Below are 115343 nucleotides of genomic sequence, written 5' to 3' on the forward strand. Positions count from 1 at the left end.
CATAGCTTTTTACATCCTCCACTCTTGCGTACCTGACATTTACTTAGGCAAACTGGAATTCACCTTGGCAATTGACCAAATTGTCTCGTTTTGACCTATTGCCATTTATGTATAGCATATATTTGAAAATATTGTATTGCAAAAAAATAATCACAAGGATATAATGAAATAGGAGTTAGCTTTGCGAAAAGGAAATCCAAAGTCTCTCCAGATTATAATTAAAAACAAAATATAAAGAAACCATTTTGTGTTCTTCCTTGTGCGTACCACAGGGGAGCTAAGAGGGAAGCAAGTGAGAGCCTTGCGCGGACCCGCCACTGTAATTGGATTGTTTTTACCACTGGTGAAGAGCCACCCACTGGGGAGACCTGGGAAGGGAAAGAAAAACGATAATCCATGAGCCAGGAGACCTGCATGAGATGAGGATCCCGCGGCGAGGTAACCGTAAGAATCCAGAGTTTAGATACAGTAAATGCGGACTGTAGGCAAAGAGCCTGCAGTTTTTTTGTGGGCAGAAATGTAGAAAGGAAGAACACATGAAGAAAAACGAAACAGTAAAGAAATTTTCTGCCATTCTTCTAAGTATCGTCATGGTACTTTGCATGATGCCGTCTATGGCATTTGCTGCGGAAGCAGATGTGCAGACAGGAAATGTACAGATTACTGTGCCGGCGGATGCAAAAGTATTTGTCGGCACGAAGGAAAAACACTTCAAGCCGTTTATAGAGCAGGAGACTATTGGTGAAGTGCCGGCTGCGGAAGGGCTGAAGACGGTATCCTATAATCTGCCGGCAAACAAGGATTACAATTTCAGAATCAGTGGGAAAGGCTATGTGACTTATACCGGAAAATTCAAGTCACCGGCAGCGTCCAAAGATCCGTATATCTTAAATGTTTCTGAAAGCGATTTGAAGCCGGAAGGAAAAAACGCTAAAACCGTCGATAAAGCTTCAACTTCAAATAAGAATTACAACATGGCAGACATTTATCTGAACATCAATCCCGCAGGCTATCTGAAGTTGAAGAAAAACGATGAATACCAGATCGTATCTCTGAGAAACTGGGAGGCAGTAGACACCCTTACAAATAATTACTTTATTGAGCCGGACTATCACTATGAGGCTGTCAACTTTGACGGAACACCAAGTGATGTGGTATCCGTATCAGAAAGTGGAAAAGTGACTGCGCAGAAGGAAGGTACTGCAGTGGTACTTGTAACCTATGACGCTTTTAATAATATTTCTGCGGTTGGCGGTCCGTTCTTTGGTGCAATCTGGCCGGAAAATACAGGTGTGTTTGTAGTATCTGTAGGATCATCTGATAGTACGGTCAGTGTCAACGCTAAGGTAAATACCGAGACGAACGCAACCGTCAGCAATGGAAAACTCGCAGGGGATGACTTGGATGCGGAGCTGGATATCATTTACTATCTGACAGAGATGACTGATGCTGCCGGGGAAAAAACAGTTTATGATGATGCCCATGGAAGCTATACATTTACACCGACAGGTGAAGTTGCTTCTGTAGAGGTGGCAAATCCTAATTATGCTGGCGGAAAGCTGAACTATGGTGGGTTTGTGCCAGCTGAAAGAAATGCAGACGGCAGTTATACTGTAAAGTTGGTCGAAGGCAGAAATATTGTGAAGGTCAGCGACGGAACTGCCTGTGATTATCAGGTGGTTTCTGCGAAAGGTGTCAAAGCAGCGGTTACCAACAAGACTACGCCGGGCAAGGCGTTAGTGGCAGGCGACCAGTTTGCAATCAGTTTCGATACATTGTATCATCCTGTCAATAAGCTAGCGGGAATTTATAATATGTCAGCAGCGGTAATCTATCAGACGGTAGAAGGAATGGAAGGTAAAACCGTTGGAGGAACCGCAGCACAGTACAATTTTGCAGCTAATGCCAAAGCGCAGACTATGGAAAATCAGGTTAGCATTACAAAGACTATGTTCTTTGGCAGCACTAACTATAGCCTGAAAAAGGGTGATGCAGCAGCTATTCCGGCGGATTATACAAAAGACACACTGACTGTATCCCAAGGGGGTCTTTTCACTTTTGGATTTGGAAGCAGTTACGGCGCACACAGAGAAATTACCTATGAAGTAGGCGCTTCTCCAAACTTTACCGCAGTCAGTCAGACAGCATATTTTGGAATTTTGCCGGATATTACCTTGCAGGTCGAAAAAGCTGACGCTGCCGGCGACATCGAAATCGTTGAAGTGGTTACGCAGCCGAAAAAAACAGCATACTTTGAGGGCGAGTCCTTTGATGGGGAAGGTATGAGTCTGAAAGTCACTTATGCAGACGGCACAGAGAGAACTGTAACAGGCGGTTACAGCGTGACGCCTTCTGTTATGGAGAAGGATACACAGAAAGTAATGGTCAGCCTGGGAGGAAAAATCGCAGAAGTACCGGTAACTGTAACACCTTTGGAAGTGACAAAGATTGAAATTACAAAAGCGCCTTCAAAGACGGCGTATATCGCAGGAGAATATTTTAACCCGTCTGGTATGGTTGTAAGTGCAGTATATAACAGTGGAAAGAAAGAAGAAATTACAGACTATACTTATGAAGCTGCACCTCTTACAAAAGATGTAACCGGTGTGACAATTTCTTATCAGGAAAAGACTGTGGAACAGCAGATTACTGTAGCTGAACAGCAAATTTCTGCGCCTGAGGATAACAAGATAAAAGTCACCTTTACTCTGCTCGGTGATGAGAAGCACGGCGAGGACGGCGTTTCACATACTTATAAAAAGGGTACAATCGACCGGGAATGGATTTCTGCTCTGGAAGTGACTGTGGATAAGGACGCAACGGTTCTGGATGTGATTGAAAAAGCCTTGAGTATCAAGGGAATGGGATTTTCCAACAGCACAGGCAACTACATCAGTGCCATCAACGGTCTTGCCGAGTTTGACAACGGACCGAACTCTGGCTGGATGTATACGGTTAATGGTGTATATGTAAAAAACGGTGTTGCAGAGCAGGTCATCAAAGACGGCGATGTAATCCTATTCCATTATACAGATGACTATACAAAGGAAAGGGCTTCCGCAGGATGGATTGAGCCGCCTGCAGATGATGAGCCGGGAACGGATATTGACGATCCGAACACGCCGCTTTCTCCAGGCCCTGAAGCAGTAAAGGGAAAGGTTGGTGCGATGAAACTAACCGCTCGCTCAGAAAGAACCAGCAAGAAGAATGTGAAAGTCACTGTAAAAGCAGATAAGGCTACGGAGACAGCTGTTAAAGAACTGGAAGAGATGGGCTATACTGTAAAATACAGATATTACCGTTCTACAAAGAAAGCGTCCGGCTATAAGGCAGCGTTAACAAAGAAAGCAAAAACTTATACCAATACTACCGGAAAGAAAGGGCAGATGTACTACTACAAAGTCCAGCTCAGAGTCTATGATAAAGATGGGAAGCTGGTTGCAAAGACAGCGCTGAAACAGTGCAGATACGCAAACAGACTTTGGACAAAGAAATAGCTGAGATGAAGAGGATGTCTCAAATAAAATGAGACATCCTCTTTGCGTATGCACCATTTAAGGCAAAGTTGATTTTGAGACAGACCTGGCTCTTTTCTAATACCATCTTACCATAGGCAGATCGTTGTTTACGCCTTTAGACATAAGAATCTGGTGAAGATCAGTGATTCCGTTGTGAAATGTGGCTGCACAGGAGGACAGATACATCTCCCACATGCGGACGAACCGTTCTCCGAACATCTTCTGAACTTCTTCTATATGGTCGCGAAAATTCTTTTCCCAGCATAACAGAGTGCGGTTGTAGTGATTGCGCAGATTTTCTATATCCAGCGTATGAAAATCATCTTCCGCCATACAGGTCAGCATTTCTCGGAGACTTGGCACGACACCGCCGGGAAAGATGTATTTTTTTATCCACGGATCGCCAGGAAATTCTTTCAGCGCACTGATAAAGTGAAGCAGAAATAATCCGCCTGGTTTCAGCACATGTGCGGCACAATCGATAAACTGTTGATAATTACCGCGCCCCACGTGTTCTACCATACCGACGCTGACAATGCGGTCAAACTGCAGATTGGACTTCTCAAGATCCCGATAGTCCATCAGTCTGACATCCAGCAGGTCCGAAAGTCCTTCTGCCTCAATTCGCCGCTTAAATTCGTCATACTGTTCCTGACTGAGTGTAATCCCCATGCCGCGTACACCGTATTTCTTTGCCGCCCTGATCAAAAGAAATCCCCAGCCGCAGCCGATATCCAGAAGTCGCATGCCTTCCTTCAGGCATAGTTTTTCCAGAATGTAATCGACTTTGTTGACCTGTGCCTGATAGAGACTGTCGTTAGCGCATCGAAAATAGCCGCAGGAATAACTCATCGTTTCGTCAAGCCATAATTTATAAAAATCATTGCCGATATCGTAATGACTTTTGACCTCTTTTTCCTGATTCTTTTTTGATCTGGATGGGAAGATTAGCTTTTTCAGTGCGTTGTGATCGGTGGAAAACTTTCCGATTTGTCCAAGGAAAAGATCAAGCGCTTCATAAAGACTGCCCTCAACTTCCAGATTGCCGTCCATGTATGCTTCACCTAGTGCCAAAGAAGTACTGGTGGACAGATCGCCTAATGGAATCATTTTATGGAATTTAACAGCAAAGGCAGGAATCCCATCTCCAATCTGATACTCTTTTTTTCCCATTTTTATGGTGAAAGGACAAGCATCAAACTTCTTTAAAAACTGTATCATAACATTTTCTTTCAGCATTTTATACCTCCTGATGTGTTTCGCTTATAACAGTATTCCACCTGGTTTTAGGGATTATAACATATTTTAGAAAATAGCAGGTGGTTTGCAGGGGGCACGGCAAGGCGCTATCGCCGCAATGATTTAACCTAAAACAGGTGTTTTTAGAAAAAAGTGTATAAGAAGGAGGTGGGATTCTTAACCGAAAATCAAAAAATGCTAAAAAAATGTATAAACATATTTGAGACGATTTAATTAGCAGTTGTTCTTGCGAGGATTTATTCTTGCTATATTACTGAAATCTTGCGTTTTTTGTAAGAATTTTATAAAACTATTCCACATCTTGCATAAATTGCAAGGCATATAAAATGGCAAGGCGAATCTTTTATACACTTTTTTAAAAAAATGGCAATTTAGGTTAAATCGCTCTTTTGCTGCGTCTGTAGGTAAGATAAAATTGAATGTTGCGTCGAAAAATGGTAAACTATGAATAAATAGTAAGATACCGAAATGAAGCACATTGGATTGGAGGAACTAAGATGGAAGTATTAGGGCTGATTGTGGATTATGTGGGTATCGTGCTGGGAATTATATGAGGAGAGAAAATATCAATTCCTCTTATAGGCGTTAGTAAAGATTTACCCAGCAGTATTACAGGAATTAACAAACATAGGCGCAATGACTAATTCTCCTAAAATGCAATAAAAAGAGCGAGTCGTCTGGTAACTAGAGGGACTCGCTCTTTTAATGTAATTACACAACCATCTGCACAAAATTGATGAATAGTTTTGCACCGTAGAATACGATGATTGCGCCGCAGATGATATTGATAATGCGAAGCACTTTGTCGTTGAATTTGGCGCTGAACAGAGCTAAGATTGTAGAGATGCCGAAAAACCACACAAAGGATGATAAATTGACACCCAGAATAAACTCCGCTACATGCTCTTTCGGCAGGGTAGTTCGAAATGCGCCGAGTAGCATGGTGCCGTCGATGATTGCCTGGGGATTGAACCAGGTAACAACGCATGCGCTGGAAATCACCTTCAAAATCGGAATATCGACTTTGGTGGAGGTATCCATACTGTCCTTTGCTCGTAGAAGACCGATTCCAATCCACATGACAATTAGACTGCCTGCGCCGAGGACAATCATCTGCAACCACTCAAAAGCTGACATAATGGCGCCGATGCCGAAAAAGCAGGCTAATGCCAGCGTAACATCAAAAAACGTGACAATCAGAGCAGTCAGATAGACACGGCTCTTTTTTTGTGTCAGTGCAGTGTTGATAACAAAGAGATTCTGTAGACCAATGGGTGCTACATAGGCAAGTCCGATGGTAAATCCTTGTAAAAAAAGTGGCATAAAAAAACTCCTTCTAAGTTAATATCAATAAAATCATACCACAGAAAACTGCCTTTGTAACCCACCAAGACGGGAAAAAAGAGACCAACCAAGTTTCTGTTTGGTTGGTCTTATTTTTCTAACATGGTTGTTTCAGAAAAAACAGGCGGTGTTATAATGATTAAAAACAGGAAAGGATGAGGACATGAAAAATAGCTTTAAAAGCAATTTAGTACTGCTTATGACAGCAGTCATTTGGGGCGGCGGACTTGTAGCACAGAAAGCGGGAGCAGTATTACAACCGTTTACATATAATGGAATTCGCATGTTTATTGGAGGTCTGGCGCTAATACCGGTAATTTATTTACTTAAGGTAGCAGGAAAAGACAAGAGTGCAGGAAGCTCCAGGGAAGTGAAGCGAGATGAGAAAGAAGACAAGAAAAACCTGCTGATTGGAGGCATATGCTGCGGATGTTTTTTATGCTTGGCAACATCACTGCAGCAGTTTGGGTTCTATTTTGAAACAAGTGCTGGGAAGACTGGTTTTATCACCTCTCTGTACATAGTAATCGTTCCGCTGCTTGGGCTTTTTCTTGGCAAGCATGTAAGAACGCTGATATGGGTCAGTATATTGTTAGGGGCATTTGGCTTTTACCTGCTTACTATGGCAGGAAAGAGAGAGGGATTTCGACTCAGTACAGGAGAACTGTATATCCTGCTATGTGTAGTTGCGTTTTCTGTTCACATTTTGGCAGTAGATTGTTTTTCGCCGAAGTGCGATGGAATCAGACTTTCATGTGTGCAGTTTCTTACAAGCGGTGTCATAGGAATCGCCTGTATGCTGATTTTTGAAACGCCGGTGCTTTCAGACATTTTGAATTGCTGGCTTCCGATCCTGTACTGCGGTGTGATTTCTACTGGTGTCGGATATACCGGACAGGTTCTGGGTCAAAAAGATACGGAGCCGGCGGTTGCATCACTGATTTTGAGTTTGGAGGCAGTATTTTCTGTAATATTTGGAGTGCTGATACTGAAAGAGCACCTTACTATCATAGAGGGGATAGGATGTGCTGTTATCTTTGCGGCAGTGGTGATTGCGCAGATTCCGTCCCAAAATAAAAGTATATAGAAAAATGTGCATAGAAGCAGTCTGAAACACAAAATCATTTCATTGATTCGGTAGATAGGTCAAGATATAATTTTTATATCTACGGGTAGTGGGAATACTATAGGAGAAATGATATGCTGGGAGGTGAAAATATTGATGGATTATTATGAACCGCCGTTCACGATGACAGAAGAAATTACCAATTTAGTGATTCAGATTGGCGACTTAGCGGGACAAATTTCCACTGCGAATGGATTATCGAGAAATCCAAAGCTTCGCAGAGAAAACCGAATTCTTTCAATCTATTCATCGCTGGCAATAGAACAGAATACACTGACGATTGAGCAAGTAAGCGATATCATTGCAGGCAAACGAGTACTGGGACCTCCGAAGGACATTCGCGAAGTAAAGAATGCATATGAGGCATACGATTTGCTGACGGAATTGAATCCGTATTCCATAGAAGATTTGCTCAAAGCGCATAAAATTATGATGGCTGATTTAGTGGGGGAAGCGGGGCGCTTTCGAAGCAAAGGAGTTGGTGTGTACGCAGGCACTGCACTAATTCATGCAGGTAGACCACCTCAATACGTGCCTGAATTAATTGACGAGCTATTCAGCTGGCTAAGAAATTCAGCGCTGCATCCTTTAATAAAATCGTGCATCTTCCATTATGAGTTTGAATTTATTCATCCCTTTGCTGATGGGAATGGGAGAACTGGACGCCTGTGGCATACTTTGATATTAGCAAAGTGGAAAGACTTCTTTTTATGGTTGCCCATCGAAATGATGATACATGAAAAGCAGGAAGCTTATTATAAAGCGTTAAATGATGCAAATGTCAGCGGAGAATCTACAATCTTTGTTTGCTATATCTTAGAAGTCATTCGTGATTTGTTACTGGATTTAGCAGAAGGGAAAAGATTGGTAGATGACAGAGCTACAATAGAAAGACAGATGCTTAAGCTTCTGCAACAGAGGGGAAAATATTCAGCAAAAGGATTGGCTGAGCAGCTTAACATTTCTGAACGGCAAGCGCAGCGCATTTTGAAGAAGCTAAAGGATGAAGGTAGTATTACACGTAGTGGTTCCAACAAAAATGGTAGCTGGATTGTGCGCTGATGTCGTAATAAATGTCGTAATAAATATGCGGATTTTCTGCAGAAAGCCTATAAGATAGTGCATGAAATATACTAAAAAAGAGCGGGTCTTCCGATAGCCAGCGGGACTCGCTCTTCTTTTATGCAATTACACAATCATCTGCTGTTGAATCCTCGTAAGAAAAGTGGCATAGTAATCCTCCAATATTATTTTATTTTTTGATCAGGTATGGTAAAATAATAGCATAGAGTATCATCTTTGTTGTCGACCAAAGAAAAGGAAAGAAACCAACCAAATGATTACACTGGACTGGAAACCTGACAAACAGAATAAAACGCCGATTTACAGACAAATTGTGAAATATATCAGTGATAAAATAGCTGCGGGGGACTGGGTAATCGGCAGTCGTTTGCCCAGCCAAAGAGCTATGGCAAAGGCCTTTGAAGTCAACAGAAGCACTATTGTCAGTGCTATGGAAGAACTGATTTCTTATGGCATTTTAGAAAGTGATTTCGGAGGTGGCACGAGAGTTGCCAGCAACACTTGGTCTCTACGTATGAGCCAGCCCCCGGACTGGAACAAATACATTGCAAGCGGACCTTTTGGCGCCAATCTATCTACCATTCAGACCATCAACAAGATGGAATTTGAACCAGGATATATTCGTATCGGCACAGGCGAATTATCGCCAGAGCTGTATCCGGGCAAGCTGATTAGCAAGATTTTTCGCAGAATGCCGGAGCGGATTCCTAATCTGGGCTATTTAGGTACTTTAGGTCTTCCAGAGCTGGGACAGGCGCTTTCTGCATGGCTAAAAGAAAGTCAGGGAATCGATGCTAAAGCATCTAATATTATGATTGCAAGCGGCTCCCTGCAGGCTCTGCAGCTGGTTTCTGTGTGTATGCTGAAGCGGGGAAGCGACGTTTATACAGAAGCGCCGTCTTATTTGAAGTCTCTGCAGATTTTTCAGTCGGCAGGGATGAACCTTCATGGTGTACCGCTGGATGAGGAAGGACTGCAGTACTGGAATATCAAGGATGCTTCTAATGAGTCGCTCCTTTATACGATTCCTACATTCCACAATCCGACAGGCACGGTCATGAGCGAAAAGCGTCGAAAAGAGGTTATGGCATTTTGCCAGAAACAGCCTATGCCGATTTTGGAGGATGACGCATACGGTCAGCTGTGGTTGGACGAAAAGCCGCCAGCTTCTCTCAAATCCAGAGATAAAACTGGCTCTGTCATTTACATGGGAACGATTTCAAAGACCATGGCGCCAGGACTTAGAATCGGATGGGTTGTCGGACCCGAGGCGGTGGTTTATAGACTGGGCGATGTAAAAATGCAGACCGATTACGGCGCTAGTTCTGTTTCACAGTGGATGATGACGGAATTAATCACAAGCGGCGATTACGATATCTATCTGGAACAACTTCGCAGGGAACTTCGGGCGCGCAGAGATAATGCGCTGGCAACGCTGGATAAATATTTTAAAGACTTAGCTACATGGAACAAACCAAAAGGCGGATTTTATATTTGGCTTCGTTTCGATAAGCGGCTGCCAATGGACAAAATTTTTACAGAGGCTTTGAAGGCTGGTATTTTGCTGAATCCCGGCAATGTGTACGACTACGCAGAAAATCACGCCATCAGGCTTTCCTATGCTTATGCAGATCCGGATGACTTGGCACGAGCGTTGACAGTTCTGGCAGAAATCATAGAGAAACATCAGAAGAAGTAGATGCAGAAATTTTAGCGGATAAAGGAAAAGTAACTGCATAGAACATACGAAAGCGATTTTGACAGACTCCTAAAAGAAAGTGAGTCAGCATATATAGTGGAGAGGTAACACACATGGCATTTACACATTTACATGTTCATACAGAATACAGCCTGCTGGACGGTGCGGCGAGAATTACCGACGTAGTAGCCCGTGCTAAAGAACTGGGCATGGATTCCCTTGCTATCACCGACCATGGCGTCATGTTCGGCGTCATCGATTTTTACAAAGAGTGCAAAAAACAGGGCATTAAACCGGTGATCGGCTGTGAGGTCTATACGGCGGCAAGGACCATGTATGACAAAGATGCTGATAAGGACAAGTATCAGGGACATCTGGTTCTTTTGGCAAAGACCAACGATGGCTACAAGAACCTGATTAAAATCGTATCTAAAGGCTTTACCGAAGGATACTACTATAAACCGAGAATCGATAAGGATGTACTGCGCGCTCACAGCGAAGGTATTATCGCATTGTCTGCCTGCCTTGCAGGGAAGGTGCAGAGCTGTCTTTTAAACAGGGACTACGAGGGAGCAAAGGCAGAAGCGCAGGCGCTGGATGAGATTTTTGGTCACGGAAACTTCTATTTGGAATTGCAGGATCAGGGACTTGATGAAGAGGCTATGATTAACCCGCAGCTTGTTAAGCTGTCCAAAGAGTTGGACATTCCACTGGTTGCAACCAACGATGTACATTACGTAAAGCAGGAAGATGCGGAGGCTCATGATGTGCTGCTGGCCATTCAGACAGCAACTACCATTGACGATGAAAAGCGCATGCGCTTTCCTAACGATCAGTTCTACTTAAAGAGTGAAGATGAGATGAGGAAAATCTTCGCTTATGCTCCGGAGGCCATTGAAAATACACATAAAATCGCCATGGAATGCAACGTAGAATTTGTTTTTGGAGATTATCATCTGCCGGAATTTATTCCGCCCGCAGGCAAGACCAATCAGCAGTATTTGCGGGAACTTTGCCAGAAGGGACTGGAAGAGCGCTATGATGAAATTACGCCAAAGCTTCAGGAGAGACTCGATTATGAACTTGGCGTCATCGAGGACATGGGCTATGTGGAATACTTTTTGATCGTATGGGACTTCATCGATTTTGCCAAGAGAAACGGCATTATGGTAGGACCGGGAAGAGGCTCCGCTGCAGGAAGTCTGGTTGCGTATACTCTTAGAATTACCGACCTTGATCCCATTAGGTACAGCTTGATTTTCGAGCGTTTTCTGAACCCAGAGCGTGTCAGTATGCCCGATATCGATATCGACTTCTGCATCGAACGCCGCGGAGAAGTTATTGATTATGTAATCAAGAAATATGGAAAAGAAAACGTTTCGCAGATTATCACCTTTGGAACCATGAAAGCAAAAGCTGCGGTCAGGGATGTGGGAAGAGCGTTGAATCTCAGTTATGCGGAAGCAGATAGAGTCGCTAAGGCGATTCCTTTTGATTTGAAAATGACTATCGATAAGGCGCTTTCCATGAATCCGGAGCTGAAAGCCATGTATGAAAGCGACGCCCGGATTGCAAAGGTGATTGACATGTCTCGCGCTATTGAGGGCATGCCGCGCCATGCGTCAACCCATGCGGCAGGCGTTGTAATTTCAAAGCTGCCTTTGGACGAATACGTGCCGCTTTATATGTCCGATAAAGGTGTTGCTACCCAGTTCAATATGACAACCATCGAGGAACTGGGACTTTTGAAAATGGACTTTCTGGGTCTTCGGAACCTGACCGTCATTCGGGACGCATTAGAACTTATTGAGAAAAATTATGGCGTGACCATCGACTTTGCCAAAATGGGCTACGATGACAAAGCCGTCTACGATATGATCGCCAGCGGCAATACTTTAGGCGTATTTCAGCTGGAAAGTGGCGGCATGACGCAGTTTATGAAAAACCTGAGACCTTCTTGTTTTGAAGATGTAGTAGCGGGTATTTCTCTATACCGTCCGGGACCAATGGATTCTATTCCAAAGTACATTGAAAATAAGAAGAATCCGGATCATATCAAATATGTGACGCCGCAGCTTGCTCCGATTCTGGATGTAACTTATGGCTGCCTTGTTTATCAGGAGCAGGTTATGCAGATTGTGCGGGAGCTTGCAGGCTATAGCTTTGGTCGCTCTGACATCGTGCGCCGTGCCATGAGTAAAAAGAAGAAAGATGTGATGCTGCAGGAAAAAGAGTACTTCATTCATGGGAAGACGGATGAAAACGGCAATATTGAGATTGAAGGTTGTGTGCGTCACGGTATCAGTGAAGCAGCAGCGGAGTCTATCTTTTCGGACATGGAAACTTTTGCCCAGTATGCGTTCAACAAATCTCACGCAGCGGTATATGCGGTAGTAGCTTACGAGACGGGATATTTAAAGAAATACTATCCGGTGGAATTTATGGCAGCGCTGATGACCAGTGTCATGGGAGATGCCAAGTCCATTGCCAAATATATTAGAAACTGTAAGGAAATGGGTATCGAGGTACTGCCGCCTTGCATCAATGAAAGTCAGAAAAAGTTTTCCGTGGTAGATGGAAAGATTCGCTTTGGGCTTTTGGGTGTCAAGAACGTTGGTGAAGGTGCCATCGACGCTATCATCAAGGCGAGAGAAGAAAAAGGACGACCGCAGGATATTTTCCAGTTTATCAATAACGTGGAAATCAGCGAAGTCAACAAGAAAGCGGTAGAGAGTCTGATTAAGGCGGGCGCCCTTGACTGCCTGAACCAAAACCGGGCGGCGCACCTAGCAGTCTACGAGGGACTAGTCGAATCAGCGCAGAACAGTGCTAAGAAGAATATCGCCGGTCAGCTTTCTCTCTTTGCCATCAGCAGTGAAGAGATGAACAGCGGCGATACGTCGGGGACGCTGCCTGATGTGAATAATTTCAGCAAGGATATTCTCCTTGCCATGGAAAAAGAAATGCTGGGCGTATATATTACCGACCATCCACTGAACGAATACGCGGATAAAATACAGAAGTATGCAAGCGTGACCAGTGAGGAACTGGCAGCGGCTTCTGAAGAGGGGCATCACGATAGCCGCATTCAGGACGGCATGACCGTAACGCTAGCTGGTATGATTGCCGGCAAGAAAAATCAAATTACAAAGAACAACAAGATGATGGCATTTGTCAATCTGGAGGATCTTTTCGGCGAAGTAGAGGTCGTAGTATTTCCGAATGTATACGAACGGTGCAGCGCAGCGATTCTGGAGGATAACGTCGTAGTCGTGAAAGGTAAACTGAATTTTAAGGAAGATGAGATGCCGAAGCTACTTGCTGATTCTGTCGTAGGCATTCATGATGTGGAGCAGCATCTGCAACACGAACAGGCGGCGCCGGAAAGAGGCAGAAACGCGCAAGGTGGCAGAACCCAGGGTGCCGGGACAGGCGCGGAAACTGTCAAGGTACGGATTCCGCAGGAGGCAGATGAGCAGGAAATCCTTGGGAGACTGCAGGAGATTTTTAAGGAATATCCTGGAAACACGCCGGTGCTGATTTATCTGCAAAATGGAAAAATCGTGAGAACCGGCGCTGGCGGCGGTGTTTATCCGTCTATTGCGCTGTTTGATACGGTGGCAGAAATGGTCGGAAGACCGAACATTAAAGGGAGAGTGAGAACATGAAACGAATCGGTGTGTTAACCAGTGGCGGAGATTCTCCGGGCATGAACGCGGCCATTCGCGCGGTGGTGCGCTGCGGCATCGAAGCAGGTATGGAAGTATATGGAATTAAACGCGGCTATGAAGGACTGTTAGATGGCGAAATTTGTCAACTTGATAGGAATTCTGTAGGTGACATTCTTCACCGCGGCGGTACAATTTTGAAGACTGCCAGGAGTAAACGATTTCGTACTGAGGAGGGGCAGGCTCATGCGGTGAACGTACTGGAAACTTTTGGTATTGAAGGTCTGGTTGTCATCGGCGGCGATGGATCGCTGCGCGGTGGATGTGACCTCGACAGGCGTGGAATTAAGGTCATGGGACTGCCGGGCACCATCGATAACGATTTAGGCTATACGGATTTTACTATTGGTTTTGATACGGCGGTAAGCACCGTGCTGGATGCGATTTCTAAAGTGCGAGATACTTCATCGTCCCATGAGCGGACCACGGTCATCGAAGTGATGGGAAGACACTGCGGAGATATCGCCCTTTATGCAGGACTTGCCGGCGGCGCGGAGGCGGTTTTAATTCCTGAGATTGAAACCGATGTAAACGAGCTGTGCCGGAAAATTCTCATCGGGGCAAACCGCGGAAAGCAGCACAGCATCATTATTAAGGCCGAGGGCGTAGAAATTTCTACTGCGGCGCTGACAAAGACCATCGAGGAGAGAACCGGCAGAGAGACAAGGCCTGTAGTCCTTTCTTACCTGCAGCGGGGCGGCACGCCTACTTTGCGCGACCGGATGCTGGCGACTCTGACCGGCGCGAAGGCGGTGGAACTTCTGCAGGAGGATTCTGACAGCAAGGCAATCGGTACGGTAAACGGCGAAATCGTTGCTTACGATTTGCAGCAGGCGCTGGCACAGAAGCGGGAAATCGACAGAGAAATGTACGACCTGATCGGGATATTGAGCAAATAAGAGTGAAGCTAAGAACGCAAACAGAAACGCAAACAGAAACGGAGTTTTAACATGGGAAAAGTCGCAGTCGTTTATGCAGGAAAATACGGAACAACGAAGCAGTACGGGCAGTGGATCTGCGAGGAGACCGGCGGCGCGTTATTTGCCGCGGATCAATGCAGTGAGAAGCTGCTTGAAGATTATGATGTGATTGTCTTCGGCGGAGCGGTACACGCAGGACGGATTCTGGGAATGGACCGTCTGCGGAAATGGTATCCGAAACTCTGCCAAAAGAAGATTGCCGTATATGCTGTCGGGCTCAATGTAGAGGACGAAAATGCCAGAGCGGAACTGCGGGAACTGAATTTCTTCAAGCAGGAATCCTCTTTTAAAATGATTTTGCGGCAGGCAGGCGCAAAGCGAAAACTATCCGATGAAGAGGAGAGCTTCAGCCAGCTGCCGTGCTTTTTCCTTAGCGGCGCTTACGACCCTGCGAAAGTCAGCGGCGGCGATAAGATGATGATGGGCATGGTGAAGAAGATGATTGGAGGAAAACCGGCTTCTCAGATTACAGAATCCGAAAGGAATCTTCTGACCGCCATGGAAGAAGGAGCGGACTATACCGACCGGGCGGCTGCAGCGCCTCTGATTCAGTGGGTGCTGGAGGCCGGAAAGTAAAACAGCGCAGTATATAACGCACTATATAACATACGATACAGAAGATTGTAAAACGAGCTGTCTCAGCCATGAGGGGCTCGTTTTACTATGTAGGAAATATCGATTTTTGATATTTCCGGAATATCAGGAAAGTCTGCATCTGAATAGAATTGGCGCAGCCGACTTTTTCCTTTGCATTTTTTACGTAGTTTCCACGTTATGATATCTCCAGATGGCCAGTGCGGTATAGAAGTCATAGGCTGCAGGCATCAGGTTAAAACTGGTGTTGGTAAGCTGCCGTGCTTTATTCAGACGGTAGGTTACAGCGTTTCTGTGAAGGTACAGCATCTGCGCAGCGGCATTCAGTTTTGAATCGCAGTCGATCATATAGATGGCCAGAGTTTTCAGAAGGTCGTCGCGATCATGACTCAGGGAATCTATGATACTGAAAAGATATTCTGTCCGTTTGTTGCTGGTTTCAGAGAGGGACATAACCTCCTGAGAAAGCATGATGTCGTGATTATCCCAGTTTCTCCGGTTCAGGAAGATTTTCTGCAGAGCCGGCTCGGTTTTCAGATAATCCCGGTAGGTTTGCTTCAGTGAAGCCATATCCTTGTTTCCCCTGTCCATAAAAAAGGTGGCTTTCTCATCATATTTTTCTACAAAACAGTGAAGGTCGTCGTATAGAGCGTAGTCCAGGCTATCGGAGAGCATGAAAGAGGACAGAATCACCAGATGATTGTCAATCTGATCTGCAAGATAGAATTTGTGATATTCTTTAAAAAGACGACAGATCTCGCCCTGCAGCGGTTCCATGGATCCATTTCCCGAGGAAATGATAATCAGATTGGAAATGCGCTCGAAGCTGATATTGGAATTCCGAAGGTATTTTTTTGCCGCAGCTTCCTCGGTTTTAAAGATTAAAGACAGCAGAGCGTGCGGCGACTGAAGGTCTATAGAATATCCCCAGACAGAGGAGAAAAAACCGGTGCAGGCGCACATATCGCTGATGATTTTTTCGTTCAGTACGGTGTTGTGGCAGGAGGCATACAGAGTCATTCTGGTATCTTTGCCATTTGAAAAGTCCATTTTGTAAATATGAAATTCTGCGCCATCCTGTTCCACATCTTTTGAAGCATATCCTGAGGATGAGTCGCGAAAGAGATTACAGAAATAATCGGGGTCGTTCAGGGGATAGGATGGACGGTAGGATGCCTGGAAGTAGACCTGAGAGCTGCTGCTGAGAAGCAGATTGCATTTATAGTGATTGGACATGATACGCAGCAGGTTTTCCATGGTTCTCAGTTCTGTAGGCATCTGGGCAAGTCTTTTTTCCGTTGAACTGATAAAATCTTTTGAGAGGACCTGATCGCGAACGATTACTCCCATAACATCGGTTATAATATCGCTGTATTTAATCCGGTAACTGTCGTTTTTCAGTACGATCAGGGGAAAGCCCTGCTTATCCGCTGTCTGGATCAGCTTTTTGTCTACATAGGGTAAGATTTTTCCGATATAGAACAGGACCAGAGCAATTGAACCGGTATTGGACAGATCCTTGATAGCTTCACACTGCATTTTGACGTCGTTTTTGAAATTATAAAATGCTGACAGGACCAGTTCATTGGGAGTGAACACATCCAGATCATAACTTTCGTGTTCAAAAAATTCCAGTACAGAAACAGATGATACGATCCTGTCTAAGCCGGATGCACCGGCAATCACGGTGCCGAAACTCATGGACGGCAGAGCCAGACAGTCCTTCAGGGTAATGCTCATAACGATTCCTCCTCAATTGGCTAACATGATGATTTTTATTATAACAGAATTTTCATGGCATCACAATAAAAATGTGCAGATGCACAAATGAAATGAGAGGTGTTTCATCAACTGCCTAAAGAAAAGGGCAGAATTTTGTGATATGATGTTTAAAAATTCAGAAAGGAAGTGTAAAAGCACGAAGAATGATGAAAAAAGAACAGAAACAAGTAGAAGCCATGGCATTAAAGCCTATTGGCGAAGATGAACGAAAGGACTGGGTTTCCCTGGCGTTCGTACAGGCAGGTATCTGTGTCTGCGTACCGGCTTTCCTGCTTGGCGCTTTGCTTGCGGAAGCAATGCCTATATGGCCTGCGATTATTTCAGGATCTCTCGGGTATCTGGTCGTTGTTATCGGAATGGTAATCACCGGTATGATGGGCTGCGATTTGGGCGCGGCATCCTGCACGGCCTGCGAAGCCGGCTTCGGAAGATCCGGAGCCAGATTTATCGTCAGCACTATTTTCGCGGTGAACATGATAGGATGGTTCGGCATACAGAACGGTGTCTGCGGAGAGGCGTTCAGCAATGCCATGTATGCCATGACGGGAATCGAAATTCCTGTGATCGTATCTAATACGGTCTGGGGCATCATCATGCTGCTGACCGCTGTATTCGGTGTCAGCGCTTTGGAAAAGCTGGACAAGATATCCATTCCTCTCCTGATGATCATTATGCTCTACGGAACTTTCCTGGCTTTCAGGACCTACGGCACCGGCGGACTGCATACAGCGACTGCCCAGACCATGAGCTTCATGGGAGGCGTGGCACTGTCCTTCAACTTTACAGCAGTAGGCACAATCACTGCTGCTGATTACACCAGATTTCAGAAGAGCAGGAAGGATACTGTAAAATCTGTATTCTACGGCGTATTTCCAATGGGTGTTGTAACGCTGGTCATGGGGATTCTGCTGACCAAAATGTCCGGGGAATACGATGTCAGCATGGTGCTGATCGATGTAGGGCTTCCTCTTCTCGGCATTACGGCGCTGGTTATCTCGACGTGGACCACTAATTCCACCAATGCCTACAGCGCAGGGCTCAATATCGTTATGGCTCTGAAGCTCAATGACAACAGGAGAAGAGAGGCAACGCTGATTTCCGGTATTATCGGCATTATTCTGTGCGATCTTGGCATTCTGGGACATATCGAGGGCGTACTGAGTCTGCTGTCTTATGTAGTGTGTCCGGTCGGCGGCGTCATTATTGCCGACTACTGGATTGTAGGAAGAGGAAAGAAGGAAAACTTCCGGCCGAAAGACGGCGTTAATCTGGCAGGTGTCATCGCATGGGCGCTCAGCGCAGTTATCGCATACTTTATCGGTATTGAGTTTACCGGCATTCTGGTTGGCGCGGCTGCCTATCTGGTCTTAGAAAGACTGATCCCGTCTACTTCAAGAGATGGATCTGATCATACAGCAGTATAAAATTATAACGGAGGAAAATAAAATGAGAGAGTTAAACAAACAGGACATGATCGATGTACTATACGGGTGTGCGGTACTGGGTACCGGCGGCGGAGGACCGCTGGAAGAGGGGCTGTCCCTGATGAAAAAACACTTTGATAAAGGCGAAACTTTGAAACTGATCAAACTGGACGAACTGCCTGACGATGAATATGTTGTTACGCCGTATGGCTGCGGCGCGCCGTCTGCCGGCGGAAAAAATCCGAAATTTGCAGATCTGAGTCTTGCGGAGGAAGCGTCTTCTGTGCTGGCAGTGCAGGCTCTGGAAGGTTTTCTGGGCAAGAAAATTTATGCAGTAGGATCAACAGAATTAGGGGGCAGCAATACAGCGGAAGCTCTTCATGCAGCTCTGGAAATGGGCGTACCTCTTCTGGATGCGGACCCGGCAGGAAGATCCGTACCTGAATTGCAGCATTCTACCTATTACGTAAAAGATGTGCCAATTTATCCTATGGGTGTTGCCACCAAGTTCGGCGAGAAAATCGTGCTTCAGAATGTACAGGGTGACCTGAGAGCAGAGGATATCGTAAGAGCCATTGCTGTAGCCAGCGACAATATGGTCGGCGTTGCAGACCATGCCAATGTAGGCAGAGTCATCAAAGAAGCACTGATTCCGGATATGATTACATACGCTCAGGAAATAGGCGTTACTTTGCGGGAAGCAAAAGAAAAGGGTCTGGATGTGGCAAAAGCTATTGCCGACGCAAAAGAAGGAAAACTGCTCTTCAAAGGCGTTGTAACGGAATTCCCTTGGGAGACCAGAGATGGTTTCAACTTTGGAGAAATTCATCTGAAGGGCGAAGCGGAATTTACTGGTGAGACCTATAAGATCTGGCTGAAAAACGAGAATATTATGGCATACAGAAACGGAGAAATCGATGTAATGGCTCCGGATCTGATCTGCATGATTGGAGAAAATGGCGATCCGCTGACTACGCCGAACTTTGATCTGGGTCAGAGAATGACTGTCATTGCGCTGCCGTCACCGGAAATCTGGACGACACCGGAAGGACTTGCCTGCTTTGGACCTAAGCACTTTGGCTTTGATGTAGAGTATAAGCCGTTTGAAAGATAAAGGAACATGGAATGGACAGAATAATAGCTGATTTGCGAAAACTGGTAGAGATAAACAGTGTTTCAGCAAGGACAGAGCAAAAAGAGTGCCCTTTCGGCGAAGGGGTACGGAAAGTTCTGGATACCGCTCTGGACATCTGCGGTTCTTATGGATTCAGGACAAAAAACTGTGACAATATGATAGGATATGCTGAGACCGGTCAGGGCGAGGAACTGATGGGAATCCTGGTTCATCTGGACGTGGTTCCCGCAGGCGACGGCTGGAACTATGAACCCTTTGCGCTGACTGTTGAAGACGGAAAACTCATAGGCCGCGGCGTTACGGATGACAAAGGACCGGCTGCAGCGGTGATTCATGCGATCAGGGAACTGCTTGAAGAAGGATGCGTGTTTAATAAGCGGATTCGTATTATATTCGGTATGACTGAGGAAGCAGGCGACTGGATCGATATGGAATACTATAAACAGACAGAGGAAAAGATTGATTTCGGCTTTACGCCTGATGCGGATTTTCCGGCGATTTATGCTGAGATGGGTATTGCGAATGTTCGATTCACCTTTGATCGTACACGAACCTGCTTTGAGGATATCGAAGGAGGTAACGCGGTAAACATGGTCCCGGATATCTGCAGAGCCAGATTCCGCAGCGAGAGCGGGGAAATTCTTTCCATGACGGAGACAGGAAAGTCAGCTCACGGCAGTACGCCGCAGGACGGGGAAAATGCTATTTCCAAGCTGATGACCTGTTTTCAGACACGGGAGGACTGTCAGCTGAGCAGCTTTTTCCGGGACTGCATCAAAATGGAATACCATGGAGAAAGCTTGAACGGTTATGCCGCAGACAAAGAAAGCGGCGAGATTACATATAACTTCGGCATGATCCGTACAGACGGAGACACTATCAGCCTTACGGCGGATATCAGGTATCCGGTGACCTTCCGCATCGAGGATATTCTGGAACAGATCAGGAAGCATATGACAAGCAGCGGCTATGGGGACGTAAAGATGGAACTCCTCTATAATGAGCCATATGTTTTTCTCGAAGAAGACGGACCGGTGATAACCAAACTGCTGGAAGCCTATCGAGAGCATACCGGAGATATGGGACGCGCCACAGTAATCGGCGGCGGCACTTATGCCCGTGCTATGGAAAATATCGTTGCCTTTGGACCTATGCTTCCCGGCAGGGAGCTGACGGAACATCAGGCCAACGAGTATATGTTCATCGAGGATCTGAGACTGGCCAAAGACATCTACAAAAGCGCCATCAGAAAACTGGCAGCAGAATAAATAACAGTAATAAAAAGAGGCCCAATATAAAATGTTGGGTTGAAGTAAATAACTGGGTAAAAACATTGAGCTTCGGCTCAATGTTTTACTTTGCACGGATTTTGCGATAGGCGTGGCGCAGTGCGTGTGTGTGATTGCACGCTGGCAGCAGGAAATGTTTTCAGAAATTTGTAAATAGGGTGATTTTCTTGTTGCATTTTTTGTCGACCTGTGCTTTAATATATGCAAGAGGTCTTACCACATAAACTGAAGTATCAGGAGGTAGCATAGCAATATGAAGCACAGATTTGTTGCAAAAAGATACTGGAAGGATCAGAGCACGGCCATGGGAAAATCCGATGAAATGGCTAAATCTTTCGATGACTGTATTAACCTCAGTCTGGGAGATCCGGATCTGATTACGGACAGATTGATTATTGACAAATCCTATGAAGATGCCAGGATTGGTCATACCAAATATACGGATTTCAGAGGTGACCCGGAGCTTCGGGAGGAAATCTGCAAATACTATAAAGAAGAGTACGATATGAATGTTGCAGATGAAGAAGTCTTTGTAACAGCCTCCGCATGCCTGGGCATGTATCTGGCACTGGAAGCTATCGTAGACGATGGCGATGAAGTAATCCTGCAGGCCCCATTCTTTACGCCGTATCCGCAGCAGGTGGAACTGGCAAGAGGCATTCCTGTGGAACTTCCCACCTACGAAGAAGAGGATTTTCAGATTAACATAGAGCGTCTGGAATCCCTGATTACAGAGCGGACGAAAGCGCTGGTCATCAACTCGCCGAGCAACCCGACGGGAAACTGCCTGACTGTGGAAACCATGGAGAAGATCGCTGAAATTGCCGTAAAATACGATTTAGTCGTTATCTCAGACGACATCTATACCGCCTTCAGCTATCAGAATCCGTTTGTGCCATTTGCGACAATGCCGGGCATGAGAGAAAGAACCATCATTCTCAATTCTTTCTCCAAGAATTTCACCATGACCGGCTGGAGAGTGGGCAACATCATCGCGCCGGATTACATCATCAAAGTGATTCAGCAGATTAACGAAAACGTGGTATTTACAGCGCCGTCAGTATCACAGAGGGCTGCGCTCCACGCCCTGCGTCACGGAGCAGAAATCCAGCCGCCGATGATAGAGGAATACAGAAAGAGAATGTTTTATGCGGCGGAGAGAATCAACCAGATTCCAAAGCTTTCTGTGATTTACCCACCAAAGGGCAGCTTCTACTTGTTTATGAATATCAAGGAAACAGGATTAAACAGCGATCAGGCGGCGGAACTGATTTTGAGGGAGGCCCACGTGCTGATGCTGCCGGGAAACGCCTTTGGAGCCTGCGGAGAAGGCTACGTGCGTATCGCCTGCACCGTAAACGTGGATACCCTGAAAGAAGCCTTTGACCGTATTGAAAAGATTGCGTTGTTCCAGTAGGCGGGAAAAGCACCGTGAACACATGGATGGAACAACAGGGAGGAAAGAAACATGAATAATATGGATTTAACCGTTGATAAAAAAAGCTATCAAAAATTTGTTATATTTTCATTATTGGGCGTTTTACTATTTTTAACGCCAATTCCAAACAATGGATCCTTTACCGTATTGACAGCGATGCTTTCTGATTTTATCATAGCATCAACGGGAAATTTAATTGTATGGTTTACCATGGCGTTACTGGTCGTATGTGCGATTTTACAGCCTGTTGCAAGTATCGCAAAACCTAAATGTATCGTAGAAAACAGGGTACTGAGCAGTCTGTTTGTGACTACGCCGCTGTACTATATCAGCAGCATTGTGGCTGCAGTGTTTATCGTGATGTGCTATTTTCATGTAGGACCGGAAGCCGTTATTTCCGATGCCACCGGTCAGACGATTCTGGGAATCGCAAATCCACTGGTAGGCATTATTCTCGCCATCACGTATTTTATGCCGTTTCTGACGGAGTTCGGACTCATGGAATATGTAGGCGTATTTCTGCGGAAAGTAACGAGGCCGCTGTTTAAACTGCCGGGAAAATCTGCCATCAATATCGTGACTTCCTGGCTTGGCGCGGCTAACATGGCAGTGGTTCTGACCAGAAGCCTTTACAATAAGGGACAGTACACGAAGAGAGAATCGGCAGTCATCATTACGGCTTTTTCCGCAGTAAATGTGCCGTTTTGTCTGGTTGTCGCGGAAACCTTAGATATTACACAGTACTTCCTGCAGTGCTATTTAGTGGTTTGCTTAGTAGGTGTTGTGCTGGCGATTATTACGCCGAGAATTCCGCCCCTTACCAGAATTCCTAATGAATACGCGTCGGGCGTCACGCCGCAGTCCATGGAACTGGTACCGGAGGGTGTAAAGTCCCGCCTTTGGGCAAGAAAGATTGCTTCACAGCAAGCGGAGCGTTTTGAAATTCGCACGATTTTTAAATCCGGCACGGAAATGCTCTTTGGTGTTCTGATTGGTACTTTGCCTGTTATCTTTGCATGGGGTACGCTTACCTTGATTTTGGTAGAGTACACGCCGATTTTAGGCTGGATTTCTTATCCGTTTGGACTGTTATTTGACGTACTGGGTGTAGAAGAAGCCTTTGCGGCAGCGCCGGCAGCGCTGGCCGGTTTTGCGGATATGTTTATTCCGGCAGTTTTAGGCATCAACATTCAGTCGATTGCAACCAGATGGATTATCGGAACCCTTTCTCTGGTACAGATTATATTTATGACTGAAGTTGGAATTCTGGCAATTCAGTCCAAGGTTGGACTCAATGTCGGTAATCTGTTCATTATTTTCCTGGAGAGAACCGTTATCGCAATTCCGCTGATTGTACTGGCGGCAAATATTGTATTTTAGCAGCATGATAGAAGGAGACGGATATATGAAATTGATAGAACAGTCGACACTGACTTTTTCACCGGACCATAAACCGGCGGGCACATGTAAGCCGGGTGAAATCGTAGCATTTCACTCTATGGACGCTTTCAGCAATGTCCTTGTCAGCGAGAAGCAGATGGGTTCAGAAATTCCCCTGGAAGAGTCAAACCCTACGGCGGGACCGCTGTATGTAGAGGGCGCAATGCCGGGAGATGTTCTTGCCGTAAAAATTCTGGATATCGCCTTGGAGCCTCAGGGCGTCATCGTCACCTGTCCGGATTTTGGACCCCTTTGCGATGAGATAGAGGAACGGACAGCCTTCGTGAAGGCAGACCGCGGCAACGCCTATTTTAAAGGCGTGTCTTTTCCATTAAATCCTATGGTCGGCACCATCGGGACAACCCCTGCGGATGGAGAAATTCCATGCTTTTGTACGGGAAAACATGGCGGCAACATGGACTGCAAGCAGGTAAAACCGGGCAGTACCATCTATCTGCCGGTCTTTACGGAAGGCGCGCTTCTGCAGATTGGAGATCTTCACGCAGCCATGGGAGACGGAGAACTTTGCGGAGCAGCCGTTGAATCGGCAGGCACGACAACGGTAAAAGTAGATGTCATTAAAAATACCCACTTAGAGTGGCCGCTTCTTGAAACCGATGAAAAATGGTATGTCAATGCCTGCGGCAATAACTATTATGAGGCTCTGACAGAGGCATGCAGGGAAATGCGCAGACATCTGCAGAGAGTGACAGACTGGGATCAAACGGACATTTTTATGTATCTTTCCATGCAGGGAGATGCCGAAGTCAATGCGTCCTACTGCAGCTCATCGGATATCCCTACGGCCGTCAGAGTCGGCATTCCAAAGGCGATGAATATCAGATTATAGGAGGAAAGGATTATGCAGTATCATTTACCTGCCAATAACATGTATGGCGATAGGCCCATTGTCATTGACTTTCCGGAAAACTGGGAAGTGCATATTTCGGAATTTGCAGGGTATCGGACCCCAAAGCTTTCGGAGGAGGAAATTGCGGATAAAATTCATGCCTCCATCGGGACGGCGCCGATTTGCGAAGGTGCAAAAGGAAAGAAAAGTGCGGTGATTATCATAGATGATATGACAAGACCCACGCCCTGTGAAGCCCCTGCAAAGGCGGTCATCAGGGAATTGCTGCAGGCAGGCGTGCCCAAAGAAAACATATGGTTTGTAGCGGCACTGGGCACCCACGGCGTCATGTACCGGGAACATTTTGTAAAGAAACTGGGTGAGGAACTGGTAGACGAATTTGAAATTTACAATCACAATGTGTTCTTCAATCATGCCTTTATTGGAAATACAAGCAACAATGTACCGGTAGAAATCAATGCGGATGTGATGGCCGCGGAATACAAAGTAGCCATTGGAACGACCATGGCGCACAGCTTTTTTGGATTCAGCGGCGGCGCGAAGTGTATTTTGCCGGGAGTCGCATCTATGCGCACCATTACGGCAAACCACAGTTTTACTACGCTTAATGAGTTTAACATGGGAAATCCGAAGACAAAAATGCGTTCGGACGCCGAAGAAGCGGCAAGAATGATGGGTCTGGATTTTAAAATTGACGTGGTACTCAATGGAAAGGCGGAGATCTGTGAGCTTTTTGCGGGCGATTTTGAAGAGGAATTCAAGGAGGCCAATGACTATGCGGCAAAGCACTATCGGGCTGCTTTTGTCCCGGACTGTGATGTGGTGATTGCCAACAACCATTTTAAACCCGCCGAAGCAAACTGCGCTTATACGCCGGAAACCAAAGCCTCCCTAAAGGATGGCGGCACCTATATTCTCGCTGCAAATACGCCTTTCGGCCAGTGTGTGCACTTTCTTTACGACAGCTGGGGTCACTCTGAGCCGGGCGGGATGATGTGGTCCGGATGTTACCCAAAGGAGAAGAACATGGATCAGGCCATCGTGTTTGCAAGCCATACCATAAAGGGCGCAAGAGACGCGTGGTACATCGATGAACGCTCAGGGGCAGTATATGTAAAAACCTGGGACGAGATTCTTTCTCGTATCGACGATGGAACGCCGAAAAAGGTAGTTGTTTATCCTAACGCGGAAGCGCATATATTAGACAATTCGAAGGATTTCTATAAAAAAATGGATTGAATTTGACAGCTGAAAAGCTAATGCAGATGCTTTTGTATCACTTTATGTGATGCAGGAATATCATAAAAAAATGTCATAAAAAACCATTCGTATCTTTCAAAAGAAAGCGGCGGATGGTTTTTGTTTGTCGATATACTGATATGTTCTGCAGGGTGCGCCTTCTAAGCCTATTTTGCGTTGATTGCATCGTTGATCATAGGCACGTTAATCTTGCCCAAATGCTTCTTCATAGCATCCTCGGCAGTCTGGGCGCTGCGATGCTCGATGGCGCTGATAATAGCCTCGTGCTCTTTGTAGATGTTCTCGATGGAGTCTCCTTCAAAGTAAGACAGACGGACGCTGCGCTCGATGAAACGATCCATGAGATAGGACAGGTTTTCCATAGTATTGTAGAGCAGGGTGTTGCCTGCGATACGCACGATTTCCAGATGAAAGCCGCGGTCAAAGACTGCCTTTGATGAAGCGTCTTCTGCTGCCATCATCTGTTTCAGATTGCTGCGAAGTGCAAGGATGTCCGTAGGAGAAGCAGTATCAGCTGCTTTGCGGACGGCAAAAAGTTCCAGGCAGCTGCGCATCTCGTAAAGCTCCTGCTGGGTGCCGTGACTCAGTATGAAGGAAAGAGACAGCGGCTCAAAGTAGCTGGCTTGAATGTTGTTGACGATGAAGTTGCCTCTTCCGTGCTGCCGCTCCACCAGACCCAGCATTTCCAGGGACTTCAGCGCCTCCCGCAGGGCAGGGCGTCCAATGCTGAACCGTTCTGTCATTTCCCGTTCCGGCGGAAGTTTATCACCTTCGGAAAGCTCCCCGTCCAGAATCATCTGCTGAATGTGGCGGATGACCTGATCCGAAAGCTTTTTGTTTTCGCTTGTTTTTTCATTTATGTATTCTGCCATGGAAGTTTCCTCCTTGTGAAGCTGCAGGAGCGAGGCTCACAGCTGTAATGCTCGTTTCTTCTATTGTAGCGGAAACAGCAGGAAAAAGCAATGAAAGAAAAGTACACAAATACGGCAAATGCAGGAAGGTGCAGGAAGCGAAACGAATCCCATGAAGGCTGAAGCTGCACCATTTTGAGAAAAAAATGAGGGAATGGTGCGCTTTGCTCTGCTGCAAATCTGAATTCTGCACCAAATGCCCTGAGAATAAGGGGAATGGTGCGCGTAGGCGCTGAAAATACAGAAGAATTATCGTAATCTCCTATGACTCTGGAAATTTCTTACATAAGCTGGAAGCCGAGTCTGCCAGGATTATCTAGTTTATTCCAATAAAGCTATTTATTTCAAAACTTGTACAATAGAATCCGCACCATAGTACCTTATTTTAACGTATATGGTGCGGATATTGCTTATATTCTTAAAAAAAGTGCACCATTTAGTTCATTTTTGAAGAAAATGGGGCGGCAAGAAGATTGGGGCTTATCTCACTTTTTCGCTGGCAAAGGTGCCCGCATATTTTGTTGTTTTACTGTGAAAAAAGTGTTGCAATGAATACAGAATTATTGTACAATACAAGTGGTAAGACCACTTTGAAAAATATGAAAAATAAACCTATGAAAAGCAGCGCTGACCGCGAGGCACGCAGAAGAAAAGCGATAAGACCCCGGCCGGATGCTGTGAAAAGACCAAATGAGGAGAGAGATACATGAATATTCTCGTTTTGATAAAGGAAGTACCTGACATGGAGAAGGTCAGGTTTGACAGCGAGCGGGGTGTAGTGGACAGATCCTCTGCACCTGCGGAAATCAATCCCTTTGATGAGAGTGCGCTGCAGGCGGCTCTGGAGCTGAAACGAAAGTACGGCGCCCATGTGACGGCTATGACGATGGGGCCTCCGCGTGCAGAAAAGACACTGCAGGACGCTTATGCAAGAGGCGCTGATGCAGGCATTCTTCTTACTGACAGGGCTTTTGGCGGTTCAGATACCATTGCTACTTCCAGCGCACTGTCCGCAGCCATTGCTGCAGGAGATTATGATCTCATTCTGTGCGGTGAAAAATCTGTAGACGGCGATACCGCCCAGGTAGGAGCTGAGACTGCAGAACTTCTCGGTATTCCCCATGCCTATTATGTGGACTCTATTGAACTGGATGATGAGAGGACTGTGCGGGTGTCCATAGAAAATCTGTGCGGCAGCCGTCAGATTCGTACCATGTCCCTGCCGGCTTTAATCGGCGTGACGAAAAACATCGGAAGGCTGCAGCTGCCGACGGTGGACAGGAAGCTGGAATCCCTCACTGCAGATGTACGTAAAATCGGTCTTTCCGACCTTCCGTCTCTGTCGAAAGAGGACACAGGCTTTGCAGGTTCTCCAACTAAGGTTGCCGGCATTGAAGTGCCGAAGGCAGCGGAGAGAGAAAGCCGGGTATTCAGAGAAAATCTTCCGGATTTTATCGATTTGCTGAAGGAGGAACTGACGGAAAGGGGTGTCAGAGTTGGATAAGATGCTATGTGCAAACGAATACAAGGGTATACTGATTATCGCGGAAATGGAAGGGGACCATATTCACAGAGTTGCCTTTGAACTGTTATACAAAGGACGCCAGCTGGCGGAGGCCGCAGGGGAAAGCCTCTCCTGCCTGCTTTTGACAGGCTGCGAAACCGATGCCGCTGAACTGTGTCTCAGAGGGGTAGATCAGGTCTATGTGATGGAGGATGAATGCTTTGCGCAGCCGGAGGAAAGACTCTTTGCGGAGAACATCGTCAGCTTTATCAGGGAGCGCAGGCCGGCTACGGTTTTAATTGGAGCGACCCATCTGGGAAGATCTCTGGCGCCGAGAATGGCAGCGGCTCTTAGAACTGGTCTTACCGCAGACTGTACAGAACTGAAAATCGCTGACGACGGCGCCCTGGAACAAATCAGACCGGCATTCAGCGACAACATTCTGGCGCACATCAAGACGATGGGAAGACCTCAGATGGCTACGGTCAGATATAAGGAATTTCAGGAGGCGGCACTTTGCGGAGTCGCGGAAGTCCGTATTGAAAAGGTAAAGCCATATGTGAAAGCGCATAAAGGCGTGAAGATTGAAGAAATCATTTCTATCTGCGATGTGGATATCACTGACGCAGAGGTGGTCGTGGCAGGCGGCCGCGGCATCCGAAAGGAAGAGGATTTGCAGCTGCTGCGGGAACTGGCGGATGTGCTGGGCGGCAAGCTTGGCGTATCCCGGGCCCTGGTAGATGCAGGCATGGCGGCCAGCAGCATTCAGGTTGGCTACAGCGGAAACAGAGTAAAACCAAAGGTATATATTGCCTGCGGTATCTCCGGTGCGCCTCAGCATATTGCCGGCATGAAGGACGCGGATCTGATTATCGCAGTCAATAACGACCCGTCCGCGCCGATTTTCAATATTTCCGATTACGGTTTTGTGGGGGATCTCTATGAAATCGTGCCGAAGCTGACGGAGGCATTTGCAGCCGAAGCTGACAGAAAGGACAGGTGATGCAGTATGAAATATAATCCAATCACAAAAGAAGTGACAGAACGTCTGGTTCAGGCAGTAGGTGAGGATTTTGTCATCACCGGGAGAGAGCGGACGAAGGCTTTCCTGTACGACGAAGTGGAAATCACTTACCGACCGGCTGCAGCGGCAGACTCAGTGGTGGTCAAACCGGCAAATACAGAAGAGGCTGCAGCTGTGATGAAGATTGCAGATACTATGACCGTGCCTGTGGTAGTGCGGGGCGGCGCTACAGGCCTTGCCGGAGGGTGCACGCCGGTAGTCGACAGCATCATCATCTCTACAGAGAGGATGAACCATATTTTGGAAATCGATGAGGAAAATATGGTTGCCGTGCTGGAAGCCGGCGTTACCTTGATGGATCTGCTGGAAGAGCTGGAACACCATGACGGTCTCAGTTTTCCGGTCCATCCGGGAGATGAGGGAGCCCAGATGGGCGGCATGGCTGTGACCAATGCCGGCGGAGCCAGAGCTGTGCGTCATGGCGTTATGCGCAAGCACATCCTGGGTGTTACCGCGGTGCTTCCAAATGGAGAAATCCTGGAGCTTGGCGGCAAACTGATTAAAAACAATGCCGGCTATAACTTAACCCAGCTGCTCTTGGGAAGCGAAGGCACTCTGGCTATGGTAACGAAGGTGATTTTAAAGATTTTTCCAAAGGACAAGGCGACTGCTACCATCGTAGCGCCTTTTGAGAAAATTCAGGATGCCTGCCATGCGGTAACGGACATTTTAAAGAGCGGCTATACGCCTCTGGCTGTAGAATATATGGATAAGCGTCTTTTTGTGGACACCGCAAAGATGCTGGGTCTTACGTGGCAGGCAAAGGACGGCAGCGCTGACCTTCTGATTATCCTGTCGGAGCGGACAGAGCAGCAGCTGTACGATGCTGTAAAAGCGATTAATGAGATTTGTAAGGCGAACAAAGCGCTTCCGTGCCTCTTTGCGGGCAAGGACAAGGAGCAGGAGGAACTGCTGCTTGTCAGAAGCCAGCACTATGAGCTGATTAAGGACGAAATCTGCGATTCCTTCGACATGGCGGTGCCTGTATCTCACGTATCCGATTTCATTCTGCGGCTGAAAGAGCTGGTGGCTGAATACCATACGGGAACCAATGTCATCGCTCATATCGCCGACGGCAACGTGCATAACGATATTCTGTATCTGCCGGACGGATCTATTCCGGACTATGCCGACGAGCTGAAACACAAGATGTATGATATCTGCTACAGCTATGGCGGCACGGTGACCGGCGAGCACGGCATCGGAAAAATCCGTGTGGAAGAGCTGAAAGCACAGAAGCCGGCAGCGGAACTGGCACTGATGAAGGGCATCAAAGATGTCTTCGATCCGAAGGGAATCATGAACCCGGGGGCGCTGTTTGCTGCGGAAGCATAAGGGCATAGATGACAGAAATATACAAATGCGGGGAAAGGACCGAAACACTGTAAAGCAGGTGATTTCGGTCCTTTCCCCGTATTTATGAATACGAAACGTTTTGTTAGAAGAAAAGGGGATATTCATTTACAATTTGAAAAAAACAGATAGATGCTGCGTTTTTCTATTTTATCGATTTGATTTTTATATCACTAAATCGATCAGCGGCTTTGCCGATTTTGTTGGCAAGCTTGTTTAAATCTTTGGCGAATTCCCGCTGCATGATGATGTCTTTCAGGGAGATTTCCTGAAATTCCAAATCTGCGATTCCTTCCCAGTATAAACGCTTTACCTGATTTTCATTTTTCTTTGCTTTAACCAGATCGTCCCAGAAATGCTCGATCCGGTCGTGTGCCCATTCGTTCATGGCGCAGGTCAGATCGTAGATAGATGCGTCAATTAAACGAATGATTTCCAGATTTTTGTCTGTCGGCTGATATTGGAAGAATATCAGAAAGTCCTTTAAATCCTTGATTTTATCTGTAATATCGTCGATGGAACGGGACAGGGCGAACAGATCGTGTCTGTCAAGGGGCGTGATGAAGGAATTTTCTACGTAGTCGATGAGATTACGGCGCACTTTGTCGGCGTCTTTTTCACAGTGTTCAATCTGCTCGGCCAAATCTTCATCCTGTGTGTCTATGTATTTTAGCAGCAGCGAAATACTTCTGGATGTGATTTCGCACTGGCGTGACAGCATGTAATAAAAGTTTGGCTGTTCCTTTTTCTTAAAAAAGCTTTTTTTTGGCATGGGGTTCTCCTTTCTTGATGTTCGTCTATATTATATGAGCTGCAGCAGGAAGCATATGAGTCCGCCGATGAGAGCGGAAACAGGTATGGTAATGAGCCAGGCAAGCAGGATTTTCTTTGTCACGGTCCAGTTGACAGACTTTGGCGTGTTGCTGGCGCCTACACCCATCACCGATGAAGTGACTACCTGGGTTGCGCTGATGGGAAGACCGGTTACGTTGGCAAGCATGACTACGAAGATGGTGGACAGCTGAGATGCAAAGGAATTCTGGATGTCAATTTTACAGATGTCCATGCCTACGGTTTTTATCATATTGTAGCCTCCGGTCATGGTGCCTATAGCAAGGGCGCAGGAGGCGGAGAGAATCAGCCACAGAGGAATAGTCACAGCAGCGTGATGGAAAGCGGCAAGCCCGATGGCAATCAGTCCCATGACCTTTTGGGCATCGTTGCTGCCGTAGCAGAAGGCCAGAAGGAAGCTGCTGGCTTTATGAAGCACCTGAATGCGCTTGTTCCAGACAATGGTGCCGTTTTTGAGAAGCAGAGCGAGTAGTCTCAGGAACAGATAGCCTGCGGCAAATCCCAAAAGGGGAGAAAGCAGCATGGCACCGATGACTTTAATCATAATGGAATTCCACTGTATGTAAGGAAGACCGTAAGCACAGATACCGCTGCCAATCATAGCGCCAATCATGGAGTGAGAAGCGCTTGAGGGCAGCTTCAGAATCCAGGTCAGCACGTTCCAGATGAGACTGCCGGTAAAGGCTGCCGCCACGAAAGCGTAGCTGAGAGGCTTTGGACCGGAAAGGACAGGCCTAATATCGATGATGTTTTCTGAAATGGTATAGGCGACGGCTGTTCCCAGAGCAACAGCGCCCAGAAAGTTGGCAATACCTGCGATGAAGACCGCCTTATTGGGCGGCAGAAGGCGAGATGAAATAGTGGTGGCAACTACAGTGCCGCCGTCATGCATACCGTTGATATAGCCGAAGGCAAGACCGATGAAAATCATATAGTAAAACATTTCTGTACTCCTGTAATTTTGTTTCCTTTCATTATATAAAATAAAAACCGGTGAGTAATATAGAATTTTAACAAAATATGTCGGATTTTATAGGAATTATAACGAAATTAGAAATATAATAAACTTTATCGATTTTTTTTAGATATATACCTAGTTTTTCTCCTTCTCAGCAAACTATAATAATTGGAAAAAGAACAAAGAAGGTGATAAAAAAGCAAAGGAAACAACGAAAGAGTTAAATTAGCAAAAGCGTGGTTTTGGGAAATCAAGAATAAGTTACAAATGATAGGTATGATTTTGTGACAGAAACGGAGAAGAAGATGAAAAAAGACGAACAAAAACCTAAAAACAACGTGAAAAAAGAAAAGCCAAATTATGGGAAGCAATCAGCGCCGTTTTGGTGCTGCTGGTTATTTTTTTCTTTGGATCTCTTGCTGATTTGTCAGCGCCGCCGCTTATGGCCATCGCAATCGGATACGTAGTATTCATCGGATGGCGCTGCGGTTACACATGGAAGGATTTGGAAGAGTTCTCGGCTGAAAAAGTAAAAGCAGCTGCCTCTGCCAACTCCGTACTGATTGTAGTAGGATTCCTGCTGGGTGCATGGATGTTCTCGGGAACGATTCCAATGTTTATTTACTACGGCGTGCAGCTTGTCAGTGCGAAGTGGATTTTGGTATCTGCATTTATTTTATGCGCAATTTTTTCTACCTGTACAGGAACCTCATGGGGTTCTGCCGCAACAGCCGGCATTACCATGATGGGTATCGCGATGGCTATGCCGGAAGTAAATACGGCGGCAGTTGCTGCAGCTTGCTATACAGGTGCTATTTTTGGAGATAAGCTGTCTCCGCTTTCAGATACTACCATCCTTGCGTCTCTGGCGACAAAGAATGACATTTTTGACCATATCAAGCATATGAGCAAAACGGTAGTTCCGGCTGGGCTCATTGGTCTGGTGATTTACGGTATCATGGGATTTTCAAACAATGCAGCAGATTCTGGTCTTCCGGAAAATACAGTAAAGCTGCTGGAATCTCTGGATGCGGCTTACAATTGGAACATCATCGTACTGATTCCGCTGTTAATCGTTGTATATGGCGCGATTGCCAAGAAACCGTCGACAGTGGTAATGATGATATCTGCAGTTGTCGCAGTATTAATCGGCGTATTCTATCAGGGATTCAGCCTGGAAGACGGTATTACTGCCCTTTACGGTGGATTTAACCTGGAAATGGTGGAAGGTGTAAGAGACGGATTCGTTGCAGCAGACGCAGGAGAAGACGCGATGAAGCTTCTCAACCGCGGCGGACTTTCTTCCATGATGAAGAGCTTTATTACAGTCTATATCTGTCTGTACTACGCCGCGATTATGGAACATATCGGCGCAATCGAAGCACTGCTTGGAAAGCTGCTGCTGTCTGTAAAGACAAGATTCAGTCTGGTATTTGTAACTTCCATTTCCTGCGTGGTTCTGACCGCAATCGGCGGAAGCTCTACCCTGGCGCTGATTCTGACAGGCGAAATGTACTCCGAGAAGTACAAAGAAATGGGACTTTCCACTTTGAACCTGTCCAGAACCATGGAAGACTTCTGTACCGGTACAGCCGGATTCATTCCTTGGTCGGCATCGGGTATTTACTATCCATCCGTTCTGGGCGTATCCATCGGACAGTACTTCCCGTACTGCTTCATGAGCTATACAATTTGGATTCTGGCTTACGTTTACAGCATTACAGGAATTTGCATGAAACCGCTTGAGGAAGAGGCGAAGGAAGCATGATTAGCGATATGCACATACATACGGTGTGGAGCAGTGATGCCAAAACACCTGTGGAAGAACAGATAGACAAGGCCATACAGCTGGGGATGAAAAGCATCTGTATTACAGACCATCAGGACTACGACCAGCCGATTTTTCCGCCGGATAATTACTCTTTTCTCATCGGGGATACCGATGAAACAGAAAAGTATCTGGAAGACCTTTTCCTCCTGAAGGAAAAGTATGCCGGCACGATTGAGGTGCTGGCCGGGGTTGAGCTGGGGCTTCAGCCTCACATCGCAGAGAAGCTGAATACATATGCCAGAGAATTTCCCTTTGATTTTGTCATCGGTTCTACACACAACTTTAGAGGAAGAGGCGCAGATGACCTGCGTACCTATGAAGGAAAGAGCACGGAAGAAATCTGCAAGCTATACTTTCAGGAGGAATATGAAAACGTCCGGAAGATACAGGATTTCGACGTGACGGGCCATTTAGATTTTATCTTTCGATATGCGCCGAAGGCAATCGAGACTTTTTCTTATGGAAAATATGCAGATGAGCTTGACGCAATCCTGAAGGAACTGATTGAAACAGGACGAGGCATAGAGGTGAACACGTCCAGAATGAAACGTCTTGGACTGACCAATCCAAAGGAGGAAATCATACGCCGTTATAAAGAGCTGGGCGGTGAAATTATAACCTTTGGTTCGGATGCGCATACGCCTGATTGCCTTGGCTCCTGCTTTAAAGAAACGGGAGAGATGGTAAAAAGCTGCGGACTTGATTACTTCGCGGTATACAGGAAGAGAAAGCCGAGCTTTTATCCGATATAACCGAATATAAAATAAAGAGACTTAACAATAATCAAAAAGGAGAAAGACAGAAATGGCAGAAAAAATTGTAATTGCCTTAGGAGGAAATGCGCTGCAGTCCGGAAAAAGCGAAGCGACTGCGGAAGCACAGCTTGCAGTGGTAAAGAAAACCTGCGAATATATCGCGGACATCAGCTGCAAAGGGTATGAAATCGGATTGGTACACGGAAACGGCCCACAGGTAGGCAGAATTCTTCTGGCTTCTGAAACCGCCAAAGACGTGACACCGTCAATGCCTTTTGATGTATGCGGCGCAATGTCTCAGGGCTACATCGGATATCACCTGCAGCAGGCGCTGAAATATGCCCTGAGCAAAAGAGGCAAGAACATTCCGGTTCTGACTGTAGCTACCCAGATGATTGTGGAAAAGAGCGACAAGGCGTTTCAGAATCCGACCAAACCGATTGGTCCGTTCTATCAGGAAGCGGAAGCCAAAGCACTGGAAGAAGAAAAGGGATACACCATGAAGGAAGACGCCGGAAGAGGCTTTAGACGGGTGGTGGCATCTCCCCTTCCGAGAAAGATTGTTGAAATCGACGCAGTTAAAAAACTGTGGGATTCGTCCATTGTGATTTCCTGCGGGGGCGGCGGCATTCCTGTAGTAGAAAACGCTGACGGTTCCATGGAAGGCGTTGCGGCAGTGATCGATAAGGATTTTGCAGCAGAACTTCTGGCTGAACAGGTGGATGCGGATGTGCTGATGATTCTGACTGAGGTGGAAAAGGTTGCGATTAACTTCAACAAACCGAATCAGAAGAATCTGGACAATCTGAACCTGGAAGAAGCGGTGAAGTACATCGAGGAAGGACAGTTCGCGCCGGGCAGCATGCTGCCGAAGGTAGAAGCGGCGATGAAGTTTGTCAGAGCAAATCCAAACAAAAAAGCCATTATCACGTCTTTAGATAAAGCCATCGAAGCATTAGAAGGAAAAACCGGAACAGCTATCTCCTTTGCATAAAGATTTGTATAGTATTGAAAAAGCCCCACGCTTGATATAAGTCACGTGGGGTTTTTTCGTTGGACTGTTTATAGGAGTTTCAAACTAGTTTATAGTTTCAGAAGCTTTTCAAAGGCCAGTCTGTAGATGCGGCGAGCTGTTGTAAGATCTTCAATGGCAACACATTCGCCGTTGCCGTGCTCTGTAATAGGTCTGGCGGGAAGCAGCGGGCCGAAAGCAGCAATGTTTTCCATGGCTCTTGCGTAAGTTCCGCCGCCGATAGCAATAGGCGCTCCCTGAAAATCACCGGTAATGGTTCGGTAAGCGGACAAAAGCTGTGTCAGCACAGGATTGTCTTTTTTCAGCAGAACCGGCTGATTTTCAAAGAGAAGTTCAGCCTTTGCGCCATACGGTGCGATTTGCCCGGTGATACCATCCATGACCTGACAGGAAAGGATAGAAGCAGGACAGCGGATGTCCAGATCGATGATAATGTCTGTTTCATCGCTGGAGATGACGCCTGCACTGCATGTGAGAGGACCGGTGTCCTCATCTGAAAAATTGCAGCCCAGGTTTTCACCGAAAACAGTAAAACCGATTTTATCCATGTAAAATGAGGCAAAGGCGTCGGACTTTTGAATTTTAGAGAGCATATCCGCGATAGCGTTTTTTCCCTCTTCAGGGATGCTGCCGTGAACTGAGACTCCTTCGCCGTAAACCTTTTGACCGTTGGAAAGGGTCAGCTGCGCCGTATCGGGCACTGCGTTAATGGCGATGCCGCCTTCAATCTGTATAATTTTTGTGGCAGATTTCGGATAACGCAGCCGTACTTCCAGAATGCGTTTTTCGGCATAAATTACAGGAAAATCCGCATCCGGTGTGAATCCGCAGTCAGGGATATCCTCATGCGCTTTGTAATACGCGATATCTTCCCAGCTGCCGGATTCCTCCTGACAGCCGAAGATAATGAGGATTCGCTTATTCAGTTTGACGCCTGTATCCAGCAAATCTTTCATGGCGTAAATCGCAGCGATTGCAGGTCCCTTATCGTCAATGACGCCGCGTCCGTACAGTTTCCCATCTTTGACTACGGCGGAAAAGGGAGTGGTTTCCCAGCCGCTCCCTGGTGGAACAACGTCCAGATGAACGAGGATTCCGATGAGAGAATCCCCTTCTCCGATCTGTGCCCAGCCGATTCTGTTATCGCGGTTTTTCGTTTCAAAACCCAATGTATCGCAGAGCTTGAGTACATACTGCAGCGCGGAGAATACAGGCTTTCCGTAAGGAAGAAAGCCGTAATCCGGATCCTGCACCGGCGCTGCTCCTGTAATACTGGGTATTTCAACTAATTCCAATAAACTTTTCAGCATGGAGACAAACTCCTTTCCCGTTTATTTAAATGGCTTATAATCGAAATCGAAGTTGAAGCTTCTCGGACCGAAGACTTCAAGCCCCTTTGGCGTCTTCCAGATTTCCGGCGCAGGAAGGGCGAATACGGTAACCTCCATATCCTTGACCCAGTTAGGGTTCGTAACAGGCTCTCCATTTTTATCCACCATGCAGATCAGGTCAGGGACGCTGACGTCGACAGCCTCATTTCTGTATGACACGATATTTTCGTTTTTAATCCAGATGCGATAGGTTTCACCCTGGAAGCTTCCAATTCCGTTGATATGGATGTTGCCGAAGTTGAATCCGTCCCGGCTCTCCCAAGGCGTTTCCCCGATTGTGCCTTTGAAAAGTATTTTTCCATCGAAGCTGTCTGCAAGAGCGGCAGCCACATCTCCGCCCGCGGATTTGGTTTCGCGCAGTGTTTTGCCGATATTCATAGCATAGGTAAGCGCATCAGGAATGACGCTTTTCTTGTAGACTTCACAGCGCATCGGATGGTCTACGCCGCCCAGCTCGTTGCCGCTTGCCACGACGACCGCTCTGACGATGTCTTCGGCACGGAAATCATCGATGACGTTTTTGATGATCATGGTTTCGCCGAAATTTGTCGCCAGTGCAAGAGGATAAATTGGAAGGTCGTGTACGTAGTAAGTGGTGTGCTGCAGATCCGGTACAGATCTCCCGGTAGGGTCGCTGTCTACGATAGGAAGACCAAGCTGACAGGCGATGTGCAGCGCTTCGGCAGTGTTTTCGCCGCCTAGCTCCGTAGAGGAAACGGCGCAGCATTTTTCACCCAGGTATTCTTCCAGCGTTCTGAAAGCCAGTACAGCCGGAGAATCATCGAGTCTTGGAAGTCTGTCAAATTTCGGGTCCAGACCTTCACCTTCCTTAATCGGCGCGCCGCAGCCATAAGGGGTCGCGATCATGCCGTCGTCAGGCAGCTCATCCAGCGAAATCATGTTTAGCTCTTTTCCTTCGGCAAAATCCTTTTCCAGCATTTCCAGTCCGCGAAGAAGGCTTCCGCCACCGCCAGTACCGAGAATGGTGCAGCCGTATATCATATCGAATACTTCCTGTTTTGTTAATGTTTTCATGTTTTTACTCCTTTTCTACTTTTTGTTTATCCCTCGCCAGTGCCGGTATGTATCGTTCGATGACGATAAAGATGACTGCCGCGAACAGAATTGACGAAAAATCAATTTTAATGATGTACGACAGGACGGCTGATACCGCCCAGGCAATGATGGCTGAGATGCAGAATCCGTCTCTGGAACGCCAGTTTTCTGACTTTCCTTTTCCAAGAATAAAATAATCTGCCAGCATGATGCCGCCAATCGGGCAAACAAGATAGGCAAGAAAACCTATGAAAGTGGACAGATTATCGACAATGCCGGTAACTCCCAGCAGTGTGCCCACAAAGCCTACTGCCAGTGTAACCTCGCGCCGTCTGTTGTCGGGAACATTAAACGTTTTTACTGCGTTGAGCGCGCCGGTGTAGGCGTTGGTTGAGTTAGTTGTCCAGGTGGAAAGAATCAGGGAAATGACGCCCAGCAGCGGAATGCCAACTTTAATCAAGACCATGCTGATATCATATTCGTTCGCGATTTTGGTCAGCATAGCGCCGATGACAAGGGTGATGATGGTTAACGGGAATACGCCGATGGTAACGGATAAGACTGTATCCTTTCTTGATTTTTGAAATCTGGTGAAATCGGAACTGGTAATAATGCCGACCGCAAAGAAATCAAAAGATAAAATGACGCCTTCCATAAATGTCATCGTCGGTTCAATGGGTGTGTTTACAGTTTGCAAACCGTTGAGGTTGACAGCCATGGCTGTGCCGACAATCATGACAATCAGAAGCACCGGGATAGACACATAGTCCAGCTTTTCTACCGCTTTGATGCCGAAGACGGCGGTAACGGTCATGACGATGCCCCAGAGAATACAGGATGCGGTATAGGGGAAATGAATTCCGTAGCATTCGCTCATGAAGTTGGTAAAAGACATGGCGCACTCCCCGTTGTTGATACCGAACCAGCCGATTAGGTTAATCATAAAGATAGTACTGGCGATGTACCTGGAACCTTTTTTGCCAAAAGTGGATTCTGTAATGGTACAGGTTGCCAGTCCGAGATCACAGCCGATAAAACCGATGATAATCATTGCCGCTACAACGAGGACGGCACCCGCGGTACCTGCCCAGATTGCCGGCCCAAAATTCATTTCTTCGACGAGGAGCGCGCCCATGAGAAATGCGGGTACACAGACACAGATACCGGCCTGCACAAGGGCAAGGGAAACCCAGCTTTCTCTTTGATCTTTGGAAATAGGCGCAAGTGCGTTTACTTCTTTGTTGTTACTCATAAATAACCTCCTTTCAGGTTGCCTTTTTCGACATTTTAGCAAAAGGAGGAATTTTCTGAAATGTAAATATGCCAAAGATTATACGAATTTTTTGGGCAATTGCTCAATCCGGATAGATAGCCAGAAGATATAATATAAGGATAAGCAGAAAGTGTACAGGAAAGTCAACAGGAGAGTGAGATGTATTTAACAGTCAGAGAATGCCTTACATTGCCTTCTCTTCGACTCGGAAAGGTGGCGGCGGGAGAGAAGGGGCTTGACGCCATCGTTAATACGGTGTCCGTATTAGAATTCGATGATAGAAATGATGAGATTTTTGTACCTAATGATTTGTGTATTACAGCATTTTACAGTGTGCGAAAGGATGTAGAGGCGCAGTGTAGGCTTCTGAAAAGATTTAAGCGAATGGGTTGTGCCGGCGTGATACTTTTTTACACGGATGTAATTTTACAGAGGATAGATCAGAAGGTAATTGAGGTTGGGAATCAGCTGAATCTTCCAATCATCGTGTTGCCTGGCGGGGATATGGGACTGAAGTACAGTGATGTTATTACAGATGTGATGAATGCGGTCTTTCTGAAAAGGACAAATCAGCAGTTCTTCGCGGAACAGATGATGCAGAGGATTGCGGCTCTTTCAGCAGAACATAGAAATATCGAATGTGTTTTGAGCTTGCTCAGTGATTACGCGAGAGCGGCGTTCATTCTATGCGATGGGAAGCTGGGCGTGATTGCATCCTCCTTTTGGCCGCAGGGAAATGTGTTTCCGCTTAATCAGATCATCGCGGAGTATTGCATGAGAAAGGATAAACTGTCTTTTCAGGGAAGCAGGGGAATTTATTATCGGCAGAGTTTTACGGGAAATAATGGAAATGAGTTGATTTTGTTGGCAGTCAGTCAATATGATTCATTGTCAATACAGGTTTTGAGCGACGCAATTTCGGTGATTCGGCTTTTTTCCGCAACCTGGAATTACAATCTGGATACCTATAGTCGGGAGTTTCTGATTCCCGCTGTGCTGAAAGGGGATAGGAGGCTGGCTGCCCAGATTGCGGAAAAACAAAGGCTTGCTTTGGAAAAATACCGAACGGTACTATTTATAACGCATTCAGATAGAACTGCGCTGTCTCTTTTGCGGAAAAAGTTTGAGTCTTTTGACCAGGATGTGATTATCGATGTACTCGGAGAGCATACAGTTTCCTTTTTTACGGTGGAGGAAGAATACTTGCTGGAATACTTTTCCTGTGAGGATATTCTGTCTGCAGAGTCTGGGGCGGCGATTTTTTCTGTATCGCTGTATGATGATATTCGGGCTGAGTATGAATTGTTTTGCAATTATTTTGCCTGTGCGGAAAAGATTTATCCACAGGAAAAGCTTTTGAACGCAGAGCAGCTTGCCTTCGCAAAACGCGCGGCAGATATGCAGTATACGGAAGCAGGATCACATTATTTGCGCTTGATTTCGCCGGTTCTGGACAGTCCAGAGGAAAATCTGGTGCTGACGCTTTCAGTACATTTGCTCGATGCAGGCGGACAGATTAAAAAAACGGCAGAACTGCTTCATACTCACAGAAATACCGTTTTATATCGTTTGAATAAAATGAAAAAGTTGCTTGGAAAGGACTTTGAGACGATGCCTTTCTTGTTTGAAATCTATCAGGCAGCGGCGCTGCTGCGGCTTTCGTAATGTTGTGCGTTAAAAATTAATAAAAAATGAAATAAAGGCGAGGAAACCTCACTTCTATTTTATTTTGAACAAATTCTAGAATTGCTTCAATATGTCTTGGTGTCCTACATCTAGCAAAATAATCATTCTGTCTCCAATTTATCAAAGAGGGCATCTACGGTATCAAATACCGGTTGTTTTCCGGATGCGAGCTTTACAATGATTTCTTTAGGAATTGTTATCTGCTATGCTATACTCAATTTGACAAATCTACGCAAGGAAAAAATTCACTATTCCTGCAGCATATAAAGCCGCACAGCAAGAGAAATATCCGCATAAAATTCCTGGTCGCTCATTTCTGCGCTGAAGAGGAACTGCTTGATTTTGCTAAGACGGTAGCGGACGGTGTTGTGATGGCAATTTAAGAGACTGGCTGTTTTGAAAATATCGCCGCGGCAGAGCGTCAGCGCCCGCAGAGTATCATAAAAATCCTGCTTTTCTAAAATCGGCTGAATGCGGGAATTCATATAATCCTTCATCACATCAGACTGGGCGTATGGAATGAGAAGCTGCCATGGACCGATTTGAGAAAAGCTGTGAAAGTGTTTTCCTTCCGCAAGGGAGGCCAGATGAGTGTAATAGCTTTCTCTGATACATTGATCCAAATCCTTGAACGGATTGTGAATTCCACTGCAGCTGATATATAAATTCTCTGTGGGAATAGACAGAAATTCGATTAATTCCTGCAAAATGATGGAAAAGTGCTTTTCGTTATTTTGGCGAGCCGTCAAAACTGCGAAAAGACCGTTTTTGTATTTACATAAAAGCGCCTTCTGCACCAGAGCACGATTGAGAGAAAATTTGCGGTGGTAGCGATCCAGTTCCAGCTGAAACTCGTGGCAGCTGCTCTTTAGATAGATTGCCATGATATGCTCTTTGAATTTAAGAGAAACGTTTTTGCTGAGTGCGTAGACTTGGGCTTTTGTCATGCCGTCAGAAATCATTTTGTCTATATTTTCTTCCGAGAAAAAATCATCATTGTCCTTTCTTACCGCATCCATGATGTCAAAGATAATTTCATCAATAAACTGGTTTGTAGAAAATTCTATGATTGGAAAGTCCATTTGATTTGCGAAATCAATAACCTCCGGTGGAAGAAACTCGAAAATGGAAGGCTTGTATGCAAAGGCTGAAATACCTAAATCATAGAAACTCTTCACAGCAGACAAAATAAGAGAAGGGTTTCCCTTTGCGAAAAGCATCGTGCTGAGTACTAGAGAGTCACGTTGAAATACGTCTTTTTCGTGTGGATCTGCGAAATCTGCAAATTCAAAGTCTGCGATGCCGGCAGATATGATTGGTTTTGAAAGTCCGTTTTCTCCGGCAATGAGCCGGCAGCCTTTCAAAGAGTTCAATTCTAAAAGGTCTTTTACTGTTAGTGCCATATTCCGTGCCCCTCCTTCATTTTACAATGTATTTCATATTATTATACAAATATTTTCGGGGAAATTGATTGGAAAAATACCAAAAGAATCGGAAATAAATCATATATATACTTAAAAATTGATATTTTTTTCACGATACAATGAAAGCATACAAAGTAAAGTGTTTACAAATTGTGCAGAAAGGAGATGCGAAATAAAAGTGATTCACATGAAAGTTTTGAAGATGGAGGAGACGAAGCAGGTGCTGAACATGCAGGACGTGATTTCCGCCATTGAAGAAGTATACCGGGCACAATCGGCTGATGACGCAGTGATTTGGCCGCTGATTACTGAAATTTTTGAGGAAGAGAAGGCCGAAATGGATATCAAGTCGGGCTGGCTGAAGTCCGCTGGCATTTACGGTCTGAAGTCTGTATCCTGGTTTGAGGATAACGATAAAGTAGGTCTTCCGGCTCTATTGGGAACGATTTTAATTTTCGACGCAAGGAACGGTGCGCCGCTGGGTATCGTAGACGGATCCCATATTACAGGCATCAGAACCGGCGCGGCAGGCGCAATCGGCGCAAAACTATTGGCAAGAAAGGATGCGAAGAATCTTTTGATTGTAGGAGCGGGTCATGTGGCGACATTCCAGGCGGCAGCCACCCTGCTTAGCTTCCCACAGCTTGAGAAAGTTATGATTTACGATGGGCTGGATTTTGGAAACGCGCAGCGTTTTGCAGGCGGCCTTAGAGATACGTTGAAAACAGATTTTGGGATGGAGGATGTGAACGCGTCCTTTGAAGCGGTCGAGGATATCGCAAAGGCAACTGCAGAAAGCGACATTATCATTACCGTGACACCGTCCAGAGAGCCGATTATTAAGAAGGAATGGGTAAAACCCGGAACACATTTCTCCTGCATCGGTTCCGATATGAGCGGAAAAGAGGAAATCGATCCGGAAATCTTTGCGGATGCGAAGGTATTTGTCGATGACATTAAGCAGTGTGTGGAAGTTGGAGAAATTGAAATTCCAATTAAAAAGGGAATCCTGAAGGAAGCAGATATTGCAGGCTTAATCGGCGATGTGATTACGAAAAAGGCTTCCGGCAGAGAAAGTGAAGACCAGATTACCGTCTTCGATGCGACAGGCACAGCCCTTTTGGACCTTCTGACCGGTATGCTGGCGCTGAAAGAAGCAGAAAAAGCAGGACTGGGGCAGACGATTGAATTATAGTCAGTTCATGTAAAAACATAAATGAAGGAGAAAAAAGATGAAATTAGAAAGATTTAAAGTGGAACGCTGGATGGATGAGTATGAAGGCTTCTTGACTTACGACCTCGGGGAGACCTGCGTCGATTCTCTGGAAGTGGGAGAGCTTCTGGAGTTGTGTGGAAAAGACCCGGCAGAATTTATGGAAGAACTAAAAGGGGAGAGACTGGTGTACGGCCACATTCACGGTTCCCCTGAGCTGAAAAATGGCATCGCGTCACTTTATCGCAATTTAACAGCAGACGATGTAGTGCCAACCCATGGCGGCATTAGCGCTAACCACATGGTCATCGCGTGCTTGGTTGAGCCTACAGACAATGTAGTGACCGTACTGCCGACCTATCAGCAGCACTACTCCATTCCGGAGTCCATCGGCGCGGAAGTAAGAATGTCTTGGCTGAAGAAAGAAAATAATTTCCTGCCGGATTTGCAGGAGCTGGAGCAGCTGATTGATGAAAACACAAAACTGATTTCCATCTGCAATCCAGACAATCCAACAGGTGCGTTTGTTCCGGAAGATATGATGAAGGAAATCGTAAAGATGGCGGAAAAGGTCGGCGCATACATCCTCTGCGATGAAGCGTATAGAGGCGTACCAGCTGACGGCAGCTATATGTACTCCATCGCTGATCTGTATGACAAAGGTGTTGCCACCTCCAGCATGTCTAAGATTTTCGGTCTTGCAGGACTGAGAATGGGATGGATTGCGACTAAGGATAAGGATTTGATGGCGCAGTGCCATGGCAGAAGAGACTACGATACCATCAGCTGCGGCTATATCGATGATATTCTAGCAAGCATGGCTCTTGCGAACAAGGACAAAATCTTTGCAAGAAGTGCGAAGATTTTGGAACAGGGCAGAGAAATCCTGGACAAATGGGTCAGCGAAACAGAAGGCGTCAGCTATGTGAAGCCGGCAACTGGAACCACCGCATTGATATTCTACGATAAGGATGTTCCTTCCTTTGATTTCTGTGTCAAACTGGTCAAGGAAAGAGGCGTACTGACTACACCGGGTTCCGCTTTTGAAATGGAACACTGTTTCAGAATCGGATATGCGTTTAGTCCGGATGTGCTGCAGAAGGGTCTTTCCATCATCGCTGATTTATTAAAGGAGTATTAAACACAAAGGAGAAAAGGTCATGAGCAAAATTCATGTATATTCCGAAATCGGAAAACTGAAAAAAGTGTTGCTGCACCGCCCGGGGGATGAAATCGACGGCGTAATTCCGCAGACGATGCCGCGTCATCTGTTTGACGACATTCCGTGGAAAAAGGGAGCGCAGTATGAACACGATTGCTTTGCCGATATCTTAAAAAGTGAGGGTACGGAAGTTGTCTACATAGAAGATTTGTTCCGCGCCTCCTTTACAAAAGAAGGAAGCAGAGAGACGTTTGTCGAAAAGTTCTTAAATAAACACGGAATCTATAGTGCGCATCTTCGCGGACAGATCTTTGAATATCTGATGAGCCTGGAACCAGAGGCTATGGCTGACAGAATTATGGCAGGTATCAGAAAATCTGACATCGGCGAAAAGAAGACGGAGGACTTCTCACGCTTCTTCCCGGACGAAGAATACGAGCTGTATTACACAGAACCACTGGCAAACCTGTATTACGCAAGAGACCCGGGTTCTTCCATCGGACGTGGTATGAGTTTTCACAATATGGAGAAGCTGGGAAGAGATCTGGAAACCGTAGTATGGCAGCATATCTTTGAAAACAATCCTGATTTCGCGGACGAGGATACGCCGATGTGGCTTTCCAACGAGAGCCCATTTGGCATTGAAGGCGGCGATATTGCCATTCTGTCCAAAGAAGTCATCGGTATTGGCTGCAGTCTGAGAACCCAGCCGGAAGCCATCGAGCAGCTTGCAAGAAAAGTTCTGCCAAATGACAGCTTCAAAAAAGTCCTGGCATTTACCATTCCAAAGGACAGAAAGTTTATGCACTTGGATACTGTTTTGACGATGATTGATTACGATAAATTTACCGTACATCCTGGCATCGAATCCACGCTGAACGTATTTGAAATCAGCCTTGGAAAGAACGGAGAACTGGTATATAAGGACAGATCCGATACCATTGAAAAGGTTCTGAGTCAGGCGCTGGGATTGGACAGCATAAAGGTGCTGCGCTGCGCGGGCGGTTCCTTCATAGACTCTGAGAGGGAACAGTGGAACGACGGCACCAACACGCTGGCCATCGCGCCGGGCACTGTGGTGACCTACAGCAGAAATGAAATCACCAACGAGCTGCTCAGACAAAACGGCATCAAGGTGCTTGAAATGCCATGCGGCGAACTGTCCAGAGGCAGAGGCGGTCCAAGATGTATGAGTATGCCGCTGGTTCGTGAAGATATTTAAGATAAAAAATGGAGGAAAAATAAATGAACGTAAGACATTTTATTGAAACAGATGATTTTACTAAAGAAGAATATCTTGAGATGCTCAAGGTAATCAAAACGTTAAAAGATGCAGAGAGAAAAGGAATCAGACTCCCGCTCTTGAAGGATCAATCTTTGGCAATGATGTTTGACCAGCCGTCAACCAGAACCAGAGTTTCCTTTGAGGCAGCTATGACACAGCTTGGAGGACATGCACTGTATCTGGAAACCAAGACGCTCCACTGCGGTGAAGACAGAGAAACCATCAAGGATACCGCGCAGGTACTGTCCGGTATGTGCGATGCCATCGAAATTCGTACAGAATCTCAGGATACCATCATTGAGCTTGCAAAGTACTCTGACGTACCTGTATTCAGCGGTATGAGCTCCAAATGCATGCATCCAACTCAGGCGCTGTGCGACCTGTTCACGATGACAGAATATATGCCGGAAGGCAAGAAAATCGAAGATCTGGTTTATATGTTCATCGGCGATAATTCCGTACTGGGCGATAACATCGGCGGCGTATGCAGAACTGAAGCAAGACTTCTGTCCAAGATGGGCGTAACCTTTATCTCCTGCGCACCGAAGGAAGCAGAAATGGCACCGGAAGACGTAGCGTACTGCAAGGCAGAAATGGAAAAATCCGGCGGTAAATTCATTCAGACAGATGATCCGTATGAATACATCGACCAGGTTGACTTTATCGCCACAGACGCATGGTGGTATCACGGCAGTGACCATCTGAAGGATAAGAAGATTGCGACCTTCTTCCCTAAGTATTCTGTAAATAAGGAATTACTGTCCAAGGCAAAACCTTCCATTAAGGTAATGCACAATCTGCCTGGAAACAGAGGCTATGAGATTTCTGACGAAGTATGGGATAGCGATCAGTCCGTTTTGATTCCGCAGGCAGAAAACAGATTACATACTGAAAAAGGCTTGCTGGTATACTTCATGTATCCGCTGCTGAAAGAAAAAGAAGCACTCCACACAGAAGCAGACGTTGACTACTACAAGAAAGCTGTCGACGAACTGGTTCTAAAATAAGAAATAATTTCCGGATGGGGAATGCCGGAAAAGCATTCCCCAATCTGTTTGGGAAAGGATAACACCATGAGAGATATAAAATTAGCTTTAATCGGATATGGAAACGTGGGAAAGGCATTTACGAAGATGCTGCAGAAAAGGCGTAGCTATATAGAAGAACACTATGACTGCAATGTGCAGGTTACAGTAGTCTGCACAAGAAGCTTGGGTGCGCTGATCGATCCTTGCGGTATCGATACGGATCAAATGGAGGCGGGAATTTTCGCGCAGAATGTGCCTGCACTTTCTGTGATTGATGAGGCGGACTATGATATTATGGTGGAATTGACACCAATCAATATTATGACCGGTATGCCCGCAATCGATCATATTAAACATGCCATGAACAGAGGAAAGCACGTAATTACAGCCAACAAAGGTCCAATCGCATGGGCGTACAGAGACCTTGTGGAACTGGCTGCGAAAAATCACGTGCTTTTTTGTCATGAAGCGACCGTGATGGACGGCGTACCTGTATTTAATCTGGCGAAGGAAACGCTGAAAGCGTGCAGGATTACAGAAGTAAAGGGCATTCTCAACGCTACAACTAATTATGTACTAGATCAGATGGAAAAAGGGGTTTCTTATGAAGAAGCAGTGAAAGAAGGGCAGAGGAGAGGATTTGTCGAGGCCGATCCGACAATGGATTTGGAAGGCTGGGACGCGGCTGCTAAACTGACTGCTTTGATGAATGTTTTGATGGATGTGAAGATTACACCGACGGAAATCAAACGAACTGGGATTAGTGCGATTACAAAAGAACAGCTTGCAGATGCAGCAAGGAATCATCAGAAAATTAAACTGGTATGTCATGGATGGATTGAGGATGGAAAACCAGTCGGCGTTGTAGCGCCGCAGACGGTAAACGGTGATGAACTTCTCGCAAGCATCAACGGAACGGCGGCTGCGGTAACCGTTAATACGGATTTAATGGGAGAGGTGTCTATCATTGAGCATGTTTATGAACCGGAAATTGATCAGACTGCTTACGGCGTGCTCAGTGATTTGCTGAGAATTTTAACAGACGCAAAGAACTTATAACTTTATATTTTAACAAGAAAGGACAAAATTATGGGTAAGAAAATTCCAATTTGGCAGTCGCTTTTGGTTCTTTTATTTGCGGCATTTTCAATTTGCTATTGTCTGGGCGTATGGGAAAGCCTCTTTGGCAGCGCCTTCGCCTGCAGCTACGGCGATATTCATGTAGGCTTGATTTTATCTGCTATTTTCGCGGCGGTTGTCGCAGCACTCAACGGCTGGAAATGGTCATATGTTGAAAAAGGTATGATTAAAACAGTCAACAGTATGATGCAGTCCCTTTTAATCATCATAGCAACTGGCGCTTTAGTTGGTTCCTGGATTCAGGCCGGCGTTGTACCTGCCATGGTTTACTATGGGCTTGGGATTCTGACGCCGGGACTGTTTCTGGTAGCAACTATGATTATCTGCGCGATTGTATCTTTGTCCACAGGAACCTCCTGGGGTACAGCGGGTACAGTGGGTATCGCACTAATCGGTATCGGTGGAGGTCTAGGCATTCCGACCGGAATTGCGGCAGGCGCAGTTATTTCCGGCGCATATTTTGGAGACAAAATGTCGCCGCTCTCAGATACTACCAATATGGCGTCGGCGGTAGCGGGCGTAAATCTCTTTGAACATATTCGCCATATGATGTATACCGTGATTCCGACCAGCGTCATTGCGATGATTTTGTATGCGATTATCGGTCTGCGCTATTCGGGCAGCACTGACATGTCACAGGTAGACGCGCTAAGAAACGGTATTTTGGAGTCATTTAACATTAATCCGGTGCTGGTTTTGCCGCCGTTTCTGGTAATTCTCATGATTGCGTTTAAAATGCCGGCGCTGCCGGGCATGATTTTTGGCGCAGTGCTGGGCAGTATTTTCGCAGTGATTTTCCAGGACGTCAATATTGGAGATACGCTGGGCGTATGGCACTACGGATTTGAATTCGCAGATCCTGACAGTGTGATGCCTGAGCTTGTGGAACTGCTCACAAGAGGCGGTATGGATTCCATGATGTGGACGGTTCTTCTGATGCTCTGTGCCATGGCTCTTGGCGGCGTGATGGAATGCACAGGTATGCTGACCTCCATCACAGAAGGTCTGATGCATATTGTAAAGGGCAGAGGACCGGTTGTTCTGACGACCCTTCTGACCGCAATTTTTATCAACATCATTCCGGGAGATTTATATCTTTCTATCGCCATGACAGGCAAGATGTACAAGGAAGTTTTCGAGGATATGCGTCTAAAGAGAAAAAATCTTTCCAGATGTCTGGAAGACTCATCGACCCTTACTTCAAATTTGGTGCCTTGGAATGCCTGTGGCGCTTACATGCAGGGTGTCTTCGGGATTCCGCAGTGGGGCGCTGGAGGCTATGCGCCATATGCGTTCCTTAATCTGATTTGTCCGCTGGTATCAGCGTTCTATGGATTTACCGGTATCACTATGGAAAAGATGACCGAAGAAGAATATCAGCAAATTTTGGTTGAGCGCGAGAAAGAGAAGCAGGAAGCGCTAGCTGCTTTAGAAGCGTAAGTTTCCTTTCTTTGAAAGTCATATAAATGCATTTGCCGGCAGCGGCGCATATCTTTAGCAGATTGCTGCGGGATGCGCCGCTGCCGGCTTTTTCCATAAAGATTTACAAATAAGGAGAGAACAATGGATGAGAAAAAGAAAAGAAAATTAGCTGTTCCTCACGTGTATATTTTGCTTTTGGCAATTATGCTGATTTGCGCGGTACTGACCTATCTGGTACCGGCAGGCGCTTATGATATGCACACCATTACCGTTCCGGAAACGGGAGCGGTACGAGAAGTTGTTGACGCACAGACTTATCATCAGGTGGAATCTACGCCTGTTTCCCTGCTTCAGTTTCTGACAGCAGTGCCGCGCGGCATGCAGGAAGCAGCGCAGATTATCTTCTTTCTGTTTGTTATAGGCGGCGCCATGAATATACTGACGGAAACCAGAGCCATCGATGCAGGCGTCGGAAGATTGGTTAAAAAACTATCCAGCCGGTCGATTGTGCTGGTGCCGGTTTTTGTAATCCTGTTTTCCATCTGCGGAGCGACTTTTGGTATGTGTGAAGAAACCATCGCATTTGTACCAATCTTCATTCCTATCTTGCTGGCGATGGGCTTTGACTCTATCACCGGTGCGGCTGTTGTTCTGTGCGGCTGCGGCGCTGGCTATGCAGCAGCGTTTCTGAACCCGTTCAACGTGCAGATTTCACAGGGAATTGCGGAATTACCTTTAGGATCTGCTATGGGATTTCGTATTGTCATGTTTTGCTGCATGACACTGCTTGTTACAGTATTTTTAACCTGGTACGCATTAAAGATACGTAAAAATCCTGAGAAGTCTCTGATGTATGAAGCTGATCAGCATCGTCAGGATTCTATTAATCTGGAAAGTCTTCCTGATTTCGGAGGAAGAGAGAAAGCAATCCTGCTGGTATTTGCGGCATCCATCGCACTGCTCGTTTATGGTGTAGTTAAACTTGGATGGTATATGGACGAGCTGGCTGCTATTTTTCTGGGGATGTCGATGATTGTTGCTTTTATCGCAAAAGACATGGGATTTAACCGGTATGCGGAACTTTTTGGACAGGGCATGGCAGGTATTGCCGGCGGTGCGCTGGTAGTTGGTTTTGCCCGGGGTATTCTGGTAGTTCTTACGGATGGTCAGATTGTGCATACCATTCTTCACAGCGCGGCAGGTCTTCTCGGTGGTTTGCCATCGACAGTTTCTGCGGTAGGTATGTATATTTTCCAGTGTCTGCTCAATTTTGTAATTCCTTCTGCATCAGGACAGGCAGCGGTATCCGTGCCTATTATGGCGCCATTGGGTGACTTAGTGGGTGTAACCAGACAGACAACCTGTATTGCATTCCAGCTGGGTGACGGAATTTCCAATATTTTGACACCGACTTCCGGTTATTTTATGGCGGCGCTGGCTGCAGGCAAAGTTCCTTGGAATAAGTGGGCGAAATGGATTCTTCCTTTAATTGGACTGGAATTCTTGCTGGGGGCTGTTTTTGTAATTGCGGCACACTCCATGAACTTAGGACCATTCTAAAATACAGGATAGTGAGAATATACTGATTAGGAAAAGCGGGCAGTCTCGGGGCAGAAAATTTTGTCCAGACGGCCCGCTTTAAGGAGGAATACGTGATGATGTATGAACAATTGATTTCAAAGATTGCAGGAGTAGTGGAAAAAAATTTACCGGAGATGATTTCCTATAATGATGAGACTGCAGAACATCCGGAAGTATCAGGGCATGAATATGAAACTGCAAAGCGGATTGCCAGCTTGCTTTCCGGACACGGATATACCCTGGAATATCCTTTTGCCGGCATTGATACAGCATTTCGCGCGGTTTACGGCGAAAATAATCACAAATATAAAGTGGGTTTTCTTGTGGAGTATGACGCTCTGCCTGAAATAGGACACGCTTGCGGACATTGCCTCAGCGGCGCAATCAGCATTTTAGCAGGCCTGTCTGTGAAGGATCTGCAGGATCAGCTCGATACGGACTTTCATATAATAGGTACGCCTGATGAGGAAGACGAGGGACAGAAATGTCATATGGCGGAGGATGGCGTCTTTGATGATTACGATATGGTTTTGATGATCCATCTGTATAATCGAAATATCGTGGAGCCAACATTACAGTGCTGTTTGATTCGCGACTATCATTTTTACGGGAAAGCGTCTCATGCGTCGGCGGCGCCTTGGGAGGGTAGGAACGCGCTTAACGCAGCGCAGCTTTTCCTGCATGCCATCGATATGCTCAGGCAGCATACTACTGTGGACGCTCAATTTCATGGGGTCATCAGTCATGGCGGTGATTTTCCCAATACTGTGCCGGATCATGTGGTTGTCAAACAGATGATTCGCGCTTTGGACAAAACATATGTGCAGCAGCTGGACGGCTTTGTCGATGATTGCGCGGACGGCGCGGCCATGGCGACACAGACTACATGGAAGAAGGAAAAATGCGGTGAAGATTATTATAACCTGAAGATAAATGAAACGGGCGCTGAGGCAATAGGTGAAGTGTTTGCAGAGTTTGGGCTGAAAGCAGAGGATGATCAGGTAGGAATTTTTGGATCCTCTGATATCGGTAATGTAAGCTTTCATTGTCCGTCGTTTCAGCCTTGCCTTAAGATTGCAGATGAGAATGTAGTCTTGCACAGCCGAGAATTTGCACAATTGATGACCACAGAAACAGCTCATCAGACCCTTGCCCTTGGAGCAAAGGTTCTGGCAAACACAGCAGTAAAAATTTTCAGTGATGAAGAAAAAGTTGCGGCAATGGAACGGGATTTTCTGGAAGGATAAGATATATGCAAAAGAGTCAAATGCAAAGTGTTCTGGCGCTCATGGTGACGGCGTTTATCTGGGGCGCGGCCTTTGTAGCGCAGAGTACCGGCGGTGATATGCTGGGACCGTTTACCTTCAGCTGCCTTCGGTTTTCGGTAGGCGCGCTGGCGCTGCTGCCTGTCATAAAGCTATTTGACCGGATTGGAATTACTGCAGGTAAGCCGAAAACGCGGCAGGAAAGGAAAGACCTTTGGAAATGCGGTATTTGCTGCGGGTTCTTTCTCAGTATGGTGTCGCTTTCTCAGCAGCTGGGATTGTATTATGGCACGCCTGCCGGAAAAGCGGGATTTTTGTCAGCCTGCTATATCGTAATTGTGCCGATTTTAGGCTTGTTTCTGAAGCGGACCTGTGGCTGGAATGTGTGGGCAGCTGTGGCAATCACACTGGCGGGGTTATATCTGCTGTGCATCCATGGAGATTTTTCGGTACAGACGTCGGATTTGCTGGTGCTGTGCAGCTCGCTGATGAGTGCGTTTCAGCTGATGACGGTAGACCATTATGCGGGACGGGTAGACGTAGCCAGAATGCCGCTCATTCAGTTTGTGACAGCAGCTTGTATTGCTTTTTTTCCTATGTTTTTCTCGGACATGTCGGGCAATGTGTCTGGGATTTTACGATGTATGGAAACGCTGGCAAAGCCGCAGGCGCTGGGGTCGATTCTGTACGCCGGTGTTTTGTCGGGCAGTGTAGCTTATACACTGCAGAATATCGGACAGCGTCATGTCCATCCGGCGGTGGCGTCGCTAATTCTCAGTCTGGAGTCAGTTTTTGCAGTACTGGCGGGCTGGGTTGTCTTGGGGCAGAGCCTGTCCCTCCGTGAATTGGCAGGTTGCGGTCTTGTATTTGCTGCTATTATTTTGGCACAGATTCCGATGAAAAAGAAAGAGAGGTTATCATGAAACACAAGTTTATCGCGAAACGTTACTGGAAGGATCAGCAGACTGCCATGGGCAAGTCTGACGAGATGGCGAAGACCTTTGACGATGTGATCAATCTGAGCCTCGGAGATCCGGATCTGATTACGGACGACATCATTATAGACGGCGCTTTTGCGGATGCCAAGGCAGGACATACTAAATATACGGATTTTCGGGGCGATTCGGAGCTGCGGACGGAAATCTGCAGATTTTATCAGGAAGAATACGGTATGGAGGTACGGGACGAGGAGGTCTTTGTCTGTGCCTCCGCTAGTCTTGGCATGTATCTTAGCTTGGAAGCTATCGTGGACGACGGGGATGAGGTGATTTTGCAGGCGCCGTTTTTCACGCCGTATCCGCAGCAGGTGGAGCTTGCGAGAGGGATTCCGGTGGAACTTGCGACCTATGAGGACGAAGATTTCCAAATCAATATAGAGCGCCTTGAAAGTCTGATTACAGAGCGAACCAAAGCGCTGGTCATCAATTCACCGTCCAATCCGACGGGAAACTGTCTGAACATGGAAACCATGGAGCAGCTTGCGGAGATTGCGGTAAAACATGATCTCCTTGTGATTTCCGACGACATTTATACGGCGTTCAACTATCAGAATCCCTTTGTGCCGTTTGCATCCCTTCCGGGAATGCGGGAGCGAACGATCATACTGAACTCTTTTTCCAAAAACTTCACCATGACAGGCTGGCGTGTCGGCAATATCATCGCGCCGGATTACATCATCAAAACCATACAGCAGGTCAACGAAAACGTAGTCTTTACGACGCCGTCTATTTCTCAGAGAGCGGCGATTCACGCACTCCGCCATCGGCATGAAATTCAGCCTGCTATGGTTAGCGAATATCGCCGGCGGATGTTTTATGCGGCGGAGCGGGTCAACGGGATTCGTGGACTTTCGGTGCTTTACCCGCCAAAGGGAAGCTTTTATCTGTTTGTGAATATCAAAGAAACTGGCCTTTCCAGCGCGGCGGCTGCAGAGAAAATTCTGCAGGATGCGCACGTGCTGACATTGCCGGGTCCTGCCTTCGGCGCATGCGGCGAAGGCTATGTGCGAATTGCTTGCACGGTTGGTGTGGACCTGCTTTGCGAGGCGTTTGACCGAATCGAGAAGGTGCAGTGGTAAGCGATTCGCCCGCGTTCTTTCCTGCTCGAGTGTTCCAGATCTGAGGGGCTTCCTGCAAAATTCCTTCCGGCGCAACCCAAATGTTACATTTAGAAACGAATCTGCCATTGCATAATCCTTGCGTTTGGAGTAAGATAAACCCATGAAAACAGGAGGTATTTATGGAAATTGGAAGTAAAATTGCACAGGCGCGAAAAGAAAAGAATTTGACCCAGGAGCAGCTGGCGGAGCTGATGAACGTGACGAGGCAGACGGTATCCAGATGGGAGCTGCAGACAGCATATCCGGAAATGGAAAAAATTGTGATGCTTTCTGAGATTTTGGGTGTAAGCTGTGACTATCTTTTGCATGATAATATGGAGGCAGATGCCGGGCGCGGCAGCAGAAAAACTGTGTCGAAGCCTGTGGTGACCAGACTTCTTCGGGAAGCGGCAGGGAAACCTATAAAAATCACGTTTACAGACGAAGACGTAGATTTTGATATAAATAGTAAGACGTGCAGGATTTTAGACTTTGACGGAAGCTGGGCATATGTAGAATATCAGAATGGAAAGAAAACAGAGACGAAACTGATACAGATTGCTTCCATCGCTTCGATTAAATTTGAAAGGGAGGACAAGTGATGGAATATTTTGGCGTTTTCGGCTTTATCTTTGGGCTGCTTTGCTGGTTTAAGATTTCCTCTCTCTCGAGCCGGGTCAAAAAACTGGAAGGCATTTTGAAAGAGGAGGGCTACGTTGATGCGGAAAAAGAATCACTGCGGGAGATTCTTGCGAAGAATATTGGAAAACATATCAAGCTGGAACTTTCTGCGGAGGCGATGGACTATGCGGTGGAGAAAAAAGACTGCATCCTTTTGGATGCAGATGAGGACTGGGTTAAACTCAGAATGAATCATAAAAAGCAGGAGGAGTACCTCCTGCGTATCGACACGATTGAAAGCGTGCAGTTCATAGAATCATAAGTCGATGCCGATGTCGTTGTCAAGAATTTGACCGAAGGTGATGGAACTGTTTCCGAATTTTTTTCGGATATCGTCCATAGTCCGCTCGATGGATTCACCTTTTTCGCGGGATTCTGCAGGCGCATCAAAGAGAGAAAGCTGCTCTTCGCAGGTTTCATCGGTCAGATTGATTGCTGTCAGAGTCAGAAGTCTGATAGGGTCTGTTAGCCGCCAGGAGGATTTGATAATCTCCAGAGCGGCTTTTTTTAAATCTGCGGCAAGGTTAGTGGAGACCGGAAGCTGCTTCTGTCGGGAAATCGTTTTGAAGTTAGGATCTTTGATATCCACTTTGACGCCAAAGCATTTCATCTGGTACTTGCGAAGACGGCTGGCAACGGTATCGGAAAGGCTGGTCAGGGCAGTGGTGATATCTTCTAGTCCTGTTAGATTTCTGCGAAAGGTAATGCCGTTTCCCACAGACTTGATTTTCTCTCGCTGGTTAAACAGGCAGACTGGGCTGTCATCCTTGCCGCATGCATAGCTGTGAAGAAGCGGTCCCTGTTTTCCTAGCAGCGCTTCCAGCGCCTTTGGATTTGCGCAGGCAAGATCTCCGATGGTGTGAATGTTGAGGTTCTTTAATTTTTCTGCGGTGGCAAACCCGACAAAAAACAGTTCGCCTACTGGCTTATTCCAGAGCAGTTCTTTGAAATTTTCTTGTGTAATCTCTGTGGTAGCATCGGGCTTTCTATATTCACTGCCCATCTTGGCGAAGATTTTGTTGTAAGAAACGCCTACTGACAAGGTTAATCCGAGTTCTGACTTGATCCGCCGGCGAATGGCGTCGCCAATCTGCTTACCACTGCCAAAGAGTTTCTGGCTGGCTGTGACATCAAGCCAGGATTCATCAATGCTGAAAGGCTCTACCATATCGGTGTATTCCAGATAAATTTTATTGATGCGATCGCTGTATTCCTTGTATCTATCGTGGTGAGGTCGCACAAATTGAAGACCCGGGCATTTTTTCTTTGCCTGCCAGACGGTTTCTGCTGTAATAACGCCGGCATCTTTAGCTAATTGATTTTTGGCGAGGACAATACCGTGTCTGCCTTCAGGGTCGCCGCAGACAGCAACGGGCATGCCTTTTAGGTCGGGTCTTGACAGAAGCTCTACTGAAGCATAAAAATTATTCATATCACAATGTAAAATAACTCTTTCCATATTTTTATTTTATCATACTTCTTTCAAATAACAATCACAATTGTGGGGGAAAATATGCTATACTAAAATCAATAGATTTTATTGGAGGACTTTATGGGAAATATTATGGTTTGTGTAACCAAACAGAAAACCTGCCAGCGGCTCATCGATTATGGAAAGGCATTGCAGCATGCAGGGGAGGAACAGATTTTTGTAATACATATTGCGCCAGAAAACGAGAACTTTCTGAACAACAGCGAGGAAGGCGAGGCTCTGGAATTTCTCTATGAAAAAGCGAAGGAAGCAGGCGCACAGCTAACCGTGGAGCGATCGCAGGATGCTATCGGCACTTTAGCAAAACTTGCGGAAAAGAATTACGCTGACCGAGTGATTGTAGGGGAGGCACCGGAGGGACAGTGCGCCGGAGGTTTTCTTGAAAAGCTTGCAGCACGCCTTGGAAAAGGTGTTTCTTTGGAAGTGGTGCCAGCAGCGAAAGTGTGAATGGCTTCTTTGGCGTAGTAGAAAACAACTGGAGTCGGAATCGCAGTGTGACAAAATTGACTTTTTTAGAAATTCATCTAATTTGTCAATGTCTGTGCTATGATCTGCAGTTTCGATATATAGCTTGCGGTCTGTTGGGTTTTGCGCACCTATAATGCCCACGGCAAACGCACGAAAACGTTCTATACCAGCTAACATTGACAAATTTCTTCCATCCCGCGTATTTTTGTCAATAAACCACCAGTGCAGCAGGTGAAAAGCGCTCTTAAATCCCCTCAATCTTGCTAAAATGGACAAAAATCAGGAAATCTGTCAATTTTTGCAAGGGTTTAGGGCAAAAACATTGACCAAATTGACAAAAAATCGAGAGTTTGTCAATATTGTCAATATTAGAACGTAAAATATGAAAAAATCGGTATTTTAACGCGCATTTATTGACAAAAATACAAAATATCCAGGAATTTGTCAATGTTCAACTTCTGAAAGTTTTTTCATGCGTTTGCCGCACTATAATATCGGCTGTTTCTTGACTTTATTTCCGGCAGCCAGTATAATGTTACAGAACAAAAGCTGGACAAGGAGGTCTTCTTAATTGAGAATTATTACTGTGATTGCGGGCATTCTGCTTACTTTCTTAGGGGTATTTTCCATTGCAAATGCCGGGTTATCATTTCTATCACTGGCATTTCCGATTGGAAGCATTCTAATGTTTGTTGGACTTGTAGAATGTTTTGTATATAAGAGAATTAGAAACGATGTAGATGCGGGCCACTGGGTGCTTATCGATGGACTTACCACATTTATTTTAGGTATCGTAGTTTTAACCGGACGGCTGGCAGCAGATATTGCAGTTCCTGTCGTATTTGGTATGTGGAGCATGATTTCGGGAATCAGAGGATTTTCCGTGCTTGCCTTTGAGACAGATACTAAGGAGAAGAATATCGATTTTTATTGGGCATTTAGTGTGAGCCTTTTAAATTTGGCGATTGGTATCTACGCATTCTTCAATTCGTCTATGTTGCATTTATCCGTACTGATGATTTTGGGTATCTGCTTTGTTGTGCAGGGCGCTAATGTGATTAAAATTGGCTTTGATATCGTATACAACAAGCCGGATTTGATCAAGACTAAGGATGAGAAGATCGCAGAGGCGGAAGAGGCAGCCAAGGAAGCCAAGAGAGAAATGAAAAAGGCGATTAAAAAAGCTAGAAAAGCGCGTAACGCTGTGAAAGAAGCAGAAGAAGCGAAAGAATTTCATGAGATAATTAGTGAACCGATTGGGGAGACTAATACACCAGAGGATAAAACACTGTAGTATGCGGACGGGGTTTCTCAAAAGATGAGAAATCCTGTTGTTTTTTATGACCTAACCCGCAGAAAACGAGTGTAGCGAAGGTTTCTGCGCAGGTAGGTCAAACGCGAGGCTTTCCCAAGAGAACGAACTGAAGGTGAAGTTCGATTGGAAGAAAGCTACGGCGAGCCTAACCCGCAGAAAACGAGTGTAGCGAAGGTTTATGCGCAGGTAGGTCAACTGAAGAATTGCAGACCAGCTTGCGCTGGGCAATTCCTGTATAGCACCTTCCAGCAATTCTTAGACGAATTGGGATAGGTGCGTAAACGCGAGGCTTTCCCAAGAGAACGAACTGAAGGTGAAGTTCGATTGGAAGAAAGCTACGGCGAGCCTAACCCGCAGAAAACGAGTGCAACGAAGATTTTCCAAAAGGATAAATGAAAGGAAGCAGCTAAAAATGTTAGATATATGTATAATTGGCGGCGGCGCTGCAGGAATGACCGCGGCGATTTGTGCAAAGGAGGAGAACCCCGCTCGCAGGATTCTGATTTTAGAGAAAAAGAATCAGCTTGGGAGAAAGATTTCTGCGACTGGAAATGGAAAATGCAATCTTTCCAATGTAGCCTGCCCCAATGTGGATCAGACCTTGGCTTTTTTTGAAGGATTGGGAATTTTAACGAGAACCGATTCTGCAGGAAGAGTTTACCCATATATAGAAGACGCAGCGGCGGTGCGAGAGGCGCTGGAGCAAAAAATACGGGAGCTTGGCATTGAAGTTATGACATCTTCAGAGGTCCAGTCCATCGAAAAACAGGATTGTTTTGTTGTTGAACTGAAGAACAAAACAATCCAATCGCAGAAGCTTCTCATCTCTTGCGGCGGTAAGGCAGGTGCGGCTTTTGGCAGCACGGGAGACGGATTTCGGTTTGCAAAGAGTCTGGGGCATCAGATTCGAAAACCGGTTCCAGTTCTTACGGCAGTTGAAGTGAAGGAGAATCTGGAAAAACTTGCCGGGATTCGCGCAAAGGCACAGGTGAAGCTGCTTTATCAGAATGAGCTTATTTTTTCTGAAAATGGTGAGGTTCAGTTTACTAAGACAGGCGTTTCTGGAATCTGTGTTTTCAATCTGTCTAGGTTTCTGTTGATTCCTCCGGGGGCTTCTTTTGCAGATGGCTTTGATGACTATAAAATTGAAATTGATTTCTTTCCGGACAGGGAGGATATGGTCAGTGTTTTGGAATTACGCAAGGCGCAAGGCATTGCAGCATCGAGATTGCTGCAGTTTCTCGTAAAAAGGCCTGTTGCAGAGATGATTGAACGTCTTGCCAAGGGGGATACAGCGGAGAGCGGACGGCTCTTAAAGGCGTTTCCTCTTTCGCCGAAAGGTGTGAAGGGATGGGATTTTGCGCAGGTGACAAAAGGCGGCGTAGAACTTAGCGAAGTGTTGGCGCAGACAATGGAGTCACGCCTTGTAAAAAACTTGCATTTTGCTGGCGAGGTACTGGATTATGATGGTCCATGCGGCGGATTTAATCTCCAGTACGCATGGGAGACAGGCATGCTGGCTGGAAAGGGGATGGCAAAATGACGCCCAGATATAGAATTCATCAGGTGAAACTTAGCCTGCAGGAATCTACAGCGGATTTACCGAAAAAAATATTAAAGAAACTGGGAAATAGAGACTATATTCTGACAGATGTAGAAATTGTTAAAGAGTCCATTGATGCCAGAGACAAAAAAGATATAAAGAAAGTCTACTCTGTAGACTTTTCTGTGGTGACAAGACAGCGTCCCAGAGACTATATCTACATTCGCTGCGGCGGAAAGACAGGCGTGGAGGAAGCGCCGGATATGACCTATATAGAAGTGCCTTGCGGCGATCGGGAACTGAATCACAGACCGGTTATCATAGGGTTTGGACCTTGTGGTATGTTTGCAGGTTTGACTTTGGCAAGATGCGGGCTGAAACCTCTGATTATCGAGCGAGGTGCAGAAATTGAACAGAGGGTGCAGGATGTAGAAAAGTTTTGGGAAGAAGGGATTTTGAATCCGGAGTCCAATGTTCAGTTTGGAGAAGGAGGCGCAGGCACCTTTTCCGATGGAAAGCTGACAACAGGCATTAAAGATCCTCGAATCCGGCGGGTTCTTTCTGATTTTGTCAGAGCGGGGGCAGACCCGGACATTCTCTATAAACAGAGGGCGCATATCGGTACAGATGTTCTTAGAACCGTTGTAAAAAACATTCGCGAAGAAATCATTCGCCTTGGCGGTGAGGTTCGCTTTAATACTCGTTTTGTGGAAGTGAAGACGAAAAATAAGTGTGTAAAATCCGTCGTGGTGGTGAAGGACGGCAAGGAGGAAGAAATTTTTACAGAAGATGTAGTGCTTGCCATTGGACACAGCGCTAGAGATACTTTTCGCTATCTTGCCGGTCGTGGAATTAAAATGCAGCAGAAGCCATTTTCTATTGGGGTGCGGATTGAACATCCTCAGAGGCTCATTGACAGAGCACAGTATGGTGACGGAGCATCGCAGCTTCCGCCGGCAGACTATAAACTTTCTCATCACTGTGCAAACGGTCGTGGTGTATATACGTTCTGTATGTGTCCAGGTGGACAGGTAGTAGTTGCGTCTTCTCAGGAAGGCGGTGTGGTGACCAACGGGATGAGCAATCGAGCAAGAGACAGCGGTACTGCCAACAGCGGTCTTTTGGTCGACGTGCGCTGTGAAGACTTCGGATCACCGAGTCCACTGGCAGGAATCGAATTCCAGGAAAAATATGAGAAACTGGCATTTGCGCTGGGTGGAGGAACTTATCGGGCACCGAAGACGACTTGGGCGGAATTTAGAGACGATGAAGATACTGCTGCTGCGGTAATTGGATCGCTTCCTGATTTTGCGGTGGAATCTATCAGAGAGGCAATGCCGCATTTGGGCAGAAAACTTGCCGGTTTTGATGATGACAGCGCAGTACTTACCGCAGTGGAGACAAGAAGCTCTTCGCCGGTTCGTTTTGCGAGAAACGAAAACATGGAGGGAACCTTTGGAGGCTTTTATCCGGCAGGAGAGGGAACCGGCTATGCAGGCGGCATTATGAGCGCGGCTTGCGACGGGATTAAGGTAGCGGAAAAGATTATTGGAAAGTATCAAGTGTAAATAATTATGAGAAAATTCCGCCTCCACATTTACATTACTACTTAGACATGATATAATGTATAAAATAAAGGAACTTGTCATGATAGTAGGAGGTGGAAGTATGAATCCGGCAACAAGAATAATTCCGAAGTTGATACTTCTAATCGTGATACTGGTGCTTGGTTTAATCTTACACTTTGCGACTGAATGGATGAAGAAGAAAAGACAGCCTGAGTGGGATGAATTTCAGGAAAAAGTGGCAGATTTTAACGAAAGGCATGGCAAAGATTTAAGTGATAATACCAAGGCTTTTTTAGAAAAACATGTCAACGATTCCCAGACTGCCCGTATCAAAGCTATGGTAAAGCGAGAGGAACTTGAGCGGGAAGAAATGGAAAAGGAATACCAACAGGAAGAATAAAAATTCAAGATGCAGCCTCGTCAAATTTTTCTTGACGAGGCGATTTTTTTGTATTAAACTCTAGTTAGAAACTGAATGAATTACCGCCGGGTAACGCTTTTTATTCACGCCGTTAGGCCTTAGAAGGAGTGAATGGGAGGCGGTATTTTTTTTAAGAAAGGAAAGGTTATTAGTATGTTTAGAGTAATGAGAAGAACGAAGCAGGCTATGTCCTTTGAGGACAGTGCAGCAGTTTTAGAGCGGAATACTGCAGGCGTTTTAGCTGCAGCAGGCGACGATGGTTATCCTTATGCAGTGCCGCTCAGCTATGTGTACACAGACGGCAAGATTTATTTCCATTGCGCAAAGGAAGGACATAAGCTGGACGCAATCGCTCGCTGTGAGAAAGTGTCTTTTTGCGTTATCGATACGGATCAGGTGGTGCCGGAGGAGTTCACTACTTATTTCCGTAGTGTTATAGCCTTTGGAAAAGCGAGAGTTCTGGACGACCCTGCTGAAAAGAGAGCAGCGCTGGAGGCTCTGGGGAAGAGATATTCTCCCGATGAAACACCGGAGGCTATGGCAAAGGAAATTGATGGATCCTTTAAACAAGTCACCATGGTTGAAATTGCTATCGACCATCTGTCTGGCAAAGAGGCAATTGAGTTTGTGAAACAGAGACAAGCGTAAGTAAAAAACGAGGTATCGCCCAAGAGGACGACCTCGTTTTTCATAAAGGAATTATTTTATTAGGCTCTTTCCGGTCATTTCTTCCGGAATGGAAAGTCCCATCAGACGCAGCATAGTCGGTGCGATATCGCACAGTTTGCCGCCGTCAGCAAGATTAACCGGATTTTTCGCAATATGTACAAGCGGAACGGGATTCAGAGAGTGGGCAGTGACCACATTACCTGCTTTGTCGACCATACAGTCGGCGTTGCCGTGGTCTGCAGTCAGAAGAATCTGACCGTCTTTGGCAAGTACAGCATCGACAATTTTTGGCACGCATATATCTAAGGTTTCGATTGCTTTGACGGCAGCGTTCATGATACCGGTATGTCCTACCATATCTGCATTTGCGAAGTTCAGGATGATACAGTCGTACTTGTCTGCTTCAATCTGTTCCAGTACCCGTTCTGTTACCGCAAGGGCGCTCATCTCAGGCTGAAGATCATAGGTGGCAACCTTCGGAGAAGGTACCAGAATCCGATCTTCGCCGTCTGCAGGCGCTTCGATGCCGCCGTTAAAGAAAAAGGTTACATGGGCGTATTTTTCGGTTTCGGCAATGCGAAGCTGGGTAAGTCCCAAAGACGCAATGTAATCACCGAAGGTATTTTTTAGAGTCTGCGGCGGGAAGGCGACTTCTACATTTGGCATGGATGCATCGTACTGGGTCATGCAGACATATTTTAAATTCTTGATGGTCTTTTTGCGAGGGAAGCCATCGAAATCGGGATCTGCAAAGGCACGGGTGATTTCTCTTGCTCTGTCCGGACGGAAGTTAAACATAATCATGGCGTCATCATCGTTTACTGTGCCGGCGCCGGTAACGGTTGGCAGAACAAATTCGTCATTTTCATCCCGCTGATAAGCAGTGGTTACTGCACTGCAGCCTGTAGCGGCAGAAAGACCCTGTCCCAGCGTCATGGCATCATAAGCTTTTTCGACTCTGTCCCAGCGTTTATCTCTGTCCATAGCGTAATACCTGCCAGAAATTACAGCGATTTCGCCAACTCCCAGTTGGTGCATGTGATTTTGAAGTGCTTCGATATACTGATTTGCACACCTTGGAGGAACATCGCGACCATCGAGGAAGCAGTGGACAAGTACCTTGGAAAGCCCTTTCTTTTTCGCCATGGTAAGGAGGGCAAAGAGATGGCTGATATGACTGTGGACACCGCCATCGGAAAGAAGTCCCAAAAGGTGCAGCGTAGAATCGCAGGAAAGAGCGTGCTCCATTGCTGTATTCAGCGCTGGATTTTCAAAAAAATCTCCATCCTCGATGGATTTTGTGATTCGGGTAAGTTCCTGGTATACGATACGGCCTGCGCCGATATTCAGGTGTCCCACTTCGGAATTTCCCATCTGCCCTTCGGGAAGCCCTACGGAAAGACCGCTGGCTGATAAACTGGTCTTCGGATATTTTGAAAAAATCATATCCAAGTTGGGCGTTTTAGCGGCGGCAATGGCGTTGCCAGCCCTTTCAGGGTTGAGCCCAAACCCATCTAAAATCATCAGCATGGTTGGTCTATTGTTTATATACATAAATTCATCTCCGTTTCTAAGATTCTTTCTTCATTATAGCAAATTTTTTGGTATAATGGAATAAGCAGTGATAAAATATGGAGGCAGATATGGCTTGGACCAAAGAACAGCAGCTGGCAATCGACCAGCGTGATAAAAATATATTGGTAGCGGCAGCAGCGGGATCGGGGAAGACCGCTGTTTTGGTAGAGCGCATTAAAAAACTTGTTATAGAAGAAGGCGTGCCTATCGACCGGATGCTGATCGTAACCTTTACCAATGCAGCGGCAGCAGAGATGAAGGAGAAAATCCGTAAAGCGCTCATCGAAGAAATCGATAAGGCGCCAGAACAGGCAGGTAAGCTGAGAGAACAGCTGGCGCTGCTTGCAAGAGCAAATATCAGCACTTTCCACGCCTTTGCCCTGGATGTCATTCGGCGTTTTTTTTATCAGGCAGAGATTGAGCCGGGCTTTTCCATCTGCGACGATGCGCAGAGGACGATTCTCAAAGAGGATGCCATGGATTTGCTGCTGGAAAACTGGTTTGCAGCCGATAGCGAGGAGTTTTATGAATTTCTCAACTGGTATTCCGGTGATCGTAACCAGAGTAAAATCCGCGCCATTTTGGAAGAAGCATATAACGTGCTGCAGTCTCTTCCTTATCCGTGGCAGTGGCTGGACGAAAAAATTGGGCAGCTTTCCATGAATGAAGAGGAAATGAAGGCTTCACCTCTGATGGCGTATATCTGGGATTTTATTGAGGACTCTGCAGAAAAGGCGCTGGAATACGCACAGCGCAGCGCTGATCTGCTGGATGAGGCAGGTCTTTGCCGAATGGCAGAAAAGGTTGCTTTGGAGGAACTGCCTCAATATCAGCATATTGCAGCGCTTGCCGTGCAGAAAGCCTTTGAGGAATTGGGAGAAGCAGCGGCGGCGTTTAAGAGCCTGCGCCTGACTGCAAAAAAAGATGAGAAAGAGGACTATGCCCTGATCAAGGAGCAGGTTGCGGCATGCCGAAAGAAAGCCGCTTCTTTGATCGATGAAATGCAGAAGACCTTTTTCCTTGCACCTCTTTGCGAGCAGGTTATGGAAATGAACAAGACTGCGCCGATGGCGAAAACTTTGCAGAAGCTGCTTCTGGATTTTGACGGAATTTTTAAAGCGGCGAAGGCAGAAAAAAAGCTGGTGGATTTCAACGATATTGAGCATTTCTGCCTGGAAATTCTAAAGGAGCCCCAAGCAGCAGAGTTTTACAGAAACAAATTTCAGTATATTTTTATCGACGAGTATCAGGATACCAATATTTTGCAGGAAGAGATTATCTCCAAGATTAAGCGAGAGAATAATTTGTTCATGGTAGGCGATATTAAACAGAGTATCTACAAATTCCGACTGGCAGAGCCGGAGATTTTCAAAGAGAAGTATATCAGTTATGGAAAAGAGAACGCAAATTCCATTAAAATTGATCTGAATAAAAATTTCCGAAGTAAGCCGGTGATTCTGAAAGAAATTAACAAGATTTTTACAGGTGTTATGGAGGACTATAATGAGGAGGCAATGCTCTATCCTGGTCTTGACTACGACGGAGAATACAGTTATCTGCCTGAGGTCAAGGTAGTGGATGTTGCCACAGTGGACGCAGGCGATGAAGAACTTGCTAATTTGAAAAATGCCGAAATTGAAGCCCTTGCCGTCAGCCGGATCATCAAGGAAAATCTGGGAAAACGGTTTTATGACCATAAGGCAGGCAGGGAGCGGGAAATCTGTCTTCGCGACATCGTAATCCTCATGCGCGGCGTGCGAAATTATGCCGATGTATTTTATCAGATTTTAAAGCAAAACGGCATTGAAAGCTTTGTGGATGACAGCGAGGGCTACTTTGACACGATGGAAATCAATGTGTTCATGAATCTTCTATCGGTAATAGACAATAAAATGCAGGATGTGCCATTAATCAGCACACTTCACGCTGAAATTTTTGGTTTTTCCTCTGAGGACTTGGCGCTGATTCGTGCAGCCCACAAGGAGGGAACCTACAGCCAGGCTTTTTCGGCTTACGCAGAGAGCGGAGCAAATCAGGAACTTGCACAAAGGTGCAGAGAGGTTCTTGCAAAGTTAAAAGAATGGAAAACCATGGCAACATCGTTGCCCCTTGGAAAATTTATCTGGAATCTGCTTTTGGAAACCGGATACTATGTCGAAATCGGCGCCATGCCCAGCGGTACGCAGAGGCAGGCAAACCTTCGTGCGCTGGTCGATAAGGCGGAAAGCTACAGTAAGGATAGACAAAGCTCCCTTTACAGCTTTGTCCGGTATATCGAGGCGGTGAAGCAGCGAAAAGTCTCCATGGGGCAGGTAAAGCTGGTGGGAGAAAACGACAATCTGGTGCGCATTATGACGATTCATAAAAGTAAAGGGCTGGAGTTTCCTATGGTTATCGTCAGTGGCATGGGTCGCAGACTCAATTACACCAAGATGGGAAGCGGCATAACGTTGCACAAGGATATTGGTGTCGCAATGACTCTCAGCGATTATGAAGGCCACTGGTACAAACAGACCCTGCTTCAACGGCTTTTGCAGAAACAGGTCCATAGAGAAGAGGTGCAGGAGGAAATCAGAATTCTGTACGTGGCTTTAACCCGCGCAAAGGATATTCTCTATATGACGGGAACGGTTAGGGATGGAGAAAAGTTCCTTGCAGCCAGGGAAAGCGCTATGGGAGGTGATTCTATGTACCTGTCCATGGCAGATCAGGCTTCTTCGCTGGAAATGATCAATGCCAATCTGCTTTCAGGTGGGCAAAGTGAGGAACCGATATATTTTGTAAATCCGATGAGCCAGACAATTTATGACGGAGAGGTTTCGGAGGAAGAAGGATTGAGGGTCTTGGGAAAACTGAATTTCTCCTATCCTTATGAACATGCCAGGAGTCTGAAATCCAAGTATTCGGTTACGGAACTTAACCGAAAGGCAGAGCTGCTGGAGTCCTCCTTTGTGGAAGAACTAGCGGTGCCGAAGTTTCGGCAAGGTGAAAAAAAGCTTACTGCAGCGGAGCGAGGTACTGTATATCATGGAATTATGGAGCGAATTGACTTCGCAGCGGCGGCCAGAGAGGGCATAGATTATCTGAAAACTGCTGTCGCAGAAATGATAGAGCAGGAAATTTTTACAGCGGAAGAAATTGCAGCAGTAAGGCTTTCGCGGATTACGGACTTCTTTGAAAGCGAACTGGGAAAGCGCTGCGCAAAGGCGTTTGCTGCGGGTAGTCTGCAGAGAGAAAGACCGTTTAACCTGCAGATGGAGATGGATGGAGAAAATGTTATCGTGCAGGGTATTATTGACTGCAGTTTTGAAGAGGAAGACGGTCTGGTACTGTTTGATTATAAAACCAACTGGATTGATAGAGAAAAGCCTTTTGAACAGGAAGCGGACAGACTGCGGCAGATGTACAGGCAGCAGATTGCCATTTACTGCTGCGCACTTGCAAAAACTTATGGAAAGCCGGTAAAGGAAGCGTATCTGTATTTGTTTGGCGCCGGCTGCGGTATTGAGATGAAATTGGAGGGGAAGTATGAGTAAAGGACTGGTAATTGAAGGAGGCGGCATGCGTGGGATCTTTGCCGCCGGTGTTTTAGATTGTTTTTTGGACGCGGGAATTCGCTTTGATAACGTCATCGGCGTGTCGGCAGGCGCGTGTCACGGCTGCAGCTATGTGGCAGGACAGAGGGACCGGGCGCTTGCAGTCAACCTGGATTATCTCGATAGAAAAGAATACTGCAGTCTGCATAGTTTGCGGACGACAGGAGACTTGTTTGGGGCTGAATTTATTTATCATACGATTCCAGAGCAGCTGTATCCAATTGATAACGATGCGTTTACTGCAAGCGGAATTAAATTTCAGCCGGTAGTCACAAATTGCGTAACTGGTGAAGCTGAATATCCTGTGGTGGGAGATATGTTTCGCGATGTGGAATGGGTGAGGGCGTCGGCATCGCTTCCTTTTCTTGCCAATATGGTAGAAATCGGCGGCGGACTTTATATGGACGGTGGCATTTCAGATTCTATTCCGCTGGCGCAGTCCATCCGGCAGGGAAACGAAAAGAATATAGTGATTCTTACAAGACCCAGAGATTATCGAAAAAAGCGGACAAATGGCATGCTGCTGAAGATGATGAAGCGGAAATACAGGGATTATCCGAATATGGTTGCGTCTTACGAAAAGCGGGCGCAGACTTATAACCAGTCACTGGAACTTGTGGCGGCTGAAGAAGAGACCGGAAGAGCTTTTGTGATTGCACCGATGGGGGATTTGGATATAGGAAGAACAGAGCGGAACCCGGAAAAAATGAAGAAGGCTTACCGGGAAGGGTATTACGTGACGGAGGGTCTTTTGGAGAAATTACAAAAATATTTGCAGGAATCCAGATGAGAGGAGGAAAGCAATAAATGCAAGACATCGTATGATTATTATTAAAGGTGAAATAAAGACGTCTGAAGTAATATCGTGCAGATATAATGACAGCGCTCAGAAATGGAATGTGAAATTTTGCAATGGCAAAATCTATTCCTATGGGCATGCCAATGTTGAAATGCTCAGTGATCCTGTGGTTTTGAACCCGAATATGTATCAAATCAGCAGAGAAGGACGTGAGCTTTTTGATATTGCGTCGATATCTGTGTTTAACGGTGTCAGTGATACGTATTGGCACATTTGCTTTGGAAATGGCAGCGAAAGGGATTATCAGCAAAGTGAGCTGAATATTACTGAATCAGTTTTAAATAATAAACAATCCAAAAGTGTATTTGAGTATTTAAAACAAATTGCAGGTCTCAGTGATATTAAAAATGAAGAAACAGGAGAGCGGTTATTAGCAAAGCGGTTTGAGGAAATCTCTTTTGTAAGTCCTGATGTGGCGTTAGCAAAGTATCTGGAACCATCTGAGTTAGAGAAAGATGGGGTAAATCAGGAGTATATACCAATTTTTCCTTTTGGATGCAATAACAGTCAGTACAAGGCTGTGAAAGCAGCGATGGAGAATCAGATTAGTGTGATTCAGGGACCGCCGGGAACAGGGAAAACACAAACGATATTGAATATTATTGCCAATATACTAATGGATGGAAAAACAGTTCAAATTGTATCTAACAATAATTCTGCTACGGAGAATGTGTATGAGAAGTTAGCTTCTTCAAAGTATAATCTTGGATTTATAGCAGCAACCTTGGGCAGCCAGAAAAATAAACAAGAATTTGTCAGAAATCAAACTACGAATTATCCTGATTTTTCATCCTGGAAATCAAAAGAGGAACCGGACGTTTTAAAGAAAAGAATAGAGGCGCAGTCTGTTCAGCTAAAAAAGGGTTTTGATAGTCAGGAAAAACTGGCATGTCTGAAACAGGAATTATCCCAAGTGGTCACAGAATTGAAATACTTCAACCAATATATTGAGGATTCAGATATTGATATAGAAGGTATAAAAATTAAGAAAAAAATACCTTCAAAGTCTTCTATGATGCTATGGCAGGAATGCCAGTTGCTTGCTGAATCAAATAAACGAATTGGACTTTTATTTAGAGTAAAAACTTTTTTGAAATATGGAATCGCAGATTGGAATTTCTATAAACAGGATATGAGAAAGATAATATCTGCATTTCAGGCCATGTATTATCGTGAAAGACAGGCGGAATTGTCAGCAGAAATTGCAGAACTTGAAACAACTTTGAGCAGAATGAATCGGGATTTGCTTGAAAATTTATGCAATCAGTCGATGCTTGCTTTAAGAGATAGAATTGCCAGAAGGTATAGCGCCAGTGAAGAACGTAAAATTTTCAGTGAAGATGATTTGTGGAAAAAGTCGAGGGAATTTTTAGCAGAATATCCGGTTATATTGAGTACGACATTTTCTTCGCGGACTAGCTTGAATTCGGATGTAGTGTATGATTATCTTATTATGGATGAGGCATCACAGGTGGATATTGCAACCGGTGCGCTGGCGCTTTCCTGTGCAAGAAATGTTGTTATCGTAGGTGATACCAAACAGCTTCCCAATGTTGTTACAGTGGATACATCGGCTGAAGCGGAGGCTATATTTGACTGTTTTGATGTTAATGAGGGATACCGATATACGAAGAGTTTTTTGCAGTCTGTTTTGGACATTCTTCCAGATGTCCCACAGACATTGCTCCGGGAACATTACAGATGTCATCCTAAAATAATCGATTTTTGCAATCAGAAATTTTATCGAGGCGAGCTTATCATAATGACAGAGGATAAAGGTGAATCGGATGTTTTAGCTGTGATGAAAACGCCCGCTGGTAATCATGCGAGAGGTCATTATAATCAACGTCAGATAGATATCATTAAAAAGGAAATCATGTCTGCAAGCAATCTGAATCCGGATGAAACCGGAATTATAACGCCTTATAAAAACCAGGTAGAGGCTTTAGACAGAGAACTTACCGGTATTGATATCGCTACAGTACATAAATTTCAGGGGAAAGAAAAGGAGAATATTATTATTTCTACAGTGGATGATGTGATATCTGATTTTGCAGATGATCCATACTTGATGAATGTCGCAGTATCAAGAGCAAAAAAGAGATTGATATTGCTTGTGACCGGAAATGAACAGATGAAAGAGCGCAATATAACTGATTTGATTGATTATATTCAATATCATAATTTTGAAGTTGCAGAAAGCAAAGTGCATTCTATCTTCGATTATCTCTATAAACAGTATACTGAAGAGAGAAAAAGCTATCTGGAGAAGCACAAAAAGGTATCTCAGTTTGATTCGGAAAATTTAATGTATTCATTGCTAGAGGAAATCATCGCTGACAATCAGTATGCAAAGCTAGATATAGTCTGCCATTTTCCCTTAAACATGTTAATCAAAGACACAGGATTATTAAATGAGCAGGAACGTCAATACATAATGAATCCGGCAACTCATGTGGACTTCCTGATATATAACAGAATCAGCAAAAGACCTGCGCTTGTGATTGAAGTAGACGGATACGAGTATCATAAAGAAGGTACGCAGCAGGCGAGTAGGGACTTATTGAAGAATCATGTGTTAGAATTATGTGGAATTCCGTTTTTGCGATTTAAGACAAATGGAAGTGGTGAAAAGGAACAGATTATAGAGATGCTGGAGAAACTTGGATAATAATTCTTTTGCAAAAGAAGGCGGGAATGTGGAAAATGATGGGAATTGACAAAGGGTTTTGAAATCATAGTTGTAAATTGTACAAAAATAGATACAAAATTTTGTCGATTTTCATATTGTATTTACTGCATCTTCCGATTATACTTATAATCGGAAGCGGATATGCTGATAACTGAAAACGGGTGAGTACCTACCGTATGCAGGCTAGTCTTGTATACGGTTTTTTTGAGAGGAGGGCGAAAGTTTTGGAAGAAAGAATAACGAATGAAAAGGTTTTTATGATTCTGGTCAAATTCAGTTTGCCTTTAATTCTCAGTGGTATTTTGCAGCAGCTGTACAGCTGGGTAGATGCGTTCATCGTAGGGAATGTAGAAGGTGAAAATGCACTGGCTGCAATCGGCGCGACGGGTGTAATCATCGGATTTTTTGTCATGGTGATGACAGGTTTTACGGGTGGCCTTGGCATTTTATTTGCGAGAAAATATGGCGCAGCAGAAACGGACCGGCTTTCTGCTATTTTATCTACCTTTCTTTTTGCGGTCGGCGGGGTGTTTCTGGTTCTTTCCGTGGCGGGAGTAGCCCTGTCAGGAGCGATGCTCAGACTTCTCAATACGCCTGCTGAAATTTTTGTGTTGTCAGAGCGGTATTTGCAGCTGAGTTTCATTGGCATTCCTTTTCTAGCAGTATATAATGTGTATTTTGCGGCACTTCGCGCAATTGGCGATAGCAAAGCACCTTTTTTTGCGATTCTGCTTTCTTCGGCGGTTAACTTCGTGCTGGATGTGCTTTTCGTGGCGGCAATGGGCTGGGGCGTTGTCGGTGCTGCGCTTGCGACAACGGTGGCACAAATCTTGATGACGATATTTATCATTTGCTATGCCGCAAAGAAACACTCAATGCTGCGTTTTTCTCTTTCTCGCGGAAGGACGCTTGTGGATAGAAAAATGCTGAGGGAAGGACTGCGACTTGGAATTCCACCGATGATTCAAAGCAGCGTCAATGCTCTTGGAAATATGGTTTTGCAGAATTTTATGAATGGTTTTGGCACGCAGACGGTGGCGGCAATTACGACAGCATACAGAGTGGATACGGTGGCGCTACTTCCGGTGGTACATATGGGGACTGCGATTTCGACGATGGCTGCTCAGTCTGACGGTGCAGGTGACAAAAAAAGAATTTTTCGCTTTTTTAAGGCGGGGACGGCTCTGGCGGCGGTTATCTCCGTGGTACTGACGCTGTTTGTTGTATTTATGGGGCAGTACCTGGTGTCCATGTTCGGCGTTGGTGAGGAAGCCGCGTTGATTGGCGGCAATTTCTTCCGCAGATTTGGCTGTTTCTATCCGATTTATGGATTTTGCATGGCATTTCGCGGCGCACTGGAAGGTATTGGTGATGTGGCATATTCCAGCGTCATTGGTATTGTTGCGCTGATTTCACGTATTATCATGTCCTACACACTAGTCGGACTTTGGGATAATATGGTCATCGCTTATGCAGAAGGGTTGTCCTGGTGCGTTATGCTGGTGCTGTACTTTGTGCGGTTTGCGGTAAAGCGGAGAGATCTAGGTGTGCAGGGCAGGTAAATAAGGCGTGCGAGATGAGGAGAGGAGACTAGACTTTAACCTAAAACGGATTTTTGATAAAAAAGTGTATAAGCGGATGCCCAAATCTTAACCGAAAACTAGAAAATACTAAAAAAATGTATAAGAATGATGCGAGGGATTCTCTTTCATACTTACAAAGATGTCTGCTGAAGTGATTTTTAAGCAGAAAACTTGCTTTTTTTGCAAGGTTAATGGAGATTTACGAAGTATCTTGCAAAAAATGTAAGACATGCGAAGGGAGAAGCCGATGTATTTATACACTTTTTTAATAAAAACACAATTTGGGTTAAACTTATCCTACTGGAGTTAATCAAAAGAGGACTGCGAAATGCAGTCCTCAATTTTGTTTTTGGAATATTGTTTGCTCGGGCAGGAGCCATTATACGACTAAATCCTTGCCAATCGAACTTCGCACAGAGTGCTTGTTCTCTTGGGGATTAGCCGTAGAGTGCCACGCGCTGAAGTGCTGCACTCCTGACAGGGGACCTACCTGCAATTCGCTTTGCTCGTTGGGTTAGGTCTCCCAAAGCATAAGGTTTGCTTAACTGTTCGCTCTGCTCGCAGAGCAAATCATTATACAATACCCTGAGCCATCATAGCTTCTGCAACCTTTTCGAAACCAGCGATGTTTGCGCCCTTGATCAGGTCATAGCCCAGACCGTATTTTTCACAAGCAGCAGCAGCGTTCTTGTGGATGTTAACCATGATAGTTTCAAGCTGTTCGTAAACCTGAGCAGGGGAGAATACAGTGTGACCTGCGTTCTGTCCCATTTCGATGCAGGAGCAAGCTACGCCGCCAGCGTTTGCAGCCTTGGAAGGTCCAACGATTACGCCGTTTTCCTGCAGGTATTCGATTGCTTCGTTTGTGGTCGGCATGTTAGCACCTTCGCAGAGGAACTTACAGCCGTTAGCGACCATAGTCTTAGCATCTTCGATGCGGATTTCGTTCTGTGTTGCACAAGGGATGTACAGGTCAGCCTTAACTTCCCAAGGTTTCTTGCCAGCGTAGAAAGTAGCGCCAGGGAACTTGTCTGCATAAGGTGCGCAGATGTTCTTTCCGGAAGCTCTCAGTTCGAGTAAGTAGTCTTCTTTTTCACCTGGAGTTACGCCGTCTGGATCGTAGATGTATCCGTCTGGTCCGGAGATAGTGATAACTTTAGCACCCAGCTGGTTCAGCTTCTGTACTGTACCCCAAGTAACGTTACCGAAACCGGATACTGCAACGGTTTTGCCTGCCAGTTCTTCGCCGCAGTGTTTCAGCATTTCTCTTGCGAAGAATACGATACCGTAGCCGGTAGCTTCTGTTCTTCCTGCAAGTCCGCCATAAGCAAGACCTTTACCGGTCAGAACGCCTTCGTATCTGTTGCTCAGTCTCTTGTACTGTCCGAAGAGGTAACCGATTTCTCTTGCGCCAACGCCCATGTCACCAGCAGGAACGTCAGTGTGAGGTCCGATGTGTCTGTAAAGCTCAGTCATGAAGGACTGGCAGAATCTCATAACTTCAGCATCGGATTTTCCAGTAGGATCGAAGTCAGAACCACCTTTGCCGCCGCCGATAGGAAGACCGGTTAAGCTGTTTTTGAAGATCTGTTCAAATCCCAGGAACTTGATGATGCCAGGATATACGTTAGCAGCGAAACGCAGACCGCCTTTGTAAGGTCCGATTGCGCTGTTGAATTCATATCTGTAACCTCTGTTTACCTGAACTTTACCTTCGTCGTCAACCCAAGGAACTCTGAAGCTGATGCCTCTTTCTGGCTCGATCAATCTTTCGATCAGACCAGCTTCAACGTATTCAGGATGTGCTTCCAGAACAGGCTCGATGGAAGTTAATACTTCTTCTACAGTCTGAATAAATTCTGGTTCACCAGGGTTTCTTTTCTTAGCGATTTCAATATACTGATCAACTAATTTTCCCATTTTAATCTCCTCTTTTCTCTTATTAAACTTTAGAAATTAGTGTTACAAGATGTTATAATATGGTTCTTGTTTCTTCCAATATAACACTTTGACATTTTTTAGTCAACCCTTTCAGGGTGGAAAGGATTGGTTTTTTTAAAGAACAATCCTGACATGGAAATGACTGAAATTTCAACGATTTTAAGATGTGGTAAAAATTTACAAAATCATTTTGACGAATGCAGATTCTTATATGAAAGTTTGTCTGCCGGGTATGAGGGAATGTTATACAAAGTTTTTTTCTAAAAAGGTTGCAAGCACGAGCTATTTCGAGGTATAATTAACTGTTAAAGAATGTCTATACATATAATTATGAAGGGAAGTGAAGACATGGATAATGGGCCTACGTCCAAACGAAGTATCGACGCATTAACAAAAACAAAAGAATCCTTGGCTTCACTGGCCGGATAAAATCCTCGCACTAGCGGTATTTTTCTGGGTTCAGTAAGAACAGCCAGGGAAAATACAAGTGAAAGTGAGGAATGACAGATGGATAACAGAGTCATTATTGACGCAGATGTATTGTGGGAAGAATCCTTTGAAAAGATATTAGAACTCCTTGAAAACAAACGATATTTTCAGGCGAGAGATGAACTTCTCAAATTTAATGCAGTAGACATTGCCTACATGCTGGAAGATATCACGGAAGAAACCGATATTGATATGACAATCATCCTTTTCCGGCTGCTTCCAAAGGATGTTTCTGCAGAAGTCTTTTCAGAACTGTCTACTGATAATCAAGTAGAAATTGTAAATGTAATCACAGATAAGGAAATCGATTTTATTTTACAGGAACTGGACTTCGACGATAAAATCGATATTCTGGAGGAACTGCCCGCCAATATGGTGGACAGAATTTTAGAAAAAACACCGAAGAACGAGAGAAAGCTGATCAACACTTTTCTCAATTATCCGGATAACAGCGCCGGCAGTCTGATGACGCCAGACTATATCAGTCTGCGCAAGGAGTGGAATGTAGCGCAGGCGCTGGAACATATCAAAGAAGTAGGCATGGATGCAGAAACCATCTATACCTGCTATGTCAGAGACAACGGGCGAAAGCTGCTTGGCATTGTATCTTTAAGTACGCTGGTAATTTCCAGTGATGACACCAAGATTATGAACATTATGCGCACAGACTATGTGTATGAGAATGTATTTGATGACCAGGAAGACGTCTCTGAAGATTTTAAGAAATACGGATTTTTGGCATTGCCTGTTGTGGACAACGAGCACCGTCTCGTCGGAATTATTACTGTCGATGATATTCTGGATGTAATGGAAGAAGAGGCGACTGAAGATATCGAGAGAATGAACGGTGTCATTGACTTTGAGAATTCCGACAAGGGATATCTGGACAAGTCGGTCATGCAGCATGCCCTGAACCGGCTGCCATGGCTTGTAATCCTCATGGTTGCCTATGTGTTTACAGGCATGCTGATTACAGGCTTTGAAGGAAGGCTTTCTGAAATCATCTGCCTGGTGGCGTATATGCCGATGCTGATGGGAACTGGCGGAAACACAGGCTCTCAGGCGGCAACGCTGATTATCAGAGGTCTTGCCACCGATGAGGTGGATACTTCTGATGTGTTTAAGATTTTATGGAAAGAAGTGCGTATAGGAGCCCTTTTGGGAGCTGTTTTAAGTATCATTAATTTTGGACGAATTATCTGGCTTGACGGCAATGATTATAGTGTAGCATTGACAGTTTGCCTTGCGATGCTGTTCATTGTGATCTTTGCAAAGGTGCTTGGCAGCATGGTGCCGCTTCTTGTAAAAAAACTCAATCTGGACCCGGCGCTCATTGCAAATCCTGCTATTTCATCGGTTTCTGATATTGTGGCGCTGAGCATTTATTTTGTGATGGCAATGGTTATTTTAGGTTTATAAAGATAATGGGATTAAAAAAATGCAAATAACAGGTTTAACGGACAAAAATTTTGTCCATACTGTAATTAGAAGACGCCCCAAAGACGTACATAAAGGAAGCTGCGGCAAAGTACTGATTGTTGCAGGAAGCAGAGAAATGGCAGGCGCCGCCGTGTTCTCTTCCAAAGCAGCCATCAAATGCGGCAGCGGTCTGGTTAACGTCTGTACGAGGAGAAAGATTTTTTCGATTATACAAATTTCTGTACCGGAAAGCATCTGTCTTCCATGGGGAAAAGCAAAGAGGAACCTGGCAGGCTACGACGCCATTGCAGCAGGTCCGGGGATGGGAGTTGATAGAAGAACCAGAGAAATCCTGAAAAGGATATTAACCGAATACGCAGGTACGTTTATCATCGATGCTGATGGACTGAACACCATAGCAAAGGATGCAAAACTGCAGGTTTTGCTCAGAAGTACCAAAGCCAGGGTTATTCTGACCCCGCACATAGGGGAGGCGGGAAGGCTTCTTGGAAAGCAGATCAAAGGCTGTGCCAAGGAAGAAATCGGACAGGCTCTTTGGGAAAAATTTCACTGCGCTGTTATCGTAAAAGGTGCAGATACACTGGTGGCTCTTTCCGGCGGCGATGCATATATTAATACTACAGGTAATCCGGGCATGGCGACTGCCGGTGCAGGGGATGTTCTTACGGGAATCATCGTATCCCTGGCAGGGCAGGGTCTTTCTACAGACGATGCAGCCAGAGCAGGAGTATTTGTACACGGTATGGCGGGCGATATGGCCGCAGAAAAAATCGGTCAGCATGGTCTTACTGCCAGTGATATTGCAGATTACGTACCTTTTGCTTTAAAAGAAATTATCGATTAAGACAAGGAGTGTTGGACTTTGATAGTAAAAAAGGGAGACCTTTATTTTGCGGATCTAAGTCCCGTAGTCGGCTCCGAACAAGGGGGTATCAGACCAGTACTTGTAGTTCAAAATGACGTAGGAAATAAATTCAGCCCAACCATCATTGTGGCTGCCATTACATCGCAGACAAAGGCAAAATTGCCGACACATGTGGAACTTGCCGCCGCCGACGGCGGACTTAGCAAAAATTCAGTTGTGCTTTTAGAACAGCTTCGCACCATTGATAAGCGAAGACTGAAGGAGCATATCGGTACGCTCAGTGAGAAACAGCTGCCTACAGTAGATCAGGCACTGTCTGTGAGTCTGGGCATTACCGAGGCTAGAAATCACTGAAAAATAACAGCTTTGATTTACGCGAGAGCCGGGATTTCCGGCTCTCTATAAATAAATATAATGGAGGATAAGATGGACAAAAAACAATTGGAAACACTGGCGGCGAAAGTCAGAATTGACGTAGTCCGCGCAATACATAGTGCGGCTTCCGGCCATCCCGGAGGCTCCCTTTCAGCGGCTGATATCGTGACAGCGCTGTATTTTAACGAAATGAACATAGACCCGGAGAACCCCAAAAAGGAGGACCGGGATAAATTTATTTTATCCAAGGGACATGCAGGCCCTGTGCAGTATGCAGCTTTGGCAGAACGCGGATACTATCCGGTTTCTGATATGATGCGCTTGCGTAAGCTGGGAAGCAATTTTCAGGGACATCCGAATATGCACAAAGTGCCGGGCATTGAAATGTCTACTGGATCTTTGGGCCAGGGCATCTCTGTCAGTGTCGGCATGGCGCTGGCAAATAAAATGGACGGAAATCCGGGCAGAATCTACACCCTTTTAGGAGATGGAGAACTACAGGAAGGTCTGGTCTGGGAAGCAGCCATGTCTGCAGCACATTATAAGCTTGACAACATGGTGGCTATCGTAGACTTTAACGGTCTGCAAATCGACGGAAAGAACGACGATGTTATGACCGTAAAGCCAATCGACGAAAAATTTGCGGCCTTTGGCTGGAATGTAATTGTCATTGACGGACATGACTTTGATGAAATACTGGATGCTTTTGCAAAGGCGAGAGCCTGCAAGGAAAAACCGACTGTAATTATCGCAAAGACCCATAAGGGAAAAGGCGTTTCCTTTATGGAAGACAATCCAGGCTGGCATGGCAAAGCCCCAAGTGATGAAGAAGCAAAGCTTGCAGTAGAGGAACTGGGAGGTGAATGGTAATGGCAGATAAGATGGCAACAAGAGCGGCTTACGGAAAAGCTTTGGTAGAAATGGGGGCAGAAAATCCGAATCTGGTTGTAATGGATGCGGATTTGTCTAAGTCTACTATGACCGCTGAATTTAGCAAAACTTATCCAGATCGGTTCTTTAATATGGGAATTGCAGAGCAGAATCTTTATGGAACGGCTGCTGGTCTTGCACTATCGGGAAAAGTGGTCTGTGCGTCTACTTTCGCAATGTTTGCAGCAGGCAGAGCCTTTGAGATTATCAGAAATTCCATCGGTTACACCGGCGCAAATGTAAAAATTTGTGCAACCCACGCTGGGATTACTGTAGGAGAAGACGGCGCAAGCCATCAGACTTTTGAGGACCTGGCGCTGATGCGAACTATTCCGGGCATGACGGTAGTGAATCCGTCCGATGGTGTCAGCGCAAGAATGCTGCTAAAGCAAGCAGTCGGCTTTGAGGGACCTTGTTATGTAAGACTGGGAAGAGCGGCGGTTCCTGTGTTCTACGATGAAACGGCGGAAATCAAACTGGGAAAGGGTAATGTCCTTCGTCCGGGCAGAGACGTGACCGTCATCGCCACAGGCATTATGGTTGCAGAGGCTATGGAAGCAGCTTCTCAGCTGGCTGAAGAGGGTGTCGATGTGCGCGTGATTGACATGCACACCATCAAACCGCTAGATGTAGATTTGGTCGTGGAAGCTGCAAAGGAAACAGGTAAAATCGTAACCGCAGAAGAACACTCCGTCATCGGTGGTCTTGGCAGTGCAGTTGCAGAAGTGCTCTGCACAAAGCAACCTGCGAAGATGATTATGGTCGGTCAGCAGGATACATACGGAGAATCCGGAAAACCTGATGAACTGAAAGAAAAATATGGTATGACAGCTTGTGATATTGTAGCAGCAGTCAGAGAGATTTATTAGAATATAGATGCCAGCGTTAACAGAAAAATGATTAACGCTGGCATTTTTGTGTCGATGATGTGTTAGGTTCATAAGTGTTGTGCAAGGAGCCTTTGCTTTCAGCCGTTTTCCAAAGCTTTAGGTGCGCTATAGCGGAGTTATTGCAGTAAATTTGCATATTTTTAGGGGCTGTCTCATACAGTGCTAATAGAGCAGAGAAAGGAGATGGCCTTATGAAAAAGGAGATAATTGCCATTGCGGTAGCGGCGATTTTGCTGATTGGACTCATAGTGGCATTTGGACTAAAATCCGGAGAGACTAGCGTAAAATTTGAAAAGGTTTCGGAGAAAGTGATGCCTAGAGAACTGGAAGCGGACATTTTGCCGGAATATAGGGATTTAGAACGAGCGCTTGCTTGCAAAGTAGGTGGTGAAATCTACATCATCGTAACAAGAGGGGAAAAGCCGACGGCGGGCTACGAGGCGGAAATTGATAAGCTTACCTTGGAAAACAAGGAGGATAAGAGCAATTTAGTCGTTTATGCAACCTTTGCGGATCCGGCAGAACCTGAGAATATGGCACAAATTAGCTGTTATCCTATTGCAGTGGTAAAGACGGATTTAAAGGGACTGCCAGATACTATTGAGCTTAGAGCAGAGTATGCAAAATAGAGGGCTCCTTCCTTGCACAAGGGAATTTTGTAATTAAATTACAAAATTCCCTTGATTTTACTTTTCGTTGGATGTATACTGTAGTTACGATTTGAAGAGTAAAGAGGAAAATTATGCTGGAGAGAACTTTTATTAGAATGCAGGACAGTAAAGAGAATGACGAGTGGAAGAATCCGCAGCAACTGAATATCGGAGTGACTGGACTTGGTCAGAGTGTTGGAACAACCTTTGTTGCAACTTCTCTGGCCTTTTATTTTGTTGGTATGGGGAATAGTGTGACATTTACACAATGTTTGACACCCAGCAGATGCAATAGTCTTCTTTATGATGCGACAGCTATGGATCAGCGCTTTAGCAACAGGCAGTTTCACGATGTTTATAGGCTGATTTTGGAGAATAAACCAGCGAGGGGAAAGAAAAATATGGAGAAAGGAATTAACTGGATTTTGCCGACACCTTGGATTTTGGAGCAGGGGAAAGACCTTGACGGCGTCCAGCAGGCCAGACTAATTCAAAGTGCAAAGGGGGAAATCTGTATCTTTGATTTTGCGGCGGAACAGTCATGGGACAGTCATCTGCCGGACATGGACAAGCTGATTATCGTAGCTGATCCTATGCCATCGAAGCTGATTCGCCATAAAGAACGGTTCCAGCGTCTAAAGACCATAGAACTTTCTGGCATTGCTGCTGACTGGGTTGTGAACAGGAGTAACAGTGGAGTTAGCCGCAGACAGATTGCTGCATATTTAAAAAATCGAAAGTTGCTGTGGATACCCCAGTTTGCCCCAGAATTGTTTTATGCTGACGAATTTGCATGCCGCTTTTCATGGGAAAATAAAGAAATAAAAAGTAAACTTTTGGACATTTTCACAAAATTTTCACAGTAATCGACAGAATATGTCCTATTTTGCCTTTAAAAACGGGTCGAAATATAGTATAATTTAGATGTGTGTGTAAAACACAAAATACAAAATTTAAAACGAAAGGGATCACTATGATAACATTCGACAATGTGACGAAAACATATAATACGAACATTGGTCTTGAGAATGCAAGTATCCATATTAATAAGGGAGATTTCGTTTTCCTTGTAGGACCCAGCGGTGCAGGGAAGTCTACATTTATCAAATTAATCCTGAAGGAAATTGACGCTGATTCTGGAAGTATCGTGGTTGACGGGCAGGAAGTTACGACTTTGAGCAACCGTGAAATTCCGGGTCTTAGAAGAAAAATTGGCATCGTATTTCAGGATTTCAGGCTATTGCCTAAGAAGACTGTATATGAAAACGTAGCATTCGCTATGGAAATCTTACATAGACCAAAGAGACAGATTAGAAAGAAAGTGCCACAGGTTTTGAGCCTTGTGGGTATTAGTGATAAGGCGGATAAGTATCCTGATGAGCTTTCTGCAGGAGAGCAGCAGCGTGTTGCTATTGCAAGAGCAATCATCAATAATCCGACTGTGCTCATTGCAGATGAACCGACCGGAAATCTGGACCCGGACACTGCAGCAGAAATTATGGATTTATTAAATCAGATTAATATTACGGGAACGACCATCGTTATGGTAACGCATGCCAAGGATATCGTAGACCGTATGCAAAAGCGTGTTGTAGCGATTGAAGGTGGGCATATTGTTAGGGACGAATTCGGACAGTACGGCTTTGAAGAAGAGTCACAGGGCTTTGCAGAAGAAATTTTCGAAGAAAAATCCTACGGTTATGAGCCCGCGGATTATGAGTTTGAGCCTTTTGATTACAAATCTACTGCAGCATGTCGACAGGCATATGAATACAAGGTGGAAGAAACGGAGCCGCTGCTTGTTGCTGAACCCGAAATTGAGATTTTTGAAGAAGCTTCTGTAGAAGAACACTCTGAACCAGAGGCTGCTGAGCCGGAAGTTTCTGAAATGGAGTCTCTGACTTTGGAAGAATTTGCTGTCAGTGAGGACAACTGTGCTTTGCCAGACTTGGCAGATGACAGCGAAAAATTTAAGACGATGCGGTTTAAGACCACTGAATATGGAAAGCTTGAAAACAATCAAGAAGCCGAATCTTTGGCAGAAGAGGAGGGCGACAGCGATGAGTCAGATTCTTTATAATATCAAACAGGCTTTTGTGCAGATTGGCAGAAACAAGGCGATGAGTCTTGCATCGGTATTTGCCATTACGGCGATGATGCTGATTTTGGGGTTGTTCTTTGTGATTACAGTTAATATTAATCTTTTTACTGAAATGGTAAAATCTGATTATGATCAAGTAGAGATTTTCCTACTGGATGAGACAACTACCGAAGAAGCGCAGGATATCATGGATAAAATCGAGGGACGCAAGGGTGTTGAGAAGGTGGAATACAGAACCAAAGAAGATGCTCTGAACATTATGAAATCTCGCTGGGGAGAGAGCAGCTACCTTTTGGATTCACTGGGCAATAACCCGCTTCCGAATTCCGTACTGATTACAGTAGATACTTTGGAGAGCGCAGGAGCGGTTACTGATTATGCGGCAAGTCTTGATGGCGTAGAGGATGTGAAATATTATCAGGAAACCGTTGAAAAACTTACAAAGGTAACTGGATTTTTGCAGATAGCTGCTTTGATTATCATGGCATTTTTAGTAGTAGTTTCCATTGTAGTTGTGTCCAACACCATTAAGCTTACTGTCTTTGCAAGGTCCAGAGAAATTTCTATCATGAAATATGTCGGTGCGACCAACTGGTTTATTAGAGGACCGTTTCTTGCAGAAGGCATTATCATCGGCATTCTGGCTTCCATGGTTTCGGCGGGAATCACTTTCGGCATTTACAGCAAGATCGTGGATTTAATTGGTACACAGGTGATGACTATATTATCGTCCCCGCTGGTGCCTGCAGGATACCTTGCAGTGAATTTGATTTGTATCTTTTTGGCGATGGGTATCAGTATCGGCGCATGGGGCAGCATCATCTCTATGAGAAGATTTTTGGATACATAAACTTCGATGCAAAAAAGAATTGAATCAATATGAGGAGATAAGATATGAAAAAGAAAAGTTTAATCTGCTTTTTAATATTTGTGCTTGTCGCAGTCTTTAGCACTTATGGTCTCAGTTATGCGGACACAAAGGCGGATAAGCAGGAAGAGTTGAATGAGATTAAAGAGCAGACAAAAGAAGTCAAAGACGATATGCAGGAGCTGGTTTCCAAAATTGAGGATCAGCAGGCAGAAATTAACAAAATTCAAGTTTCCATTGAGAAAAAGGAAGCTGAGCTTGAAAAAGCGGAGGCTGAAATTGCAAAGACCATCAAAGAGATAAAAGCAAGGGAAGACGGTCTTAACAAACGTCTTAGAACTATGTACAAAAATGGTTCTGTAGGCTATCTGGATGTGCTTCTTGGTTCCAGCAGTATTTCTGAGTTCATATCCAATCTGGAGATGATTCAGAAAATCTATAAAAATGACCAGAATATCCTTGTGACTTTGGAAGACCAGCAGAAAGAGCTGGAAGAAAAACAGAATGTCCTTGAGCGTGAGCAAAAGGAACTTGGCGAGAAAAAAAGCGAAGCTCAGGAGAAGCGAGATTCTCTGAAAGAGGACCAGACTGCACTGCAGGAAAAGCTAGACGAGCTTAATTCGGAAGCCGAGCGAATCGGTGATGAAATTGCAAATATGCAGGATCAGAATAAAGTCTACGAGGGCGGCAAATTTATGTGGCCGACCAATTCCACTTACATTACGTCACCGTTTGGTTTCCGTATTCACCCTGTGACAGGCTATTATACTGGACATACGGGTGTGGATATCGGCGCCAGCTATGGTTCACCTGTCTATGCAGCGGCTGATGGAACCGTTATCGTGGCAAGCAATTCTTACGGCGGATATGGCGTAGCAGTAGTAATTGACCACGGAAGCGGAATCAGTACTCTGTACGGTCATAACGACCACGTGGAGGTTAGCGTAGGACAGCATGTCAAACGGGGGCAGATTATTGCATACTCCGGAAACAGTGGTGTGTCCACTGGACCTCATCTGCACTTTGAAGTCAGAATCAACGGCTCTTATGTGGATCCGATGTCATATTTTTAAATAAAGGGTGAAGAATGAATTTACAACCTAGAATATACGAGTTATTGCATAAAAGAGGTATTGAGACGGAAGCTGATATTGAAGAGTTTCTGTCGGACAAACCTCAGAAGACTTACGATCCATTCCTGCTTCTTAACATGGAGGCAGGAGTGGATTTAATATTGTCTTCTATTGAAGAGGACGAGAAAATCTGTATCTATGGAGATTACGATGCTGATGGAATCACTTCTACGGCAGTGCTTATGGAGGTCTTGTCCAATTTGACGTCCAATCTGGCATATTATATTCCGTCCCGCTTTGAGGAAGGGTACGGACTTAACTGCGGAGCCCTGGACAAAATCAAGGCAGCGGGAATTGATCTTGTGATTACCGTGGACTGTGGCAGTGTATCCTGCGCAGAGGTAGAACATGCCAAGGAAATCGGACTTAAAATACTGGTAACAGACCATCATACCATTACAGATAAAGTGGCGGACTGCCTGGTGATTAATCCTATGCAGCCAGGCTGTCCATATCCTTTTAAACATCTGGCAGGAGTAGGAGTAGCCTTTAAGCTGGCGCAGGCAATTGCAGCGGAGACAGGGCTTCCAAAGTCTGCAGTTAACAGAACGTTGGATCTTGTTGGCGTGGGCACCATTGGAGATATTGTGCCTTTGGTTGATGAAAACCGCACTTTGGCCAAATATGGAATTCGGTCACTAAACCTGACCCAAAGACCGGGGCTTTCAAAGCTTATCGAGGGAACCAGTCTACAGAGAGGAAAGATTAAATCGGAGAATATCTCTTACGTAATCGTACCGCATCTCAATGCGTCTGGGCGTATGCAGGATGCCAAAATTGCAGCGTCTTTGATGATGGAAAAGGACAGCGAAAAGGTGAAAGAAGGGGTGGAAACTTTAATTTCCTGCAATCAGCAGAGAAAGAAAATTCAGAGCGAAACCTTTGAACAGTGCTGCAATATTGTAGAAGAAAAATATCAGACTGCCCCTTTTCTTGTTATAGATTTGGAGGATGCCCATGAGGGGATTACTGGCATTGTTGCAGGAAAGCTGAAGGAAATCTACCATAGACCTGCAGTGATTGTTACTCCTACGGCGGGAGATTGCCTTAAAGGCACTGGAAGGGGTATTGAGGGAATAGACCTTTACAACCTTTTAAAAGATAACGAGGAACTCTTTGAGCGGTTCGGTGGTCATGCGGCGGCCTGCGGATTTACCATGAAAAAGCAGCATCTTGATACTTTGCGCAGTCGTTTAAATGAGTCGATGGGAAGAATTCTTGCTGACAATCCGGAGTTGGCGGATGCACACATTCAGGCAGATTTAAAATTGGAAGCAGGTGATGTTAATCTGCAGCTGGTTGCGGAGCTTAAGATGCTGGAGCCTTTCGGATGTGAAAACCCTCAGCCTCTAGTCAGTATTAGACTTAGACCTGGGTCCATCAGAAAGATGGGCAACCAGAATCAGTATACCAAGTTCATCGGCGTTTTGGATGACGGTAGGGAGATTCAGTGCGTCATATTTAAAGAGGCAAAGTCATACGATGAATTACTGAAAAAAGGTCAGCCTCTTACAGTTACTGGAAATCTGGAAAGTCAGACATGGAATGGGAAACAGTATCTGCAGATTACGGTGCAGGCCATAGAGGAATAGGTGAGAGGAAATGATAAAGATTAAGAAACGACAATTTGCAGCAGTCATACTGTGCACGGTACTTGTAACCTTGCTTTTGACGGCAGGCGGATTTTATCTGCTTACTAGTGCAGCCGGCGTAAAGCTGGTGCAGGGCAAGGACTATAATATGCTTACCGATATGTCGCAAAAGTATAGTAAGTTGTATACGCTGCAGAATACTATCAATGATAAGTTTCTTTGGGAAACCGATGAGAGAGAACAGATGGAAGTCATGTATAAGGCGCTGGTGGATTCTTTGGGGGATAAGTATTCCAGTTACATGAATGAAGAAGAAACGGAAAAATGGAATCGCTATGTTACGGGAGTATTCAGTGGTATCGGCATTACCTTCACAGAAAATGAAAAGGGACAGATGGAGATTTCCAGCGTTATTAAAGAAGGACCAGCAGACATCAGCGGAATCAAGGCTGGTGATATTATTCGCAAGGTAGACGGAAAGTCATACAGTACCTTAGATGAGGTTTCCACCGCCATTCAGGGGGAGGAGGGGACTGTCGTAAAACTGACTTATCTGCGTGGCAAAAAAGAAAAGACTGTATCCATCGTCAGAGGAGTTGTGGAGGAGCGCAGCGTTTATGCGGGCACAGTGGGCGATTCCTATGGCTATATCAGAATTACTGGCTTTGAAAAATCTACAGCTGAGCAGTTCAAACGGGAATTGTCGGCTTTTGAAAATAACAAAAAAATTAAAGGTGTTGTCATAGATATTCGGGATAATCTGGGCGGTATTATGGAACAGAGTATTGAAATTGCAGATGCATTGCTGCCGGAATGCACTATCGTCCACACCGAGGATAGTAAGGGAAAGAAAGAGTACTATAACTCCGACGAAAGCTGCACGAAACTGAAATATGTCCTTTTAATCAATGAAAACAGTGCAAGTGCTTCAGAGATTCTGGCTGCCGCCGTCAAGGATAATGAGGGCGGAAAGTTGGTGGGAATGACAACCTATGGGAAAGGAATCATTCAGAATTCCATGATGTTCAGTGATAGCACTTCTCTGAAGCTGACCACTATGCAGTATCTGTCACCAAAGAATCATAAAATTCACGGCATCGGAATCAAGCCGGATTACAAGGTGAAACAGCCGAAAAATGAAAAGGAAGATATGCAGCTTAAAAAGGCAATTTCGCTGCTTTCGTAGAGCCACTTTGGGCAAGTGCTGTAGTATAAAAGGTTTTAGACTTAACTCTAAAGCCTTTTTGATTGTAGGTGCTGTTTAAATTCCTGATGCGATTTGTTCCGCTGTGGCTATAGTGTTAATAAAGCATAAACGAATCCTGTAGATTTTAGGCCTGCAGGTTTTTTCTTGGGTTAGAGCGCCACTTTTCGCTGCATTTTTGTGTTTTATGGCATCGGCGGGTTGAAATGTGCCACATTTTCCTTATTTCCGGGACAAAATGGCATACGGTAGCTTAGATGTGCCACGTTTCATCTTTTACCAGACAAAACTGGCGGACCTAACGGAGCTGCCATCTTAGATAAGCAAGTGAAAACCGGAAAAAGGTTTGTCGAGGAGTCCTTCTAGGGCATTTTTAGTCAAAACCCAAGTGGAGTCTCGCCATAATTTCCGAAATAGTTGAAGAATGTGGCAGTTTTCGGGATGGCAGTGCCATTATTTAAGAAAAATCAATGAAATATGGCGTGCAGTGTATCAGCTTACAGACCATGAACATTTCTGACACAGTCAGCGATTGATGGCTTTGGTGTAAAGTGGCTAATCAGCGGACAATCAGACAGAGAATTGCCTTTGACTTTCACAGGTAAAAGTGATATAATTGAAAATGAAAATATTGAAAGAAGAAAGGAGCCTGTTCATGGCCTACGATTCAAAGTTCAAAAGAGACGATATTGATGAGTTGTTCGATGGAATACTGACCCTGAAAGACAGAGAGGACTGCTATAGATTTTTCGAGGATATCTGCACGATTAACGAAATTCATGCCATTGCACAACGGCTTCAGGTTGCGAAGCTTCTTTCTTTAAAGAAAACATACAGTGAAATTGAAGAGATGACAAAGGCTTCTACTGCGACAATCAGTCGCATTAATAAATGTCTGGTTTACGGGGCGGACGGCTACCAGAGAGTATTAGAGCGCCTTGATAATCAGAAGAGAAAATAGAGAAGTTCAGTAAGGGCGCCGTTTGTGTGTCCTTGCTTTTTTCTTTATAAGAATGTTGAGGGGAGATGAGATTTTGAGTAGTATTTATATTTATGACGGACCTTTTGAAAAAGGGGAAAAGGGATATGGCCTTATCAGGCAGGCTGCTGTTCGCTACTGCGGAGAAGCCGGTGTAGATTATCCGGTACTGGAGGCGGAGATTTTGAGAGAAGATAAAGGAAAGCCATATTTTGTGGATATTCCTTTGGAATTTTCACTGTCTCACAGTGGAGCGCTGTGGATGTGCATGGTTTCTCAGCAGCCTTGCGGACTTGATTTGCAGTATGTGAAGGACTGCAAATATGAGGAGATTGCGAGAAGACTCTTTACAAAAGAAGAACAGCACTACGTGGAGCTTTGGGGACAGGAAGGCTTCTTCGATGTTTGGGTCAGAAAAGAAGCACTTTGCAAGTGCACGGGACAGGGTATTTTTAGCGATATGCCGTCTGTTGCAGACAGAAACAGTAATTTGCTTGGCACGGTAGCCTGGAATGACAGAGAATATTTTTTTACAGAAATAGAAATTGCACCGGATATCAAATGTGCGGCATGTACAGATGATGAGGCACAGGTAGTGATTCGCGTATTATAATATTGTAATCGGGAGGACTTATGGCAGTCAGTATAGACAATGCGGCTTTGCGGTATTTATCCGCCAGAAGCCGCACTGTTTTTGAGATGAAAAAGAAATTAGCAGAAAAGGGTTTTGAGGAAGAGGAAATTGAAGCGCTTATTCAGCGTTTTTTATCCTATGGATACTTAAACGATGCCACGTACTGTATAGCCTATTTTCGCTATGCCTTTGAAAAAGGCAAGGGCAAGAGAAAGGTTTTTCAGGAGTTGCGCCAGAAGGGCGTGGACGGTTTGACTATAGAAAATGCTTTTGAGGATTACTTGCAGGAAGAAGAAAACGAATACGACGAGCGGGCGATGGCACTGGCAGAAGCGGAGAAGGTGCTGCGTATTGCAGGTGTCAGCAGAGACGAGGAAATTCCGGAAAAAATTTTGGGAAGGATTGCAAGGCGTCTTGGCAGCAAGGGATATGGCGGCGAAACTATTTACGGCGTGATAGGAGAACTTAGAAGATGAGCAGGACAGAGAGAACAGAGTTACTGATTGGAGAGGCAGGTGTCAACAGCCTGGCTTTGGCAAAGGTTCTCGTCTTCGGCGCAGGTGGTGTTGGAGGCTATGTGTGTGAAGCTCTGGCGAGAGCAGGAGTTGGGATGATTTCTATTGTAGATAACGATGTGATTTCAGAAAGCAATATCAATAGGCAGATTATTGCAACCTATGATACCCTGGGCATGGAAAAAGTAAAGGTTATGGAGCAAAGGATTTTATCTATCAACCCGAGCTGTAAAGTAAGCACCTATGGGTGTTTTTACCTGCCTGATACGCAGGAAGCGGCACAGTTTGACTTTACGGACTACGACTATGTGGTGGACGCTATTGATACCACTTCAGCCAAACTGGATATTATTTGCAGGTGTAAGGAGGCAGCAACGCCGGTAATTTCCTCCATGGGAACAGGAAACAAGCTGGATGCTTCACGCTTTGAGATTACCGATATCAGTAATACCAGCGTTTGTCCTTTGGCAAAGGTTATCAGAAAAGAACTGCGGGACCGTGGGATCAAAGACGTAAAAGTTCTATATTCTAAAGAAGAGCCGGTGAAAACAGGAAGCAGAACACCGGGCAGTATCAGTTTTGTGCCGCCGGTGGCGGGACTTCTTATCGCAGGAGAAGTCATTAGAGATTTATTAAAACGTTAATCTATTTTTAATCTTTCTTTCCTTTTTCTTTCATGTTGGCGAGGTAAGATAAATATGCAAAAGGGGATACCATAGAAAACGATTAAAAATGGAAAGGAAATTATCATGGATAAGCTTGAAAAAATTGAAAAAATCATCGAAAAGACAGGTGTGTCTTATGCAGAGGCGAAGAACGCTTTAGAAGAAGCAGGAGAGGATCTGCTGGACGCCATCGTACTTCTTGAAAGTCAGGGCAAAATCAAGAAACCGGAAATGGGCTCTTACACAACCAAAACAGAGGAAACCAGTGAGGAATTTCGAGAGGCGGCAATGTGCTACGAGGAAAAAGACGGTGAGAAGTTTGGAAACATCATGGTGCGCATTTTGAAATGGTTTGGGCAGCTTATTAAAAAAGGCTGTGAAAACTTTTTTATCGTCAAACGCTATGGACAGGAAGTTGTCAATGCGCCGGTTATCGTTTTGATTTTACTTCTGTGCTGCACATTTTGGGTAATCGTGCCGCTGATGATTGTAGGAATGTTCTTCGGCTATAGCTATAGCTTTAGTGGAACAATCACACAGTCTGTAGATATCAACAAAGCGTGTGATAAGGCAGCAGAAGCTGCGGAAACGGTGAGACAGGAGTTTTCCCAAGAGTTCGTGAAGGGATCTTCCAACCCGAAAAATAAATAACAGCGAAAGTAGGAGAGATACAGGTGGCAGAGAAAATTTTACTGGTAGAAGACGATACCAAAATAGCAAGATTTGTGGAACTTGAACTTGCTCATGAAGGATACTCAGTAGTCAAGGCTTTTGACGGCAGACAGGGTTTGGAACTAGCGGAAAGCGGCGGCTTTGATCTGATGCTTCTTGACATCATGCTGCCTGGTCTCAACGGTTTGGAAGTGCTCAGAAGGCTCAGAAGGGCTTCTGATATGCCGGTTATTATGCTGACGGCTAGAGATGCGGTTATGGATAAGGTTTCCGGACTTGATTCTGGGGCGGACGACTATATTACCAAGCCTTTTGCAATTGAAGAACTGCTGGCGAGAATTCGTGTCGTATTCAAGAAACGCAGTGGACAGAAGCAGACCAGAAAATTCACCGTAAAAGGAGTCACCATGGATACAGATCGTCACGAGGTCACCTATAACGGCGAAATCGTAGAGCTAAATCACAGAGAATATGAGCTGGTTCGCATTCTCATGGAAAATAAGAATATTGTTTTGAATCGGGAAAAGCTTTTGGACAGTGTATGCGGCTATGATTATATGGGGGAAACGAATATCATTGATGTATATGTGCGCCACATCAGAAGCAAACTTGACGATCGTTTCGGCATTAAATTTATTACAACTGTGCGAGGCGTAGGCTATGCAGTCAAAGAGGATTAAAAAGATGAACGAAGCAAGCCGCATGACCTCTATTGCCAGAAAGATAAATTTTGAGTTCTGGCTGCGCCAGTTTGCTAATTTCATCGCCATCGACCTGATATTGCTGATTACTATTTGCGTCAGCTTTTTCCTTTGGAGAGAGGGACTGGTGCCGGATTCAGAAATGGTCAGCAATCGGGATTTTATCTGGGGTAACTATGAAAACTGGCGGTATATCATAGAGACAGAATCAGGAAAAGTCTATTCCTATTACATTCGGGATTATGGTGCATTCTTTAAAATACCGGCGCTGATTTTGTTAATCCTTCAGGCAGTTATGCTTATTGAGGATTTGTTTCACACCAAAAAGGTGCGTCATCTGATGAAACCCCTTAACGACATTGCAGTCAGAACAGAAAAGCTTTCTAACATGGCTTTTGACAGTGCAAAAATGGAAAGTTTTGAACAGGCGGTCTCAGGACTGGATCCGGAAAATCCAGAGGCAAAAGTTTCCACGGGAGATCAGGATCTTCGCAGTCTGGAGATTGCCATCAATAATCTGATTGAGCGCATGCGGGAAAGCCACAGGCAGCAGGATCGTTTTGTTTCTGACGCTTCCCACGAGTTGCGCACGCCTATTTCGGTTATTCAAGGGTATGTTAATATGCTGGATCGCTGGGGCAAGGAAGACGAAAAAATTCTGGAAGAATCCATCGAAGCAATTAAGAACGAGTCTGAACATATGAAAAACCTCATTGAACAGCTTTTGTTTCTTGCCAGAGGTGACAGCGGACGGAATACGCTGGAGTTCACGCAGGTGAATCTGACGGAAATTGTAGAAGAGGTGTGGGAAGAATCGGAGATGATTGATGAGGATCATGTGTACCGCTTTGAGGGTGAACCGGGTCTTTGGCTGCGTGCAGATCGCGCCATGCTGAAACAGTCCCTGCGCATTCTAGTACAAAATGCGGCTAAGTATTCAGGCTCAGGAGATACTATTTATCTTAGAACAAAGCGCATTGACGGAAGACCTGCTTATATTGTTCAGGATGAAGGAATCGGGATGGCTTCTTCGGAAGTGGTGCATGTATTTGAGCGGTTTTATCGGGCAGACGCTGCCAGGAGCCGATCAGAATCAGGAACTGGCCTTGGGCTTTCCATTGCAAAGTGGATTATCGACGCCCATAAGGGAGAAATCGAAGTACTGTCCAGACCTGAGTTTGGGACCAGGTTTACCGTAAAATTATAGAAAAATAGAAGCGGCTATTTCTAAGCTGGCATCGTATTTTTGCACCATTTTTTCTAAAATGAGGGTCAATGGTGCGGATTGGGGAGCCGTTGAAGAAGAGTCTGCACCATTTGACATTGAAATATAACGTCATGGTGCAGATTTAACGGCTTGGCAGTCATAGGCGGTGAGCGTTTTGCATATAGTGTACCATGTTTATCGATATTAATAAAAAGAGAGTAAGGCAAGTGGGAGTAGGCGCATTGGCAGCGGTACTGGCTATCGGTCTTGCTGCGGGCTATCGAGTCGTCAAACCGGGAGAGGCGAAGAAAGGACCGGAACAGATGACCGCAGGAAGCACGCAGGCTACGGACTGGGGTCTGTCTTTTCAGACTGAAGGGCAGCCGCCTGTGGGAAATGCCAGCAGTGAAGAACTCGCTAAATACGATGCATATTACTGCAGTGATTCCAAAGAAAAGGTATTGTATTTAACCTTTGACGCCGGCTTTGAAAACGGCTGCACTGGAGAGATTTTAGACGTGCTAAAAAAAGAAAAAGTGCCTGCTGCATTTTTCCTGGTAGGAACTTATATGAAGGAAAACGGGGATTTAGTAAAGCGCATGGCGAAGGAAGGGCATATCGTCGGCAATCACACCATGCATCACCCGGATATGTCAGCTATCACCGACGAGGCTGCATTAAAAGAGGAATTGGAAGGGGTAGAAAAAATCTACAAAGAGGTTACAGGAAAAGAAATGCAAAAGTTCTACAGACCGCCCCAGGGCAAGTTCAGCACCTCCAATTTGGAGCAGGCGAAAAAGCTGGGCTATACCACCGTCTTTTGGAGTCTTGCTTACGTAGATTGGTATGTTGACAAACAGCCGACTAGAGAGGAAGCGTTGGAAAAACTGCTGCCAAGGACTCATAATGGGGCGGTGATACTTCTTCACTCCACTTCTAAGACCAATGCAAAGATTTTGCAGGAACTGATTAAAAGGTGGAAAGACGAGGGATATACCTTTAAGTCGCTGAAAGAGCTGGGAAACTGAGACATTTGACTGGCAAGTTGGTGTTGCAGACATAAGAATTCTATGATATAATCGAATCAAAAGGAGGGGTTTTTATGGAAAATGCAGCACAAAAGACAAACAAGAAGAACATACTGATTCGTATATTAGCGATAGGGCTGCTTCTTTTCTTTCTGTTCTTTGGAATGGAGATGAAAAGCGGATACTGCTTTGGGGTAGAAGTCTTTCATAGCCTAGGATTGAGCCCGTGGTCTCTAGTGAATCAGGGATGGTTTTATCCCGGGATTTTAAGTATCACCGGAGCCCTTGCTTCCATCATTTTGTTTTCCTTTGCGACAAAAGACAGAATGAAAACTTTCCGCTATTTCATGATAGGAGCCCTTGCAGTAGGCATCGGATGCAGTGTTTTGTCACTTCATGGTGTGATATAGCAGCGTATATCAGCCGCGAATTTTAACCTGCAGCTGGGTGATGTATTCGTCCTCGCAGTTGGTGTCGTGATTATCAATCATATAGAGTTCAAGCGGGTCGCTTTCAGCAGTGTACCCGCTTTTTTTCATGTGGATGAAAAAGTTTTTCCATGCAGCAGGGATGTTCTGGTAGCTGCCGCAGCAGGTTGCGCAAAGATATTTGCCTGCGGGAAGCGTTGTATCGAAGCTGCCTTTGTCCACAATACAGAAAGCGGAGTTGAAGTGACCATAGTGGCCTTTTTCGATAAAATCCAGCGGAATAGTGGCTCCGGTTCTGCTGTTTCCGATGAGATAGAGGTGTGATTCGTGCTCCTTTTGCAGTTTTTTGATGACAAAGTCCAAATCCTCATCACGGTAAACCCTCTCACTCAGCTTTAGAATTTTTCGTACAGGCAGGACTTCGACGTGAGGCTGTTCGCTGCCTGGTGCGCTCCTTCTATGACTCTCAATTTCTGAAATGCGGTCTGTCAGCTGACTTTTCAGGTTTTGCAGGGTCAGCATTTTTTCGTCGATAACAGAAATTTCCTGCTGAAAAAGGGCCAGGGTTTTGGCAAGATCAAAATCTGCCAGATGATTTTTGATTTCCTCCATAGAAAAGCCAATGGTGCGCAGATCTCTCAGGATGTTCAACGTGCGGATATCGCCAATACCGTACATTCTGTAGCCGTTATTGTCACGATGTGGCTTTAAAATCCCGATTTCCTCATAGTAGCGCAGGGAGTCGGTACCGATTCCATACAGGGCTGAAATTTCTCCGATTTTGTAGTATTCTTTCATAAAAAAACTCCTTTACCTTAGTATTATACCAAGGTTTATAATGAAAGGGAAGAGCATGGGAGGAAATCATGGATTTAGATGTAAAACGGGAGATTAAACATAAATTTTTCAGCTATGCGCTGCCATCGGTGGCAGCAATGTGGGTTTACACCATTTATACTATGGTGGACGGCATGTTTGTGTCAAGAGGTGTAAGCACTACGGCGCTGGCTGCTGTCAACATTGCTATGCCGCTGATTAATGCTGCTTTTGCTTTGGGTATTTTATTTGCGGTGGGCGCCAGTACAAAAGCTTCTATTTGTAAAGGACAAAATAATCAAAAGGAAGCAAGTCGGATTTTTACCACCAGTACGGTAACTGTATTTTGCCTGGCATGGATTGTGGTAATTGCAGCACAGCTGAATTTGCATAGACTCGCTCTGCTTTTGGGTGCGACGGAGGGTACGATAGAATATGTAGAGGATTATCTGCGCATTATTGTTTGCTTTGTGCCATGCTATATGACTTCTTATAATATGGAAGTTTTGATTAAGGCGGACGGCTTTCCAAAGAAGGCTATTATGACGACCTGTGTGGGAGCGGTTACCAATATTACGCTGGACTATTTCTTTGTCATGGTATTTCAGTGGGGGATAAAGGGTGCAGCTATTGCTACGGGGATTTCTCAGGTGCTAACCTTTACAGTATTTTTGAGTCATTTTCTTTCAAAAAAATCCTACTTTAAGTTTGTAAAAATCAAATGGCATATCAGGGAGGTGCTGGGTTTTGCCAAACTGGGCATAGCCGACAGTGTCACGGAGTTTTCTGTAGGCGTGATTATTTTCATGTTCAACAATGTGCTGATACGTGTCTCTGGAGATAATGGTGTGGTAATCTATACGGTCATCGCTTACGTTTCTCAGCTGATTCTGATGACTATGATGGGGATTAATCAGGGCATGCAGCCTCTTGTCAGTTTCTATCACGGCAGGAAGGAAAATACGGTTCATCGGTATATTCTTCGCATTGCGATTTTTAGTGCGGCAGTAGCTTCGGTGCTGTCTTTTGCTGTCGGTGCACTCTACCCTAATCCGGTGGTGGCGGTCTTCATCGATCCAAGCCTTGATATGGCGCTGTACCTGGATGGGGTGCGGGCTTTTAAGCTGTTTTCGTTTTCTTTCCTGCCGCTGGGCGTGGTGATTATTCTGGCGGGATATTTCACAGCGCTGGAACAAAACAAACCAGCCATGGCAATCTCTATGGGCAGAGGTTTGATCTTTGTAACAATTTGCCTGCTGCTCTTTGCAAAACTCTTTGGAGAAATCGGCGTATGGCTGTCTATGGGTGTTTCAGAAACTATGGCGTTAATACTGGCGCTGGTATTATATAAGTGGAAGCTGGCAGGAGGGCGAGATGAGAACCCGGCTAATCGTTAAAGCAAAATGCAGGAATCTATATAGAAATCCCGAACTTTTGGGCAGTAATCGCCTAAAAGTTCGGGATTTTGGCAGTTCTAAGGTTTTTATTATAGTTATCTGCTTTCTTTGCTAAAATGCGTGTTACGAAGCGGAGCTGCTTGGCTGGAATGCGGCCTTGACCAGCCTCCATATTTGTATGAGCAGTGTAGGCACAAAGGCGAGCAGGCAAACCAGAAGCAGCTGATCGATAGAAAGTGGTGCGATACCAAAGGCTGTTTCAAAGATGGAAAGCCGCAAGATGGCAAAGAGCAGAGCGGCGCCAAGGGCAAAAGCTGCAATCGTGTAAATGTTACGAAATATGCCCAGCTGGAAAATGGAGGCTTTTCCTCTGCAGTTAAAGCCGTGCCAAAGTCTTGCAAAGCATAATGTGGCAAACGCCATGGTGGAAGCTGCAGTAGTACTGGTTTTTAGCCCCATGTGAAAAGCAATAATGGCAGCTGCACTGATTAGAAGTCCCTGAACTGTGATTTTTAACAGCGCATTTGCAGACAGTATGGAAGCGTTTTTTGCACGGGGTTTATTGTGTATCAGTGCAGGATTTGCAGGTTCCATGCTGATGGCAAGGGCAGGCAGACTGTCTGTAATCAGGTTAATGAACAGAAGCTGCACTGCGGTAAATGGCGCTGGCAGCGCCATGAGGGCGGCGTAGAGCACGGTCAGGATTCCGGCAGCATTACCGGAAAGAAGAAACTGAATTGCATTTTGGATATTTGCATAGATGTTTCTTCCGTTGAGTACGGATTTGATGATGGTAGCAAAATTATCGTCGGTCAATATCATGGAAGCGGAGTCCTTTGCGACTTCGGTTCCTGTGATTCCCATGGCTACGCCCACATCGGCACTTCTCAGTGCCGGGGCGTCGTTGACGCCGTCGCCGGTCATGGCGACGATGTGGGCGCGGGATTGCCAGGCATTAACAATTCTGATTTTGTTATCGGGGCTGACTCTAGCATAAACGCTGATGTGAGGCAGCTTTTCTTGTAATTGGTCGTCACTCATAGCGTCAAGTTCTGTGCCGGTTACAGCAATATCTCCCTCTTCCATTATGCCGATTCGCTTTGCGATGGCAGAGGCAGTCACCTTGTGGTCACCAGTAATCATAATAGCTTTGATACCGGCAGTTTTACAGTCTTTTACTGCCTGCGCAGATTCTGGACGCGGCGGATCCATTTCGGCAACCAGACCTAGATATTCAAGATCTTGTTCATCATCCAGGGTCAGGTCCTTTTGTGCAGGCAGAATCTTACGGGCAAAGGCGAGAACCCGCAGACCCTGCTTCGATAGAGCAGTATTAGTCTGACGGATTTGTTCTTTTTCATCTTCTGAAAGGGTGGAGGTTCGCGCTAAAATCACATCTAAGGCGCCCTTAGTATACATGGTTGGATCCCCGTTTATTTCATGCAGAGTACTCATCAACTTTCGGTCGGAATCGAAGGGAAGTTCCGAAAGACGGGGGAAGTCTGCCATTACTTTATCGTAGTCATCTTTTTCGGTCATATAGTAGGTGACCAGTGCAGTTTCCGTTGGATCGCCGGAAACTGCACCGTCTGTGATGACTGTATCGTTACAGAGTATGGATGCTTGCAGAAGCGGCTCTTTCTTCTCAGAAGAAACGGAAAGCTGCTCTACTGTCATTTTATTTTGGGTTAGGGTACCGGTTTTGTCGGAGCAGATGATGGAAACGCAGCCTAGCCCCTCGACAGCGTTTAGCTCTTTGATGATAGCATTCTGATCAGCCATGCGGGAGGTGCCGATGGCAAGGGATATGGTGATGATGGAGGACAGTGCTTCTGGAATGGCAGCTACAGCTAATGCCACTGCAAAGAGCAGGGATTCGCTGAACTCCATGCCGCGATAGAGATTGAGTGCAAAGACACCAGCGCAGACAAGGAGTATACCGATGGAAAGGTTTCGGCTGAATTTATCCATGGTGACCTGCAGGGGCGTTTTCCGCTGGGCAGTCTGATTCATCAGATTTGCAATTTTTCCAAGTTCTGTGGAATTGCCGACAGCGGTAACAACGGCAAGCGCCCTTCCATAAGTAACCAATGAACCGGAGAATACCATATTAGTTTGATCTCCCAGCGCTACTTTATGATCAGTAATCATATCTGCACTTTTTTCGACACTCTCAGATTCTCCAGTCAGAGAACTTTCACTGACTTTCAAAGAATGACTTTCGATGATACGACCATCTCCGGCAACGATATCGCCGGCATCAAGACGGATGATATCACCGCAGACAAGCTGGGTAGCGGGAATTTCCTGTGCTTCTCCGCTGCGAATAACCTTTGCAATAGGCGCAGAGAGATTTTTCAGACTTGTCAGGGATTTTTCGGCTTTGATGGACTGCACAGTGCCAAGAATGGCATTGAGAATGAGCACCACCAGAATTACGATGGTACTTTCTTGATTTCCTGTAAAGAAAGAAATTGCTGCTGCAATAATCAGAATGATAACTAAAAGATCGCGGAACTGTTCTGCAAAGATTCTTAGGGCGCTCTTCTTCTTTTTTTCGTAAAGCTTATTTTCTCCGTAGGTTTTGCGGCTTTCTTCAATCTGCTGCGGGCTGAGCCCGGAAGAAGCGGAAGAAAAGGCTTTTAGCACCTGACTGATGTCTTGATTGTAATACATAAATGAACCTCCTGTTTCTCTAAACTTAAGTATGCCCAGATTTCACCTGGATAACAAAAAAGAGACCTTTAAAGCAAATATTAATATATGCTTTAAAAGTCTCGCTATTTCAAGTAGATGCGAATTACCTTTGGGTAATTGTATTGACGCATGTTACTACAGCCATGCTGCTTTCGCTGCGTGCGATTTAGCAGGCTGCCAGCTACTCCCTCTTAAACAAAGTATGTATGTGAATCTTTTTGGTGAATAAAAATATAGCACATCTTCTAAAAAAATGCAAGGTAATTTTGCAGAGTTTCGCGGCAGGGATTTCTTAACCATCTATAAAAAGTGGCTCGCCTGCCCGACGGATAGTAAGCTTTTTCAAAAAATGTATAATACCAAAGATAAATCTTAATCCCAAATATTTACTCTTTAGTAGTGAAAAAATTTGTTAGAGTCTGATGGACACCATTGCGCCGTCATGGGATTCGACATGAACGATTTCAAGACCGGGATACTCCGCCATGATTTCCCTGCACATCTTGTAGTAAAATTGTATTGCTTTGCGGCTGACTAAGTGTTCAAACTCCTTAGGAACGGATTCCTTCATGGCGTCAAAGGCAGAATTTGGGATAACCTTAAGTGCAACGCCTGCAAGACTGACGGGCACAGGAATGGTCATATGATATTTATCTGCGTGAATTTTGATTTTCATGGGAATCACCTATTCAATACAGATTCGGATAGTGGTATTTTCGGCGGAAGAAGTAACATTGACGATGTCACCGTCTAGTTCTTCATCCAGACATTCGTTGATGGCTTCCATCAATTCGGCTAAATCGAAATCCTGCATCTGTTCTTCCGGCAGGGGCAGTTTTCCTGTGACTTTTAGAATTTTTTTTACAGCACCCACAGGGAACTGTACTGTGACCTTGTCACCGTTTGATTCATTGTCCACAAGGATGCGAAGCATCCGTTTATTGTAAGGCTTTTCAGCCATTAGGGTGGTCTGTGTATCTGTGCTTTGCAGTGCCTCTATCAGATCGGACGCCTCTTCTGCGGTGATGGTTCCTTCTTCTAGCATTTTTAAAATTCTCATTTTCTCTTCCACTTGTGGTTACCTCCATAAATTGATTCATTTTGTTTTACTTCAGCATGGCAAGCGCCTGCTTTGCTGTGATCTCTCCCTTTTCTAGCGAATTTAAGATCTCCTCTCTGCGCATTGCTTCCGCATCTTTTTTGGCTGCATTTTCATATCCCAGCGCTCTGATAATGCCGTCCAGGCGAGCGCGCACTGTAGGATAGGAAATGCCCAGTTCTTTCTCAACTTCTTTAATATTGCCGCGACAGCGGATAAAGGTTTCTGTGAAATACAGTTCTTCTTCTGTAAGATAATCGAACTTGCTCAGTGTAAAATCGTTTTCGATGACGGTTTCACAGCGGCTGCATTTCAGTCTCGTTACCTTCAGTTGCCCGTCGCAGACGGGACAGCGGCTGATGATCTTTTTCATAAATAACTCGTTTTCCTCCCTTCCGATATCAATAATTTAACATCGTAAATTCAAAAAGTCAATATAAAAATTAAAAATATTAATCTTATGATTGAAAAAATTGATATTTTCGTGACGGAATAAATATGGTAAAATAAAAAGAAAGAAATACTGGAAGTTTATAAGGAGTGTATAGATGAAAGAAGATAACTTTTTTCTAGGTCAAATAGAGGATAAAATCGCTCAGTGCGAAAATAAATTTATTGCAACCCATACCGGATTTATGGACCTGCACCAGCAGTCTTTAGCGAGGATTTTCTGCAAGAAAAATTTTGTGCAGGTTTTTACACAGAAGCAGGAGGAAGATCCTGAAATGGCGGCAGAAAGACCTGCCTTGAGGACTTTGTTTTACGGAGGATATGAGCAGGCGGAGCGAGTGATTTTGTTAAATCTGCCGGGGTATGCGGATTTGAAGAATGAGAATCCTTTGGTGATAGTGAGGGCAAAGGTATCGGAGAAAAGTAAGTCGTTGACGCACCGGGATTATTTAGGCTCTCTCATCGGACTCGGTATGAAGAGGGAGATGATCGGCGATATTCTGGTGCGCGATGACGGTGCAGACATCATAGTGCTTGCGGAAATTGCGGACTTTATTTTGCAGAATTACTGCAAAGCCGGTAGAGTCAGTCTTTCGCTGGAAAAATTGGACATTTCTAAGCTCATCGTGCAGGAAGCAAAGGTGAGAGAAATTACCGACACGGTAGCGTCCCTGCGTCTTGATAGTATTGTGGCCTCGGGATTTTCACTCTCTCGCGGAAAGGCAGCAGAGGCAATCACAAGAGGAATCGTTTTTGTCAACAATATGGAGACGGTGAAACCGGATTTTCAATTGAAAGAAGGGGATAAAATTTCGTTAAGGGGAAAAGGCAAGGTCTGTTTGCGGGAGGTAGGCGGCAAGTCTAGGAAAGACAGGCAGTACATTGCTATTGAGAAGTATGAATAACAGGGAAAAATATACAGTAAGCAAATAGATTTTCCAGAAATAAACATTTTTTGACGGATATTCTCTTCCTCGCTGTGATAATTGAGGAATACTGTGTAAAAGCGCAAGGAAAGAATGAATTATATGTGATGCAAGCGAAAGAGGAATTTTCAACAGTATGGGGAGTAATCTAAATAATAGAACTTCTTTTTTGAGACCAAAAAAGGCTGGAGGGGCATAGTCCTTTATGATATGATTGGGGTAGGAAGAGTGGATTGTATGCTTTAGGAGGAGAGAGGATATGATTTTAGGCAGAGATGATTTAAGAGCCATTGGACTGATTGTGGATGAGCGGATTAAACCTTTGGAAGAGAAAATAGATAGGCTGGAAGCCAGAGTCGGTGGTCTGGAAGAGAGAATGGATAGGCTGGAAGCCAGAGTTGGCAGCCTGGAAGTCAGGTTGGATAGGTTGGAAGACGATATGGAAATTCTCAAGGCTAGGACCAGCAAGCTGGAAGAGAATATGGAAATTCTCAAGGATAGAACCAGCAAGCTGGAAGAGAATATGGAAATTCTCAAGGATAGAACCAGCAAGCTGGAAGAGAATATGGAAATTCTCAAGGATAGAACCAGCAAGCTGGAAGAGAATATGGAAATTCTCAAGGATAGAACCAGCAAGCTGGAAGAGAATATGGAAATCGTCAAGGATAGAACCGGCAAGCTAGAAGAGAATATGGAAGTCCTCAAGGATAGAACCAGCAAACTGGAAGAGAATATGGAGCTTGTCAACAGTCAGCTTAATATGCTGAACACCAGCATGCGGGCGGCTAATGAACGAATTGGAAAGCTGGAAGCAACTGTAGGAGATATGAAGTGTCAGATTGACAAGAGAGTCATACCAGGCTTGTCAAATATTGAGGCGGTATATCTTAGCACCTTTGAGCGCTATAAAAGTGAATCGGAAAAGCTGCCGAAGGCATATGAAGATATCGCGATTCTAAAGAAAGTAACCAAAAGTCAGGGACAACTTATAAAAAAGCATGATCAGACGTTGAAAAGACTTCAGGTGCAGTAAAAACAGGAAATGAAACCTGACTAATCATAATAAAAACAAGCTTTTATACATATCAGGAGGACTCCTTCATTTTGAGGGAGTCTTTGTTTTATTTCTGCTATCTTGTGGTGCGATACGGTATACATCTAGCAGGAATTAAACAAAACAGTACTTACACAAATCGTATTTCAGTTTTTTCCAAAAGGAAAGGAGTTTACTAAGAAAAAAATTTGTGCTAGAATATAGCATGGATGAGTAAAATTTGACGAAGTATCAAGAAAGATATACGGGATTTTTGTAGGAAAGGGGCGCCTTATGAAACAGAAAATGACAAAAACAAAATGTTTACTTCTTTGCATTTTGCTTCTTATCGGCACAATTCCTTTTAACATACTATACGCAGAGGAAGAAAAGGATACAACGCCTTATGTGCAGTATAATTTCAACAATAATTTGACAGATGCCAAAGGTCATTCTACACTGACCGCGTGGAGTTCTACTGGGGATAACAACAGAAGCAATGCGACCACCAGCTTTGGAGAAGATGCTGACAATGGAACGTATTGGCAGTGGCACTCCAATACCGCAAGAGGCGGCGGTTTTTATATCGATATTGATAAGGATATTGGGGAAGAATATACCATCGGTCTGAAATTTTCTTTTGAAAACACTCTCGGTGGTTGGAGAAAAATTATCGATTATAAGAATTCAACCGTTGATACAGGGTTTTACTTCTATAATGGTGGACATCTGAATTTCTACAATTATGGGGTCAACGGCGCCAGTGTAACACAGCCGAATCAGGTGGTTGATTTAATCGTAAGAAGAAATAAGAGCGGCACATTTGAGGCTTATATCGTAGATGGTGTCAATAAAAAATTTGATATGTCTGTGCAAGACAGTAGTGGTCAGGGTGTACCGACGGTCATTGGTGGAAAAACCAGACTGGGGTTCTTCTTTGATGATATTGCTACTAGCGCAGAGGCCTCTCCTGGCGGTAAAGTCTACAATTTAAAAATTTGGGATAAATACATGGATCCCGATGATGTAATTGAGGCACTTTTACCGAACGGAACGGTCAATATCCATTATACTGACGAAGATGGAGATGAAGTATTGCCTGACGAAAAAGTCAGCGGTAAGAGCGGAAAGCCTTACTCTGTAGCGCACAAAGAGGTGTTCGGATACCAGTATATGCGTGCAGAGGGGGCGCCTACCAGCGGTACATTCCCAGACAGTGATGAAGTGGATGTTACATTCCGATACAAATGCCTGATTCCTTATACAGTAACAGTCAGATATGTTGATGAAGACGGAAATCAGCTTTGCGAAGATATCGTAGGAAAAGGTGCGGAAGGAAAGACATATAAGGCAAATCAGCTGGAGATTGAGGATTATGATTTTGTCCGAGTTGAAGGGAATGTAAGCGGGACTTACACTAAAAAGCCACAGCTTGTTACTTTCATCTATAAGCCTGAGGAAAAACTGCCAGTACATGAGAACAGTACGGTAATGGCAGTATATCAGGATGAGGATGGAAATCAAATCAATCCAGACATGACATATAAAGGCTATGTTGGGGAAGCGTATCAGACTTCACAGCTTTATATTCCAGGCTATACTTTTAAAGAAATCATAGGTTCTGCAGCAGGTAATTATACGGAAGATCCGATTGTTGTAACCTATGTTTACACGAAAAAAGCGGAAGATGATCCGGACTCTGATAAGGGTGGCAGTATCATCATACGCTATCAGGACAATCAGGGCTATACCATCAGCAGTGATGTTCTGTGCAATGGCAATATTGGAGCTGCTTATGTTGCGCCGCTAAAGGATATTGCTAAGTATAAATTTGATAAAGTGATTGGTGAAGAAAGCGGTGTTATTGAGGATGGCGTCAAGGTAGTTACAGTGCTCTACATACCTCTCGCCAGTGACGTGCTGGCAAGATATCTGGATACTGCAGGCAGAACTGTAGCGGAGACGAAAGTTTACTCAGGCGGAGTTGGACAAAGCTACCGCACCGAAAAACTTGATATAGAAGGCTATGAGTTTATCCGGGTAGAAGGCAATGAAGCCGGTACATTCAGTGAAGATGTGCAGGTGGTAAAATACATCTACAGGCAGCGAGGCAGCATTACCGTAAAGTACGTGGATTTAGACGGAAAGCCGATTAAAGACGAGGTTTCTTTTACTGATTATGTGGACGAGGCGTATGATGTGACAGCGCCGTACATTTCCGGCTATGAGCATATCAGAACAGAAGGAGATGCGACAGGCACGTTCCAGCCGGGTAACCAGGTTATCACCCATGTGTATGAGAAAATTAACGAAGGCAGGGTTATCGTGCATTTTGTTGATGACGAAGGAAAACCGGTGCGGGATGATCTGTTGATACATGGCAGAGTTGGAGCGCCCTATGAAGTAGAGGTGCAGCAGTTCCATGGTTATGAGTATGTTCGAACAGAAGGAGAACTTCATGGCACACTCAGCATGGAAACTGCAGAGGTAACCCACTATTATAAGCTTACGATGCCGGATACAGTAACGGCAAGGTATGTAGATGAGGATGGAAATTTGCTTTGCGATGATATCATCTATAAGGGGAAAACCGGCAGCAGTTATAAGACCTCTCAAATTGAGCTTGCCGGCTATGAATTTGTTAAAGTTACAGGCAGCGAGCAAGGGCGTTTTCAAAGGGAGCCGCAGCTTGTCACCTATGTTTACCGCAAAGCGGCAGAAAAGCCTGTGCCTGAAAAAGGGCAGATAACAGCAAGCTATGTAGATGAAACAGGAAATACCCTGCACAGTAATCTTGTATATCAGGGCGTTTTAGGGGAAAGCTGCCAGACTTCGGCGCTGACCATACCAGGTTACCAGTTGAAAGAGATAGTTGGATCAGAATCTTTGATCTATAAAAAGGAAAATCAGACAGTTACCTACATTTATGTTCCAGAAGATCCGGATACTCCTGAAAATCCGGAGAGGGGTGGTACTGTTATAGTTCACTATCAGACGGAAGAAGGTCTGACTATCAGAAATGACGATGTCTTTAATGGTGACATCGGAGACGCTTATAAAGCTGTTCGCTACCAGATTTCGGGCTATCAGTTTATTCGATCTGAAGGACCGTTTTACGATGCAGCACGGGCAGCCGCAGGCAGTGCGGAAGAAGGCGAAATTGAGGAACGGGTAAAGACTGTCATCATGTATTATGTGCCGGAGGACAAGGCGTCTACGGTGATTGCGAAGTATGTGGATGAAGACGGCAACACGATACAATTTGACAGTATCTATAACGGATTCGTCGGACAAGTCTATCAGACCAGTCAAAAGAATATCAGCGGATACAAGTTTCTGCGTGTTGAGGGCAGTGAAAGCGGTACGTTCAGCGAGGATGTGCAGATTGTAACTTATGTGTACAAGCGAAGTCCAAATGTGGTCATGACGGGCAGAGTGGTAATTCGTTTTGTAGATGAGGATGGTAATATCATTCGAGAGGAAGACACTTACATTGGCTATATCGGTGACAAGTATCAGCTGCAGCAGTATGAAATCAGCGGATATAAATATGTGCGTGCCGAGGGAGAAAGTCAGGGTGTCTTTACTGCAGAGGATCAGGAAATTGTATTGGTTTACCAGAAGCTGAAAGAAGATATCGATAAGCCAGGCGATAATAAACCAGGACAGGACAAACCAGGCGACAGCAAGCCGAATCAAAAGCCAGGAGGCAGTTCTGGGAATTCCGGTGGAACCGGCGACCAGAGCGGTACAAATAAAAATCAGAAAAATGACAATTTGCATCAGATGAACTGGCAGGAAGGCAGACCAAATACGGGTGACCAAACGGCACTACATTTCTATATTGATTTGCTGATTGTATCGATGATAGGGCTTGTTGCCATAGTAAGAAAGTTAAAAATTGACAAGAAAAAATAGAAATGAATAAAGGACAGCATCTGCGAGGGTATCCTTCAGGCAGGGCTGTCCTTGTTTCTTGATTTTTTGTGGTAATAATTTACAAATGCTTTGCTTCTTCGTGACGCTTGACCTTGCCGGTAGTGGTCTTAATCATAGGCTGGTCGGTGACGATGATACGAAGCATCTGCTTGTAGGTCGGCAGTTCTTCGTTCATGATATCGATATCTTTTTTTATGATCTGTTCGATTTCGTCAGGATTAGTGGTGCCATAAGTTTCCTTCATATAATCTGGCTTATAAACAATCTTTGCACAAAGTGCAAGATCTTTTTCGTCACCGTCTGCTTTGCGCGGCTGACCAAAGACCATATTTTCTTCTACATAAGGCAGATTACTGATGAGAATCTCAAGTTCTTCCGGATATACGTTCTTGCCGTTTTTTAAAACGATGACGTTTTTCTTTCTGCCGCAGATGAAGACATAACCATCTTTATCCAGATAGGCAAGATCGCCGGTATGGAGCCAGCCGTCAGCTAAAATAGCAGCAGTTTCTTCTTCGTTTTCGTAATAACCGCACATTACATTTGGACCGCGGGCGATAAGCTCACCGATGCCTTCGCTGTTAGGATTATCAATGGCAAGTTCAACGCCGGGCATCGCCATACCGATGGAGCCTGTTTTATGCTGCCAGGTATTTTCTGCGGCAAGTACAGGAGAAGCTTCTGTCATACCGTAGCCCTGTACTGCGGTGATACCAAAGTTATTAAAGCCCTCCAGCGCTTCTGGGTCGATGGCAGATGCGCCGCTGATGACGTAGCGCAAATTACCGCCTAGTTGGTCTAAAATTTCCTTAAATAGTTTGCGGCGTATGTCAATACCGACTTTCAGCAGCAGCTTGGATAACTTCAGACCGAAAGTAACTTTCTTTTCCAGTCCTTGCTTTTTTACTGTTGCCATAATCTTTTTATAGATAGACTCGATGAGAAGCGGTACACAGACAAAGAGCGAAACTTTGTATTCAACGATGTTTTTCTGCAGATATTTCAGCCCGTCGCAGAAGGTGGTGGTTACACCGGCAGCCAGCATAACGACTTGACCTGTTGAGCCAAAGGTGTGATGGTACGGCAGAAATGCCATGTTGATATCGCCGTGACGGATATCTTCCACTTTAAGCATGGCATAGACATTGGCAGTAATGTTGTACTGGGACAGTTGTACCGCCTTAGCCATGGAAGTGGTGCCCGAGGTGAACAGAATAATTGAGGTCGCTTTTCCATCAATCGGCAATTTGCGATATTCGACAAAACCTGCAGTTAGTGCGTCGTGCCCTTCCTTGATCAAAGCAGGAATGTCTTCATAACCCTCTAAAGGTGACATAGATATGAAACTTTCAACCTGTGTATTCTGATTTTCCTGCAGGGCGGTTACGATATCAAGATGTGCAGGATCAAAGACCAGCACATCCGCTTTGCTGCGAATCAGAGAAGATTCCACTTCTTCGTAAGGAAGTCCTTTGTCCAGCGGTACACTGATGCCGAGTCCGCAAAGGGTAGAAAAATATGCTAACATCCACTCGCAGCAGTTTTTTCCAATAATAGCGATCCGCTTTCCCTGAAAGTCTCGCTGTAAAAAAGCGGTGCCCAGACAGTCTACTCGGTGACGAAATTCCTCGAAGGTAATATGCTCGTAGGAGACTTCTTTCTTTCCCTTTTTATGTTTTATAATAAAGGCGTCATCGCTGCGGTAAGCTTTTGCGCTGTAGTCCAGCAGCGCTCTGAAATCTTCGTGAAATACCGGATGAAAGACCTGTTTCAGTTCCTGAATTTTTTTCAATTTAATATCTCCTTATGTTTAAAAATTGGCGGTACAAAGCCTATAATATTTACGTAGTTATTGAAACTATATTAACTCATTATAATGACTTTGTCAACGGTTGACAGAAACTTTTCGCTGTGGTATGATTTTCATAGCAAAAAAGGAGGAAAGGAAACAACCATGGGAAAAAGCAAAGGACTGGAACAATTTAGATTACCGCGCTGGGAGGAACTGCCTTCCATCGATTTGTATCTGGACCAAGTATTGTCTTTGCTGGAGGAATGGCTGGGACCTTATCTGACCTTTGACGGCAAAAAAATCATGACAAAGACCATGATAAACAATTATGTCAAGCAAAAGTTCATCGCACCGCCTGTCAACAAGAAGTACGACAGAACGACTGTTGCTTCTCTTTTTGTCATTGCCATTTTGAAGCCAGTTTATACGATCGAAGAGATTTCTCGGCTGATTAAACTTTCTATTAGAATCAACGAGAAAGAGAAGGCTTATAATGAGTTTTGCGGACACATCGAAAGTGCGGTGTATCATGCTTTCCATCAAACTTCTATGCCGAAAATTCCCTGTGAAACTGACCCTCGCCACCTGTTCTGGAATGTCTGCAATTCTTTTGCGTGTCAGCTTTATGTGCGGAATATCTACTTGCAGTCCCACCCCAAAAATGATAAAATTTAATGAAATATGTACTTTGATTTATGAAGGAGTAAAATAGATGAGCGTTTTAACAGTAGAAAAAGTGTCTCACGGATTCGGCGGCAGGCAGATCCTGGAGGACGCTTCTTTTCGTTTAAATAAAGGAGAACATGTAGGTCTTGTCGGCGCTAACGGCGAAGGAAAGACTACCTTTTTAAACATTATAACCGGCAATCTAATGCCTGATGCAGGTACAGTCAGCTGGTGTAATCATATCACTACAGGTTATCTGGATCAGCGCACAACGCTGAGTCAGGGAAAGACCATCAGAGAGGTGCTGCGGGAGGCTTTTAGCTACTACTTTGACCTTGAAAAAGAAATGCTGGAAGCCTATGACAAAATGGCTACAGCATCGGATGATGAGATGACGCGCCTCATGGAAGACGCTGCAGAGATTCAGGATATCTTGGAGCACAGTGGGTTTTACACCATCGATTCCCGGATTGAAGAATTCGCAGGTGGTCTGGGACTTGCTGACATTGGTCTTGACAAGGACGTGTCAGAGCTTTCAGGTGGACAGCGTTCCAAGGTGCTTTTGACAAAGCTGCTTTTGCAGAACCCAATGATTTTGATATTGGACGAGCCAACCAACTATCTGGATGAGAATCACATTATCTGGTTGACTAGATTTTTGCAGAACTATGAAAATGCGTTTATTCTGGTATCCCACGACATTCCGTTTTTGAACGACGTGGTCAACGTGATTTACCATGTAGAGGATGCAGTGCTGACCCGCTATAGCGGAAACTACGATGATTTTATGCACATGTACGATATCAAGCGGGCGCAGCTAGAACAGGCGTACAAGAAACAGCAGAAGGAAATCGCCGATCTGGAGGATTTTATCGCCAGAAACAAGGCGAGAATCGCAACCACCAACATGGCAAAATCTCGCCAGAAAAAGCTGGATAAGATGGAAAAAATTGAGTTGATTAAAGAAAAACCGAAGCCGACTTTCCGCTTTGACTATTCTCGTGCGCCGGGTAAGTATGTCATCGAAGCGGAAAACCTGGTGCTGGGCTATGATGACGCACTGACAAAGCCGCTGACTTTCCATGTGGAGAGGGGCAAGAAGATTGCTATTAAAGGAGTTAACGGTCTCGGAAAGTCTACTTTGCTGAAAACTATGCTTGGAATTATCCCAGCTTTTGGGGGCAGTGTAAAGCTGGACTACTACGCGGAGCCAGCTTACTTTGAGCAGGAACACGATGGCAGCGATAAAACTGCTTTGCAGGATTTCTGGGACGAATTTCCGGCGCTGGATAATGGAGAGGTACGCCGCGCTCTTGCAAAGTGTGGATTGACCAATGAGCATATTGAAAGTCAGGTGCGCGTTTTGTCCGGTGGAGAAAATGCCAAGTTCCGTCTCTGCAAGCTGATGCAGAGACCTATGAACCTGCTGGTTTTGGACGAGCCGACCAATCACCTTGACCCTGTTGCCAAAGATGTACTGAAAGAAGCAGTTCGTGACTTTAAAGGTACTGTCATTCTGGTCAGCCATGAACCGGAATTTTATCAGGACATCGTCACCGATATCTGGAATATCGAGGACTGGACCTGCAAGGTGATTTAACAACCATAAGATAGCGACAATCTGCGGTAATCGCAAAAATGACACAATTGATGCGATTCTGAGGGGAAAGTGTCAAAATTAGCTTGACCGACAAAATGGATTAAAGTAGAAAACTGCCTGCAGGCGATTTTGTCAATCGACCAGTACAGGCAGTTTTCTTTATAGGATATATTGCAGTATAGTGGTTGCTAAATTTATAGGGAGGAAATGACTCCTGTTGGAGAGCATTTCAGACTTAAAGAAACATTTTTTGTGATATCTGATTTATATTGGAATGTACCTTGTCCAGTAGCGACTGCACCGGAAACGCTTCCGTGTTTGTAAATGCACTTCCAGCCGGAAACATGGAGATTGTAGCTGGTATCTGCTTTTGTTGCTTTGGCGGTAGTTCCATTGTAAGTGAAGGTTCCGGTTAAAGTGAAATCCCATTCTTTGCTGCTATTTGCAGCATAGTAAGTATAGGTTCTGCTGGCGGACTTAGTTTTTTCGCTTGCCAATGGAATGATAGAACTCGTTTCTATAGTAGTTGTAATGATTGCATAGGAACCATCTGGATAGAATTCTTTCTCATAGGTGGTATCTGTTTGCGTTGCAGCAGATATAGGGATTGTAAACGCCATTACCATAGCAATCATTGAAAATAGAGTGATAATTTTACGTTTCACTTCGACTTTCTCCTTTACTTGTATTTTATTCTTCTATTACATCATCATCTGCATTTTCTTCATTATCGTGAATTATGATGACATCAGTCGCCATGACTTGTGTATGCCTTTTTAAATCATGGAGATGCAGCATCTCGCCGATTACGATTGCAACCAAAGCAAGAATGATAGCAGTTTTTAGCCAGCCTCGTTTTCTGGATTTAGCAATTTTCTTCGGCTTGAGGGCAGAACATGTTTCTAAAAAATCTGCCGCAACTTCTTCCGGTGTGCCGAATTCCTCTACTAGTGCGGAAATCGAAAGGATTGTGTGCACTTCGGCATAGTCATATAGTTGCTGGCGGAGTCCGTCAATAAAGCCGTCGGATTCTGCTAGATGATAGATCGCTGCTTCAATTTGCTGCAGATATTGTTCAATCTCCTGGTTTGGCGTATACATCAGTCGTCCCTTTCTTTCTCAGTATATACGACGGACTGAACCGCGCGGCTCAGCTTGACATACAGAGATTTTAGTCTGTACAGATGCGAAATTCCTTCTTCTGTGATGCGGTAATACACTCTGACTCGGTTGCTTTCTGAAATGGTTTTTCCAACTTCTTCGACAAAGCCTTGTTCCAGCAGTTTGCTGAGAGTGGTATAAAGGAGGGGCATCTTGTAAATACCGTCTGTGCGCCGCAGACACTCCTGGGTAATTTCATAAGCGTACATTTGCTCCTGCTCTGATAAAAGTGTAAGCACCATCAGGGGAAGGGTAGATTTCTTGAACTGGGCTTCGAAATTATCCAGGACGTCCCTGCCGCCGGCGGCAGCGTTTTTCTTTTTCATAAAAACCCTTTCTGTCCTAAATTCTCCTATATCCTTATTATACCCCAAAAGAAACACAAGTCAATCGTTCATGTAAAAAAATCATCTATAAATGAAATTTTTCCATATATTTTATTGACATATATAAAAAAGCGTGATATTATAATGGCAAGGATATAGATTGAATTTTCGGATAATACGGTTCTTTGGGCAAGGGGACAAAGAGATACAGGGGAGGAGAGATTCTGATGTGAGCTTTTTTACTATACAGCTTTGAACAATTATAAATTGCAATGAAAGGGGTAACTATGAAAAAAAGTGCAGAAAGACTAATTGCCTTATTATTAGTGCTTTGCCTAATGATTGGGACTTCAAATATCACTTTTGCAAACACCGATAGACCTGAAAAAGCTTTAAAAGAAGACGCTAATAATTTTGTGATTAGTGAATATGATTTATATAAAGATTTATCACAAAAAAGTGATTCGGAATTGAAACTTGAAGGTTATAGTGACAAGAACATAAAAGAGCTTCGCGAAAAAAATCCTAAGGCGGAGTTGAAAAAACTATCTGAGAAGAGTATTCTTGAATTAAAAGCGTTAGGATATGATCAAGAAAGGATTAATGCCATATATTCAGTTAAAAATCTTGACGAGAATCAAATTTCTGACGAGGTATTGCGAGTTGTATGGGCAAAAGTGGAATTAACTTTAAGATCATTATCTTATACTACGACTGGAACATTAACAAAAGGAACTACAAATGCTAGATTGATGGCAACCTGGAAATGGGATCTATGTCCAAGCACAACATATATAGATAAACTTGTTTTTTCATGGGGAAAATCATTGGCATCGAAAGATGCGGACATCACTATAAAGCATTATTCGTCGACTGATAGAGTCAAAAAAACAACAAAAGGAACGGTGGCAGAAAAAGATCCTAACCATGGATGTGCCCTTGAAATTAAGTTTGTTGCTGGTCTGAAGAATGGAGGAAATGCGTATATCACTTTATATTCTTCTCAACAGGCATTAAAAAACATAGAGTGCAAAGTAACGTATGGTCATAGTATGGTTACATTAACGCCGAGCGTTAGCTGGAATGGTGCAAGTGTATCTTTTGGAACGTCGACAAAGGACATGGGAAGCAAAACAATCACACTTGAATAGTTGAAAATAAAGCAACATTTAGCTTCTATGGAGGTTAATCCTAAATGAATGTAAAAAAGATTGCCAAGAGTATTTTATTCTCATTTGTAATTATGGTGATACTATATCTGACCATAGTTCCAATCTTGGCGTATTTCTTTGGAGAAGAGTTAGGCGTATTTCTAGCCATTTCTTTCGTACAAATAAGTTTAATGTTATATATGATTATAAAATGATGTCAAAATCTGAGGGTACAAAAATGCTCTGAGGAAATAGCACACCCATAAAGAATTTTTAAGAAAACACAAATTCAAATGATTTCTTTAGACCAATTAGTGCCGGAAGACCATCTTCTTCGAAAAATTGACAAATACGTAGATTTTAACTTTATCTATGACTTGGTGGAAGAAAAATATTCTACACAAACCGGAAGACCCAGCATTGACCCTGTTATGCTAATTAAAATTCCTATCATTCAATATATGTATGGAATTAAAAGTATGCGTCAGACCATCAAAGAAATTGAAGTAAATGTAGCATATCGTTGGTTTCTTGGGCTGGATTTCTACGATAAAGTACCTCATTTTAGTACATTCGGAAAAAACTACAAAAGACGTTTTGAAGGCACTGATTTGTTTGAACAAATCTTCCAGGAAATTCTTTTACAATGTTTAAAATGCAATGTCATCAACACGGATACAATATTTGTAGACGCAACACATATTAAGGCAGCGGCAAATCGAAAAAAAGCGAAGAAGATTTCCATAGCAAAGAAACAAGCTCGCTTTTATGACGAACAGTTGAAAGCAGAAATCAATGCAGACAGGCTCTCACACGGAAAAAAGGAACTGAAAGAAAAAGACGACGATTCCGATTGTGATGGCGGAGATTCCGGTGGACTTTGTGATTCAAATACAGAAGTAGGCCGAGAGCAAAAGCAAAGCACGACAGACCCTGAAAGTGGCTGGTTTCATAAAGGAGAGCACAAAGAAGTCTTTGCATACACAACAGAAACAGCCTGTGATAAAAATGGGTGGATATTAGATTATACAATTCATCCCGGCAATGAGCATGACAGTAAAACCTTTCCTGCGTTATATGAAAAACTGAGAAAGTATGATGCAAAAGTACTTGTAATGGATGCAGGCTACAAGACTCCGGCAATCGCAAAATGGTTAATTGATGATGGTGTAAAACCATTGTTCCCGTACAAAAGGCCAATGACAAAGGCAGGATTTTTAAGAAGTATGAGTATGTATATGAATT

The 115343-nt window shown here is 45.0% G+C and carries 92 protein-coding genes, 2 pseudogenes and 1 riboswitch (1 of these 95 running past the window's edge); of the genes and pseudogenes, 72 read left to right on the top strand and 22 right to left on the bottom strand.

Annotated features, from left to right (window positions below):
• Positions 1 to 230: 230 nt before the first annotated feature.
• Positions 231 to 433, top strand: a riboswitch (cobalamin riboswitch).
• 103 nt (positions 434 to 536) lie between these two features.
• Positions 537 to 3497: a DUF4430 domain-containing protein gene (locus D1151_RS08725; protein WP_161908635.1), complete on the top strand. Its 2961-nt coding sequence runs from the start codon at positions 537 to 539 to the stop codon at positions 3495 to 3497.
• Positions 3498 to 3593: 96 nt separating this feature from the next.
• Here the strand turns inward: D1151_RS08725 and D1151_RS08730 are convergent, their stop codons facing one another.
• Complete coding sequence (locus D1151_RS08730) at positions 3594 to 4757, bottom strand: cyclopropane-fatty-acyl-phospholipid synthase family protein (RefSeq protein WP_161908636.1); 1164 nt, start codon at positions 4755 to 4757, stop codon at positions 3594 to 3596.
• 732 nt (positions 4758 to 5489) lie between these two features.
• The gene (locus D1151_RS08735) at positions 5490 to 6101 is read right to left on the bottom strand and encodes a LysE/ArgO family amino acid transporter (RefSeq protein WP_160202924.1); all 612 of its coding nucleotides are present in this window, start codon (positions 6099 to 6101) and stop codon (positions 5490 to 5492) included.
• A gap of 184 nt (positions 6102 to 6285) precedes the next feature.
• Here D1151_RS08735 and D1151_RS08740 point away from each other — a divergent pair, with 184 nt between their 5' ends.
• From D1151_RS08740 to D1151_RS08765, 6 genes are all read left to right on the top strand, one after another.
• Positions 6286 to 7209: a DMT family transporter gene (locus D1151_RS08740; protein ID WP_161908637.1), complete on the top strand. Its 924-nt coding sequence runs from the start codon at positions 6286 to 6288 to the stop codon at positions 7207 to 7209.
• A 135-nt stretch (positions 7210 to 7344) separates the two neighbouring features.
• Positions 7345 to 8310 carry a Fic family protein gene (locus D1151_RS08745; RefSeq protein ID WP_161908638.1) on the top strand — a complete coding sequence of 322 codons (966 nt, stop codon included), beginning with the start codon at positions 7345 to 7347 and terminating at the stop codon, positions 8308 to 8310.
• 274 nt (positions 8311 to 8584) lie between these two features.
• Complete coding sequence (locus tag D1151_RS08750) at positions 8585 to 10030, top strand: PLP-dependent aminotransferase family protein (RefSeq protein ID WP_161908639.1); 1446 nt, start codon at positions 8585 to 8587, stop codon at positions 10028 to 10030.
• A 113-nt stretch (positions 10031 to 10143) separates the two neighbouring features.
• Positions 10144 to 13698, top strand: coding sequence for a DNA polymerase III subunit alpha (locus D1151_RS08755; protein ID WP_161908640.1), 3555 nt, complete (start codon positions 10144 to 10146; stop codon positions 13696 to 13698).
• Entirely contained in the window at positions 13695 to 14657 is a 963-nt protein-coding gene (pfkA, locus tag D1151_RS08760; RefSeq protein ID WP_161908641.1) for a 6-phosphofructokinase, read from the top strand. The genes D1151_RS08755 and pfkA overlap by 4 nt, the downstream gene beginning before the upstream one ends.
• Before the next feature lie 51 nt (positions 14658 to 14708).
• Positions 14709 to 15314 carry a flavodoxin domain-containing protein gene (locus D1151_RS08765; protein WP_160202930.1) on the top strand — a complete coding sequence of 202 codons (606 nt, stop codon included), beginning with the start codon at positions 14709 to 14711 and terminating at the stop codon, positions 15312 to 15314.
• A 180-nt stretch (positions 15315 to 15494) separates the two neighbouring features.
• Here the strand turns inward: D1151_RS08765 and D1151_RS08770 are convergent, their stop codons facing one another.
• Positions 15495 to 17072, bottom strand: coding sequence for a PucR family transcriptional regulator (locus D1151_RS08770; protein WP_161908642.1), 1578 nt, complete (start codon positions 17070 to 17072; stop codon positions 15495 to 15497).
• A gap of 185 nt (positions 17073 to 17257) precedes the next feature.
• On the opposite strand from D1151_RS08770, the gene D1151_RS08775 reads away from it, so the two are divergent.
• The 7 genes from D1151_RS08775 (at position 17258) to D1151_RS08805 (ending at position 25950) form a co-directional block, all read left to right on the top strand.
• Positions 17258 to 18538 (top strand): cytosine permease, encoded by a 1281-nt coding sequence (locus D1151_RS08775; protein ID WP_160202932.1) that lies wholly within the window; start codon positions 17258 to 17260, stop codon positions 18536 to 18538.
• Between the two features lie 22 nt (positions 18539 to 18560).
• Positions 18561 to 19652 (top strand): DUF917 domain-containing protein, encoded by a 1092-nt coding sequence (locus tag D1151_RS08780; RefSeq protein ID WP_161908643.1) that lies wholly within the window; start codon positions 18561 to 18563, stop codon positions 19650 to 19652.
• An 11-nt stretch (positions 19653 to 19663) separates the two neighbouring features.
• The gene (locus D1151_RS08785; protein ID WP_161908644.1) at positions 19664 to 20941 is read left to right on the top strand and encodes a Sapep family Mn(2+)-dependent dipeptidase; all 1278 of its coding nucleotides are present in this window, start codon (positions 19664 to 19666) and stop codon (positions 20939 to 20941) included.
• A 274-nt stretch (positions 20942 to 21215) separates the two neighbouring features.
• Complete coding sequence (locus tag D1151_RS08790) at positions 21216 to 22379, top strand: pyridoxal phosphate-dependent aminotransferase (protein ID WP_160202935.1); 1164 nt, start codon at positions 21216 to 21218, stop codon at positions 22377 to 22379.
• Positions 22380 to 22430: 51 nt separating this feature from the next.
• The gene (locus D1151_RS08795) at positions 22431 to 23780 is read left to right on the top strand and encodes a YjiH family protein (protein ID WP_161908645.1); all 1350 of its coding nucleotides are present in this window, start codon (positions 22431 to 22433) and stop codon (positions 23778 to 23780) included.
• Between the two features lie 25 nt (positions 23781 to 23805).
• Positions 23806 to 24690 (top strand): acetamidase/formamidase family protein, encoded by an 885-nt coding sequence (locus tag D1151_RS08800; protein WP_161908646.1) that lies wholly within the window; start codon positions 23806 to 23808, stop codon positions 24688 to 24690.
• Between the two features lie 12 nt (positions 24691 to 24702).
• Positions 24703 to 25950: a lactate racemase domain-containing protein gene (locus D1151_RS08805; protein ID WP_161908647.1), complete on the top strand. Its 1248-nt coding sequence runs from the start codon at positions 24703 to 24705 to the stop codon at positions 25948 to 25950.
• Positions 25951 to 26117: 167 nt separating this feature from the next.
• Here D1151_RS08805 and D1151_RS08810 read toward each other — a convergent pair whose 3' ends face one another.
• Positions 26118 to 26843: a FadR/GntR family transcriptional regulator gene (locus D1151_RS08810; protein ID WP_161908648.1), complete on the bottom strand. Its 726-nt coding sequence runs from the start codon at positions 26841 to 26843 to the stop codon at positions 26118 to 26120.
• 745 nt (positions 26844 to 27588) lie between these two features.
• Here D1151_RS08810 and D1151_RS08815 point away from each other — a divergent pair.
• From D1151_RS08815 to D1151_RS08825, 3 genes are read left to right on the top strand one after another with little or no spacing between them, the layout of a single operon-like run.
• Positions 27589 to 28386, top strand: a complete 798-nt coding sequence (locus D1151_RS08815; protein WP_161908649.1) for an electron transfer flavoprotein subunit beta/FixA family protein — start codon at positions 27589 to 27591, stop codon at positions 28384 to 28386.
• Between the two features lies 1 nt (position 28387).
• A complete protein-coding gene (locus tag D1151_RS08820) occupies positions 28388 to 29389 on the top strand; it encodes an electron transfer flavoprotein subunit alpha/FixB family protein (protein WP_161908734.1) in 1002 nt (333 codons plus the stop codon).
• Between the two features lie 6 nt (positions 29390 to 29395).
• Positions 29396 to 30805 (top strand): FAD-binding oxidoreductase, encoded by a 1410-nt coding sequence (locus tag D1151_RS08825; RefSeq protein ID WP_161908650.1) that lies wholly within the window; start codon positions 29396 to 29398, stop codon positions 30803 to 30805.
• Between the two features lie 163 nt (positions 30806 to 30968).
• Here the strand turns inward: D1151_RS08825 and D1151_RS08830 are convergent, their stop codons facing one another.
• Together D1151_RS08830 and D1151_RS08835 are read right to left on the bottom strand one after the other, a co-directional pair.
• Complete coding sequence (locus D1151_RS08830; RefSeq protein WP_161908651.1) at positions 30969 to 31595, bottom strand: DUF47 domain-containing protein; 627 nt, start codon at positions 31593 to 31595, stop codon at positions 30969 to 30971.
• Positions 31596 to 31625: 30 nt separating this feature from the next.
• Complete coding sequence (locus tag D1151_RS08835; protein ID WP_161908652.1) at positions 31626 to 32618, bottom strand: inorganic phosphate transporter; 993 nt, start codon at positions 32616 to 32618, stop codon at positions 31626 to 31628.
• Between the two features lie 373 nt (positions 32619 to 32991).
• On the opposite strand from D1151_RS08835, the pseudogene nhaC (D1151_RS08840) reads away from it, so the two are divergent.
• From nhaC (D1151_RS08840) to arcC, 3 genes and pseudogenes are all read left to right on the top strand, one after another.
• A pseudogene (gene nhaC, locus D1151_RS08840) lies at positions 32992 to 34401 on the top strand (Na+/H+ antiporter NhaC); the annotation flags it as partial.
• Positions 34398 to 35216 (top strand): histidinol-phosphatase HisJ family protein, encoded by an 819-nt coding sequence (locus D1151_RS08845; RefSeq protein ID WP_161908654.1) that lies wholly within the window; start codon positions 34398 to 34400, stop codon positions 35214 to 35216. The pseudogene nhaC (D1151_RS08840) and the gene D1151_RS08845, both read left to right, overlap by 4 nt.
• Before the next feature lie 52 nt (positions 35217 to 35268).
• Positions 35269 to 36213 carry a carbamate kinase gene (gene arcC, locus D1151_RS08850; protein ID WP_161908655.1) on the top strand — a complete coding sequence of 315 codons (945 nt, stop codon included), beginning with the start codon at positions 35269 to 35271 and terminating at the stop codon, positions 36211 to 36213.
• Between the two features lie 89 nt (positions 36214 to 36302).
• Here arcC and D1151_RS08855 read toward each other — a convergent pair whose 3' ends face one another.
• From D1151_RS08855 to D1151_RS08865, 3 genes are read right to left on the bottom strand one after another with little or no spacing between them, the layout of a single operon-like run.
• Positions 36303 to 37562, bottom strand: a complete 1260-nt coding sequence (locus tag D1151_RS08855) for a Sapep family Mn(2+)-dependent dipeptidase (RefSeq protein WP_161908656.1) — start codon at positions 37560 to 37562, stop codon at positions 36303 to 36305.
• Between the two features lie 21 nt (positions 37563 to 37583).
• Complete coding sequence (locus D1151_RS08860; protein WP_161908657.1) at positions 37584 to 38678, bottom strand: DUF917 domain-containing protein; 1095 nt, start codon at positions 38676 to 38678, stop codon at positions 37584 to 37586.
• Positions 38679 to 38682: 4 nt separating this feature from the next.
• The gene (locus D1151_RS08865) at positions 38683 to 39951 is read right to left on the bottom strand and encodes a cytosine permease (protein WP_161908658.1); all 1269 of its coding nucleotides are present in this window, start codon (positions 39949 to 39951) and stop codon (positions 38683 to 38685) included.
• A 180-nt stretch (positions 39952 to 40131) separates the two neighbouring features.
• On the opposite strand from D1151_RS08865, the gene D1151_RS08870 reads away from it, so the two are divergent.
• Positions 40132 to 41637, top strand: coding sequence for a PucR family transcriptional regulator (locus tag D1151_RS08870; RefSeq protein ID WP_161908659.1), 1506 nt, complete (start codon positions 40132 to 40134; stop codon positions 41635 to 41637).
• Between the two features lie 269 nt (positions 41638 to 41906).
• On the opposite strand, the gene D1151_RS08875 is transcribed toward D1151_RS08870, so the two are convergent.
• Complete coding sequence (locus D1151_RS08875) at positions 41907 to 43061, bottom strand: PucR family transcriptional regulator (protein WP_161908660.1); 1155 nt, start codon at positions 43059 to 43061, stop codon at positions 41907 to 41909.
• 208 nt (positions 43062 to 43269) lie between these two features.
• Here D1151_RS08875 and D1151_RS08880 point away from each other — a divergent pair, with 208 nt between their 5' ends.
• The 12 genes from D1151_RS08880 to D1151_RS16655 all read left to right on the top strand — a co-directional run bounded on the left by D1151_RS08880 (position 43270) and on the right by D1151_RS16655 (position 56219).
• Positions 43270 to 44277 carry an ornithine cyclodeaminase family protein gene (locus D1151_RS08880; RefSeq protein ID WP_243151192.1) on the top strand — a complete coding sequence of 336 codons (1008 nt, stop codon included), beginning with the start codon at positions 43270 to 43272 and terminating at the stop codon, positions 44275 to 44277.
• Positions 44278 to 44314: 37 nt separating this feature from the next.
• Complete coding sequence (locus tag D1151_RS08885) at positions 44315 to 45436, top strand: aminotransferase (RefSeq protein ID WP_161908662.1); 1122 nt, start codon at positions 44315 to 44317, stop codon at positions 45434 to 45436.
• Positions 45437 to 45455: 19 nt separating this feature from the next.
• On the top strand, positions 45456 to 46679 hold the full coding sequence (locus D1151_RS08890) for an arginine deiminase (RefSeq protein ID WP_161908663.1): 1224 nt from the start codon (positions 45456 to 45458) through the stop codon (positions 46677 to 46679).
• A gap of 23 nt (positions 46680 to 46702) precedes the next feature.
• A complete protein-coding gene (gene argF, locus D1151_RS08895) occupies positions 46703 to 47749 on the top strand; it encodes an ornithine carbamoyltransferase (RefSeq protein WP_161908664.1) in 1047 nt (348 codons plus the stop codon).
• A gap of 66 nt (positions 47750 to 47815) precedes the next feature.
• Complete coding sequence (locus D1151_RS08900) at positions 47816 to 48829, top strand: homoserine dehydrogenase (RefSeq protein WP_161908665.1); 1014 nt, start codon at positions 47816 to 47818, stop codon at positions 48827 to 48829.
• A 30-nt stretch (positions 48830 to 48859) separates the two neighbouring features.
• Positions 48860 to 50350, top strand: coding sequence for a Na+/H+ antiporter NhaC (gene nhaC / locus D1151_RS08905; RefSeq protein WP_161908666.1), 1491 nt, complete (start codon positions 48860 to 48862; stop codon positions 50348 to 50350).
• A gap of 123 nt (positions 50351 to 50473) precedes the next feature.
• Complete coding sequence (locus D1151_RS08910) at positions 50474 to 51892, top strand: YfcC family protein (protein WP_161908667.1); 1419 nt, start codon at positions 50474 to 50476, stop codon at positions 51890 to 51892.
• 95 nt (positions 51893 to 51987) lie between these two features.
• Complete coding sequence (locus D1151_RS08915) at positions 51988 to 53160, top strand: amidohydrolase (RefSeq protein WP_161908668.1); 1173 nt, start codon at positions 51988 to 51990, stop codon at positions 53158 to 53160.
• A 5-nt stretch (positions 53161 to 53165) separates the two neighbouring features.
• Positions 53166 to 54101, top strand: a complete 936-nt coding sequence (locus D1151_RS08920; RefSeq protein WP_161908669.1) for a DMT family transporter — start codon at positions 53166 to 53168, stop codon at positions 54099 to 54101.
• Positions 54098 to 55255 (top strand): pyridoxal phosphate-dependent aminotransferase, encoded by a 1158-nt coding sequence (locus tag D1151_RS08925; RefSeq protein ID WP_161908670.1) that lies wholly within the window; start codon positions 54098 to 54100, stop codon positions 55253 to 55255. The genes D1151_RS08920 and D1151_RS08925 overlap by 4 nt, the downstream gene beginning before the upstream one ends.
• 161 nt (positions 55256 to 55416) lie before the next feature.
• Positions 55417 to 55878 carry a helix-turn-helix domain-containing protein gene (locus D1151_RS08930; RefSeq protein ID WP_161908671.1) on the top strand — a complete coding sequence of 154 codons (462 nt, stop codon included), beginning with the start codon at positions 55417 to 55419 and terminating at the stop codon, positions 55876 to 55878.
• Entirely contained in the window at positions 55878 to 56219 is a 342-nt protein-coding gene (locus D1151_RS16655) for a hypothetical protein (RefSeq protein WP_202620408.1), read from the top strand. Before D1151_RS08930 ends, D1151_RS16655 begins: the two co-directional genes overlap by 1 nt.
• Here D1151_RS16655 and dinB read toward each other — a convergent pair.
• Positions 56214 to 57416: a DNA polymerase IV gene (dinB, locus tag D1151_RS08940; protein WP_161908672.1), complete on the bottom strand. Its 1203-nt coding sequence runs from the start codon at positions 57414 to 57416 to the stop codon at positions 56214 to 56216. The genes D1151_RS16655 and dinB overlap by 6 nt on opposite strands.
• Positions 57417 to 57509: 93 nt before the next feature.
• Here dinB and D1151_RS08945 point away from each other — a divergent pair, with 93 nt between their 5' ends.
• The 6 genes from D1151_RS08945 (at position 57510) to D1151_RS08970 (ending at position 63412) form a co-directional block, all read left to right on the top strand.
• Positions 57510 to 57896: a universal stress protein UspA gene (locus tag D1151_RS08945; protein WP_161908673.1), complete on the top strand. Its 387-nt coding sequence runs from the start codon at positions 57510 to 57512 to the stop codon at positions 57894 to 57896.
• Between the two features lie 592 nt (positions 57897 to 58488).
• Positions 58489 to 59211 carry an HdeD family acid-resistance protein gene (locus tag D1151_RS08950; protein WP_161908674.1) on the top strand — a complete coding sequence of 241 codons (723 nt, stop codon included), beginning with the start codon at positions 58489 to 58491 and terminating at the stop codon, positions 59209 to 59211.
• A gap of 433 nt (positions 59212 to 59644) precedes the next feature.
• Positions 59645 to 60775 carry an aminoacetone oxidase family FAD-binding enzyme gene (locus tag D1151_RS08955; protein ID WP_161908675.1) on the top strand — a complete coding sequence of 377 codons (1131 nt, stop codon included), beginning with the start codon at positions 59645 to 59647 and terminating at the stop codon, positions 60773 to 60775.
• On the top strand, positions 60772 to 62343 hold the full coding sequence (locus D1151_RS08960; RefSeq protein WP_161908676.1) for an NAD(P)/FAD-dependent oxidoreductase: 1572 nt from the start codon (positions 60772 to 60774) through the stop codon (positions 62341 to 62343). The genes D1151_RS08955 and D1151_RS08960 overlap by 4 nt, the downstream gene beginning before the upstream one ends.
• 100 nt (positions 62344 to 62443) lie before the next feature.
• Positions 62444 to 62743: a hypothetical protein gene (locus tag D1151_RS08965; RefSeq protein ID WP_161908677.1), complete on the top strand. Its 300-nt coding sequence runs from the start codon at positions 62444 to 62446 to the stop codon at positions 62741 to 62743.
• A 174-nt stretch (positions 62744 to 62917) separates the two neighbouring features.
• Positions 62918 to 63412, top strand: a complete 495-nt coding sequence (locus D1151_RS08970; RefSeq protein ID WP_161908678.1) for a pyridoxamine 5'-phosphate oxidase family protein — start codon at positions 62918 to 62920, stop codon at positions 63410 to 63412.
• 51 nt (positions 63413 to 63463) lie between these two features.
• Here the strand turns inward: D1151_RS08970 and gpmI are convergent, their stop codons facing one another.
• Positions 63464 to 64987 carry a 2,3-bisphosphoglycerate-independent phosphoglycerate mutase gene (gene gpmI / locus D1151_RS08975; protein WP_202620409.1) on the bottom strand — a complete coding sequence of 508 codons (1524 nt, stop codon included), beginning with the start codon at positions 64985 to 64987 and terminating at the stop codon, positions 63464 to 63466.
• An 89-nt stretch (positions 64988 to 65076) separates the two neighbouring features.
• Here gpmI and addA point away from each other — a divergent pair, with 89 nt between their 5' ends.
• The 4 genes from addA to D1151_RS08995 all read left to right on the top strand — a co-directional run bounded on the left by addA (position 65077) and on the right by D1151_RS08995 (position 73717).
• Positions 65077 to 68544 carry a helicase-exonuclease AddAB subunit AddA gene (gene addA / locus D1151_RS08980; protein ID WP_161908679.1) on the top strand — a complete coding sequence of 1156 codons (3468 nt, stop codon included), beginning with the start codon at positions 65077 to 65079 and terminating at the stop codon, positions 68542 to 68544.
• Complete coding sequence (locus D1151_RS08985; protein ID WP_161908680.1) at positions 68537 to 69394, top strand: patatin family protein; 858 nt, start codon at positions 68537 to 68539, stop codon at positions 69392 to 69394. The genes addA and D1151_RS08985 overlap by 8 nt, the downstream gene beginning before the upstream one ends.
• A gap of 31 nt (positions 69395 to 69425) precedes the next feature.
• Positions 69426 to 72134 (top strand): AAA domain-containing protein, encoded by a 2709-nt coding sequence (locus tag D1151_RS08990; protein WP_202620410.1) that lies wholly within the window; start codon positions 69426 to 69428, stop codon positions 72132 to 72134.
• 245 nt (positions 72135 to 72379) lie between these two features.
• Complete coding sequence (locus D1151_RS08995; protein WP_243151191.1) at positions 72380 to 73717, top strand: MATE family efflux transporter; 1338 nt, start codon at positions 72380 to 72382, stop codon at positions 73715 to 73717.
• A 594-nt stretch (positions 73718 to 74311) separates the two neighbouring features.
• Here the strand turns inward: D1151_RS08995 and gdhA are convergent.
• Positions 74312 to 75658, bottom strand: a complete 1347-nt coding sequence (gene gdhA / locus D1151_RS09000; protein WP_160200719.1) for an NADP-specific glutamate dehydrogenase — start codon at positions 75656 to 75658, stop codon at positions 74312 to 74314.
• A gap of 528 nt (positions 75659 to 76186) precedes the next feature.
• Here gdhA and mgtE point away from each other — a divergent pair.
• From mgtE to D1151_RS09105, 21 genes and pseudogenes are all read left to right on the top strand, one after another.
• The gene (gene mgtE, locus D1151_RS09005; RefSeq protein WP_160200718.1) at positions 76187 to 77587 is read left to right on the top strand and encodes a magnesium transporter; all 1401 of its coding nucleotides are present in this window, start codon (positions 76187 to 76189) and stop codon (positions 77585 to 77587) included.
• Between the two features lie 19 nt (positions 77588 to 77606).
• Entirely contained in the window at positions 77607 to 78452 is an 846-nt protein-coding gene (locus D1151_RS09010; protein WP_160200717.1) for an NAD(P)H-hydrate dehydratase, read from the top strand.
• Between the two features lie 18 nt (positions 78453 to 78470).
• Entirely contained in the window at positions 78471 to 78827 is a 357-nt protein-coding gene (locus tag D1151_RS09015; protein WP_160200716.1) for a type II toxin-antitoxin system PemK/MazF family toxin, read from the top strand.
• 72 nt (positions 78828 to 78899) lie between these two features.
• Positions 78900 to 79718, top strand: coding sequence for a transketolase (locus tag D1151_RS09020; RefSeq protein ID WP_161908681.1), 819 nt, complete (start codon positions 78900 to 78902; stop codon positions 79716 to 79718).
• The gene (locus tag D1151_RS09025; protein ID WP_161908682.1) at positions 79718 to 80647 is read left to right on the top strand and encodes a transketolase family protein; all 930 of its coding nucleotides are present in this window, start codon (positions 79718 to 79720) and stop codon (positions 80645 to 80647) included. The genes D1151_RS09020 and D1151_RS09025 overlap by 1 nt, the downstream gene beginning before the upstream one ends.
• Before the next feature lie 212 nt (positions 80648 to 80859).
• A complete protein-coding gene (locus D1151_RS09030; protein ID WP_161908683.1) occupies positions 80860 to 81297 on the top strand; it encodes a protease complex subunit PrcB family protein in 438 nt (145 codons plus the stop codon).
• Positions 81298 to 81410: 113 nt separating this feature from the next.
• Positions 81411 to 82184, top strand: coding sequence for a hypothetical protein (locus D1151_RS09035; protein WP_160200712.1), 774 nt, complete (start codon positions 81411 to 81413; stop codon positions 82182 to 82184).
• Between the two features lie 107 nt (positions 82185 to 82291).
• A pseudogene (gene ftsE / locus D1151_RS17345) lies at positions 82292 to 82966 on the top strand (cell division ATP-binding protein FtsE); the annotation flags it as partial.
• Between the two features lie 412 nt (positions 82967 to 83378).
• On the top strand, positions 83379 to 84269 hold the full coding sequence (gene ftsX, locus D1151_RS09045; protein WP_160200711.1) for a permease-like cell division protein FtsX: 891 nt from the start codon (positions 83379 to 83381) through the stop codon (positions 84267 to 84269).
• A gap of 44 nt (positions 84270 to 84313) precedes the next feature.
• A complete protein-coding gene (locus D1151_RS09050; protein ID WP_161908684.1) occupies positions 84314 to 85360 on the top strand; it encodes a murein hydrolase activator EnvC in 1047 nt (348 codons plus the stop codon).
• A gap of 14 nt (positions 85361 to 85374) precedes the next feature.
• The gene (recJ, locus tag D1151_RS09055) at positions 85375 to 87012 is read left to right on the top strand and encodes a single-stranded-DNA-specific exonuclease RecJ (RefSeq protein ID WP_161908685.1); all 1638 of its coding nucleotides are present in this window, start codon (positions 85375 to 85377) and stop codon (positions 87010 to 87012) included.
• 10 nt (positions 87013 to 87022) lie between these two features.
• Positions 87023 to 88198, top strand: coding sequence for a S41 family peptidase (locus tag D1151_RS09060; RefSeq protein WP_160200708.1), 1176 nt, complete (start codon positions 87023 to 87025; stop codon positions 88196 to 88198).
• A 673-nt stretch (positions 88199 to 88871) separates the two neighbouring features.
• Positions 88872 to 89177, top strand: a complete 306-nt coding sequence (locus tag D1151_RS09065) for a YerC/YecD family TrpR-related protein (protein WP_160200707.1) — start codon at positions 88872 to 88874, stop codon at positions 89175 to 89177.
• 73 nt (positions 89178 to 89250) lie between these two features.
• The gene (locus tag D1151_RS09070) at positions 89251 to 89808 is read left to right on the top strand and encodes a 4'-phosphopantetheinyl transferase superfamily protein (protein ID WP_161908686.1); all 558 of its coding nucleotides are present in this window, start codon (positions 89251 to 89253) and stop codon (positions 89806 to 89808) included.
• A 20-nt stretch (positions 89809 to 89828) separates the two neighbouring features.
• A complete protein-coding gene (locus tag D1151_RS09075; protein ID WP_161908687.1) occupies positions 89829 to 90305 on the top strand; it encodes a regulatory protein RecX in 477 nt (158 codons plus the stop codon).
• The gene (locus D1151_RS09080) at positions 90302 to 90988 is read left to right on the top strand and encodes a ThiF family adenylyltransferase (protein ID WP_161908688.1); all 687 of its coding nucleotides are present in this window, start codon (positions 90302 to 90304) and stop codon (positions 90986 to 90988) included. The genes D1151_RS09075 and D1151_RS09080 overlap by 4 nt, the downstream gene beginning before the upstream one ends.
• 105 nt (positions 90989 to 91093) lie before the next feature.
• Positions 91094 to 91660 carry a DUF4342 domain-containing protein gene (locus D1151_RS09085; protein WP_161908689.1) on the top strand — a complete coding sequence of 189 codons (567 nt, stop codon included), beginning with the start codon at positions 91094 to 91096 and terminating at the stop codon, positions 91658 to 91660.
• A 23-nt stretch (positions 91661 to 91683) separates the two neighbouring features.
• On the top strand, positions 91684 to 92361 hold the full coding sequence (locus D1151_RS09090) for a response regulator transcription factor (RefSeq protein WP_161908690.1): 678 nt from the start codon (positions 91684 to 91686) through the stop codon (positions 92359 to 92361).
• A 4-nt stretch (positions 92362 to 92365) separates the two neighbouring features.
• Positions 92366 to 93589: a cell wall metabolism sensor histidine kinase WalK gene (locus tag D1151_RS09095; RefSeq protein WP_160200701.1), complete on the top strand. Its 1224-nt coding sequence runs from the start codon at positions 92366 to 92368 to the stop codon at positions 93587 to 93589.
• Positions 93590 to 93816: 227 nt separating this feature from the next.
• On the top strand, positions 93817 to 94617 hold the full coding sequence (gene pdaA / locus D1151_RS09100) for a delta-lactam-biosynthetic de-N-acetylase (RefSeq protein ID WP_251630282.1): 801 nt from the start codon (positions 93817 to 93819) through the stop codon (positions 94615 to 94617).
• Between the two features lie 74 nt (positions 94618 to 94691).
• Positions 94692 to 95027: a hypothetical protein gene (locus D1151_RS09105; RefSeq protein WP_160200699.1), complete on the top strand. Its 336-nt coding sequence runs from the start codon at positions 94692 to 94694 to the stop codon at positions 95025 to 95027.
• A 9-nt stretch (positions 95028 to 95036) separates the two neighbouring features.
• Here the strand turns inward: D1151_RS09105 and D1151_RS09110 are convergent, their stop codons facing one another.
• Positions 95037 to 95843 (bottom strand): MerR family transcriptional regulator, encoded by an 807-nt coding sequence (locus D1151_RS09110; protein ID WP_160200698.1) that lies wholly within the window; start codon positions 95841 to 95843, stop codon positions 95037 to 95039.
• A 68-nt stretch (positions 95844 to 95911) separates the two neighbouring features.
• Here D1151_RS09110 and D1151_RS09115 point away from each other — a divergent pair, with 68 nt between their 5' ends.
• Positions 95912 to 97258, top strand: a complete 1347-nt coding sequence (locus D1151_RS09115) for an MATE family efflux transporter (protein WP_161908691.1) — start codon at positions 95912 to 95914, stop codon at positions 97256 to 97258.
• A 123-nt stretch (positions 97259 to 97381) separates the two neighbouring features.
• On the opposite strand, the gene D1151_RS09120 is transcribed toward D1151_RS09115, so the two are convergent.
• The 4 genes from D1151_RS09120 to D1151_RS09135 form a co-directional block, all read right to left on the bottom strand.
• Complete coding sequence (locus tag D1151_RS09120; RefSeq protein WP_161908692.1) at positions 97382 to 99934, bottom strand: cation-translocating P-type ATPase; 2553 nt, start codon at positions 99932 to 99934, stop codon at positions 97382 to 97384.
• Positions 99935 to 100367: 433 nt separating this feature from the next.
• Positions 100368 to 100631 (bottom strand): hypothetical protein, encoded by a 264-nt coding sequence (locus D1151_RS09125; protein WP_161908693.1) that lies wholly within the window; start codon positions 100629 to 100631, stop codon positions 100368 to 100370.
• A 9-nt stretch (positions 100632 to 100640) separates the two neighbouring features.
• Positions 100641 to 101027, bottom strand: coding sequence for a hypothetical protein (locus tag D1151_RS09130; protein ID WP_160200694.1), 387 nt, complete (start codon positions 101025 to 101027; stop codon positions 100641 to 100643).
• Between the two features lie 34 nt (positions 101028 to 101061).
• Entirely contained in the window at positions 101062 to 101427 is a 366-nt protein-coding gene (locus D1151_RS09135; protein WP_160200693.1) for a DUF2089 domain-containing protein, read from the bottom strand.
• Between the two features lie 175 nt (positions 101428 to 101602).
• Between D1151_RS09135 and D1151_RS09140 the strand changes: the two genes are divergently transcribed.
• The 3 genes from D1151_RS09140 (at position 101603) to D1151_RS09150 (ending at position 107381) form a co-directional block, all read left to right on the top strand.
• Positions 101603 to 102409: an RNA-binding protein gene (locus D1151_RS09140; RefSeq protein ID WP_161908694.1), complete on the top strand. Its 807-nt coding sequence runs from the start codon at positions 101603 to 101605 to the stop codon at positions 102407 to 102409.
• Positions 102410 to 102689: 280 nt separating this feature from the next.
• On the top strand, positions 102690 to 103463 hold the full coding sequence (locus D1151_RS09145; RefSeq protein WP_161908695.1) for a septation ring formation regulator EzrA: 774 nt from the start codon (positions 102690 to 102692) through the stop codon (positions 103461 to 103463).
• A gap of 294 nt (positions 103464 to 103757) precedes the next feature.
• Positions 103758 to 107381 (top strand): MucBP domain-containing protein, encoded by a 3624-nt coding sequence (locus D1151_RS09150; protein WP_161908696.1) that lies wholly within the window; start codon positions 103758 to 103760, stop codon positions 107379 to 107381.
• A gap of 79 nt (positions 107382 to 107460) precedes the next feature.
• Here D1151_RS09150 and D1151_RS09155 read toward each other — a convergent pair whose 3' ends face one another.
• Positions 107461 to 109194, bottom strand: a complete 1734-nt coding sequence (locus D1151_RS09155) for an AMP-binding protein (RefSeq protein WP_161908697.1) — start codon at positions 109192 to 109194, stop codon at positions 107461 to 107463.
• A 162-nt stretch (positions 109195 to 109356) separates the two neighbouring features.
• Between D1151_RS09155 and D1151_RS09160 the strand changes: the two genes are divergently transcribed.
• Together D1151_RS09160 and D1151_RS09165 are read left to right on the top strand one after the other, a co-directional pair.
• Positions 109357 to 109869, top strand: coding sequence for a DUF1836 domain-containing protein (locus D1151_RS09160; protein ID WP_161908698.1), 513 nt, complete (start codon positions 109357 to 109359; stop codon positions 109867 to 109869).
• A 37-nt stretch (positions 109870 to 109906) separates the two neighbouring features.
• Positions 109907 to 111460, top strand: coding sequence for an ABC-F family ATP-binding cassette domain-containing protein (locus D1151_RS09165; protein WP_160200687.1), 1554 nt, complete (start codon positions 109907 to 109909; stop codon positions 111458 to 111460).
• 194 nt (positions 111461 to 111654) lie between these two features.
• Here D1151_RS09165 and D1151_RS09170 read toward each other — a convergent pair whose 3' ends face one another.
• The 3 genes from D1151_RS09170 to D1151_RS09180 are packed head-to-tail and all read right to left on the bottom strand — an operon-like array spanning position 111655 to position 112947.
• Positions 111655 to 112125 (bottom strand): hypothetical protein, encoded by a 471-nt coding sequence (locus D1151_RS09170; protein ID WP_161908699.1) that lies wholly within the window; start codon positions 112123 to 112125, stop codon positions 111655 to 111657.
• Positions 112126 to 112150: 25 nt separating this feature from the next.
• Positions 112151 to 112561, bottom strand: coding sequence for a hypothetical protein (locus tag D1151_RS09175; RefSeq protein WP_161908700.1), 411 nt, complete (start codon positions 112559 to 112561; stop codon positions 112151 to 112153).
• Positions 112561 to 112947: a PadR family transcriptional regulator gene (locus D1151_RS09180; RefSeq protein WP_161908701.1), complete on the bottom strand. Its 387-nt coding sequence runs from the start codon at positions 112945 to 112947 to the stop codon at positions 112561 to 112563. Before D1151_RS09180 ends, D1151_RS09175 begins: the two co-directional genes overlap by 1 nt.
• Before the next feature lie 287 nt (positions 112948 to 113234).
• Here D1151_RS09180 and D1151_RS09185 point away from each other — a divergent pair, with 287 nt between their 5' ends.
• Positions 113235 to 114098, top strand: coding sequence for a hypothetical protein (locus D1151_RS09185; protein WP_161908702.1), 864 nt, complete (start codon positions 113235 to 113237; stop codon positions 114096 to 114098).
• Positions 114099 to 114391: 293 nt separating this feature from the next.
• Positions 114392 to 115343, top strand: the 5' portion of a protein-coding gene (locus D1151_RS09190) for an IS1182 family transposase (RefSeq protein ID WP_243150979.1). Its footprint extends 482 nt past the window's final position; only the first 952 of its 1434 coding nucleotides appear in the window; the start codon lies at positions 114392 to 114394; its stop codon lies beyond the right edge, outside the window.

Origin of the sequence: Emergencia sp. 1XD21-10, assembly GCF_009936045.1 — a bacterium.
GTDB lineage: Bacteria > Bacillota > Clostridia > Peptostreptococcales > Anaerovoracaceae > Senimuribacter > Senimuribacter intestinalis.

What these genes read in the sequence shown, in the direction of transcription:
- D1151_RS08725 (WP_161908635.1), top strand. Translation starts at nt 537, where the DNA reads ATGAAGAAAAACGAAACAGTAAAGAAATTTTCTGCCATTCTTCTAAGT.
- D1151_RS08730 (WP_161908636.1), bottom strand. Translation starts at nt 4,757, where the DNA reads ATGCTGAAAGAAAATGTTATGATACAGTTTTTAAAGAAGTTTGATGCT.
- D1151_RS08735 (WP_160202924.1), bottom strand. Translation starts at nt 6,101, where the DNA reads ATGCCACTTTTTTTACAAGGATTTACCATCGGACTTGCCTATGTAGCA.
- D1151_RS08740 (WP_161908637.1), top strand. Translation starts at nt 6,286, where the DNA reads ATGAAAAATAGCTTTAAAAGCAATTTAGTACTGCTTATGACAGCAGTC.
- D1151_RS08745 (WP_161908638.1), top strand. Translation starts at nt 7,345, where the DNA reads ATGGATTATTATGAACCGCCGTTCACGATGACAGAAGAAATTACCAAT.
- D1151_RS08750 (WP_161908639.1), top strand. Translation starts at nt 8,585, where the DNA reads ATGATTACACTGGACTGGAAACCTGACAAACAGAATAAAACGCCGATT.
- D1151_RS08755 (WP_161908640.1), top strand. Translation starts at nt 10,144, where the DNA reads ATGGCATTTACACATTTACATGTTCATACAGAATACAGCCTGCTGGAC.
- pfkA (WP_161908641.1), top strand. Translation starts at nt 13,695, where the DNA reads ATGAAACGAATCGGTGTGTTAACCAGTGGCGGAGATTCTCCGGGCATG.
- D1151_RS08765 (WP_160202930.1), top strand. Translation starts at nt 14,709, where the DNA reads ATGGGAAAAGTCGCAGTCGTTTATGCAGGAAAATACGGAACAACGAAG.
- D1151_RS08770 (WP_161908642.1), bottom strand. Translation starts at nt 17,072, where the DNA reads ATGAGCATTACCCTGAAGGACTGTCTGGCTCTGCCGTCCATGAGTTTC.
- D1151_RS08775 (WP_160202932.1), top strand. Translation starts at nt 17,258, where the DNA reads ATGATGAAAAAAGAACAGAAACAAGTAGAAGCCATGGCATTAAAGCCT.
- D1151_RS08780 (WP_161908643.1), top strand. Translation starts at nt 18,561, where the DNA reads ATGAGAGAGTTAAACAAACAGGACATGATCGATGTACTATACGGGTGT.
- D1151_RS08785 (WP_161908644.1), top strand. Translation starts at nt 19,664, where the DNA reads ATGGACAGAATAATAGCTGATTTGCGAAAACTGGTAGAGATAAACAGT.
- D1151_RS08790 (WP_160202935.1), top strand. Translation starts at nt 21,216, where the DNA reads ATGAAGCACAGATTTGTTGCAAAAAGATACTGGAAGGATCAGAGCACG.
- D1151_RS08795 (WP_161908645.1), top strand. Translation starts at nt 22,431, where the DNA reads ATGAATAATATGGATTTAACCGTTGATAAAAAAAGCTATCAAAAATTT.
- D1151_RS08800 (WP_161908646.1), top strand. Translation starts at nt 23,806, where the DNA reads ATGAAATTGATAGAACAGTCGACACTGACTTTTTCACCGGACCATAAA.
- D1151_RS08805 (WP_161908647.1), top strand. Translation starts at nt 24,703, where the DNA reads ATGCAGTATCATTTACCTGCCAATAACATGTATGGCGATAGGCCCATT.
- D1151_RS08810 (WP_161908648.1), bottom strand. Translation starts at nt 26,843, where the DNA reads ATGGCAGAATACATAAATGAAAAAACAAGCGAAAACAAAAAGCTTTCG.
- D1151_RS08815 (WP_161908649.1), top strand. Translation starts at nt 27,589, where the DNA reads ATGAATATTCTCGTTTTGATAAAGGAAGTACCTGACATGGAGAAGGTC.
- D1151_RS08820 (WP_161908734.1), top strand. Translation starts at nt 28,388, where the DNA reads ATGCTATGTGCAAACGAATACAAGGGTATACTGATTATCGCGGAAATG.
- D1151_RS08825 (WP_161908650.1), top strand. Translation starts at nt 29,396, where the DNA reads ATGAAATATAATCCAATCACAAAAGAAGTGACAGAACGTCTGGTTCAG.
- D1151_RS08830 (WP_161908651.1), bottom strand. Translation starts at nt 31,595, where the DNA reads ATGCCAAAAAAAAGCTTTTTTAAGAAAAAGGAACAGCCAAACTTTTAT.
- D1151_RS08835 (WP_161908652.1), bottom strand. Translation starts at nt 32,618, where the DNA reads ATGTTTTACTATATGATTTTCATCGGTCTTGCCTTCGGCTATATCAAC.
- D1151_RS08845 (WP_161908654.1), top strand. Translation starts at nt 34,398, where the DNA reads ATGATTAGCGATATGCACATACATACGGTGTGGAGCAGTGATGCCAAA.
- arcC (WP_161908655.1), top strand. Translation starts at nt 35,269, where the DNA reads ATGGCAGAAAAAATTGTAATTGCCTTAGGAGGAAATGCGCTGCAGTCC.
- D1151_RS08855 (WP_161908656.1), bottom strand. Translation starts at nt 37,562, where the DNA reads ATGCTGAAAAGTTTATTGGAATTAGTTGAAATACCCAGTATTACAGGA.
- D1151_RS08860 (WP_161908657.1), bottom strand. Translation starts at nt 38,678, where the DNA reads ATGAAAACATTAACAAAACAGGAAGTATTCGATATGATATACGGCTGC.
- D1151_RS08865 (WP_161908658.1), bottom strand. Translation starts at nt 39,951, where the DNA reads ATGAGTAACAACAAAGAAGTAAACGCACTTGCGCCTATTTCCAAAGAT.
- D1151_RS08870 (WP_161908659.1), top strand. Translation starts at nt 40,132, where the DNA reads ATGTATTTAACAGTCAGAGAATGCCTTACATTGCCTTCTCTTCGACTC.
- D1151_RS08875 (WP_161908660.1), bottom strand. Translation starts at nt 43,061, where the DNA reads ATGGCACTAACAGTAAAAGACCTTTTAGAATTGAACTCTTTGAAAGGC.
- D1151_RS08880 (WP_243151192.1), top strand. Translation starts at nt 43,270, where the DNA reads ATGAAAGTTTTGAAGATGGAGGAGACGAAGCAGGTGCTGAACATGCAG.
- D1151_RS08885 (WP_161908662.1), top strand. Translation starts at nt 44,315, where the DNA reads ATGAAATTAGAAAGATTTAAAGTGGAACGCTGGATGGATGAGTATGAA.
- D1151_RS08890 (WP_161908663.1), top strand. Translation starts at nt 45,456, where the DNA reads ATGAGCAAAATTCATGTATATTCCGAAATCGGAAAACTGAAAAAAGTG.
- argF (WP_161908664.1), top strand. Translation starts at nt 46,703, where the DNA reads ATGAACGTAAGACATTTTATTGAAACAGATGATTTTACTAAAGAAGAA.
- D1151_RS08900 (WP_161908665.1), top strand. Translation starts at nt 47,816, where the DNA reads ATGAGAGATATAAAATTAGCTTTAATCGGATATGGAAACGTGGGAAAG.
- nhaC (WP_161908666.1), top strand. Translation starts at nt 48,860, where the DNA reads ATGGGTAAGAAAATTCCAATTTGGCAGTCGCTTTTGGTTCTTTTATTT.
- D1151_RS08910 (WP_161908667.1), top strand. Translation starts at nt 50,474, where the DNA reads ATGGATGAGAAAAAGAAAAGAAAATTAGCTGTTCCTCACGTGTATATT.
- D1151_RS08915 (WP_161908668.1), top strand. Translation starts at nt 51,988, where the DNA reads ATGATGTATGAACAATTGATTTCAAAGATTGCAGGAGTAGTGGAAAAA.
- D1151_RS08920 (WP_161908669.1), top strand. Translation starts at nt 53,166, where the DNA reads ATGCAAAAGAGTCAAATGCAAAGTGTTCTGGCGCTCATGGTGACGGCG.
- D1151_RS08925 (WP_161908670.1), top strand. Translation starts at nt 54,098, where the DNA reads ATGAAACACAAGTTTATCGCGAAACGTTACTGGAAGGATCAGCAGACT.
- D1151_RS08930 (WP_161908671.1), top strand. Translation starts at nt 55,417, where the DNA reads ATGGAAATTGGAAGTAAAATTGCACAGGCGCGAAAAGAAAAGAATTTG.
- D1151_RS16655 (WP_202620408.1), top strand. Translation starts at nt 55,878, where the DNA reads ATGGAATATTTTGGCGTTTTCGGCTTTATCTTTGGGCTGCTTTGCTGG.
- dinB (WP_161908672.1), bottom strand. Translation starts at nt 57,416, where the DNA reads ATGGAAAGAGTTATTTTACATTGTGATATGAATAATTTTTATGCTTCA.
- D1151_RS08945 (WP_161908673.1), top strand. Translation starts at nt 57,510, where the DNA reads ATGGGAAATATTATGGTTTGTGTAACCAAACAGAAAACCTGCCAGCGG.
- D1151_RS08955 (WP_161908675.1), top strand. Translation starts at nt 59,645, where the DNA reads ATGTTAGATATATGTATAATTGGCGGCGGCGCTGCAGGAATGACCGCG.
- D1151_RS08960 (WP_161908676.1), top strand. Translation starts at nt 60,772, where the DNA reads ATGACGCCCAGATATAGAATTCATCAGGTGAAACTTAGCCTGCAGGAA.
- D1151_RS08965 (WP_161908677.1), top strand. Translation starts at nt 62,444, where the DNA reads ATGAATCCGGCAACAAGAATAATTCCGAAGTTGATACTTCTAATCGTG.
- D1151_RS08970 (WP_161908678.1), top strand. Translation starts at nt 62,918, where the DNA reads ATGTTTAGAGTAATGAGAAGAACGAAGCAGGCTATGTCCTTTGAGGAC.
- gpmI (WP_202620409.1), bottom strand. Translation starts at nt 64,987, where the DNA reads ATGTATATAAACAATAGACCAACCATGCTGATGATTTTAGATGGGTTT.
- addA (WP_161908679.1), top strand. Translation starts at nt 65,077, where the DNA reads ATGGCTTGGACCAAAGAACAGCAGCTGGCAATCGACCAGCGTGATAAA.
- D1151_RS08985 (WP_161908680.1), top strand. Translation starts at nt 68,537, where the DNA reads ATGAGTAAAGGACTGGTAATTGAAGGAGGCGGCATGCGTGGGATCTTT.
- D1151_RS08990 (WP_202620410.1), top strand. Translation starts at nt 69,426, where the DNA reads ATGATTATTATTAAAGGTGAAATAAAGACGTCTGAAGTAATATCGTGC.
- gdhA (WP_160200719.1), bottom strand. Translation starts at nt 75,658, where the DNA reads ATGGGAAAATTAGTTGATCAGTATATTGAAATCGCTAAGAAAAGAAAC.
- mgtE (WP_160200718.1), top strand. Translation starts at nt 76,187, where the DNA reads ATGGATAACAGAGTCATTATTGACGCAGATGTATTGTGGGAAGAATCC.
- D1151_RS09010 (WP_160200717.1), top strand. Translation starts at nt 77,607, where the DNA reads ATGCAAATAACAGGTTTAACGGACAAAAATTTTGTCCATACTGTAATT.
- D1151_RS09020 (WP_161908681.1), top strand. Translation starts at nt 78,900, where the DNA reads ATGGACAAAAAACAATTGGAAACACTGGCGGCGAAAGTCAGAATTGAC.
- D1151_RS09025 (WP_161908682.1), top strand. Translation starts at nt 79,718, where the DNA reads ATGGCAGATAAGATGGCAACAAGAGCGGCTTACGGAAAAGCTTTGGTA.
- D1151_RS09030 (WP_161908683.1), top strand. Translation starts at nt 80,860, where the DNA reads ATGAAAAAGGAGATAATTGCCATTGCGGTAGCGGCGATTTTGCTGATT.
- D1151_RS09035 (WP_160200712.1), top strand. Translation starts at nt 81,411, where the DNA reads ATGCTGGAGAGAACTTTTATTAGAATGCAGGACAGTAAAGAGAATGAC.
- ftsX (WP_160200711.1), top strand. Translation starts at nt 83,379, where the DNA reads ATGAGTCAGATTCTTTATAATATCAAACAGGCTTTTGTGCAGATTGGC.
- D1151_RS09050 (WP_161908684.1), top strand. Translation starts at nt 84,314, where the DNA reads ATGAAAAAGAAAAGTTTAATCTGCTTTTTAATATTTGTGCTTGTCGCA.
- recJ (WP_161908685.1), top strand. Translation starts at nt 85,375, where the DNA reads ATGAATTTACAACCTAGAATATACGAGTTATTGCATAAAAGAGGTATT.
- D1151_RS09060 (WP_160200708.1), top strand. Translation starts at nt 87,023, where the DNA reads ATGATAAAGATTAAGAAACGACAATTTGCAGCAGTCATACTGTGCACG.
- D1151_RS09065 (WP_160200707.1), top strand. Translation starts at nt 88,872, where the DNA reads ATGGCCTACGATTCAAAGTTCAAAAGAGACGATATTGATGAGTTGTTC.
- D1151_RS09075 (WP_161908687.1), top strand. Translation starts at nt 89,829, where the DNA reads ATGGCAGTCAGTATAGACAATGCGGCTTTGCGGTATTTATCCGCCAGA.
- D1151_RS09080 (WP_161908688.1), top strand. Translation starts at nt 90,302, where the DNA reads ATGAGCAGGACAGAGAGAACAGAGTTACTGATTGGAGAGGCAGGTGTC.
- D1151_RS09085 (WP_161908689.1), top strand. Translation starts at nt 91,094, where the DNA reads ATGGATAAGCTTGAAAAAATTGAAAAAATCATCGAAAAGACAGGTGTG.
- D1151_RS09095 (WP_160200701.1), top strand. Translation starts at nt 92,366, where the DNA reads ATGAACGAAGCAAGCCGCATGACCTCTATTGCCAGAAAGATAAATTTT.
- D1151_RS09105 (WP_160200699.1), top strand. Translation starts at nt 94,692, where the DNA reads ATGGAAAATGCAGCACAAAAGACAAACAAGAAGAACATACTGATTCGT.
- D1151_RS09110 (WP_160200698.1), bottom strand. Translation starts at nt 95,843, where the DNA reads ATGAAAGAATACTACAAAATCGGAGAAATTTCAGCCCTGTATGGAATC.
- D1151_RS09115 (WP_161908691.1), top strand. Translation starts at nt 95,912, where the DNA reads ATGGATTTAGATGTAAAACGGGAGATTAAACATAAATTTTTCAGCTAT.
- D1151_RS09120 (WP_161908692.1), bottom strand. Translation starts at nt 99,934, where the DNA reads ATGTATTACAATCAAGACATCAGTCAGGTGCTAAAAGCCTTTTCTTCC.
- D1151_RS09125 (WP_161908693.1), bottom strand. Translation starts at nt 100,631, where the DNA reads ATGAAAATCAAAATTCACGCAGATAAATATCATATGACCATTCCTGTG.
- D1151_RS09135 (WP_160200693.1), bottom strand. Translation starts at nt 101,427, where the DNA reads ATGAAAAAGATCATCAGCCGCTGTCCCGTCTGCGACGGGCAACTGAAG.
- D1151_RS09140 (WP_161908694.1), top strand. Translation starts at nt 101,603, where the DNA reads ATGAAAGAAGATAACTTTTTTCTAGGTCAAATAGAGGATAAAATCGCT.
- D1151_RS09145 (WP_161908695.1), top strand. Translation starts at nt 102,690, where the DNA reads ATGATTTTAGGCAGAGATGATTTAAGAGCCATTGGACTGATTGTGGAT.
- D1151_RS09150 (WP_161908696.1), top strand. Translation starts at nt 103,758, where the DNA reads ATGAAACAGAAAATGACAAAAACAAAATGTTTACTTCTTTGCATTTTG.
- D1151_RS09160 (WP_161908698.1), top strand. Translation starts at nt 109,357, where the DNA reads ATGGGAAAAAGCAAAGGACTGGAACAATTTAGATTACCGCGCTGGGAG.
- D1151_RS09165 (WP_160200687.1), top strand. Translation starts at nt 109,907, where the DNA reads ATGAGCGTTTTAACAGTAGAAAAAGTGTCTCACGGATTCGGCGGCAGG.
- D1151_RS09175 (WP_161908700.1), bottom strand. Translation starts at nt 112,561, where the DNA reads ATGTATACGCCAAACCAGGAGATTGAACAATATCTGCAGCAAATTGAA.
- D1151_RS09180 (WP_161908701.1), bottom strand. Translation starts at nt 112,947, where the DNA reads ATGAAAAAGAAAAACGCTGCCGCCGGCGGCAGGGACGTCCTGGATAAT.
- D1151_RS09185 (WP_161908702.1), top strand. Translation starts at nt 113,235, where the DNA reads ATGAAAAAAAGTGCAGAAAGACTAATTGCCTTATTATTAGTGCTTTGC.